Raw genomic sequence first — 105,238 nt, 5'->3', positions numbered from 1 at the left:
CCTCGCATTGCCCGAAGATTCCCAGGAGCCGGCCAGCGGCCGGCACTACGTTATTGTCTGGATTCTTGGCGAGCCGGCCAGCGGCCGGCACTACCTCATTGTCCGAGCGAGCCGGCCAGCGGCCGGCACTACCGGTTGGCGTCGCGTTGGCCCACTGCGGCATCATGGGCGCATGAAGATCTATCTTGTTGGCGGCGCCGTACGCGACCGCCTGTTGCAGCAGACCCCCGGTGACCGCGACTGGGTGGTGGTGGGCGCCACCCAAGCGGACATGGAAGCGCAGGGCTACAAGGCCGTGGGTCGCGACTTCCCCGTGTTCCTGCACCCCCACACCGGCGAGGAATACGCCCTGGCGCGCACCGAGCGCAAATCCGGGCGCGGCTATCGCGGCTTCGTGGTCGATGCCGACCCGTCAGTGACGCTGGAAGACGACCTGCTGCGCCGCGACTTCACCATCAACGCAATCGCCTGCGACGAGGCCACCGGTACGCTGGTGGACCCGTATGGCGGTGCGCGCGACATCGAGCAGCGCATCCTGCGCCACGTGGGCCCCGCATTCGTGGAAGACCCGCTGCGGGTACTGCGCGCGGCGCGCTTCATGGCCCGCTTTGCGCCGTTCGGTTTCACCGTGGCCCCCGAAACCCTGGCCCTGATGCGCCAGATCGCCGACAGCGGCGAGCTCGATGCGCTGGTGCCCGAGCGCGTCTGGCAGGAACTGCGCCGCGTGCTGCGCAGCGCCCAGCCGTCGGCCTTCCTGCGCACGTTGCACGAGACCGGCGCCCTGCGCGCGATCCTGCCCGAGCTGGAAGCGCTGTATGGCGTGCCGCAACGGGCCGAATTCCATCCCGAAGTGGATACCGGCGTGCACCAGGAAATGGTCAGCGACATGGCCGCGCGATTGGCGCCGGGCGACGACCTGATCGGCTTCGCCGCGCTCACCCACGACCTGGGCAAAGGCCTGACGCCACCGTCGGAATGGCCGCGCCACATCATGCACGAGCAGCGCGGCGTCGCCCCGCTGCATGCCCTGTGCGACCGCCTGAAGGTGCCGCTGGACCACCGCCAGCTGGCCGAAGCGGTGTGCCGCGACCACCTCAACGTGCACCGCATCGATGAACTGCGCGATGCCACCGTCCTGGAACTTTTGGGCCGCTGCGACGGCTTCCGCCGCCCGGAGCGCATCGCGCAGATCGCGCTGTGCTGCGAGGCCGACAAGCGGGGCCGGCTGGGGTTTGAAGACAGCGATTATCTGCAGGGCGCAACGCTCACGCGCCTGCACCAGGCGGCGCTGGCGATCCAGGCGCGCGACCTGGACCTCACCCACCTGAAGGGACCGGCAGTGGGTGAAGCGCTGGCCAAAGCGCGTACGCGGGCGATTGCGACGGTGCGTTGAACGTCTGCGCCCCTGCGGCCCGTGCATCAACGGGCCAGCGCGGCGCATCCGATTTCAGCGTGCATCCACCACGGCAGCGGCCTGTTTGCAGGCCGGCTGCGCAAGCAGCCATTCGCGCGCCACCGCGGCCGCGTCCTGCCCTGGGGTCACCGTGACGTCAGGCTGCAGGCGGTTGCCATCGCCTACGCCGTTGCGGTCGGCCATCACGCTGCCGGTCAACAGCAGCATGCTGCCATCGGGCAGACGCTGCGGGGTATTGGAGGTGGAATAGCCGGCACTGGGCTGGCCGAAGCTGCGCGACGCTGCCCGGCCGCGGAAGGCCAGCACCGATGCCTCGCCGGAACTGGCAGTGCGCGGCCCGAACAGGACGGCCACCGGAGCGCCCGGGTGGCGCAGTGTGTACCGCGTGTTGCTCGATCCCAACATCCCGTTCCCGTCCGACCAGATCGTGCCATCGCGATACGCCCACGGCTGCTGTTTGTCCGCGCGAAGGGACATGCCGACCGGATCACTTCCCTTGGCATCGCCCAGCAACGGGCCCAGGCCAAGCAGCATCGGCCACATGTTGCCGCCACTGTTGCCGCGCAGGTCGACCACCCAGCCACAGCGATTACCATCGTCCTGTTCCTGGATGCGCGCCTGCAGCGCAATGGCGGCCTGCTTGCGGGCCTGGTACTGCACTTCCTGGGGCTGGGTCTGGTCGTCCATGTAGGCGCCCACCTTGATCCACCCCAGCCGCGCTGTCGGTCCGGTGCTGGCGTCCTCTGTCTGAAGGGGCGCAGCGCCCATCGCTGCCTGCGTGGCCGGTGCGCGTTTCGACTCCGTGCGCAACTGGCTGGGCGATATCCATCGCCCGTGCCCGCCACTGCTGCGCTGGATCACATCGTCCAGCAACCGCCGCGTCTGCGCCGGGTCGCCCGCAGCCGCCAACTCCGCGCGAGCCTTGGACCAGTCCACGCGGTCGCGATACAGCGACTGCTGCTGCAGCAGATCCAGGATCCGCGCCTGTGCCTCGGCACTGGGTACGTCCTGCGCGTGTGCAGCGCCACTTGCCGTTGCTAGCGCCACCATCAACAGCCAACCACGTCCTGCGATCATCGTGCTACATCCGTGTAGTGAAGAGGCCGCAGCTTAGCGCTGCACGCGGGCATTGGTACAGTGCGCCGTTCGCATAACCAGCGACGCATGCCACCGCATCGCCGGTTCCGTCCAGCGTGCCGCCACGGATCGCTACCGGCCGTCGCCCTACCAGTCCAGCCGCAGCCCGATATTGCCTTCTATCACCTTGCGTTCCTTGCGTGCGCTGCTTTCGAGGTCACGTGTGTAATCGGCTACCGCAAACGCGCTGACGTTGCTGTTGAAACGCGCCACCACGCCCACGCCCACTTCCAGCGCACGCGCATCCTGCTGGTTGAGGATGCGATTGCTGTCGAAATCGATGCGGTCCTCGCCGTCCAGGGTCTGCCAGTAATTGAGCTTGATGTACGGCTGCCAGCCGTTGCCGGCAATGTCGTAGTCGGCAGCCAGGCGCAGGCCGACGCGTCCGGTCCAGGCGTTGTCGTTGTCAAAGCGCAGCGCGGACACCGCGTCGCCGGCATCGTCCACCGACGTGCGCTGCCAGATCACCTGCAGCTGGGGTTCCAGCCACCACGCACTCTGCCCGAACCGCAGCAGCGGCTTGCCCACTTCCAGCGAGGCGGTGGTGCCATCGCCGCGCACGTCGATGCCCAGCCCGCGCGAGGACGTTGCGTCGCCGTCGTAGCGGCTCTGCATCACCACCGCGTCCAGGTAGCCACCGGCGCTGCCGGCGCGGGTCCAGTACAGGCCCACGTGTTTGTCATCCAGCCGCGTGCGGCCCACCGCGACGTTTTCCCAGCCGATCGCAAAACCGGTCACGTTGCCCTGCGCGCGGGTGCGCCCGACGAATACGCCGAACTGGTCGCGATGGCTATCGGCCGCGTTGGCATACAGGTCCAGGCCGGCCTGAATGCCTTGGATATCGCCATCGAAGCCGGGCTGCGCGTCGCCGTCCCACTGCTGTTCGTGGCTCTGCCCCACCAGCCGCGCCCAGGCCGCACGCACGCCGCCCTGCCCGGCCAGCAGACGCTGCTCGCCCTGCCGTTCGTGGAAGGTGCCCAGGCTGGCCAGGCTGGTTTCGCGCAGCAGCGGCGGCACCACCGAGTACAAGCCGGTCTCGAAGCGGTACAACGGAATGATGTCGCCCTGCGCGGGGCGCGCACCGGGCGTGGGCGGCACCGCCAGCGGCCCGGGCACCCCGGCCACGTCGGTGGGCACCGGCGGCGGGGTATCGATGCTGGGCGGCGCGACGTCGGCGGGATCGGCCGGCTCGGGCGGCGGGGCCGGCTCGGGTGCGGCCGGGTTGGGATCATCCGGCGGATTGACGTCCGGCGGCGGCGGCGGTGCAGGCGGCAGGTCGACCGGCGGCGTGCCGGTACTGTCCGGCGGCGGCGGTGGCAACGTGGTGCCCCCGCCCGGGGGCGGCGCGGGTGCGGGGGTGACGCTGGCCACCAGGGTCGAGCGCAGGTACCAGTTCTCGGCCGTGCCGCCGCTGACCCCGCCCTTGAACAGGAAGTACTCGTACGCACCGGCGGCGACCGGGTTGTACAGCGCGAACGCGGTGGGCGCGGTGGTGGCGCCGTTGATCGCCTGCACCACCAGGATGCCGTCAGCCACGGTGGACGCACCGGCGCCGCCGGCGTTGAGGATGCCGACGCCGGTGGTGCCGCTGGCGCTGCCGGTGGAGATCACCAGCTTGTCCGACGCCGAACTGTCATCGCCCAGCACCGTGTTGAGATACAGCGCGCCGCCATTGCCGACGTAATTGCCGACCACGGTGAAGGTGTCGCCCACGCCGCCGCCGTTGCTCAGATCGATGCGGCCGGCGTTGGTGAGCGTGGCCAGCTGCCCGGTCGTGAACGGTGCGACGCCGCCGTTGCTGCCACCGCCGAACACCGCGCTGGTGGCATCGATGTCCAGGCGGCCGGTGCCGCTGGCGCTGTCGCCCAGCACCAGGGTGCCGTCGAAGGCCAGCTGGGTGTCGTCGCGCAGCGCCACCTGTTCCCAGTTGGCAAAGCGCGCCACGCCGCCGGTCTTGACGTTGTCGAAGCCGAGCACGTCGTTGCCCAGCCCAGCGTCGAACACCGGCAGTGCGCCCAGGTGGGCGCTGTTGAGGTTGGTCAGCTGCGCGACGTCATCGCCTTCGCCGAAATCGATGGCGCCGTGCACCACGCCGCCGCCGTTCCAGGTCAGGCTGTCGTTGCCGAAGCTCAGCCGGATCTCGCCGCGCACGGTGCCGCCGGTGATGGTCACCGCGTCGTCGCCGCCACTCACGCTGATGTTGCCGCCGATGTAGCCGTCGGACAGCACGATGGTGTCGCGACCGAAACCGGTCACCAGGTTGCCGTCGATGGTGCCGCCGGACATCAGGAAGGTGTTGTCGTCCAGCTTCATGTTGACCCGGCCGATGCGGCCGCCGGTCATTTCGGCGTAGTCGCCATCGTCGAACGCGCCGACGATGCGGCCGCCGGTCATGCGGAAGCGGTCCAGCGCATCGCCCTGCAGCAGCGCGCCGATGCTGCCGCCGGTCATCAGGAAGGTGTCGATGCCCGAGCCCTGCTGCACCGTGCCGGTCACGCTGCCGCCGCTGATCTCCAGGCTGTCCTCGCCATCGCCCTGGTCGACGCTGTCGATCACGCCGTCGCGGATCACCAGCGCGTCGTTGCCTGCGCCCTGCAGCACGCCGCCCTGGATGCTGCCGCCGAGCATGTCGATGCGGTCGTTGCCGGCACCGGACACGACCCCGCCCGTGCTGCCGGCAATGGTGCCGCGGTTGACCAGGTAGGTGGCCCCGTTGAGCTGCAGCGCGCGGCCGGCGTTGGCGATGATGCTGCCATTGTTGTTGATGACATGCCCGGTGCCGGCCTGCACGGTGATGGCATTGCCGCTGGCGATACCGAGCTGCGCGTTGGTCAGCACGTTGACCGTGGTGTTGGACGCGCCGCCGGCGGTGATGATCGGCACCGGATCCGGATTGGGCGCTGCGGTCGAGCAGGTCACTGTCTGGCCCTGACCGGGCGCGGGGTTGTCACAGCCGGCCCAGGCCGGCGCGGTACCGGCCAGCAGGACCGTACCCAGCGCGCCCCCACAGCCCCGACGCAGCCAATGTGAAATACGGTCTGCCAGCACGGTGCGTGCCGGCGAAACGGGCATCGAGCGCATACGCCTTTCCTGTTCAACAAGAGGGGGTACGGCAACGGCCCAGTGCTTCTACGCAGACCGGCGTCAGTACTTTTGCCGCCGCGCCGTGATGGGCGGGTAAACGTACGGGACGCCCATCCTAGATTTTGAGGTAGATGCGCCGCGCGTCCAGCGCCCACACCACGCCCCACCACACCATCACGAAGCCCAGCGCACACAGCAGCGAGGCCAGTGCGGGGGCTGTCGGCAGCAGCGCCGACAGCGTCTGGTACAACCATCCCCACGCGCCGCTGGCCATCAGCAGCAGGGCCATCGCCGACGAGCCGAGGTAGGCGGCAATGGCGTTGACGCCGAAGCGTCGGCCCAGTGCCGGCGCACCCCAGCGATCCACCAGCAGGTGGGCCAGCAGCAAGGCCGCCACCGACAGCCCGCCCGTCCACAGCACGAAACTGGGGGTCCACAGCTGCTTGTTGAGGGGCAGCCACAGCGCGGCCACGCCGCCCAGGAGCAGGCATGCCGTTGCCAGCGCCGCCAGCCCACCCACCTGCCCCGCCCGCAGCCACGCGCCCGCACGCAGCCCCAGCAGCGTGCTGGCGAGCGCGCCCAGGCTGCTCAGCAGCCCTTCGGGGTCGTGGCCGAGCCCGGTCAGCGGGTCGTACTTGTAAAGGAACGGCGCGAACAACGTCGTATCCAGGCGGCTGGCCGGGTTGACCCACGGTGCCAGCGAATCGGCCCCCAGCAGGATCGCCGCGTACGCAAGGAGCAGCCCGACCAGCACCGCCCATTGCGTGCGCGCGCGCGTCTGGATCGCCAGCAGCCCGACCACCGCCACGCACAACGCGATCCGCTGCAGCACGCCCCACAGCCGGTAGGCCGGCAGGTCCATCAGCCACCACGCCAGCAGGTGCAGCACCGCGCCGGCCACCGCGATGCGCAGCGCACGCTGCAGCAGGCCACTGCGCAGGGCCGGGCGCAACGCCGGCTCGCCCGCGCGCGGCGACAGGCTGAAGGCCATCGACACGCCGGCAATGAACAGGAACAGCGGGAAGATCAGGTCGGTGGGCGTGAAGCCGTGCCAGTCCGCATGCAGCAGCGGTGCATACACATGGCCCCAGTCGCCGGGGTTGTTGACCAGCAGCATCGCCGCCACGGTCAGCCCGCGCAGGGCATCGATCGAGCCCATGCGTGGCGATGGGGAGGCGGTCATGCGTCCTCGCGCTCGCCGGCAATCCAGGTGGCGCGCACCTGCAGCGCGTCGTCGAGCAGCACCAGGTCGGCCTGGTAGCCCTCGGCGATCTCGCCCAAGCGGTCGTCCAGATTGAGGAACTGCGCCGGGTAACGCGAGGCCATACGTGCGGCCTCGTCCAGCGGCAGGCCAAGCAGGTGCACCGCGTTGCGCACCGCCGTGGCCATGTCCAGCGCCGAGCCCGCCAGCGAACCGGCGGCATTGCGCACCACGCCGTCCACGGCCGTGATCACTTCGCCATACAGCTCATAGCTGGGGCTGTCGGCACCCACCGGCGGCATCGCGTCGGTGACCAGCATCACCTTGCCGCGCGGCTTGGCCGCCAGCGCCACGCGCAGGCTGGCCGGGTGCACGTGCACGCCGTCGGCGATGATGCCGATCCAGCTGTCGCGGTCTTCCAGCGCCGCGCCCACCGCACCCGGCTCGCGCCCGGTCAACGGCGACATCGCGTTGTACAGATGGGTGAAACCGCGGATGCCCGCATCCAGCCCGGCGCGCGCTTCTTCGTAACTGGCGGCGGTATGCCCGGCGGCCACGATCACGCCGCGTTCGACCAGCGCGCGGATGCTCTCCAGCGGCACCCGTTCGGGGGCCAGCGTCAACAGCGTCACGCCGTTGTCGAGCGAGGCCGCCATCGCGATCTCGTCGGCGTCGGGCACGCGGAATTTGTTGGCGTCGTGCGTGCCCTTGCGCGCCGGCGCGATGTACGGGCCTTCCAGGTGGATGCCGAGCACGCCGGGCACGCCCTGCGCGATGGCCGCGCGGGTGGCGTCGATCGCGCGGCGCATCACCTGCACGTCGTCGCTGATCAGCGTGGGCAGCAGCCCGGTGGTGCCAAAGCGACGGTGCGCGGCTGCCAGCGTGCGCAGGCTGTCCACGTCGGGCGTGTTGTTGAACAGCACGCCGCCGCCACCGTTGACCTGCGCGTCGATGAAGCCCGGCAGCAGCCAGCCGCCGCCCAGGTCCACCTGTTCGTCGGCGCTGCCCAGTTGCGGGGCCGCGTCGGACACCAGCGCAGTGATGCGACCGTCTTCGATGACGACCGCCAGGTCGTCGCGGAACTCATCGCCGGCCAGGATCCGGGCATTGCGCAGGACGGTTTTCATCAGACGGTTTCCGTCACCTTGTTCAGATGCGGCGGCAGGTCCGGGTTGTGCCCGCGGCGCAGCGCCAGTGCGTTGATCGCACGATAGAACGCCTGCACGGTAAGCAGCGGTGCGCAGGCCGGGTGCGGGGCAACCGGCAGTGCAAGGTCGCCATCGACGTCGGCCAGCCACACCTGCGCGTCGCGCGCGCCAAACTCCTTCAGCACCGCGCGGGTGCCCGCGCCGGTTTCATCGGGCTGGGCAAACGCCAGCACCGGGAAGCCCGGGCCCACCAGCGCCATCGGGCCATGCTTCACTTCGGCCGAGCTGTAGGCTTCGGCATGCAGGCCGCAGGTTTCCTTGAACTTCAGCGCGGCTTCCTGGGCCGCGCCCAGGCCCAGGCCACGGCCGAGCACGAACAGGTTGTGCGCCGGCACCAGGCCGTCGGTCAGCGCCGACCAGTCGCTGTTCCAGGCCTGGCGCAGCGCATCGGGCAGCGCCCGGAGTGCGGCGATCAGTGCCGCGTCCTGGCTCCAGTAGGCCACCAGCTGCAGGATCGCCGACAACGAGGCCAGGTAGCTCTTGGTCGCCGCCACGCTGCGTTCGGCACCGGCCCCGAGCGGGATCACCGTTTCGGCCAGCTGCGCCAGCGGCGAATCCTCCACGTTCACCAGCGCCACCACGCGCGCACCGGCCGCGCGCGCGGCCTCGGCGTTGCGCAGCAGGTCCGGGCTCTTGCCCGACTGCGAAATGACGATGTACAGCGCGCCCCGCAGTTTCAGCGGCGCTTCGTAGACCGAGCCCACCGACGGCGAGGCCGACGCGGTGACCAGGCCCAGCCGGGTTTCCAGCAGGTACTTGGCGTAGGTGGCGGCATGGTCCGAGCTGCCCCGCGCGCAGGTCACCACGAACGGCGGCGGCGCCGCGCGCAGGCTGGCGACCAGCGTTTCCACCGCCACCTGGTTGCGCGCGAACTGCGCGGCAATCACGTCGGCAGCTTCGGCGGCTTCGCGGTACATCAGGGTGTCGTGGGGAGCAGGCAGGGACATGGGAACTCAGGTGGTTTCAGGGGAAGGAGGGCGCGCGCCGGTCGGGCGCATCGGCGCGGTGGAACCACGCACCACCAGCTGCGGCACGAAGCCCTGGTTCTGCAGCTGCAGCGGTGCGTCGTCGTAGGCATCGCTGCGCAGCTGGGCGATCAGCAACCGCGCCGCATGCCGGGCGATGTCTTCGGTGGCCTGCTTGGCGGTGGTCAGCGGCGGCCACGACTGGCGCGAGAACGGGCTGTCCTCGAAGCCGGCAATGGACAGGTCGTAAGGCACGTTCATGCCCGCCGACTTGGCCGCGGCCAGCACGCCGGCGGCGATTTCATCGTTGGAGCCGAAGATCGCGGTGGGCGGTTCGCGCAGCGCCAGCAGCCGGCGTGCGCCGCGGAAGCCGTCGTCGAAGGTGTAGTCGCCCTGCACCACCAGGTGCTTGTCGATGCTCATGCCGTAGTCGCGCAGCGCCGCTTCGTAGCCGGCATAGCGTTCGCCGCTGGACCGGTGCGAGGTGCCGCCCCACAGGAAGCCGATGCGCTGGTGGCCCAGCTGGATCAAATGCTCAGTGATTTCATAGGCCGCTTCGCGGTCATCGACGAACACGCACGCGCCGTCTTCGGGGTCGGCGGTGGCGGCGATGATGCGCACCAGCTTGATGCCGCGTGCCGTCAACGCCGCCACCAGGTCGCGGCGTTCGGACATCGGCGCGGTCAGTACCAGCCCGGCCAGGCGCGAACGCTGCACCCAGTCGGCCAGCTCTTCGGCCAGCATCGGCGAACTGGAATCGCAGGGATGGATCTGCAACCCGAAGCCGGTCTCGCGGCAGGCCGCCAGCACACCGTTCTGCACGCCGATGATGTGGTACGGGTTGGGGTTGTCGTAGACCAGCCCGACCACCAGCGTGGTGCCGGTGCGCAGGTTGCGCGCGGCGGGATCGGGCTCGTAATCCAGCTCGGCGATCGCGCGCAGGACGCGCGCGCGGGTGGCCTGCATCACCGACGGCTCGTTGTTGATGACCCGCGATACCGTCTTCAGCGACACCTTGGCCCGCTCAGCCACATCCTTGATGGTCGCTCTGCGCATGCTCTTTTCCTGCCGGTCCGGTTGGACGTCCATGATCGCCGATCACTGGCCGTCGCGGGGCAGGCCGGCCCGATGGCCGCGCACCGAATAGAACAGGATGTACAGGTAGCACGGCACCATCAGCCCGGCGAACACCCACTGGAAGTCGAAGTGCTGCTTGAGCACGGCAAAGGCCTGCGGAATGATCGCGCCGCCGGCAATGGCCATCACCAGCAGCGCCGAGCCGGTTTCGGTGAACCGCCCCAGGCCGCGGATGGCCAGCGGGAAGATCGCCGGCCACATCATGGCGTTGGCAAAGCCCAGCGCGGCCACGAAGCCCACCGACACGTAGCCGTGGCTGAGCAGTGCGCCGATGCAGAACACCACGCCCAGCACTGCCGAGACGCTCAGGTAGCGCGACTGCGAAACCACGTGCGGGATCAACGCCAGCCCGGCCAGGTAGCCGACCAGCATCGCGCCCAGGGTGATCGAGGTGAACATCTTGGTCTGGTCCAGCGGCAGGTCGAAGCCGTGGCCGTAGGTGCCGATCGCATCGCCGGCCATCACCTCCACGCCCACGTACACGAACAGGCACAGCACGCCCAGCCACAGGTGCGGGAACTGGAAGATGCTGGTGCGTTCGGCGGTGCCGGGCGCGCGCGCCGGGGTGGCGTTGGCTTCGGCGGTTTTCAGTTCGGGCAGCGGCGAGAACAGCACGCCCACCGCCAGCACCACCAGCAGCCCGGCCATGGCCATGTAGGGCATCTGGATCTTGGCGGCGAAGGTATCCAGCAGCACGGTCTTGGTGGCCGCATCGGCCACTTTCACCTGCGCGTCCAGGTCGCCGATGCCATGCAGCACCAGCGTGCCGATCAGCACCGGGGCCAGCATGCCGGCGATCTTGTTGCAGATGCCCATCAGCGCGATGCGCCGCGCCGCGGTCTCGATCGGGCCCAGGATGCTGATGTACGGGTTCACTGCGGTCTGCAGCAGGGCCAGCCCACTACCGATGATGAACAGGCCGCTGAGCGCCCCCGGGTACCAGCGCTGCTGGGCGAAGTGGGCAAACACCACCGCGCCGGCGGCCATCACCAGCAGGCTCAGGCTCAAGCCCTTCTTCATGCCGGTGCGCTTGAGGATCCACGAGGCCGGCAGCGCCAGGAAGAAGTAGGACAGGTAGAACACCATCAGCACCAGGAAGGCGCCGACCTCGTCCAGCTCGAAGGCCAGTTTGACGAAGGTGATCAACGGCCCGTTGAGCCAGGTGAAGAAACCGATCAGGAAGAACAGCACGCCGATGATCAGGATCGAAGTAAGCACGCTCGAACGCGCGGAGGCAGCAGGCACGGCAGACATCAAGAAAGCTCCTGCATCGGCGGGTCGCGATGGCGCGCCGGAAGAGTGGCTGGGAACAACGTTGTCACATTTATTCGTCGCCGCTGCCGGGTTTGTCAACAAGCGGTTTTCATCACGGTGCCGATCCGCGCCGTGCTGCACCTGCGCAGATCGCACGCCCCGCCACGCTTGACGGTCCCCGGCCCCGCCATTTCAGGCAGGTTGCAAAAACATGGCGGGCAATGGATGAAAACGTTTTCTGATGACAGCGCCCGCTGCGGCGCAACATCGAAAGTCTGAGGTTATCGTTGACATCGTTGTCAGAACGATTACAGACTCCGCCTCAATCGCCGGGTCGGACCGGTCCTGCACAATCCAAGGGAGCCCGTGTGACCGCAGCCGCCCACTCTGTACCGGCCCATGCCCTGCCCGCCGCGGTGCCGCCGTTCCTGGCCGCCGATGTGGGTGGCACGCATGTCCGGGTGGCCCGGGTGCAGGCCAGCGCCCAGCCGGACCATCCGGTGCAGCTGCTGGAATACCGCAAGTTCCGCAATGCCGATTACCCCGGGCTGAGCGCGATCCTGGCCGAGTTCCTCGGTACCGGCGAGCGCCCGGCGCACTGCGTGGTGGCCACCGCCGGCGTTGCCCGGCTGGACGGCACCGTGATCAGCGCCAACCTGCCGTGGCCGTTGTCGGCGCGCCGGATCGAACAGGACGTGGGCCTGGACCAGGTCTACATCGTCAACGACTTTGAAGCGGTGGCCTATGCCGCCGCGCAGGTGGACGCCAGCGGTGTGTTGCAGCTGACCGGCCCGACCACCGCCCCGCGTGGCCCGACCCTGGTGGTCGGCCCGGGGACCGGACTGGGCGCGGCCGTGTGGATTCCCACCGCGCACGGTGCGGTGGTGCTGGCCACCGAAGCCGGCCAGCCCACCCTGGCCACCACCACCGAACTGGAAATGGCGATCGTGCGCCAGATGCAGCGCGAGCATGCGCATGTGTCGGTGGAACACGCCCTGTCCGGCCCCGGCCTGATGAATCTGTATCGCGCCCTGTGTGCCCTCAACGGCGTGGCCCCCACGCTGGCCACGCCCGATGCGATCACCGCCGCGGCCATGGCCAACCAGGACCCGCTGGCGCGCGAAAGCCTGGAGGTGTTCTGCGGCCTGCTCGGCAGCACCATCGGCGACATGGCCCTGCAGTACGGCATCACCGGCGGGGTCTACCTGGCCGGCGGCATCCTGCCGCAGATCCGCGAATTCCTGTTGAACAGCAGTTTCGTGCGCCGGTACCTCAACAAGGGGCCGATGCGCGAGGCGCTGGAACGCATTCCCGTGAAGGTGGTCGAGCACGGGCAGCTGGGCGTCATCGGCGCCGCCAGCTGGTACCTGGGACACCGGGACGCCTGATCGGTCCTGCAACACCGAAAACGCAGCACGCACTACGTGGCACGCCATCGTCGGGATGCACCGCATCCCCGGCAGGGCACCGCGCAACCGTAAGACGAACGCCGCAGCCGGCAACCATCGAGTGATGAGGAGAGACATCATGAACACCCGCAAGACCCTGCTTTCTGCAGCGATCGTCAGCTGCCTTGCCTTCAGTGCCCACGCGCAGCAGGCCCCGACCGCCACCGACCTGGACACCGTGCAGGTCACCGGCATCCGCGGCTCGATGGAGAAGTCCCTCGATACCAAGCGTGAGGCCAATGCACGCCTGGAAGTGGTCACCGCCGAAGACGTCGGCAAGCTGCCGGCGCACAACGTCGCCGACACCCTGCAGCGCTTGCCCGGCGTCAACATCAGCTCGTCCAGCGCCGACGAAGGCGGCTTCGATGAAGCCGACCGCGTCAGCCTGCGCGGCACCAGCCCCAGCCTCACCCAGACCCTGATCAACGGCCACACGGTCGGCTCGGCCGACTGGTTCGTGCTCAGCCAGGGCAGCAACGTCGGCCGCAGCGTCAGCTACACCCTGCTGCCGTCCGAACTGGTCAGCTCGGTGGAAGTGAACAAGTCCTCGCAGGCCAAACTGCAGGATGGCGGCACCACCGGTACCGTCAACATCATCACCCGCAAGCCGCTGGAGTTCGCCAAGCAGATCACGGCCGAAGCCTCGATCGGCGCGGTGCGCTCGGACCAGGCCAAGTCCAATGATCCGCAGCTGTCGGGTCTGTTCAACTACAAGAACGACGAAGGCACCTTCGGCGTGATGGTGCAGGCCTTCAGCCAGAAGCGCGAGCTGCGCCGTGAGGCACAGGAGATTCCGTCGGGCTTCTTCAAGATCGACCCGAACGGCACCGTCGCCCAGAGCAATCCGGATCTGGCTGGCGTGTACGCGCCCGCACTGCTGGGTTCGACCCTGTTCGAACAGACCCGCGAGCGCAAGGGCGGCCTGGTGTCGCTGCAGTTCAAGCCAGCCGACAACCTGACCCTGGGCCTGGAAGGCTTCACCTCCAAGCTGGAAGCCAACAACTACAACCGCAACTTCATGTTGTGGGGCGGCAAGATCCTCAACGACGACAAGGACGCCAACGGCGTGATCACCCGCCCGGGCCAGGCACCGCTGCCCGGCTACGTGGTCAAGGATGGCGTGCTCACCAACGCGAACTTCGCCGGCGTGGCCGGTACGCCGTACGCGGTGTACGACATGATCTACCGCGAGGCCTCGGCCAAGAGCAGCTACATCACCGCGGACGCGGACTGGCAGATCAACGACAGCCTGTCGGCCAAGTTCCAGGCCGGCAGCACCAAGGGCACCGGTACCACCCCGCGCCAGTTCATCGCCGAAGTCACCGTGGGTGACGGTGGCGGCGCCAACTGGACCACCCACGGCGCCGGTTCGCCGGTGGACTGGAACGTGGGCGGCAACATCGGCCCCGATGGCGTGACCAGCTTCGGCACCTGGGGCAACCAGGAAGTCACCGCCGAAGACAAGGAAAAGTGGTTCACGGCCGACTTCAGCCAGTACTTCGATACCGGCACGCTGAACTCCATCGACTTCGGCGTGCGCTACGCCGACCACAAGCGTGAAGCCCAGTCGCCGGAAGGCGCCACCCCGGGCGACATCTGGTCGGCGCTGAAGGGCGGTGCCACCGGCAACTTCCCGGGCGGCTTTGCCGGCGGCATCGGCGGCAACTTCCCGCGCAACCTGTGGTACTACACCCCGGGCGCGCTGAAGGATGCCATCCTCAACAACTCCACCTGGCTGGCCGGCAATGATGGCCCGACCGGTCGCCACAACTACGGCGGCGAGTGGAAGGTGGCCGAGAAGAACTTCGCCGGCTACGTGCAGGCCAACTTCAGCGGCGACCGCTGGAGCGGCAACGTCGGCCTGCGCTACGTCAACATCAAGCAGGACATCGACACCTACCAGGCAGTCAGCGATGCGGCCAATGCCGATGTGAGCAGCCTGTTCGGCATGTGGAAGTCGCTGGCGTTCCAGAACAAGCACGACCGCATCCTGCCCAGCGCCAACCTCAAGTTCGACCTGGCCGACGACCTGGTGTTCCGCTTCGCCGCGTCGCAGACCCAGACCCTGGCGGACTTCTCGGCGCTGGGTGCCTCCTCGTGGGGTTCGGACCTGAGCAAGACCGGTGGCGGCGGCAACCCGAACCTGAAGCCGGTGCTGTCCACCAACTTCGACGCCAACCTGGAGTGGTACTTCATGCCGCGCGGCCTGGTGTCCGTCGGTGCCTACTCGATGAACCTGAAGGACTACGTGGCCTTCGGCACGCAGACCCAGATGCTGTACAGCGAACTGACCAACCAGCTGGAGGCCTACCAGGTCGCCGTGCCGGTCAACGCCGACGGCAAGGTCAACGGTCTGGAAGTGGCCTACGAGCAGCCGATCGGCGAGAACTTCGGTGTCAGCGCCAACTACACCTACGCCGATGGCAGCACCTCGCACGTCTGGGACGATGGCAGCAACAACCTGCTGGGTACCTCGAAGAACACCTACAACGTCGGTGCCTACTTCGAGAACGACACCTTTGGTGCCCGCGTCAGCTACACCTACCGTTCCTCGTTCCTGATCGGCCTGAAGGGCGCCAGCCCGTACTACCAGGACGATTTCGGCACCCTGGCACTGTCGCTGAGCTACAAGGCCACCGATTGGATGAGCGTCAGCTTCGATGCGCTGAACCTCAACAACCCGACCCTGAAGTACTACCAGAGTGCGTCGATCCCGAGCGCGTTCTACGAGAACGGTCGCCAGTACTACCTGAACTTCCGCTTCAAGTACTGATCCACGCCACATCCAGCTGCTAGCCTGATCGACGGGCCCGGACCTCCGGGCCCGTTTTTACAGGTGGAACCCGATTCGCTACAAAGGAATGACCCGATGCACACCCGCACCCGTCGTACCTCGCTGTCGCTGCTGTCGTTCGCACTGGCCCTGTCCCTGGCACCGCTCGCGCACGCCACCGATGCACAGGCGCCCGATGGCCCGCGTGCCCGGCCCGACGCGCTGTCGCTGATTCCCGCACCGGCCCACGTGGAACGCCTCGATGGCGCGCCCTTCAAGGTGGAAGCCAGCACCCCGGTGTGGGCGCGCGGCGATGCGGCCACGCGCGTGGCCCGCCAGTTCAGCACGCTGTTGCGCGACAGCGGCGGCCCCACCCTGCAGGTCAATAACGGGAACGGCAAGAACGGCGTCAACTTCGTGCTCAACACCGCGCTGAAGACCGGCGCCGAAGGCTACCAGCTGCGCTCCAACGGCGATGGCGTGACCGTTGCCGCGGCTACCGAAGCCGGCCTGTTCTACGGGGCGGCGACGTTGTCGCAACTGTTCACCAGCAACACCGACGGTGCCTTGCCGGCACTGCGCATCGACGATGCCCCGCGTTTCAGCTGGCGCGGCCTGATGCTCGATTCTGCCCGCCATTTCCAGAGCCTGGACGAGATCAAGCGCGTGCTCGACGCGATGGCCGAACAGAAGCTCAACACTTTCCATTGGCATCTCACCGATGACCAGGGCTGGCGCATGGAGATCAAGCGCTACCCGAAGCTGACTGCGGTCGGCAGCTGCCGCATCCCGGCCGGCGACGGTGGCCGCGACCCTGCCACCGGCGCCGAGCGTCCGTACTGCGGCTTCTACACCCAGGACCAGATCCGCGAGGTGATCGCCTATGCGGCCGCGCGCCATATCCAGGTGATCCCCGAGATCGACGTTCCCGGCCACGCCACCGCGGCGATCGCCGCATATCCGGAACTGGGCACGCTGGATACGCCGCTCAAGCCGTTGAGCGAATGGGGCGTGTTCCCGAACCTGTTCAACACCGAAGAAACCACGTTCACCTTCCTGGAAAACGTGCTGGAAGAAGTCATCGCGCTGTTCCCGTCCAAGTACGTGCACGTGGGCGGCGACGAGGCGGTCAAGGACCAGTGGGAAGCCTCGGCACGCGTACAGGCCCGCATGCGCGACGTGGGCGCAGGCAATGAAATGGAAATGCAGAGTCACCTGATCAAGCGCCTGGAGACCTTCCTGGAGCAGCATGACCGCCGCCTGATCGGGTGGGATGAGATCCTCGAGGGCGGCCTGCCGCCGGAAGCCACGGTGATGTCGTGGCGCGGCACCGAAGGCGGCCTGAAGGCGGCCAGCGAAGGCCACGACGTGGTGATGTCGCCGGTCACCGACATGTACATGGACTACCTGCAGACGACCTCGGACAACGAACCGCCGGGGCGCCCGCTGGTCACCTCGCTGGCGCGCGTGTATGGCTTCGAGCCGGTGCCCGATGCGCTGCCCAAGGACAAGCAGCAGCACATCCTCGGGCTGCAGGCCAACATGTTCACCGAACACACGCGCACCTACGCGCGCCTGCAGCACAACCTGTTCCCGCGCCTGGCCGCAGTGGCCGAGACCGGCTGGTCGCCGCGCGAACGCCGCGACTACGCGGACTTCCTGGCGCGCCTGCCCAACCAGCTGCAGCGCTGGCAGGCAATGGGCATTGCGTATGCACAGACCCCGTTCCAGGTGGAGCAGGACAGCCGCGACGACCGCAAGGCCGGCAGCGCGACGCTGGCGCTGAGCACGCCGCTGGGCTACGAGATCCACTACAGCGTGGATGGCAGCCCGGTCACCGCGCAGTCGCCGCGCTACACCGCACCGCTGACCCAGCCGTTGCCGATCGCGCTGCAGGCCGCCACGTTCTTCAACGGCAAGGCGTTGGCCAATGCCGCCAGCCGCTTCGATATCACGGCCACGTCGTTGCTCACCCGCAACGATCAGCAGCTGGCGATGTGCCCGGGCGAAGGCAAGCTGCTGCTGCGGCTGGAAGACGACGGCCCGGCCGACGGCGAACGCGCCATCTTCAACGTCAACATCTTCAACCCGTGCTGGTTGTGGAAGGACGCCGACGTGGACGGCATCGCCAGGCTGCGTGTGCGGGCCGGGCAGATCCCGTATTACTTCCAGCTGGCCCACGACGAACCGGCGCGGAAATTCAGCCCGGCGCGTAGCGCGCATGGCGAAATGGACGTGCTCAACGGCACCTGCGACGGCGCGCCGCTGGTGAGCGTGCCACTGCCGGCCACGCCGGGCGCCGATGGTTTCATCACGCTGGAGGCGGCGCTGCCGCGGTCGTTGAAGGGCACCCAGGATTTGTGCGTGCGCTTCACCGGCGACACCCGCCCGACCATGTGGGTGGTGGATGAGGTGACGTTGCAGCCGCGTTGATTGCGGCGCGTACCCACCAACGGTGGGTACCTACCCGTGAACCCCGCCCCGGCGTCGGTAGTGCCGGCCGCTGGCCGGCAACCAGGCGATGGTGGGTTCATCCGGTAGTGCCGGCCGCTGGCCGGCAACCAGGCGATGGTGGGTTCATCCGGTAGTGCCGGCCGCTGGCCGGCAACCAGGCGATGGTGGGTTCATCCGGTAGTGCCGGCCGCTGGCCGGCAACCAGGCGATGGTGGGTTCATAAGGAGCCGGCCAGCGGCCGGCACTACCGACGCCGTGGCCTGCGCGCGCTGGATGTTATCGACCTGCTGTTTTGATCGCGCGGGTCGGGGCGCGCGGCGACAGCAATGTCACACGAGTGACGACCAACGGTCGTCACCGCCGTTCACCCGCGCAAACGCAGCAACAGGTCGCGCAACGGGGTGAAGGTGAGGCACAGGCCGGCAACGACACCGATGCTGTTGGCCAGCACGTCCATCGGGTCGGCCATGCGGGTGGCGGTCAGGGCGCCCTGGGCGAACTCGATGCCAATGCCCATACCGACCAGGCCCACGCCCGCCCACACCAGCGCGGCGCGCGTGCGGTAGATCTGCACCGCCGAGCCGGCCAGCAGGAAGTAGGCCAAGAAATGTTCCACCTTGTCGCTGTTGTCCGGCAGCGCCATCGGCGGCAGCCGGACCAGGCAGACGGCGATGGTGGCGGCAATGGCCATCCACCACAGCGCCAGCCAGAACCGCGCAAACCGCAGCGGCTTCAACAGTCCCGTGGCACTCATGTCAGAGGCGCCAGGTCAGGTCACCCAGCGTGAAGGCAGGCTCGAAATCGACGTCGCGCTGGAAGCCCATCACCTGGAAGCGCTCGCCCATGGCGGTGGGCAGGGTGAGTTTCTTGACCTGGTCGCGCAGGCGCACCTTGCCGAATTCATCGGTGCGCGCGTCTGCCTTGGCCAACAACGCATCCAGGCCGTTGCCCAGCAGGAAGTTGGCCTGCGTGCAGTACCCGGCCAGCTCGAAGCCGGCGCCGGTACCGGCTTCGGCCAACGCGGTGAAGTCCACCGAGGCGGTCAGGTCCTGCAGGCCCGGCCAGCGGTACAGGTCGTTGTGCACCTGGTGGCGGTAGAACGCGCGCACCGTGCCGTCGTCGCGCTCGTCCTGGTAGTACTCGCCCCTCGGGTAACCGTAGTCGACGAACAGCATCGCGCCGCGCTGCATGCCACCGGCCACGGCCTGGATCCAGTACGGCAGCTGCGGCAGCAGCTCGGACCGGTAGCCATCGGCGAACGGCTTTTCGCGGTAATGCTCGATATGCCGCACCGCCGCGCTCAGCATCGCGTCGGCCGGCTGCGCGCCGCGCATGAAGGCGCCGTCGGCATCCAGCTCCACGGTTTCCTCGAAGACCATGCCATCGCGGGCCAGGAAGCGCGGTGTGGGCAGCGCGTCGATCACTTCGTTGGCGAACACCATGCCATCCCAGTCGTCATCGAACGGGCCGTCCAGCCATTCCACCAGTGCGAACAGCGGCGGCACCAGCGTTTTTTCCAGACGCTCACGCTGGCGCTCGCGCAGGTCCGCGCTGGGTTCCAGGATCGCGTAGCGGTCGGGCAGCGCGTCCAGCTCGAGCATGCGCTTGAGCAGCACCTCGGCAAACGCGCCGCTGCCGCCCCCCAGCTCCATGAAACGCGCCTGCGGCCCCAGCTGCTGCATCACCGGCGCGATCGCGTTGGCCAGGGTGGCGGCGAACAACGGGCCCAGTTCGGGCGCGGTGGTGAAGTCGCCGGATTGGCCGAACTTGCTGGCGCCGGCGCTGTAGTACCCCAGCCCCGGCGTGTACAGGCTCAGCTCCATGAACCGGGCGAACGGCATGGCGCCGCCGTTGGCCAGGATTTCAGCACGCAGTGCCGCGGCCAGCTGATCGCTGTGGGCCAGGGCGTCGGTATCGGGGGTCGGCAGTGGGGAATGCATGGTGCAGGCGATTGCGGTGACAATGCACAGCATAGCCGAGCCCGGAGTTACCCCCGATGACCGATACCGCCCCCGTCGTGCTGATCACTGGCAGCGCACGCCGGATCGGCGCGGCGATCGCCCGCCAGTTCCACGCCTGCGGCTGGTCGGTGGTGCTGCACGCGCATACCTCCACCGCCGAACTGCAGCAGATGGCCTTCGACCTGGACATGCTGCGCCCGGGCAGCGTGCTGGCCCTGCAGGCCGACCTGCGCGACGCCGACACCCTGCCCGACCTGGTCGAACAGACCGTGGCCCAGTTCGGCCGGTTGGACGCGCTGGTCAACAACGCCTCCAACTTCTACCCCACCCTGCTGGGTCAGATCACCGCCGAACACTGGGACGACCTGTTCGCGGTCAACGCCCGCGCGCCGCTGCTGCTGGCCCAGGCCGCCGCCCCGCAGCTGCGCCGGCACCAGGGCTGCATCGTCAACCTGACCGACCTGCATGGGACCCAGCCGATGCGCGACCACCCGGTGTACAGCGCGGCCAAGGCGGCGCTGGAAATGGTCACCCGGTCACTGGCGCTGGAACTGGCCCCCAAGGTGCGGGTGAACGCGGTGGCCCCCGGCGCGATCCTGTGGCCCGAGCAGGGCAAGGACGATTACGCGCAGCAGGCCCTGTTGCTGCGCACGCCGCTGGCGCGTACCGGCACCGTGGAAGAGATCGCCGAGGCGGTGTACTGGCTGGTGACCGACGCGCCGTTCATCACCGGGCATACGCTGCGCGTGGATGGCGGGCGGACGTTGTCGTAAGGGCGTGGCCGCACCCTCGCGCCCCGCTCGACGGTAGTGCCGGCCGCTGGCCGGCTCTGCATGGAACCTGCATCGCGGGGTTGCCGGCCAGCGGCCGGCACTACCGGGTACGGTAGGCATCGCGAGGTTGCCGGCCAGCGGCCGGGACCACCGGGTACGGTCGGCATCGCGGGTTGCCGGCCAGCGGCCGGGACCACCGGGTACGGTAGGCATCGCGGGTTGCCGGCCAGCGGCCGGGACCACCGGGTACGGTCGGCATCGCGGGTTGCCGGCCAGCGGCCGGCACTACCGGGTACGGTGGGCATCGCGGGTTGCCGGCCAGCGGCCGGCATCCGCGCTACATCGCTTACCCCGGCAACAGCTCCATCGTCTCGAACGCGTCGCCGTGCTGGCGGTGCGCGCGCCACAGCGTGGCCAGGTCCAGCCCGCTGACCGGGTCGATGAACGTCGGCGCGATGTCGGCCAGCGGCTTCAGCACGAAGGCGTGCTTGAGCTCCGGGCGCGGGATGCGCAGGTGGCCGGGGCCTTCCACGATCAGGTCGCCGTAGAACACCACGTCCAGGTCCAGGGTCCGGTCGGAGAAGCGCGGGCCGCTGCGATCGCGGCCGTGTGCGTCTTCCAGCGCATGCAGCCAGGCATCCAGCGCGTCCAGCGGCAGGTCGGTCTCGATGGCCACCGCGTTGTTGAGGAAATCCGGGCCGTCAAAACCGACGGCGGCGGTCCGGTAGGCCGGAGAGACCGCAACGGCGCCGAAGCGCGCGCGCAGGGCCTCGACCGCGGCGTGAAGGTGCTGTTGCGGCTGCAGGTTGCTACCCAGGCTCAGGAGCACAGTGGTCATGGTATTCAGCATGCGTGGGGCGAATCCACACCGGGCCAACAGGGCCAGCGCATAGAATCGGGGTGCACATCATAGGACACCGACATGACCTATTGCGTCGGCATCGAGGTGGACGAAGGCCTGGTCTTCGCCGCCGACACCCGTACCAACGCGTCGCTGGACGACGTGCGGGTGCATCGCAAGCTGCACGAGTTCGAGTTCCCGGGCCAGGCCGCCTTCGTGATCATGGCCGCCGGCAACCTGGCTACCACCCAGCTGCTGATCTCGCGGCTGCGGCGCGACGTGGAGGAACAGCGCGAGCAGAACCTGTGCGCCTACCGGCACCTGTTCGAGGTGGCCGAGTACGTGGGCCGCATCCTGGTCGACAGCCAGGTCAAATCCAGCACGCCCGAGCACGGCCACGACGGCATCAATACGCAGGCCACGCTGATCCTGGGGGGCCAGGTGGGCGGCGAACAGCCCGGCATGTACATGATCTACCCGCTGGGCAACGCCATCGCCGCCTCGCCGGAAACCCCGTTCCTGCAGATCGGCGAATCCAAGTACGGCAAGCCGATCCTGGACCGCATCATCCGTCCGCAGACGCGCCTGGAAGACGCGGCGCGCACCGCGATCGTGTCGCTGGATTCCACCATCCGCTCCAATCTGTCGGTGGGCCTGCCGGTGGACCTGGTGCTGATCCGCACCGGCGACTTGCGCATCAGCCAGCGCATGCGTCTGGCCGGCGATTCGCCGCTGTACGCCGAAATCCACGGGAGTTGGTCGCACAAACTGGAACAGGCCGTGGCCAGCCTGCCGGGATTCCCGTGGGAAGGGCGATGACCGCGCGCCCGGCGCGACCACCAACGGTGGTCGCCTACCGGGTGGACGCGGTCGGGGTCGATGCGGTCCCGGTCAGTGCAATCCGGGGGCGACGCGAACCCGCTCAATGAACCCGGGTAGGTGCCGACCGTTGGTCGGCACACGCGCGGCACACGGCACGCCCGGCTACGCCGTCTCCAACGCCTCGGCGACCGAGCGGAACACCTGCTGCATCTCCAACGGCTTGCGCAGCACGTGCACGTTGATGATCGGCGGGAACACCGCCAGCGGCACGGTGACGTCGGCCTCTTCCAGCACCAGCGCCGGACCGCGGTAGCCCAGCGCGGCCATCTCGCCCAGCAGATGGCTGGCCGACAGCAGTTTGGAGCCCGCGTCGGCAATCACCAGCGCAGGCATCGCCTCCTGCTGCATCCAGCGCAGCGCCGCAGCGCCGTCCGATGCCAGTTGCAGGTGGTAGCCCTGGCTGGACAGTGCATTGCCCAGCAGCGACAGACGCGTGGCTTCGCCATCCACCACCAGGATGGTCTGGCCCGCACCGGCGGCGATCGGCGCGTCGACCGCTTCGCCCTCGGCCGGCACTTCACGCATCGGCAGCAGCAGGTCGAAGCGCGTTCCCACACCGGGCGTGCTGTCCACATGGATGCTGCCGTTGGCACCTTCCACGATCCGCTTGCACGAAATCAGGCCCAGGCCGGTACCGTTGGCCTTGGTGGTGAAGAACGGATTGAACAGATGCGACAAGGTCTCGGCATCCATGCCGGTGCCTTCGTCGGTCACCGAAATGCGCAACCACTCCTCGCCCTGCCCGCCCGCATCGGCCGACGCGCGCAGGGTCAGGCGACCGCCGTTCGGCATCGCCTGGATCCCATTCAACGCAAGGTTCAACAGCACCTGCTGCAGTTCGGTGTAGTTGGCGTCCACGCCAAGGCCGTCGTCGGCCACATCCAGGTGCAGGCTGACCTTGTTGGGCAGGTTGCTGCGCAACAGCAGCTCCACGGCCTCGAACAGGTGCGCGATGCAGATGTGCTCGCTCGGCTTGCGCGAACCGCGCACGAACGACAGCATCGATTCGGCCATCTCGTGCCCGCGCCGGCCGCACTCGGCGATGATGTCGGCCAGGTGATGCAGCTGCGGGTCGTCGCTGCGCGCCTTGAGCAGGTCCGGCATGATCAACAGCGGCTGCAGGATGTTGCGCAGGTCGTGGCTGAGCCCGGCCGCCAGCAGCGACAGGCTTTCCAGTCGCTGCGCGCGCATCAGTTCGGCTTCCACCCGCTGGCGGTCCATCGTGCTGCGCGACTCGCGCACCGCACGTGCCACCGCCGACGGCAGACGCGCCGGCTGGTGCTTGATGATGTAATCGTTGGCGCCCTGGTGCAGCGCGGCCACCGCGTTTTCCTCGCCCATCGTGCCGGACACGAAGATGAACGGCACATCGGGATGCCACGCACGCACGATTTCCAGCGCCTGGTTGCCGGAAAAGCCCGGCATGCTCAGGTCCGACAGCACGATATCCGGCGAGAAGCGGGTCAGCGCGTCGCGTAATTCGCGCGCGCTCTCCACCCGCTCGAAGCTCGCTTCAAGCCCCGCATCGAGCATCTGCTCGCACATCAGTTCGGCGTCCTCCGGGGAATCTTCCACCAGCAGGACGCGCAACATACCCAGGGAGGGGCCAGTCAGCGGCATGGGTTATTCGACTTCCGGCGCCTGGTTGATCACGGCCCAGAACTTGCCCAGGGTCTGCACGGCACCGAAGAACTGGTCCACGTCCACCGGCTTGACCACGTACGCGTTCACGCCCATGTCCCAGCTGCGGGCCAGGTCGCTTTCTTCGCGCGAGGACGACAGGATCACCACCGGCAGGCGCTTGAGCTCGTCGGTGTTGCGGATTTCCTTGAGGACCTCCAGGCCGTCCATGCGCGGCATCTTGATGTCCAGCAGCAGGACGGCCGGCAGGCCTTCCTCGCGGTTGGCATAGGCGCCACGGCGCAACAGGTAGTCCATCGCTTCCACGCCGTCTTCGACATGCACGATGGGGTTGGCCAGGCGGGCCTCTTTCAGGGCGTCGACGGCCATCTCGGCGTCGGCAGGGCTGTCCTCGGCGAGGAGGATGGTGCGGAGAGCGGTCATGCGGCGGAGCCTTTGTTGATTGCGTCGAGCGCAGGAGGAAGCAGGAAGTGGAAGGAGGCGCCCTGGTCGACGGCCGACTCGGCCCAGATGCGGCCGCCGTGGCGGGTCAACACGCGGCGCACACTGGCCAGGCCAATGCCGGTGCCGGGGTATTCACTGGCCTTGTGCAGGCGCTGGAACACGCCGAACAGTTTGGCGGCGTAGGCCATGTCGAAACCGGCGCCGTTGTCGCGCACCGTGAACAGGTGGCCGCCGTCGGGTTGTTGCTGGTACTCCACCTCGATCCGGGCCGGATCGCGGGTGGAGGAGTATTTGATGGCGTTGCCAAGCAGGTTCAACCACACCTGGCGCATCATGTTTTCGTCGGAGACCAGGATCGGCAGCGGCGCGATCTTCCACTCGATGTGGCGCGCCACGCCGGTCTCTTCGGCCTCGCTCTGTACGTTGGCGTCCAGCATCGCGCGGGTGTCGGCCACCAGCGACTGCATGTCCACCGCCTGCATGCGCATCGCCGCGCGGCCCAGCCGCGAGTAGACCAGCAGGTCGTCGATCAGCGCCGCCATGCGACGCGCCGAATTGGAGATGACGCCCAGGTAGTGCAGCGACTTTTCGTCGGCATCGTCGCCCAGGTGGCGCGCAAGCTTGTCCGAGAAGCCACCGATGTGACGCAACGGGGCGCGCAGGTCGTGCGAGACCGAGTAGCTGAAGGCTTCCAGCTCGCGGTTCACTTCGGACACCTGCTCGACCTTGCCTTCCAACTGCCGGTTCAGTTCCTCCACGCGCTGCTGCACGGCGCGCTGCACGGTGACGTCGCTGACCGTCATCAGCACCACTTCATCGTCCTTGTCGGGCAAGGGCATGCGGCGGGCGTTGATCAACATGGTGCGCACCTGGTCGTCGGCGGTGCGCTGTTCGTGTTCGTAGTCCCACAGTTCGCGGCCGCGCAGCAGCACGTCGGTCAAGCGCTGGCGCACCACCGCATCGCTCCACGCGCCTGCACCGATGCTGTCCAGTGGCCGCACTTCGCTGCCGTCCTCTTCCAGGCCGTAGAGCTCGGCGAAGGCCGGGTTGTGCAGCTGCACCTTCAGTTCGCGGTCCAGCAGCACGATCGGTTCGCGCACGGTGTGCAGCACCGAGGCCGCACGCGCGGCCGAACGCTGCGAGGCGCGCTCGGCGGCGGCACGATGGCCGGCCTGGCGATAGAGCAGCCACAGCACCAGGCCCAACAGGGCCAGCTGGATGGCCAGGGCAGTCCATGACACGAACTCGCCTTGGCGCTGCTGCTTCTGGAAGGTCGCGGTGCGCTGCGCGAGCAGCTTCTCTTCGCTGGCCTGCAGTTCCTCGATCAGGCCGCGGATCGGGTAGCGCGTGGTCAGGTCCTGGACCAGCTCGCGCTGGTCGGAGTTGGGCGAGGCCTTGGCCAACTGTTTGGCCACCTCCATGCGCCGCTCGACCATCGACTGGATGCGGCCGATGCGCACCAGCTGTTCGGGATTGTCGCGGGTCAGTTCGGCCAGCGTCTGCAGGCGCAGCGGGATGTCCTTGGACTGGCCCAGGCGCTCACGCAGGCCCGGGGCATCGATGCCCTTGGACATCGTCAGCGCGGCCGATTCCACATCGCGCACGTCGGCCTGCAGCTGGTACACCGCCACACCGACGTCCTGGGTATGGGTGACCCAGCGCATGGCCTGGACATTGTCGTCGGACAGTTTTCGCAGGGTGACCCATGGCACCACGATGATCGCCGCCGCGGCCAATGCCAACGCCGGCAAACGCCACCGATCCCAGATTTCATCACTGAAAGCCAGCGCCATAGTTCCTCTTCACCGTGCGATGCCGTTGCCGGCGGTGCCCTGTCGCGGCAGCCTCGGCTTCCCTGGCACGCCGTCGCGGGCGAAGCCGTCAATATACCGCAGCGCATTGTGAATAGGATGCGCCCTTTTTTCTGAACAATTAAGCGAACGCTGTTCCTGCACAGCCGCCGATAAAAAAGGTTCTTCGGCCACGACGCCACGCGGGTGGCCGGGTGTGTTCAGATCGGCTGGCTTCTCCGATCCGGGCCGGTCGCGAGCGTGAGGGCCCCGTAGCAGCCGGTAGGCCCCTGATGCAAATGTCCCCCGGCCGCGGGGCGGCCTCCTCCTTTATTTTGCCCAGGAGCCTACCGGCTGCTACGGGGCCTCGGCTTGCGGTAAGGAGGGGAAGCCAGGCTTTTCTGGCGCTGTCGGTGGGTCGGGCGCTGGGGCCCCATGCCCTTGGAGGCGAAATAAAGGGGGAGGGGGCGGCCGCAGGCCGACGCCGGAGGACATTCGCCGGAAAGGGCATGGGGTCCCAGCGCCCGACCCGCCGACGGCGGCGCCGGAAAAGCGTCAAGCACGTTTCTGTTTGCCCGCAGATGGGAGAAAAAAAAAGGCGCGCCCGAAGGCGCGCCCTGTTCATTGCAACAGCGGCGGGAATCAGCGCTTGGCAGCGGCGGCAGCGACCTTCAGACCGCTGGCATCGACGCTCTTGACGCCCTTGATGCCCTTGGTCACGCGCAGCGCCTTGTCATGCTCGGCCTGGCTGGCCACGGTGCCGGTCAGGGTGACGACGCCGTTGACGGTCTCCACCTTGACTTCGGTACCCGGCACATTCTTGCTGGTGAGCAGGTCGGTCTTGACCTTGGTGGTGATCCAGCTGTCGGTCACCGGCTCGGCCGAATCATGCGTATCGGCATGGGTCATGGCGGCATGATCGGTGGTCTTCGGCGGGTCCTTGGCCATGGCCGACGACGTGCCCAGCACCATGCCGAGGGCCAGCGAAGCAGCAAGCAGATTACGGGTCGTGTTGGTCATGTTCGGTGTCTCCTTGGGTGTGTGGCCAGTCTCCGTGTCGGGCTGTGTGCAGTACGTGGGCAAGACATAACGCCGCCGTGAACCGCTCAGGTTGATGCACAACCGTTCATGGTTCCGCACTGCAACAACCCGCGCTACGCTGTGCAGCCCGCATGCCTGGAGTCCCCGTCATGACCACGCCCCTGCAGGTTGGATTGATCGGCTACGGGCTGGCCGGCAGCGTCTTCCACGCGCCGCTGATCCAGCACACCCCGGGCCTGGCGTTGCACAGCATCGCCAGTTCCCAGCGCGACCGCCTGCTGCGCAGCTTCACCGACGTGCGCATCTGCGACCACCCCGCCGAGCTGTTCGCCGATCCCGCGCTGGACGCGGTGGTCATCGCCACGCCCAACGCCGAACACGCACCGCTGGCAATCGCCGCGCTGCAGGCCGGCAAGCACGTGCTGGTGGACAAGCCGTTCGCGTTGGACCTGGCCCAGGCCGACGCCGTGGTGCGTGCCGCGCAGGTCGCCGAGCGCGTGGTCACCGTGTTCCAGAACCGCCGCTTCGATGCCGATTTCCTCACCCTGCAGCAGCTGCTGGCCGATGGCGTGCTGGGCGAGGTGGCCGAGTGCCACTCGCACTTCGACCGCTACCGCCCGCAGGTGCGCGACCGCTGGCGCGAAAGCGATGCGCCCGGGGCCGGGTTGTGGATGGACCTGGGCCCGCACCTGCTTGACCAGATGCTGCAGCTGTTCGGCTGGCCGCAGGCGATCAGCGCCGACCTGATGGCGCAACGCGACGGTGCGCGCAGCGACGACTATTTCCATGCGGTACTGCATTACCCGCGGCACCGGGCCATCGTGCATGCCGGCTCGCTGGTGGCCGCCGCCCGTCCGCGCTTTGCCGTCCACGGCAGCCGGGGCAGTTACCTCAAGCAGGGCCGCGACGTGCAGGAAGACCAGTTGCGCGAGGGCATCGCCCCGGGCGCGCCGGGTTGGGGACTGGACCCGGTGCATGGCCAGCATGTCACCGTGGATGCCGCGGGCCACGAACACCCGGCCAGCGTGGACAACGCCCTGGGCGACTATCGGCGCCTGTATGCGGCGTTCCGCGATGCGATGCAGGGTACCGGCGCGCCCACGGTGAGCGCGGCCGAAGCGCTGCAGCTGATGCGGCTGCTGGAGGCCGGCACGGAGAGTGCTCGCAGCGGGCGACGGGTGGATCTGGGTTAGCGTCCCACCGCCCTGCGCGCGTCGGCGCAGGGTGGTGGGTTGGCGGGTTGGCGGGTTGGCGGGTTGGCGGGGAGCCGGCCAGCGGCCGGCACTACCTTGTTTTGATGGCGTGGCCGCCGAACTCGTTGCGCATCGCCGCCAGCAGGCGGTCGCTGAAGGAGTTCTTCTCGCGCGAGCGCAGGCGTTCGAGCAGGGACAAGGTGATCACCGGTGCGGGAACGTCCAGGTCGATCGCTTCGGCCACGGTCCAACGGCCTTCGCCGGAATCTTCCACGTACGGCGCGATCCCGTCCAACTGCGGGTTGCGGCCCAGTGCATCGGCGCTCAGGTCCAGCAACCACGACCGCACCACGCTGCCGTGCTGCCAGGCCTTGGCCACCTGGGCCAGGTCCAGGTTGAAGTCGGTCTTGTGCTGCATCAGCGCGAAGCCTTCGGCGTAGGCCTGCATCATGCCGTACTCGATGCCGTTGTGGACCATCTTGCAGAAGTGGCCGGCGCCACTGGGACCCACGTGCGCCCAGCCGCGGTCTTCGCCCGGCGCCAAGGTGCGGAAGATCGCGCCCACCTGCGCCACGGCCGCCGTCTCGCCCCCGATCATCAGGCTGTAGCCTTCCTGCAGGCCCCACACGCCGCCGCTGGTGCCGCAGTCGATGTAGCTGACCTCTTCGCCCTTGAGCTGTTCGGCGCGGCGCATCGAGTCCTTGTAGTACGAGTTGCCGCCATCGATCACCACATCGCCCTCGGACAGGTGCGGGGCCAGCGCGGCCAGGGTCTGGTCGACCACGCCGGCGGGCACCATCAGCCACACCACGCGCGGCCCCGGCAACTGCGCCAGCGTATCGGCGATCGAGGCACTGACCTCGAAACCGCGCTTGGCCGCGCTGTCCCGCGCGCCCTCACCGGGATCGACGCCGATCACCCGATGGCCGCCGCGATGCAGGCGCTCGGCCATGTTGGCGCCCATCTTTCCCAGGCCGATCATTGCAATGTCCATGTATCTCCTTCCAGCGTGTCAGTAGTGGTGGTGTGGGGGTGCTGCCGAGGGGGAATCGCACTGGCGAAGGCGTGCGTCGATCCAGCGTCGGTACAGCGTGGTATGCAGGTTGTGCAGGCCCAGTTCGAAGGCAAACGGCGTACGCGGGTTGCGGTCGAGCAAGCGTGCGATGTGATACCGCACAGGACGTATACCGCGAGGATGCACGTAAATCACGAACCCCTGGTAGAACGGATCGTCCAGCAGCGCGTCCAGTTCGGCCAGCAGCGGTTTCTGCTCCGGCGGCAGGCCCTTGCGCCACACCGGGTCACGTTCGATCAGCAGCCGCTCGAAGCGGCGCGGTCCCGGCCCGGGCATGCGCTGGGCCAGCGCCCAGATCTGGCGGTTGATCGTGTCGTAGTGGGCAAACCCGCCGTGCGCGCGCAGCGACTCGGCGGCCGCGTCGCTGACGTCGACCACCACGAAGTTCTCGGCCTGGTTGTTGATGTCGTCCAGGTAGCTTTTGTCGAACACGTGCTCGATGAAGCCGGGCGCGCCGACGAAGGCCTGGCGGCCGAGCTGCGCGGTCTTCACCGCCTTGCCATCGGCGAGGAACGCGCCGGCATGGCGGCCGAGCAGGATGCTGTCGGTGTCATGCAGGGTCAGGAAGGTGCCGATCGACAGTTCGCCAGGGCTGAACTCGGTATCGAACGCTGCATCGCCATAGAGCTCGCGCTGGGTGGCCAGCTGCGCCACCTGCCGCCCTACCCCGCATTCGGAGCGCACCCGGCCATCATAGAAGTGCTGCAGCGCGGCGCTGTTTGCGCCGGCCGGCTGGTAGCCACGTCCGAAACTGCGGAAGCGCTGCCAACCCTGCGCCTGCGCACCGCGTGCACCGAAACCGATCCAGCCCAGCTGCAGGGCGGAGAAGCGGTAACCGGGATTGTCCTGCAGCTGCGTGGTGGCCCGGCGCGTGGCCTGGCCCAGCTTGAACGTATAGGCGCACAGCGTGGCCGGGGTGTCGAACAAGCCGGTCATCAACGCGGCGCGTTGGGTGGCTGTCCATGCCTGTGGCACCTGCACCCGCAGGTCGCCCGCCTGCTGCGCCTGCGGCAACGTGGCGCGCGTGCAGACCGGGCCGCCGTGGATGACCGGCGTGGCCACCGGCGCGTCGACGAAGCGCCAGCCCAGTTCCTCCAGCAGCGCCTGCGTGCAGGTCGATCCCGGCGCGGCGGTCACGGTACCCATGGCCGCCGCGCACAGCATGGCCACCAGCATCTGCGGCCACCGGCGCGATCGACGCGTTACGGTTGGTGATGGCACCCTGCCCGCCTGGTCAGTGCGCGGGCACCGGGGTATCGGCCGCCGGCGCGGGGCCTGGCTCGGGCACCGGGGCCGGTGCGGCGGCCGGCGGTGCGGCGGGGGTCGGCTCCACGGGGGCGGGCGGCGGCGTTGCCGGCACTACCGGCAGGTACTGCTGCAGGCGGTCAAAGAAACGGCGGTAGAACTGCGCGTCCTGCACGGTGCTGCTGGCCACCTTCACCAGCGAGTCGTCGTTGCTGCCGAACGGCAGCGACACCGAGCCCAGCGCGCCCACGCCGACACTGGCCGAGGTCGGGCTCTTCTTCAACGCGTAACGGTCCTGCACCGCACTGACGAACACCAGCGCCTGGTCGCCGCGCGGCGCGCAGGAAATACGCAGCACCAGCTGCTCATGCTCGTCATCGCGGGGCTGGAAGTTCTTGTTGCCCTCCACCGCCGCCGTGTCGGACCGCGCGATGGCATAGCCCTGGCTGAGCAGGGTGCGGCGCGCCGCCTCGCAGGCCTGCGCCGGGGCGCCGGGCACGGTGCGCGAATAGGTGTCGCCCGAATCGAAGGATTCGCGGATCAGGGTGCTGTCGGCGGCGCGGCCGCCGCAGGCGGTGAGCGACACGGCCAGCAGGCCCGCCGGGATTGCTTGGGACAGGCGCATGCGCGCTCCTGCAAGGACAGACTGCGCCCAGCATAGCCACCCCGGCGTATGTGCCGGGTCTAAACGGCGAAGGGCCGGCACATTGGCCGGCCCTTCGTTGTTTCCGGTTCATGCCCGGCTACCGCCCTCAATCCGCCCAGCGGCCTACGCCGGTGGACTGCGGCAGCACCTGCGCCGACAGCGGACGGTCGGTTTCCAGCAGGTTCACCGCGTCGGCCAGGATCGCCGCCGACTCACGCAGCAGCGGGTCCGGGCGCTTTTCGGCAGCCTTTTCGCGGGCGGCATCCTTGACGATGTCACGCTCGTTGCCGGTCAGGCCATCGTCGTTGCTGTCGTCGGCCAGCGGGTCCAGATCCAGGCCCAGCTGCTTGCGGATCACCTGGCGATCCACCCGCTGCTTGTCCTGCTTCTCACGCTCGGCGCGGCGCTCGGCCTCGTTGAGCGAGATGTACTTCTTGGCCTTTTCGGCGCGGAACTGCTCGACATCCTCGTTCCACCACTGGAACTCCTTGTCGGCGGCGATGCGCGAGGCATGGCGGGTTTCCAGCTTGGGCAGCAGCGGGCCGAAGTTGCCGTACTGGGTGTGCGGCACGGCGGCGATGCGGGTCCACGGCAGCGCGTTGTCGTAGGTGCTCTCGCCGTACTCGCTGGCGTCCACGCTGGCCGGGAAGGCCAGGTCGGGCACCACGCCCTTGTGCTGGGTGCTGCTGCCGCTGACGCGGAAGAACTGGGCGATGGTCAGCTTGACCTGCCCGTAGCGCTGGGCTTCCCCGGTGGGCCAACGGTCCAGGTCCACGATGTTCTGCACGGTGCCCTTGCCGAAGGTGGTCTCACCGATCACCAGGCCACGACCGTAGTCCTGGATGGCACCGGCGAAGATCTCCGACGCCGAGGCCGAGCCGCGGTTGATCAGCACCGCCAGCGGGCCGTCCCACGCCACCGCTTCGCTGCGGTCGCTGTTGACGGTCACGCGGCCGCCAGACTCGCGCACCTGCACCACCGGGCCCTGCTCGATGAACAGGCCGGTCAGTTCGATCGCCTCGTCCAGCGAACCACCGCCGTTGTTGCGCAGGTCCAGCACCACGCCGTCGAGCTTGTCGGTCTTGAAGCCGGCCAGCAGCTTGGCCACGTCACGCGTCGCCGACGCATAGTCGGTGGCGTTGCGGCGGCGGCCTTCGAAGTCCTGGTAGAAGGTGGGCAGCTTGATCACGCCGACCTTGCGCGCCGGTTCCCCGTCCTTGGCCGGAATGGTCAGCGTTTCGCCCTTGGCAGCCTGCTCGGCCAGGCGCACCTTCTGCCGGGTCAGCACCAGCGTGTGGTGCTTGCCGTCCACGCCTTCCTCGGCCGGGATGAATTCGAGCCGCACCTGGGTGTCGGCCTTGCCGCGGATCTTGGCCACCACGTCATCGATGCGCCAGCCGATCACGTCTTCGATCGGCCCGGACTTGCCCTGGCCGACGCCGACGATACGGTCGCCCGCCTTGAGCGTGCCATTGACCGCCACCGGACCGCCGGCGATGACCTCGCGGATCACCACCATGTCGTCCTGGCGCTGCAGCTGTGCGCCGATGCCTTCCAGCGACAGCGACATGGCCTGGTTGAAGTTCTCGGCGGTGCGCGGGGTGAAGTAGTCGGTGTGCGGATCCACCGCGCTGGTGTAGGAGTTGAGGAAGAACTGGAACACGTCCTCGCCCTTCAGCTCATTGACCGACTTTTCCAGCGTCGCGTAGCGCTTGTCCAGCGTCTTGCGGATCTCGGCCGGCTGCTTGCCGGCCAGCTTCAGGCGCAGCCAATCGTTCTTGACCGACTTGCGCCAAAGGTCATCGAGTTCGGCATTGCTGGCCGCCCACGGCACGTCCTTGCGGTCGTACTCGAACTTCTCGTCGCTGCTGAAATCGAAGTCCTGCTTGAGCAGCTTGCGGGCATACCCGACCCGCTCGCCCACGCGCTGCTTGTAGACCGCGAACACCTGGAACGCCGGCTCCAGCTCGCCGCCACGGATGGCGGTGGCGATGTTCGCCTCGAACGGTGCGAACTTGGTGATGTCGGCCTGGGTAAAGAACTGCTTGCTGCCGTCCAGCGCCTCCAGGTACCGCTTGAACACGTCCTTGGAGGTGGCCGCGTCAAGCGCGCGCGGACGGTAGGCATAGCGGCTGTCCGAGAGCAGCCCGTACACCAGCTTGGAGGTTGTCACCTGGTCGGCCGTGGCCGCCGACGGCAGCGCCGGCGAATCGGCATAGGCGGCCAGTGCCAGCGGCGCGGTGAGCGCCAGGGCCATCAGGAATGCGGGGGCTTTGAATTTCATCAACTTGCTCATGGCACCTTGCCAAGGGGGAGACTGCGTGCGGATCAGACCACACGACAGTGCCGAAAGTTGCGGGCTTTGTCATCCACCGCCGCGCAACACGTATTTCCAGCCTAAACCGGGGTCTGTAGCAAATTGTGAATGTGGGAGCAGCGCCACCGCGCCGGGTAGCCACCGACCGTTGGTCGGTGGAAACGGGCGGAACGTGGGGGTTGAACGTGAGGTGGCGCACACCGGGCGGGCGAGCCCGTACCGACCAACGGTCGGTACCTACCGCGGTAGGCAACCGCCAGCGCAGGAAATTGTCGGGGAGGGGGCAGGACGCCCTCTCCGGGACCGTTGGCGCCATGGATGGCGCCAGACGAGCACCATGGAGGGGATCTGGCGTGTCCTGGAGAAGGCGGCCTGCCCCCTCCGGGCACGTGGAGAACTGAAGCGCTGCTGTGTGCTGTTTTGCTGGATGCCGGGCAGAGCCCGGCACTACGTGTAAAGCGATGCCGGGCAGAGCCCGGCACTACGTGCAAAGCGTTTGCCGGGCAGCGGCAGGCGGGATCAGGCTACGCCTGCGCCTTTTGCCTGTACGTCGGCGTGGTACGACGAGCGCACCATCGGGCCCGAGGCCACGTGGCTGAAGCCCAGCTCGTAGCCGTAGACCTCCAGCGCCTTGTAGTCGTCCGGCGTCCAATAGCGCAACACCGGATGGTGATGCGGCGTCGGCTGCAGGTACTGACCGATCGTGATCATGTCCACGTCGTGCGCGCGCAGGTCGCGCATCGTCGCCCGCACCTGGTCCAGATCCTCGCCCAGGCCCAGCATGATGCCGGACTTGGTCGCAATCGACGGATGCTGCGCCTTGAAGTTCTTCAGCAGCGTCAGCGACCACTGGTAGTCCGCACCCGGCCGCACATTGCGGTACAGGTCCGGCACCGTCTCGATGTTGTGGTTGAACACGTCCGGCGGGTTGGTCGCCAGGATGTCCAGCGCGCGCTCCATGCGGCCCTTGCCACGGAAGTCCGGGGTCAGCACCTCGATGCGCGTGTTCGGCGACTTCTCGCGGATGGCCCCGATGCAGTCGGCGAAGTGCTGGGCACCGCCATCGCGCAGGTCATCACGATCCACGCTGGTCACCACCACGTACTTCAGGCCCATGTCGGCCACCGTCTGGGACAGGCTGGCCGGCTCGTTGGCATCCGGCGGCTTCGGCCGCCCATGTGCCACGTCGCAGAACGAACAGCGCCGCGTGCACACCTCGCCCAGGATCATGAACGTCGCCGTGCCATGGCTGAAGCACTCGTGGATGTTCGGGCAGCTGGCTTCCTCGCAGACCGTCACCAGACGGTTCTCGCGCAGCTTGGCCTTCAGCGTCTGCACCGCGTTGCCCGACGGAATCCGCACCCGGATCCACGACGGCTTGCGCAGCACCGGCGCATCGGCGAACTGCACCGGCGAGCGGCCGATCTTGTCCCCGCCCAGCTGTTTGACGCCCGTCTGCAGCGGCGCAACGGACGGCGTGTCGCCCTGCACGATCTGCAGGGGAATGAGGCGAGCGGTGGTTTCAGTCATGGCCTTGGTCGGCGGCGTTACGCCGCCTCTGTCAGATCGGGCAAATCAGTGGTCGGCTGGAGGTCCAGGCCGAACTGGCGGGCCAGATGGCCCAGCAGCACCGGCGTCACGGCCGCCATGCCGGACGGTCCCCCCAAGTCTACCACCGAGGTCACCTGCAGCCCTTCGTAGCCACAGGGGTTGATGCGGTGGAACGGCTCCAGGTCCATGGCCACGTTGAAGGCCAACCCGTGGAAGGTGCAGCCGCGGCGGACCCGGATGCCCAGCGCGGCGACCTTCGCGCCGCCCACGTAGACCCCGGGCGCCCCGTCCAGCCGTTCAGCGCCGATATTCCATTCGTCCAGCGTGTCGATGATCGCCTGCTCGATCCGGCACACGTAATCGCGCACCCCGATCCCCAGCCGGCGCAGCTGCAGCAGCGGGTAGACCACGATCTGGCCGGGCCCGTGGTAGGTCACCTGGCCGCCGCGGTCCACGTGCAGCACCGGAATGTCGCCCGGCGCCAGCACGTGCTCGTCCTTGCCGGCCTGGCCCAGGGTGAACACCGGGTCGTGCTCGACCACCCACAGCTCATCGGCCGTGGTGTCGTCGCGGTTGTCGGTGAACCGCTGCATGGCATGCCAGACCGGGGCATAAGGCTGCCGGCCAAGCTGGCGCACGCGCGCCGGCTGCGGCGGGCGCGCGCCCGGGCTGGGAACGCTGTCGCAGGCGGCTACAGCGTCCACTTCACTTCCGGGTGGTCACGCAGCGCGGCGTGGGCGGCGTCGTACTGCTCGCGGTTGTCGGCCTTGAACACCAGCCGCACCGACACATACTTGCCGTTGGACGAGTGTTTCCAGCTGACCCGCTCGGTCAGTACTTCAACGCCGGCCTGCTCAAGCAGGCGCGGCAATTCGCGTTCAAGCTCCTGGCCGGCCGCGCCCATGGCGCTGAGTTCGAACTGGCCGGGGAACTGGAAGCCGTGGTCGGGGTTGTCAGACTTGATCTCCATGACCGCGATTATGGGGACGCCAGCGGCCGAACCCAAGCGCTGCATGATCGTGCCCATAGCTGCACCCAACGCTACGTGAAAATCGGCCTTCACCAGCAAAACGCTCCAGTGCGTGCGCGGGTATGGTCAGTACATCACGCGTTCACTACGCTGCATGCGCTTAAAAACAAAACAAATCCTGAGCGGGAATTCCATGTCGTTGAAGCCCTATGCGTTGTCGGCCGCACTTGCCGGCGCCCTGGCGTTCGTCGCCCCCGCGGTGCAGGCCGCCAACCAGTGCGGCCCCGACGCGATGCGCGAGCACCCTCCGCAGGTCAACTTCCGCGTCGACAACGACCTGTTCGGCGGGGCCGACCAGGACCAGGGCTACACCAACGGCGCCCAGCTCACCCTGGTCTCGCCCAACCTGGTGGACTACACCGACGACCCCTGCCTGCCGCGCCTGGCGCGCTGGGTCAACCGGCACCTGGAAAAGCTGCACCCGGGCGAGTTCGAGCAGCAGAACATGATCTTCAGCCTGGCCCAGGGCATTTTCACCCCCACCGATTTCACCCGGAAGGACCTGATCGAGGACGACCGGCCCTACGCCGGCGTGCTGATCGGCAGCTTCGGCTACAACGCCCGCCGGGGCGACCGCCTGCAGACCACCCAGCTGGCCGTGGGCGTGGTCGGCCCGTGGGCACAGGGCGAGCAGGTGCAGAACGCAGTGCACGAACTGCTGGGCGACGAGAAGTTCCAAGGCTGGGACAACCAGCTGCACAACGAACCGGTGTTCATGCTCACCCACGAGCGCATGCGCCGCTGGCCGGCCGACGCCACCGACAACGCGACCGGCTGGGGCTGGGATGCGATCAGCCATTACGGCGGCGCGGTGGGCAACCTGGCCACCCACGTCAACGCGGGGGGGGAAGTGCGCTTCGGCTGGAAGCTGCCCGACGACTTCGGCAGCACCCCGCTGCGCCCGGCCGGCGAGAACACCGCCCCCACCCGCGGCGGCAAGCCGGCGGGCTGGTCCTGGCATCTGTTCGCCACCACCGACGCGGCCTGGGTGATCCGCGACATCACCTTGGACGGCAACACCTTCCGCAACAGCCACAGCGTGGACAAGCGCCACGTGGTGGGCCAGGCCGGCTACGGCGTGGCGGTGATGCGCGGCCGCTGGAAGTTCGCCGTGGCCCGCTACCACAGCACCCGCGAGTTCGACGGCCAGCGCCAGTCGCCGGTATTCGGCAGCTTCACCATCAGCCGCTCGCTGTAGCGAGCGACTGATGGTGAAGCGGGTAGCTGCCGACCGTTGGTCGGCACACCGAAAAGAAAAAGACCGGCACCCGCCGGTCTTTTTTTGCCTCCCCCGCAGAACACCGGTAGTGCCGGCCGCTGGCCGGCGCCCCATGACCCCATCCGGGTGTGCGAGGAGCCGGCCAGCGGCCGGCACTACCCGGAATTGCACCGTTTCATCCGGAATCGCACCGTTTCATCCGGAATCGCACCGTTTCGTCCGGAATTGCACCGTTCGTCCCGGAATTGCACCGTTCGTCCCGGAATTGCACCGTTCGTCCCGGAATCGCACCGTTTCGCCCGGGATTCGCAGCGGTTCACGCGGATTCGCACCGGTTCGCCCCGGTACACGCACCGGTTCACCCGGGATTCGCAGCGGTTCACGCAGATTCGCACCGGTTCACCCGGTACACGCACCGCTTCCCGCGGTAGGTGCCGACCGTTGGTCGGCACACCATCAATCGGCTCATCGCCGACCCAAAAAAAAGACCGGCATGCGCCGGTCTTTTTTCACTACGGTCGGGCAGGAATCACTCCGATTCCCACCACATCCAGAAGCTGTCCCACAGGCGCTTGAAGAAGCCGGCTTCTTCCACGGCGGCCACGGCCACCAGCGGCGCTTCGGCCACCACCTTGCCGTCCAGCGTCACCTTCAGCGAGCCGATCTGCTGGCCGGCCGTGAACGGCGCTTCCAGGGTCTTGGGCACGTCGATGGTCGGCTTGAGGTCGTTGTAACGGCCACGCGGCACGCTCACCAGCAGCGGCTGGGCCACGCCCAGCTGCACGGTGTCGGTCTTGCCCTTCCACACCTTGTGCTCGGCCACGGCCTTGCCCGGCTCGTACATGCGGTGGGTTTCGAAGAAGCGGAAGCCCCAGTTGAGCAGCGCCAGGCTGTCATCGGCACGCTGCTTTTCCGAGCTGCCGCCCAGCACCACCGCGATCAGGCGCTGGTCGCCGCGCTGCGCCGAGCTCATCAGGCAGTAACCGGCTTCGGAGGTGTGGCCGGTCTTGATGCCGTCCACGCTGCCGTCGCGCCACAACAGCAGGTTGCGGTTGGGCTGCTTGATGGTGCCCACGGTGAATTCCTTCACCTTGTTGTAGGCGTAGGTCTCCGGGTAGTCACGCACCATCGCCCGGCCCAGCAGCGCCAGGTCGAAGGCGGTGCTGTGATGGCCCGGCGCGGTCAGGCCGTGCGCGTTGACGAAGTGCGAGTTCTTCATGCCGATCTTGGCGGCGTAGCTGTTCATCAGCGAGGCGAAGGCCTCTTCGCTGCCGGCCACGTGCTCGGCCAGGGCAATCGCGGCATCGTTGCCGGACTGGATCGCCATGCCCTTTTCCATGTCTTCCAGGCGCGCGGTCTGGTTGACCGGGAAGCCGCTGTAGCTGCCGTCGGTACCGGCGCCACCTTCGCGCCAGGCGCGCTCGCTCATCATCACCTGGTCGTCGGGACGGACCTTGCCGTTCTTGACCTCGGCGGCGACCACATAGGAGGTCATCACCTTGGTGATGCTGGCCGGGGCCAGCTGTTCATGTTCGTTCTCGCCGGCCAGCACCTGGCCGGTGGCGTAGTCCATCAGCACCCAGGCCTTGGACACGCTGGGCTTGGGCGCCGGCGGGGTGGCAACGGTGATCGGGGCGGCGGCAGGAGCAGGCGTCGGCTGCGGGGCCGGCTGCGGGGTCTGGGCAGAGACCACGCCCACCAACAGGGTCGTGGCCATGGCAGCAGCGGCAAAGCGGAATTTCATCGGACAGCAAGCTCCTGGAGGGCGCCAAGGTGGAAAGAGGGGTGGGCCATTGTAGGCCCATGCAACGGTGCGGCGTGTGGCGGCCGGCGGGGCCGCCGTGCCGGTCAATCCTTCACGATCTGCGGCGATCCAAAGCCCAGACCCACGATGCGGCCGGCAAGTTCCGACGCACTGGCGTGGTCGGCGGCCGGAACCCGCAGGCGCCACAGGGTGCGGCCCCCGCTGACGATGTCGCTGATGCTGGCCCCGACGATGCCGGCCGAGGACAACTGCCCCAGCGCGCGGGTGGCGTTGTCGCGGCTGGCGAAGCTGGCCACCTGCAGGAACACGTTGCCCACCTGCTGCTGCAGGGTGCTGCCCGGGACAGGCGTGGCGGCCGCTGCCGGGCGCGGTGCCGGGCGGGCGGCGGCGGCAACGGCCACCGGGGCGGCGGGCAGCGCGCTCACCGTGACCGGGGCATTGTCGATCTGTGCGGCCTGGGTAGCGGCCGGACGGCCCGCGCTGGGTGACGCCGTCGACGGCGACGGCAGCCGGCCCACCAGCGTGTCCATGTCGCTGGGCGTGCGCGCCGGCGCGGCGCTGGCCACGCTGACGGCGGCCGCGGCACGGCGCTCGCGGCGCGAGGGCTTGTCGACCAGCAGGTTGTCGTCGCCCGGGCTCAGCGCACGCACTTCCACGTTGCCGGTGCCGCGCTGGGTAATGCCCAGGCGCACGGCGGCGGCGTAGCTCAGGTCGACCACGCGGCCATCATGGAACGGCCCGCGGTCGTTGACCCGCACGATCACCGATTCGCCGTTGTCCAGGTTGGTCACCCGGGCAAAGCTGGGCAGCGGCAGGGTCTTGTGCGCGGCGGTGAAGGCGTACATGTCGTACACCTCGCGGTTGGAGGTCAGCCGGCCGTGGAACTTGGCGCCGTAGTACGAGGCGGTGCCCTTCTCGGCATAGCCGCTGGTCTTGTCCAGCACCTGGTACTGCTTGCCCAGCACGACGTACGGCGACTTGTTGCCCACCGGCGAGCGCGGCAGGGCGACCACGTCCGGCTCGGGAATGCAGGCCACGTTCGGAATGTAGGTGGGCGTGCTGTCGTTGACGCCCGGCTTGTACAGCCCGCCGGCGCGATAGTCGCCGCGGGTGCTGGGATCTTCGGTGGCCGCCTTGTACGGCGAGCCATCCGGGCAATGGGCCGGGCGTCCGCCCTTGCCCTTGCCCTGCACCAGGGTGCCACCGGGCTTGGCGCTGCCGGCGGTGGCCGGCTTCTTGGGCGCGCTGCTGCAGGCGGCAAGCGCCAGGATCAGCAGACTTGGGACCAGCCATCTGCAGCGTGCGCGTGCGTTCATGCCGGGGGCAGCTCCTGTCCGGCGATGGCCTGGGACAACTGGAACACGGCCATCGCGTACATTTTGGAGAGGTTGTAACGGGTGATCGCGTAGTAGTTCTGGAAGCCCAGCCAGTACTGCTTGCCGGTGCTGCCTTCCAGCGTGATCGGGGTGGCGGTCAGCCCGGCCGGTACGGTGACGCTGGGCTGGTAACCGCGCTGGGCCAACGCGGACAGGGTCCAAGTGGGCGCCCATTCGGTGGGGTTGAACTCCTCGCGCCCCGCGGCCAGCGTGGCCGGTACCGCAACCGGGCCGCCGCGCACCCAGCCGCCCTTCTTGACGAAGTAATTGGCGATCGAGGAGAACACGTCGTCGTAGCTGTTGAACAGGTCACGGCGACCATCGCCGTTGCCGTCCACCGCGAAGTCCTGGTAGCTGGACGGCATGAACTGGCCCATGCCCATCGCACCGGCGTAGCTGCCCTTGATCGCGGTGATGTCCAGCTTTTCGTCGCGGGTCAGCGCGAACAGGCGCGCCAGCTCATCGCGGAAATACAGTTCGCGGCGCACTTCGCGTTCCAGCTTGGCCGGGTCGCCGCTGCGCGGGTACTTGAAGGCCAGCGTATACAGCGCGTCGAGCACCCGATAATTGCCGGTATTGCGGCCATAGCTGGTTTCAACGCCGATGATGGCCACGATCACTTCGGCCGGCACGCCCGTGCGCTGCTGCACGCGGGTGAGTTCGTCGCGGTGTTCGGCCAGGAATTTCCGGCCCCCGTCGATCCGGGCCTGGCTGATGAACATCGGCCGGTACTCGTTCCAAGGTTTGACCCGTTCGGCCGGGCGCGACATCGCGGCGATGATCGGGTCGCGGATCTGCGCCTGGGCCAGCGTCGCCTCGATCTGCGCGGCCGGAATGCCGTAGCGCTGGGCGGTATCACGCACGAAGTTGGCGCGGGCCACCTCGAACGGCACCGGGGTCAGGTCGACCGGCGCGGCGGTGGCCGCAGCGGCCTCCGGCGCGGCTTCGGCCGGGCCTTTCTGCCCGGGCACCGGCTTGTTCGGTGCACCCGATGCCTGCGGTGACGGTGACGGAGAGGGCGGTTGGGTCGCGCAGGCGACCAAACCGAGCGTGAGCATGCAGGCCAGAGTGCGTCGAATCATCGCGGCAGGTTAGCAGGTCAAGGATGAATTAAAACCCCTAACACCATGAATCACAACGAATTGCGGCAGTCAGTGCCGAGTCGTTAAGGCGATGTGTATTTCGATGGGGATCACATCCCCATTCAGATAAAGCGCCGCGTACTGATCAGCGGCAACTGGGCTACGGGTTCAAAACGCGCGGGCCCCATGGCCACTGAGGTCGTGCCGGCTGCGCCCCCATCCCCATGGACGCAACCGGCCAAACCGACCAGGTCGGTACCAGCGCGGCGCGCAACTCCCCAGCGCGCGCCTCGCTCCTTGTACCCGTAAGGTCAACTACTCCCCGTCGAGCTCCCCAGATGCAGCGCTTGGCTCACTGCACCCTGCTGACGGGCCGCCATTGTGCAGGCCGTTTACGACAAGTCCATTGATCAGGATCAAGTGACGTCATATGTGTGCGCCACATCTCACTTTTGCGCCACTTTCTTGACGAAACCTGCACCAAACACGACAGCAGATGACGCGAATTCCGCAATTTTGCGAAACAGGTGCGCTGCTGGGGGCGTCGGGGGTCGAGCATCTGGAGGAGCCGGCCAGCGGCCGGCACTACCGGTTACGCGGCGGTCGGAAGCGGACGGTGGCGCTGGCGGCCGTGGACGGGCTGCCTGCCCTGCACCGCCATCACCAGCCCGAACCCCGCCAGCAACGACACCGCCGACGTGCCGCCATAACTGATCAGCGGCATCGGCACCCCCACCACCGGCAGCAGCCCGGAGATCATTCCGCCGTTGACCAGCACATAGACAAAGAACACCAGCCCGGTCGTACCGGCCAGTAATCGCGAGTAGCCGCAGCGGGTGCCCGCCGCGATCCACAGACAGCGCGCGATGACGAACAGGAACAGCCCGAGCACCGCCACTACTCCGACCCAGCCGAACTCCTCGGCCAGCACCGAGAACGCAAAGTCGGTGGTGTACTCCGGCAGGAAATCCAGCGCGGCCTGGGTGCCCTGCCCCCAGCCTTTCCCGTGCATCCCACCGGACCCGATGGCGATGCGCGACTGGATGATGTTCCAGCCGGTACCCAGCGGATCATTCTCCGGATACAGGAAGGTCAGCACGCGGTCCTTCTGGTACTGCCGCAGCAGCCCGAACCACGCCAGCGGTGCCGCCACCGACACCCCGCCCAGCGCCAGCGCCACCCAGCCCCAGTGCAGGCCGGCCAACAGCAGCGCGAACATCCCGCTGGCCGTCACCAGCGTGGCCGTGCCCAGGTTCGGCTGCAGCAGGATCAACACCGCCGGTACCCCGATCAACAACGCAGCCACCAGCACCACCTTCGGCCGCGGCGGCAGCGCCTGCCGGTGCAGGTACCAGGCCATCATCATGGGCAGGCTGAGCTTGAGCAGCTCCGACGGCTGCAGGTAGAACACCCCGAGGTTCAACCAGCGCTGCCCGTATTTTCCCGTGCCCACCACATACACCGCTAACAACGGCAGCAGCGACACCGCATAGATCCAGGGCGACCACGCCCGCAACTGCAGCACCGGCAGCCGCGACAACCCCCACATCGCCGCCAGCCCCGCCGCATAGCGCATCGCCTGCGCCTGCACGGGCCCTTCCACGCTGTGCAACACCGCCAGGCTGGCCAGCATCAGCAGGCACAACGCGACCAACAGCGGAAGGTCCAGCGAATGCAGGAAGAAATGAAACGCGGCGCGTACGCGCTGCAGGTGTTCGACCATGCGGGCGACTCCTGGAAATGCGCGACGCACAGCAGACGGCGACACGGCAACAAAAAGCGGACCCGAGCGGTCCGGCGCAAGCGGACGACCGTAGCATGTGGCTCGGTGGGCAAGCTGAGTCAGGCCCAACCCGCGGCCGGGCACCGTGGGTCATGTTGTCGTTTTAATACAGAGGAGCAGCCGGGCAGCGCCCGGCGCTACGCGTCAGCCGTAGCCGCCGTGCACCGGCTGGTGGCTGCGTGCCGCCATCACCAGCCCGAACCCGGCCAGCAGCGACACCGCCGACGTGCCGCCGTAGCTGATCAACGGCATCGGCACGCCCACCACGGGCAGCAGCCCGGAAATCATGCCGCCGTTCACCAGCACATACACAAAGAACGCCAACCCCGTTGCGCCGGCCAGCAACCGCGAATACGAATCCCGCGACTGCGACGCGATCCACAGGCAGCGCCCGATCACCACCAGATACAGCGCCAGCACCGTGGCCACGCCGATCCAGCCAAATTCCTCACTCAGCACCGAGAACGCAAAGTCCGTCGTCTGCTCGGGAATGAAGTTCAGGTGCGACTGCGAGCCCTGCCCCCAGCCCTTCCCGTCGAACCCGCCCGACCCGATCGCGATCTTCGACTGGATGATGTTCCAGCCCGCGCCCAGCGCGTCCATCTCCGGGTCCAGGAACATCATGATCCGGTCCTTCTGGTAGGGACGCAGCAGCCAGATCCACGCCACCGGCGCGGCCGCCGCCACACCGCCCACGGCCACCCCCACCCACCACCACGGCAGGCCGGCCAGCAGCAGCACGAACGCACCGCTCGCCGCGATAAGCACCCCGGTCCCGAAGTCCGGCTGCAGCATCACCAGCCCGGTCGGCACCCCGATGATCACCGCACTCACCATCACCGTCGAAAAACGCGGCGGCAACGGCATTTTGTGCAGGTACCAGGCCACCATCATCGGCAGACTCACCTTCAACAGCTCCGCCGGCTGCAGGTAGAACAGCTTCAGATCCAGCCACTGCCGCCCGTACTTGCCCGTGCCCAGCACGAACACCGCCAGCAGCGGAATCATCGAGATCGCATAGATCAACGGTGTCGCCGACCGGATGCGCAGGATCGACATCCGCGAAATGGCCCACATCGCGCCCAGGCCCACCGCGAAGCGCGCGCCCTGCGCGAACACCAGCCCGTCGCCGCCAGCGCTCTTCAGCACCGCCAGCCCGATCAGCATCAGCATGCCCAGGGCCAGGCACAGCACCCAGTCCAGCGAACTGCTGAAGCGCACGACCATGTCGGTCGCCCAACGCAGGAACACCTTCATCGTGAGCGCTCCGGCGCAGTGGGCGGTGCGGTGGCGGCGGGCACCGGGGCGCCTGGCACCGGCGATGGCACCGGGGCCGGTGCAACCGGCAGGCCCACCTGGATCGGCAGCGATTCAAGCACCGCCGCGGCCGCATCACCGGCTGCGCGCGCGTTGTTGTCGCTGCTCTCGAATCCGGTGATTCCGATCGCCGTGGTGCCGCGCTCGCTGTCCAGCGGCTCCAGCCCGTCGGGCATCTTGCCCAGCAGCCACGCATCGAACAGCTTGCGCGCGATCGGCGCCGCCGCCGAGCCACCGTAACCGCCGCCCTCGACCGCGATCGCCACGGCGATCACCGGGTTCTCGGCCGGCGCGAAGCCCACGAACAACGAACGGTGGCGCAGGTGCATCGGCAGGCTCTTGGGATTCACCGCGGCCGTACCGCGGCGGCTGATCACCTGCGCCGTACCGGTCTTGCCGGCAATGGTGTACGGCGCGCCGGCCGCGGCGCGCGCGCCACTGCCGCCCGGGCGCATCGTGCCCATCATGCCTTCGCGCACCGCCTGCAGGTTGCCCGGGCTGGGGCTGACCGGCTTGGTGTCGCCGGCCGGCACCGCAGTCCAGTCGGCGTCGAACCCGGCGCGCTGCTGCATCACCAGGTGCGGGGTGCGCAGCTGGCCGTTGCCGATGCCACTTACGCCGTGCACCAGCTGCAGCGGCGTTACTTTCCAGTCGCCCTGGCCGATGCTCACGTTGACCGTGTCGCCGGGGTACCAGCGTTCCTTGCGCGTTTTGTACTTGTGCTGCGGCGACGGCAGGATGCCGCCGATCTCGCCGGTGAGATCGATGCCGGTGGGCGCGCCGAACCCGTAGTAGCCCATGTACTGGTCGAAGCGCTCGATGCCCATGTCCAGCGCCAGCTTGTAGTAGTACGTGTTCACTGACTGGGTGATCGACTTGCGCAGGTCGGTCCAGCCGTGGCCGCCGCGGTTGGCATCGCCCCAGCCGCGCGAGGTGCCCGGCAGGTAGAACATGCCGGTGGAGAGGATCTTGTCTTCCGGCTTGCGCGTGCCGCTGTCCAGACCAGCCAGGCCGATCAGCGGCTTGATCGTCGAACCGGGGGCCACGCCGCCCAGCACCAGCCGGTTGAACTGCGGCCGCGAGGGGTTGCTGTTGAGCGCCTGGAAATCGGCATGCGAGATGCCGTTGACGAACAGGTTCGGGTCATACGAGGGCAGGCTGACCATCGCCAGCACCTCGCCGGTGCGCGGGTCCATCGCCACGGCCGCGCCTTCGAACTCGCCGAACGCGGCCACCATCGCCCGTTGCAGGTCCGCGTCGATGGACAGCCGCAGGTCGCTGCCGGACTGCGCGGCCACCCGGCCGATGGTGCGGATGGCGCGGCCCTGCACGTTGGTCTCGACCTGCTCGTAGCCCACCTTCCCGCGCAGCTGCGACTCGTAGTAACGCTCCAGCCCGGACTTGCCGATATGGGTCAGCGCGGCATTGCCTTCGCCGAGGATCTCCAGGTCCTTGTCGTCCACCCGGCCCACGTAGCCGATGATGTGGGCGAACAGGTCGCCGTACGGGTAACGCCGGGTCAGGTAGGGCTCCAGCTCCACGCCGGGGTAGCGCCAGCGGTCCACCGCAAAGCGCGCCATTTCCTCATCGGTGACCCGCAGCTTGAGCGTGACCGGCAGGAACTTGCGGCGCGCCTTGCGCGACTTGTTGAAGGTTTCGATGTCCTCGGGGCTCAGCTCGAGGATCTTGGCCAGCCCGGCCAGGGTGGCGTCCATGTCCTTGACCTTGTCCGGGGTGATGTCCAGCCGGAACGCAGGCACGTTCTCGGCGAGCAGGCGCCCGTTGCGGTCGTAGATCATGCCGCGCCCGGGCACTACCGGCCGTGGCTTGATCCGGTTGGCTTCCGAGCGGGTGGCGTAGATGTCGTGGTCCAGCACCTGCAGCTTGAAGTACCAGCCGCCCAGCCCGAGCAGGCAGACCAGCACGCCCAGGAAGCCCAGCGCGGCGCGACGCCGGAACTGTTCGCCCTCGGCGTGGGGGTTCTTGGCCTGGCGGCGCACGTACACGTCAGCGCCCGCGACGCCCGAAGCGGACCGCGTCGAGCAGGATGAACAGCAGCGGCCACAGGCCCATGCCCAGCAGCGGGGCCCACCAGTACGACCACGGCAGGGTCGGCTCGCCCACCACGATGTGCACCACCGAACTGACGATGCGGTCGTTGAACAGCAAACCGCCAATAGCCAGCATCTGCTGGGACATCGGGAAGAAGCGGATGCGCGCGCGGAAGCGCTGCAGGATGAAGGTGAGCATGACCAGGCGCAGCGCCTGTTCGCCCAGCACCCCGCCGTACAGCAGGTCGGCGACCACGCCGCTGGCAAACGCGATGCCCAGCCCGACCCGGTCCGGCGCCTCGATCACCCAGTAGGCCAGCACCAGGGCCAGCCAGTACGGCCGCAGCGGCTGCAGCAGTGCCGGCAGCGGCAGCAGGCCCAGCAGCAGCGCCAGCACCACGCTGACCGGCAGCACCCACGGTTTGTCGCGCAGGCGGCTCATTCGCGATTCTCCACGGGCGGGGCTTGCCGGCCAGCGGCCGGCACTACCGGCTGGGGTTGCCGGGCAGAGCCCGGCGCTACGGCAGAGGGCTGGGGTTGCCGGGCAGAGCCCGGCGCTACGGCAGAGGGTTGGGGTTGCCGGGCAGAGCCCGGCGCTACGGGTTGGGCCGGCGAGGGTTGCCGGCCAGCGGCCGGCACTACCGGGGTGGTGGTTGGCTGCGGGGGCTGGGCCGTCGTACCAGCTGCCTCCTGCAACGGTACCGCCGACGGTCCGCCGGCTTCGCCGGAGAGGCGCAGGTTGGGCGGAATCCGAATCGCCGCGCCGGGGCGCAGGAGCAGGACGTCGCGGCCACGGTCGAGCTGGGCGGCCGGTTTCAGTTCGCCCACCAGGAAAGCGTGGGTGTCATCAGGGCGCAGCGCGGTGATCTTGCCCACCGGGAACCCGGCCGGGAAACGCCCGCCCAGGCCGGAGGTGACGATCTCATCGCCCACTTCCACGCCTGCGCTGAGCGGAATGTCGCGCAGTTCCAGGGTGTCGCCCCGGCCGTACACGATCAGGCGCACGCCGTTGCGGGCCACGGTTACCGGCACGGCGTGGTCCGGGTCGGTGAGCAGCAGCACCGTGGCATTGCTGCCGGTGGTGGCGATCACCTGGCCCATCAGGCCACCCGAATCGATCACGGCCTGGCCCAGGTGCACGCCGTCGCGGCTGCCGGCGGCCAGCACCAGGCGCTGCCGGACCGGGTCCAGGTCGATGTCCAGAATCGGCGCCAGCTGCACGTCCAACCCGCTGCGCTCGGCCACGTTGAGCAGCTCGCGCAGCTGCGCGTTGTCCAGCGCGGCGGTCTGCAGGCGGGTCAGGCGGGCGTTGGCGATCAGCAGCTTGTTGCGCAGCGCGCGGTTCTCTTCCACCAGCTGGCCATGGCTGGCGGCATTGTCCTTGACCTGGGTGCCCAGCTTGCCGGGCAACCCGGCCAGCGCCCATACCGGCTGCACCAGCACGTTGGTCTGCGCGCGCAGGCGCGCCAGCCAGCCGGCCTGGTCATCGAGCACGATCAGGGTGATGGCCAGGGCCAGGTAAGCGAGCAGCCGCAGTGGACTGGCGGCATCGCCCTGGCGGGAGGCTACGGGGGGACCGGCGTAGGGCGGCACGACTGGCTTCGACTGGAGGAAAACGAAAGAAGGATGCGACAACGCCCCGGCGTTGCGATACCCGGCGTGGCAGTCACGCAGTGGGCATCACGCCGCAGGGGCGCGTGCAGGGAGCACAGCCGGTTCGGCTTACTCCGGCGCAAAGAACTCGTTGCCGTGCATGTCCACCAGCTCCAGCGCACGACCACCGCCGCGAGCCACGCAGGTCAGCGGGTCATCGGCCACCTGCACGTGCAGGCCGGTTTCTTCGGAGATCAGGCGGTCCAGGTCGCGCAGCAGTGCGCCACCGCCGGTGAGCACGATGCCGCGCTCGGCGACGTCGGCACACAGTTCCGGCGGGGTCTGTTCCAGCGCCAGCTTGACCGCGCTGACGATGCCCGACAGCGGCTCGTGCAGGGCTTCCAGCACTTCGTTGGAGTTGATCTTGATCATCTTCGGCACGCCCTCGGCGAGGTTGCGGCCGGAGATTTCCATCTCGATCACTTCCGCCTGCGGGTAGGCGCAGCCCAGCTCCACCTTGATGCGCTCGGCGGTGGCTTCACCGATCAGCATGCCGTGGTTGCGGCGCACGTAGTTGGTGATCGACTCGTCGAAGCGGTCGCCGCCGATGCGCACCGAGGCCGAATAGACGATGCCGTTCAGCGAGATCACGGCCACTTCGGTGGTGCCGCCGCCGATGTCGATGACCATCGAGCCACGGGCTTCGGTCACCGGCATGCCGGCGCCGATCGCCGCGGCCATCGGTTCTTCGATCAGGAACACGTCACGCGCACCGGCCTCCTCGGCCGATTCCTTGATGGCGCGGCGCTCGACCTGGGTCGAGCCGGCCGGCACGCAGACCAGCACGCGCGGGCTCGGGCGCAGGAAGCGCGACTTGTGCACCTTCTTGATGAAGTGCTTGAGCATCGCCTCGGTGTAGGTGAAATCGGCGATGACGCCGTCTTTCATCGGGCGGATGGTGGTGATGTGGCCCGGGGTACGGCCCAGCATCTGCTTGGCTTCGGCGCCTACGGCAGCCACGGAACGGGTACCACCGATGGCACGATCCTGGCGCACGGCGACCACGGACGGCTCGTTCAGCACGATTCCCTGCCCACGCACATAGATGAGGGTGTTGGCCGTGCCCAGGTCGATGGACAGGTCATTGGAGAACATGCCGCGCAGTTTCTTGAACATCTGGGAGTTGATCCTGAGGGGTGTCGCGCCCAACGCGGGATGGCGAAAAAATGGGCAGAATTCGAGGTCGACAAGCCTAGCAATCCCCCTGTGCGCGAGCAAGGACAAATCTGGTGCAAAGCCAGCCTTCACGGCCATTCAGGCGAATTTGACCCGGCTCGGACAGCACCGGTTCTGGCCCAAAGCCGCCTCACCCGTTAACCTTTGCGCCGCAGGGCGCCTCGAGGCGCCGTTTCGTTGCCCGCCTGGCGGGCCTCAAACTCCCTTCCGCATAGGCCTTAATCGATGTCCGCTTTGATCTGTGGTTCTCTTGCCTTCGACACCATCATGGTGTTCCCGGACCAGTTCAAGAATCACATCCTGCCGGACAAGGTGCACATCCTGAACGTGTCGTTCCTGGTGCCGCGCATGCGACGTGAATTCGGCGGTTGCGCAGGCAACATCGCCTACAACCTGCACCTGCTGGGCGGTGACCCGATCCCGATGGGCACCGTGGGCTCGGACTTCGGCCCGTACCGCGAGTACTTCCAGGGCCTGGGCATCGACCTGGCGCGGGTCAAGGTGATCGATGAGCTGTTCACGCCCCAGGCGTTCATCACCACCGACCACGACAACAACCAGATCACCGCCTTCCACCCGGGCGCGATGATGCGGTCCTACGAGAACCACGTGAAGGACGTGCCGGGCGTGACCCTGGGCCTGGTCGGCCCGGACGGGCGCGAGGGCATGATCCAGAACTCCCAGGAGTTCTTCGAGGCCGGCGTGCCGTTCATCTTCGACCCGGGCCAGGCCATGCCGCTGTTCAACGGTCCGGAACTGCGCACCTTCATCGAGCAGGCCGACTACGTGGTGGTCAACGACTACGAGTCCAACCTGCTGCAGGAGCGCACTGGCTGGGACGAAAAGGCGATCGTGAGCCGGGTCAAGGCCTACATCACCACCCGTGGCCCGAAGGGCGCGGTGATCCACACCCCGGAAAAGACCTATGACATCCCGCCGGCGCACGAGCGTCGCGTGGTCGACCCGACCGGCTGCGGCGACGCGTTCCGCGCCGGCCTGATCTACGGCATCGAGAAGGGCTTCGACTGGCTCACCATCGGCCGCATGGGCAACCTGATGGGCGCGCTGAAGGTGGAACACCCGGGCACGCAGAACCAGCGCTTCACGTTTGAAGAGTTCAACGAGCAGTTCAAGCAGCAATTTGGTTACGCGCTGAACGCGTAACCAAATTGCCCGCGCATTCCACCTAAACCCCGCGCCTGTCGGCGCGCCCCCTTGAACATCAAGGGGGCTTTTCACCAGAGGGTGGGACGCGACCTGTTGGTTCATGCGGCGTCGGGCGCAATACCCGCCTGGTAGGGTCGGATCCTGATCGACTGCCGACCTTGCCGGCCACTGCTGGAACGCATGACCCTGGATCGGGAACGCTGCTGTGCATTGCGGCGCGCGGCTGCGGCAGGCATCCAGCGTTCGTCGCGCCGATGGGCGACATCGGCAGTCGATCGGGATCCGACCCTACCAGGGTCGGGGTCACGGCTGTCGGGTGCTTCAACGCCCAACCTTGCCCCGTCCGCCCGGCTCAGGGCCGGGGCGTCGGCTTGGCCTTCTCCGGCAACCGGTACAGCTCTTTTTCGTAGGCCAGCGTGCCCCACATGGCATAGGCGTGGGCGCGCCGTGCCAGCGCCGGGTTCAGCGGCTGCGGCTGCAGCTGGTCGCTGGCCGGGTCGTAGCGGTAGCCCTGTGCGGGCTTGTCCGGCTGCAGGATGGCCACCTCGTTGCCCTCCATCCACGCCAGGTTGCGGTCGTACTGCATCAGCGCGCGCCCGGGCTGCAACCGTCGCGCGTCGGTCAGGTCCTGCCCGACCAGCGGCGTGGGATCGGCAATGCCCAGCAGCGACAACAGCGTCGGCGGCAGATCGATCTGGCTCACGATGCGGGCGTCCTGGCGTGGCGCGATGCCACCGCCCAGGATCAGCCCGGGGATGTGGAAGTTGGCGATGGGCACCATGTCCTTGCCGAACACCCGCGAATCATGGTCGGCCACGACCAGGAACACGGTGTTTTCCCAGTACGGTGACGCCATCGCCTTGCGGAAGAATTCGCCCAGCGCGTAATCGGCGTACTTGGCCGCGTTGTCGCGGGTCTGCTTGGGCTGCTCGTACAGGTCGATGCGGCCGTCGGGGAATTCGAACGGATCGTGGTTGCTGGAGGTGAACACCAGCCCGAAGAACGGCTTGCCCTGCGCATTCAACTCGCGGAACTGCTGGTCGGCCCGGCCGAACAGGTCCTCATCCGACGCCCCCCACGACCCGACGAACGCCGGCTTGCGGTAGTCCTTGCGGTCCACGATGCGGGTGAAACCGTTGGCGAGGAAGAACTCGCGCATGTTGTCGAAGTGGCTTTCACCGCCGTAGTAGAAGCCGGTGTCGTAGCCATGCCGCCCCAGCACATCGGCCAGGGTGAAGAAACGCTGGCGGGAGGCAGGCAGCTTGACCACCGATTCGGCCGGGGTGGGCGGGAAGCCGGTCAGCACCGCCTCGATCCCGCGCACCGAGCGCGTGCCGGTCGCATACAGCCGCTCGAACGCCCAGCCCTGCGTGCTCAAGCGGTCGTAGTTGGGCGACAGCGGCCGCCCACCCAGGCTGCCGATGAACTGCGCGCCCAGGCTTTCTTCCAGCACGATCACCAGGTTGCGCGGTTTGCCCGTGTGCATCGGCGGGCGCAGCGCCAGGCTCGGCAGGTCATCGGACACGTACGCCGATGCCGGCAGGCCACTGGTGGCGCGCAGTTCGCTGACCACCTCGGCCAGCGGCAGGTCGCCATACACGCGCGAGGTTTCGCTGCGGGTTGCCAGCTGCCGCGCGGCAAAGCCGACGGTGTAAAGCGAGTTCAGCGGCAGCGCATTGATGGTCGGGTCGGTGGAGAACGCCACCAGCGCCGGGTTCAAGGGCCGATGCCCCAGGCTGGAGCGCACGCCCATGGCGGCCAGCAGCAGCACCAGCATCGCCAACGGCAGCCGCCACAGCCAGCCGGCCTCGACGGGGACCGTCGGCGTGGGCACTACCCAGCGGCGCGAGCCGCGCAGCAACACCCAGAACAGCACGATCACCGCGGTCACCTCGATCACCACGGCCAGCAGGTGGCCCCGCAGCAGGGTCATCCCGACTTCTTCGGGATAGATCAGGTATTCCAGGAACAGGCGGTTCGGGCGCAGCCCGTATTCGGCCATGAAGCTGGGCGTGGCCAGCTCCATGAACACCAGCAGCACGCTCGCCGCGATCAGCCAGCCGCGCAGCAGGTGGCGCCAGGCGCGGCCCAGCCGCCCGTCCACCGGCAGCAGCAGCGCCAGCACCGCGGGAATGCCATAGAGCAGGCAGAGGGTGGCCACATCCACCCGTATCCCCTGCAGGAACACCGTGCCCCAGCCGTCGGCCGCGCTGACCCGCGCGGCATGCCACAGCGCCAGCCCCAGCCGGGAGACCGACAGGGCCACCAGGCCGAACAGGAAGAAGGCGGCAATCGGAGACAGACGCCGGTACAGCGACACCCATACAGCTCGGAGCATGAAAGGAATCCAGAAAGGGAACTACGAACAGCCGCGCCCATCCCTGGCAGCGGGCCACACCCGACCACGTGTTACCCGACACACCCGCCAGCGCAGCGCACCTGCCGCCGCCAGCGTTCAACGCCCACCGCCTGGATCAGGCCGCACCGGTCAGCGGCGGCGGTTCCCCAACCGCACCGCGCCCCACGCCCGACCCGTCAGTCATCCATCCGACACACGGCCGGTTCCGAACAATACAGGGATTAGCGCCTGCGTCGACCGGAAACGTGATCCCCCGTTTGCCGGCGTTGGGCGGCGGTTTCCACCGGCCACCCGCCCTGCACTAGCGCTGGCAGTGCGCCAGCACCGCGCGGCAATCGGCCAGGTGCCAGCAGGCCATGCCCGGCCACGGGTTGTCCGGGGCATTGACCAGCAGCGTCCGGGTGCCGGCCGCACGGCCGCATTCCAGGTCGAAGCGGTAGTCGCCCACCATCACCACCTGCGCCGGGTCCACCTGCCAGCGCTGCACGAAGTACTGCAGCCCGGCCGGGGAGGGTTTCGGCTCGGCTTCGTCGCGGCCGATGATGTCCTGCTCGGCAAACACGTCGTCCAGCCCGATCGCCTGCAGGGTGATCTGCGCCAGGCTGCGCACGTTGCGGGTCAGGATGCCCAGCCGGCAGCCCGCCCCCTGCAGCGCGCGCACCAGCGCCACCGCGCCCGGCGCGGGCTGGGCCTCGGCGGCCAGCGCACGCTCATGCGCCAGCAGCCAGGCGTGCTTGGCCGTGGCCTCCGCCGCGGGCAACCCGGCCAGGTGGGTGAGGATGTCGTCCTGCACCGGGATCGCCAGTTCGCGTTTGATCCGCTCGAAGTCGTGCACCGCCACGGTCAGGGTGCCGTCCATGTCGAACACCCAGTGGCGGATCGCCGACAGCGGCAACGCCGCAGCCGGGTCGCCCGCCGCCGTCATTCCCACCACTTCGGCATGCGGTTGGGGTCCACCCCGCCGGTCTCGAACACCGCGGTACGGGTGCCGCCGGCCTTGACCGGGAATTCGATGCTGATCACCTTGGCCTTGCGCGCCAGCTTCCACAGCGCCTTCTGGTCGGTGATGAACATCGCGATCGCCTCGTCGGTCTTGGGCCGCCAGGCGGCCATCGCGATCGGCTTGCCACCGTCCACGCTGACCTGCACCTTGCACTGCGGGCAGCGGAAGTCACCGGCCTGCAGCACCAGGTAGGCATGCCGCTTCCATTCGGGGTGGTCGCGGAACACCAGCTGCACCGGCTTGGCACCGCTGCCGTCCACATCAACGCGCTGCTTGCTGTAGATCTGCGCCGAGACCTGCATGCCCTTGCTGCCCACGGGAATCTGGTTGTACTGCCACAGGCCCTGCATGCGGCGCAGGTCGCGCGCGGCATCGCCCTTGGCCTGCACCTCGGCGAAGCCCGGCTCGATCCGCGCGGCCACGTCGGTGTCCTTGTACTGGTCCAGCAAGGCACCGCCATGGATGCGCGCACGCTCCCAGTCCTGCGCGGCCACCGCCATCTCGTACTGCTTGGCCACGCCTTCGGCCTTTTCTTCCTGCTGCGCCTTGGCGGCAGCGGCGGCGGCTTCCTGCGCCTTGCGCTCTTCCTCGGGGTTGCTGCAGGCAACCAGCGCGAAGGCACAGGCAGCGGCCAAGATCAGTCGTTTCATTGCGTACTCCGTGATTGGCAAGGCGCCCAATGGCGTCACCGGCCTACTGTAACGGGGGAGGTGGTAGGGTCGCATCCCCATCGACCGCCCTCGGCGGGCCTGCGTGCGGTGGTGGCATGACCTGGGGCGGGGCCGCGGCCCTCTCCGCTGATGTTCATGCCGATATCGAACGGGGGCAATGCAATGGCGGTCGATTGGGATGCGACCCTACCGGGGTAGCGCGGTGTCGATCTGACGGATCCCTGTGACGGGGACGCTCGGTGTCAATCTGACGGGTCCCTGTGACGGCTGGTAGGGTCGCATCCCTATCGACCGCTCTCGGTGGATCCGCGTGCGGTGGGGGCGTGACCTGGGACGCAGCCAAGGCTCTTTTCGTTTGATGTCCATGTCGGTATCGAACGTGGGCAATGCAATGGCGGTCGATTGGGATGCGACCCTACCGGGGTAGCGCGGTGTCGATCTGACGGATCGCTGTGACGGGGGACGCTCGGCGTCAATCTGACGGGTCCCTGTGACGCGGCAGGGTCGCATCCCTATCGACCGCCCTCGGCGGGCCTGCGTGCGGTGGGGGCGTGAATTGGGGCGGGGCCGCGGCCCTCTCCGCTGATGTTCATGCCGATATCGAACGGGGGCAATGCAATGGCGGTCGATTGGGATGCGACCCTACCGGGGTAGCGCGGTGTCGATCTGACGGATCCCTGTGACGGGGACGCTCGGCGTCGAGCTGACGGGGCCCTGTGACGGCTGGTAGGGTCGCATCCTTATCGACCGCCCTCGGCGGGTCCGCGTGCGGTGGTGGCATGACCTGGGACGCAGCCAAGGCTCTTTTCGTTTGATGTCCATGTCGGTATCGAACGTGGGCAATGCAATGGCGGTCGATTGGGATGCGACCCTACCTCGGTAGCGCGGCGTTGATCTGACGGATCCCTGTGACGGGGACGCTCGGCGTCGAGCTGACGGGGCCCTGTGTCGGTAGGGTCGCATCCCCATCGACCGCCCTCGGCGGGTCTGCGTGCGGTGGTGGCGTGACCTGGGGCGGGGCCGCGGCCCTCTCCGCTGATGTTCATGCCGATATCGAACGGGGGCAATGCAATGGCGGTCGATCGGGATGCGACCCTACCGGGGTAGCGCGGTGTCGATCTGACGGGGCGCCGCTGCGCATGGCGTCGCGCACAAAAAAACGGCGGGTTTCCCCGCCGTTTTCAGGCAGTGCGTCGCGCGGTGCTGGCTGGGCTGAGTTGCCGGCCAGCGGCCGGCACTACTTGCTTGCCTTGTCCAGCATGTCCTGCACCGACGCGGTGGTGATCGGGTGGTAGCCCGGCTTGGCCTTCTCGAAGGCCGCCTTGGCGAATGCCAGGCCTTCGGGGGTCTTCACCAGTTCTGCGTAGATCGGCAGGATCAGCTTGCGACGGCCCACGCGCTCGATGAAGGCCGCGGCCGGTTCGTTGGCTTCGGCGTAACCACTGCGGATGGCCAGCGGGTACCAGCGCATCGCGATTTCGCCATTGGCGGTTCCGGTGAAGTGGTACGCCTTGTCCAGCGCCGCCAGCTTGTCCAGCGGCAGGGTCTTGCCCAGGCCATCGATGAAGTGCACCCATTCCTGGGTGCCCCACTCGCCGGTGATCTGCACGTTCGGCAGGGTGTTGCTGCCCTGCCAGGCGATGCGCGCGGTATCGACGATGGAGAAGTTGCGCGAGCGGGCCTTGGTCGCGAACGACGGAATGCCCGGCTCGTCCAGCCATGCCTTCAGCTCGGCGTCGGTCACGGCACCCGGCTTCTTGGACAGCAGGTTCTTCTTCAGGTACGCAACGAACTGGTCGGTGTTCGCGCTCTGGAAGGCGTGGTCATCGAACCAGCCGCGCAGGAACGGGTCGAAGGTCTCGCGACCAAAACGCTGCTCCAGGAACTGCAGGAACCAGGCGCCCTTGACGTAGGCGACCTGGCTCAGCGCGTCGTCCGGATCACGCTCGGTCAGCGGCGGCAGCGCCAGCGCCTGGTCGGCCGGGCTCATGTCCTTCACTTCGGCCAGCAGGTCGTTCTGGTCGATCTCGCGCTCCATCTCGGCCATTTCCTGGCCATACAGCGCTTCGGTGATGCGGCCCTGCACGTAGGTGGTGAAGCCTTCGTTGAGCCAGATGTCCTTCCAGCTGGCGTTGGTCACCAGGTTGCCCGACCAGCTGTGCGCCAGTTCGTGGGCCACCAGCGACACCAGCGACTTGTCGCCCACGATCACGGTGGGCGTGGCGAAGGTCAGGCGCGGGTTTTCCATGCCACCGAACGGGAACGACGGCGGCAGCACCAGCATGTCGTAGCGGCCCCAGCGGTACTGGCCGTACAGCTTCTCGGCGGCGCCGATCATCTTCTCGGTGTCTTCGAATTCCTTGGCGGCCTTGCCGACCATGGTCGGTTCAGCCCACACGCCGGAGCGGCCGGAGATCGGCTCGAACACCAGGTCGCCGGCGGCGATGGCCAGCAGGTAGGACGGGATCGGCTGCGGCATCTTGAAGGTGTAATCACCGTCACGCGCGGCCTTGGGATCGTTGTCGGCGCTCATCAGCACCATCACGTCCGCGCGCGAGGTGACATGCGCGCTGTAGGTGAAGCGCACGCTCGGCGTGTCCTGCAACGGCACCCACGAACGGGCGTGGATGGCCTGGGACTGGCTGAACATGAAGGGCAGCTTCTTGCCCTCGGTCATCGACGGCTCCAGCCACTGCAGGCCCGAGGCGGTCGGGGCGGTGTGGTAGGTGATCTGCACCTTGGCCGGCTGCGCAGGCGCCTCGATGCTCAGCTTGCTGCCGAACACCTTGTCGGCCGGGGCCAGCACGAACTGCAGCGGCGATGCCTTGCCGTCGGCGTCGATCGCCTCGACCTTCGACACGGTCAGCTCGCGGGTGTCGAGCACCAGCTGCTTGGCCGCCTTGTCCTTCCACTCCAGGGTGTAGGTGGCGGTGCCACCGATCTGCTTGGCGTCGAAGTCCAGCTTCAGGTCCAGCGCCAGGTCCTTGACCACCACCTTGTCCGGCTCGGCGTAGGAGCTTTCATCGTGGCTGCGGCTGTCGGCTTTCATGGCAGTGCTCGCCGGTGCGGTGGCGGTGGGCGCGGCAGCCGGGGCGGCCGCTTCTTTGGAACAGCCGGCGGCCAGCGCCACGGCAAGGGGAATGAGCAGGAACGGAGATCGCATGGACATCGGGACCGATCAGGGTGAAACGACCAGTTTACCCCCTGTCCGCCCCGCCCCGCAGCGCCGACGCCCCGGGCTGCGCATTCAGTCGGGTTCGCACAGCAACCGCGCGCCGCCGGCATATTTGGCGCGGTACATCGCCGCGTCCGCGCGGCGGTAGACCTCGCGCAGGTCTTCGCCCGGTCGATACGCCGCGCCACCGGCACTGGCCTTGAGCGGCGTCTGTTCACCGTTGTCTGCGGCCAGCACGGCCAACCAGTGGCGCAACCGCACGCAGGCCACCGCGTGGCTGGCGTGCACGGCCAACACGAACTCATCCCCGCCCCAGCGCCCGATCCAGTCGCCGGGCTGCAGCCACTGCCGCGCCGATTCCACCAGGCGTACCAGCACCTGGTCGCCGGCCAGGTGGCCGTGCGCGTCATTGATCGGCTTGAGGTTGTCCAGGTCCACCACGAACAGGCTCAACGGCTGCCGGCGCGATTGCGCCAGCTGCGCCGAGTCGGCCAGGGCCTGCTCGCAGCCACGCCGGTTCAGCGCCTGGGTGAGCGGATCGAGCAGCACGCTGCGGCGCAGGTCGCGCAGGCCGGCGTCGACGCCGTGCAGGTTGCGGTTGATGCTGCGCAGCAGCCGGCCGATCTCGTCATGGCCCAGGTCGGGCAGGTGCGGCAGGCGCTGTTCGTCGTAGTAGGCCTCCAGCGCGTCGGCGGCCTGGCGCAGCGGCGCCATCAGCCGGTACAGCGCCATCATCGCCATCGCGGTGCCCACCAGGGTGGCGCCCAGCACCACGCCGACCACGGTCCACATCGTGTCGCGCTGGTAGTGGCCGCTGACCGCCATCCACAGCAGCAGCCCCAGCAGCGGTACGTGCACGCCGATGAACACCACGGTCATCAGCTTGGCGCTGAACGACCGGGGAAACACGCGGGCCAGGCCGCGGTACAGACGCATGGCAGGCCCTCTCTGACAGCCTGCCCGCAGTGTGGACCAGCTCCCTCAGCGGGAACTGGACCGGTGTCTCAAACCTTGTAGCCGGAGTGGATCGAGACGATGCCGCCGGTCAGGTTCTTGTAATGGCAGCGCGCGAAGCCCGCCTCGCCCATCATGGTCTTGAGCTGTTCCTGCGGCGGGTGCTTGCGGATGCTCTCGGCCAGGTACTGGTAGCTGTCGCCGTCACGCGCGAACAGCTGGCCCAGCTTGGGCAGGATCTTGAACGAGTGGAAGTCGTAGATCGGCTTGAACCAGTCCGCGGTGACTTCGGAGAACTCCAGCACGCGCGCCTGGCCGCCCACCTTGAGCACGCGGTACATCTCGCGCAGGCCGGCGTCCTTGTCGGTCACGTTGCGCAGGCCGAAGGCGATGGTCACCAGGTCGAAGCTGGCGTCCGGGAACGGCAGCGCCTCGGCGTTGCACTGCACGTACTCCAGGCCCTTGACCAGGCCGCGGTTCATCAACCGGTCGCGGCCCACCGACAGCATGCCGGCGTTGATGTCGCCCAGCACCACTTCACCCTCGTCACCCACCCGCTCCTTGATCAGCGCGGCGATGTCGCCGGTGCCGCCGGCCAGGTCGAGCACGCGGTCACCCGGCTTCACCTGCGCGGTGGCCACGTAGTAGCGCTTCCAGGCCCGGTGGATGCCCAGGCTCATCAGGTCGTTCATCAGGTCGTAGCTGCGCGCGACCGAGGTGAACACTTCGCCCACCAGCTTCTGCTTGTCCTTGGCTGCGACATCGCGGAAGCCGAAATGGGTGGTGCCAGTCTTGTAGGGGGATTCGCTCATGGACGGATTATCGCACCGCTCGGCGCGCTGCGGCACCCGCCCCCTGCGACCGGGCGCCGCAGGGGGCCCGCGCCGGCCGGTGCCGAAGCCGCTGGCGGCCACTATCATGGCGGTCCAGATGCTTACGGACCGCCCATGATCACCACCCCCGACTACGCCGCCCTGCTTGAAACCGCCATCGCCGAAGCCCGCCAGGGCCTGGCCGAAGGCGGCATCCCGATCGGCGCTGCCCTGTACCACAACGACGGCCGCCTGCTGGGCTGCGGCCACAACCGCCGGGTGCAGGAAGGCGACCCGTCGGTGCACGGGGAAACCGATGCGTTCCGCAAGGCCGGCCGCCAGCGCCGCTACCAGGACACCATCATGGTCACCACGCTGGCCCCGTGCTGGTACTGCAGCGGGCTGGTGCGCCAGTTCAACATCGGCACCGTGGTGGTAGGCGAGTCGGTCACCTTCCAGGGCGGCATCGAATGGCTGCGCGAAAACGGGGTCAAAGTCATCGACATGCAGAGTCAGGCCTGCATCGACCTGCTGGGCGGCTTCATTTCGGCCCACCCGGAGGTCTGGAACGAAGACATCGGCGAGTGATCGCGATGCTTCGCGCAGTGGAGTGAGCCGTTCCGCTGCGCCTGTGAGGTGCTGTGACACCCGATCGCAGCATCTCCGGTTCTGAACGCTTCAGTTCCCGTCAGCCGGGTGAACGCGCTGTGCCAGCAGCGTATGGCCGTCCTCGCGCACCGCAGTGTCCACACCTGCGGCACCGCGCGACGACGCTGCACTAACAAACCCTGCACAGCGACCGCCTATGGTGGATGCACAGGGGGCAGCAGCGTCGAGGAGACGTCATGAATGCCCGAATACGCCGCACCGCCGCCATGGACCCCGCGCTGGTTACTGCCTGGGAACAGCTGCAGGTGCATTACGCCACCTACCAGAACTCCGCTCCGTTCTGGACCGCCTACCAGGCCATCCAGGACGCTTTGACCCACGCCCATCCGGAGCGGCGCATCGATGTCTGCAACCAGCTGGCCACGTTGGCCGAACAGCTGGGCGTGGTCGACCATGCACAGTTGCTGGGCGAACGCTGCGCTGAACATGTCAGCCAGGACCGCCACGCGGAGTCGACACCACAATGACGTCGCATGCACTGCGCTTTACGCACTCTTGTAAAACTCCCTCCTTGCATATCGATGCCACCATGTCTTCCGCCCAGCTTTCCATCCCTGCCGTGATCGACGTAGACGCAGAGGTTGCGTACTGGCGCCAGCGCCACGCCGACGGCAACCTTGGCACGGGCTCGGGGTCGTTCGGCCACTACGTGCCGTGGATCAAGTTCGCCTGCGATTCGCTGATCACCCAGCCGCGCGCGAGCGACGAGCAGCGCGATGAAACGTTCCAGACCCAGTACGCACTGCAGATCATGCCGCGCCTCACCGAAGAGCAGGCCCGCGCGTTCGTCGAATCCTGCTGGGAACATGTGTACCTGGCCAGCCGCCACGACGTGGCCACGCGCCCGCGCCTGGGTGCCGCACGCGCCTGAGCACACGCTGCACGGCGCGTACACGGCGCGCCGCCAATGATGGGGTCCCGTTGCTACCCTGCCGTGCCGCATGAGCCTTCGAAGTGTGTTCAACCTGGTCGCCAAGAAGGCGGCCTATGCAGCAGGAACGCCTTGGACGTTCCTTGCCGCCGTGTCCATCGTGGCGCTGTGGGCACTCAGCGGCCCCGTCTTCAAATTCAACGATACGTGGCAGCTGGTGATCAACACCGGCACCACGATCATCACCTTCCTGATGGTGTTCCTGATCCAGCACAGCCAGAACGCGGATGCGGCTGCGGTGCAGATCAAGCTCGATGAGCTGATCCGGGCCACCGCCGAGGCCAACAACGAACTGCTGGACCTGGAAGAGCTCGACGAAGAGCGACTGGAAGAGATCCGCCGCGAGTACGAGCGCATGGCACGCGAAGCCGGTGATGCGCTGGAACGTGCGCGTGCCTGCCATGGCGATGGGCGGGATGATGACCGGGTGGATAACCGAGGTCATGACCGATCATGACGGTAGAGCCGACTGGTAGAGCCGACCGGTAGAGCCGACTGTTAGTCGGCTGCCCTTACCGACCACCGAAAAGAAATCACGACCGGTAGAGCCGACCGGTAGAGCCGACTGTTAGTCGGCTGCCCTTGCCTGCCACCTGAGAGCAGCCGACTAACAGTCGGCTCTACCGGTCGGCTCTACCGGTCGGTTCTACGCCTCGGCTCTACCGGTCGGCTCAACCGCGCTCGTGCCAGCCGCCGCCCAGCACCTTGTACAGCGCGACCTGGTTGGACTGCTGCGCCAGCTGCGTGCTGACCAGCGACTTGCGCGCGGTATAGGCGGTGCGCCGCGCATCCAGGAGGGTGACGAAGCTGTCCAGCCCGGCGTCGTAGCGCGCCTGCGACAGCGTCTGCGCCTGCGTGGCCGCCGCCATCAGGGCCTGCTGCGAGGCCAGCTGCGCATCCAGGCTGTCGTTGAGCGCCAATGCATCGGCCGCCTCGCGGAAGCCCGACTGGATGGCCTTTTCGTACTGCGCCAGTGCGATATCGCGGTTGGCGGTGGCCACGCCCAGATTGGCGCGCAGCTTGCCGCCCTGGAAGATCGGCAGGTTCAGCGTCGGCACGAAGCTCCAGGCACGAGTGCCGCTGTCGAACAGGTTGGACAGCTCCGACGACGCCGAGCCGATGCTGCCGGTGAGGCTGATCGACGGGAAGAACGCCGCACGGGCCGCACCGATGTTGGCATTGGCCGACAGCAGCGTGTGCTCGGCGGCCATCACGTCGGGACGGCGCAGCAGCACCTCACCGGGAACGCCGGCCGGCAGCGGGCGCACCGCCGCGATCTCGGTCACTTCGGTTGCCGGCAACAGGGTGTCATCGACCGGCCCACCGGCCAGCAGCACCAACGCGTTGCGGTCCTGCGCCACCTGCCCGGCAAAGCGGGCCACGTCGGTGCGTGCGGTTTCCACCAGCGTACGCGTCTGGCTGAGTTCCAGCGACGACGCGCCGCCCAGCTGATGACGCGCCTCGGCCAGCCGCAGCGAGTCTTCGTAGCTGGCCAGGGTGGCCTGGGCGATGCGCAGCTGTTCGTTGTCCGCGCCCAGGGTCAGCCAGGCATTGGCCACTTCGGCCACCAGGCTGAGCTGCGCGCTGCGCCGGTTGGCCGCCTCGCTGAAGTACTGCTGCAACGCCGCCTGGCTCAGGTTGCGCACGCGGCCGAACAGGTCCAGCTCGAACTCGACCACACCGAGGTTCGCGCTGAACTGCTCGGTGACCGGGGCATCGCCGCCGGTGCGGGTCATCTGCCCCTGCACGCCGACCGCAGGCACGCGGTCGGCGCGCTGGATGCGGTACTGCGCCCGCGCCTTTTCGACGTTGAGCACGGCCACGCGCAGGTCGCGGTTGTTGTCCAGCGACTGGGCGATCACCGCCTGCAGGCGCGGGTCGACGAAGAAATCGCGCCAGCCGATGTCGGCCACCTCGACGGTGGCCGAGGACGTGCCGCTGGTGGTGGCCGGCCACTGCGCCGGGATCGCCGGCGCGACCTCGGTGCTGGACGGCACCAGCGTGGCGCAGCCGGACAGTGCCGCGGCCACGGCGAGGGCCAGCAGGGAGGATGCCTTACTCATGATTGCCACCTTCCGGCGTATCGCCGTTGTGTTGCGTGCCGGCCTGCGGGGACGCCTCGGCCGCGCGCAGCTTGCGGTTGAACAGGCGCTGCACCACCACGAAGAACAGCGGGATGAAGAACACGCCCAGCACGGTGCCCACCACCATGCCGCCGAGCACGCCGGTACCGATCGCGCGCTGCGCGCCCGAACCGGCACCGGAGGCGATCGCCAGCGGCAGCACGCCCAGGCCGAAGGCCAGCGAGGTCATGATGATCGGGCGCAGACGGTCGCGCACGGCATGCATGGTGGCCTCGATCAGGCCAGCGCCCTTCTCCAGGTTTTCCTTGGCGAACTCCACGATCAGGATCGCGTTCTTGCTGGTCAGACCCACCGTGGTGAGCATGGCCACCTGGAAGTAGATGTCGCGTTCCATGCCACGCATGGTGTTGGCCAGCACCGCGCCGAGGATGCCCAGCGGGGCCACCAGCAGCACCGAGGTCGGCACGCTCCAGCTTTCATACAACGCAGCCAGGCACAGGAACACGATCAGCAGCGACAGCGTGTACAGCAGCGGCGTCTGCGAACCGGCCTGGCGTTCCTGGTAGGACAACGCGGTCCATTCGATCTCGAAGCCCGGCGGCAGGTCCTTGGCGATACGCTCGATTTCCACCATGGCATCGCCGGAGGCCACGCCCGGGGCCGGCTCGCCCTGGATTTCCATGGCCGACACACCGTTGTAGCGCTCCAGGCGCGGCGAACCGTAGTCCCAGCGCTTGGAGGCGAAGGCACTGAACGGCACCATCTCGCCCTGGCTGTTCTTCACCGACCACACGTTGAAGTCGTCCGGGTTCATGCGGAAATCCGCATCGGACTGCACATACACGCGCTTGACCCGGCCACGGTCGATGAAGTCATCGATGTAGCTGCTGCCCCACGCGGTGGCGAGGGTGTTGTTGATCGAGGCCACCGACAGGCCCAGCGCATTGGCCTTCTCCACGTCCACGTCGATGCGCAGCTGCGGGGTGTCTTCCTGGCCGTTGGGACGCACGTTGGCCAGCAGCTTGCTGCCGCCTGCGCCGCCCAGAAGCTGGTTGCGTGCGTTGAGCAGTGCTTCGTGGCCCTGCCCGCTGGTGTCCTTCAGGAAGAAGGTGTAGCCCGAGCCGATGCCCAGCTCCGGCATGGCCGGCGGCGGGAAGGCGAAGATGAAGGCGTCCTTGATCTGGCCCAGTGCGCCCATCGCGCGGCCGGTGATCGGCCCCACGCCCTGGTCGGCGTCGCGCTCCTTCCAGTCCTTGAGCTTGATGAAGGACATGCCCGCGTTCTGGCCCATGCCGGCGAAGCTGAAGCCCTGCACCGAGAACACCGACTCGACCGCGTCGGTTTCATTCTTCAGGAAGTGTTCTTCCAGCTGGTACATCGCTTCCAGGGTGCGTTCCTGGGTAGCGCCGACCGGGGTCTGCACCAGTGCCATCAGGATGCCCTGGTCTTCGTTGGGCAGGAACGAGCTGGGCAGGCGCATGAACAGCAGGCCCATCACCAGTGCCAGCACGGCGAAGATCGACATGAAGCGCCACGGCCGGGCCAGGATGCCCTTGACGCCGCGCTGGTAGGTTTCGCTGGAGCGGTCGAAGCCGCGGTTGAAACCGCCGAAGAACCGGCCCGACCAGCCCTTGTGCGCCACATGGTGCTCGCCCTTCTTCAGCGGCTTGAGCATGGTGGCGCACAGCGCCGGGGTGAGCACGATGGCGACCAGCACCGACAACGCCATGGCCGACACGATGGTGGCCGAGAACTGCCGGTAGATGACGCCGGTGGCACCGCTCATGAAGGCCATCGGCACGAACACCGCCGACAGCACCAGACCGATACCCACCAGCGCGCCGGTGATCTGCCCCATCGACTTGCGGGTGGCCTCCAGCGGTGACAGGCCCTCTTCGGACATGATGCGTTCGACGTTCTCCACCACCACGATGGCGTCATCGACCAATAGGCCGATCGCCAGCACCATGGCGAACATGGTCAGCATGTTGATCGAGAAGCCCAGCGCGGCCAGGATGCCGAACGTGCCCAGCAACACCACCGGTACCGCGATGGTCGGGATCAGGGTGGCACGGAAGTTCTGCAGGAACAGGTACATCACCACGAACACGAGCACGATCGCTTCGATCAGGGTCTTGATGACGCCCTTGATCGAGACCTGCACGAACGGGGTGGTGTCATACGGCACCACCGATTCCAGCCCGGCCGGGAAGTTGGACTTCATGTCCTCCAGCGCGGCGCGCACGCCGTTGGCGGTGTCCAGCGCGTTGGCGCCGGTGGCCAGGGTGATGGCGATACCGGTGGACGGCTTGCCGTTGTAGCGGGTGACGAAGTCGTAGCTTTCCGCGCCCAGTTCCACGCGGGCAACGTCGCCCAGGCGCAGCTCGCTGCCGTCGGTGCCGCCGCGGACCAGGATGTTGCGGAACTGTTCCGGGGTCTGCAGGCGGTCCTGCGCGTTGATGGTGGCGTTGAGCTGCTGACCCTTCACCGACGGCGCGCCGCCGAGCTGGCCGATGGCGACCTGCGCGTTCTGCGCGGTGATCGCCGCGGTCACTTCATCCACCGACAGCTTGTAGGTGTGCAGCTTGTTGGGGTCCAGCCAGATGCGCATGGCGTACTTGCCACCGAACACCTGGATGTTGCCCACGCCCGGCACGCGGCTGAGCGGGTCCACGACATTGGAGCCGACGTAGTCGGAGATGTCGTTGGCGTCCATGCTGCCGTCGTTGGACACAAAGCCGATCACCTGCAGGAAGCCGCTGCTCGACTTGGCCACGTTGATGCCCTGCCGCTGTACTTCCTGCGGCAGCAGCGGCATGGCCAGCTGCAGCTTGTTCTGCACCTGCACCTGCGCGATGTCCGGGTTGGTCCCGCTCTCGAAGGTAAGGGTGATGGTGGCCTGGCCGTTGGCCGAGCTGTTGGAGGAGAAGTAGATCAGGCCATCGATGCCCTTCATGTTCTGCTCGATGATCTGGGTCACCGAGTCTTCCACCACCTTGGCCGACGCACCCGGGTAGGTGGCGCTGATTTCAACGGCGGGCGGGGCCACTTCGGGGTACATCGACACGGGCAGCTTCACCACGGCCAGCGCACCGGCGAGCATGATGATGATCGCAATCACCCACGCGAAGATGGGGCGATCAATAAAATAACGAGCCATTGGATTCTCCGCTTACTGCTTGTCGGCCGGCGCCGCCGGCGTGGCCGGCTTGGCCGGCGCGGCGCCCATCTCGGTGGCCTGCACGGGCATGCCCGGCTGGATCTTCTGCAGGCCTTCGACGATGACCTTGTCGCCCGGCTTCAGGCCGTCTTCGACCAGCCACTTGCTGCCGACCGCGCGGCTGACCTTGACCGGGCGCACTTCGACCTTGTTGTCCTTGCCGACCACCATGGCGGTGGTGTCGCCCTTGGGATCGCGGGCGATGCCCTGCATGGGCACGAGGATGCCGTTTTCGCGCACGCCGCTGCCGACCTGGGCGCGCACGTACATGCCGGGCATCAGCACCTGGTCGGGGTTGTCGACCTTGACCCGCAGCGCGTAGCTGCCGGTGGTGGGATCGACGCTGACTTCGGAGAACTCCAGGGTGCCCTTGTGCGCGAACTCGGTGCCGTCGTCGAGCAGGATGGTGACCGGCAGGGTCTGGTTGTCCTGCAGGCGGCCGCTGGCCAGTTCACGGCGCATCTGCAGCAGTTCGCTGGCCGATTGGGTCAGGTCGACATAGATCGGGTCGAGCTGCTGCACGGTGGCAAGCGCGTCGGCCTGGCCGGCGCTGACCAGCGCGCCCTGGGTGACCGAGGACTTGCCGATGCGGCCGCTGATCGGGGCGGTAATGCGGGCGTAGCCCAGGGTGACGTTGGCGGCATCCAAGGAGGCCTTGGCGGCGCCCACGTCGGCCTCGGCCTGCTTCTGTGCGGCCACGGCGTTTTCCAGGTCCTGCTTGCTGACCGCGTCGACCTTGGCCAGTTCGGTGATGCGCTTGGCGCTCAGGCGCGCGGCGTTGGCGGTGGCGTCGGCGCGGGCTAGCTGGGCGCGGGCGCTGTTGGCCTGGGCGCGGTAGCTGGCGTCATCCACCTGGTACAGGGGCTGGCCGGCGGTGACCAGGCCGCCTTCGGTGAACAGGCGCTTGGCGACGATGCCGCTGACCTGGGGGCGCACTTCGGCGACCAGGAAGGCGTTGGTGCGGCCGGGCAGTTCGCGGGTGAGGCTGACCTGTTCGCCTTTGAGGGTGGCAACGGTGACCTGGCCCGGGCCGCCCTGCGGCCCCTCCTGCTCACCGCCGCCACAGGCGGACACGGTCAAGGCGATCGCGAGGGACAGCGCGAGAAGACGGTACGGGGTTCGGGACATGGTGGGGGCTCACAGGAAACGAAAAAGGGTCGCCTGCAGCACTACCCCGCCTTTAAAAGCGACGAATGACAGCCAACAGGGCGGCAAATACGGCAAATCTGACGGTTTCGGCTTTGGCGCGGCTACGCGCGGTCCTCACCGGGAATCAGTGGGACGGAAATATACATACATGCATGTTTGTTTGTAAAGCGGTACAATTCAGGTCGGTTTCATCCAGCAACTGCAAAGCGCAATGGCCAGAAAGACCAAAGAAGAGGCGCAGGCCACCCGTGCGGGGATCCTCGACGCGGCCCAGGCCTGTTTCCATGAATTCGGGGTGGCAGGGACGAGCCTGGCAATGATCGGTGCGCGCGCCGGCTATACGCGGGGGGCGGTGTACTGGCACTTCAAGAACAAGACGGAGGTGCTGACGGCGATGATCGACCGTGAGCGCGTTCCGTTCATCGAGCGGTTGCGGCGGACGACGTCGTCCAAGCGCACGACGCCGGTGCTGGATCTGCGGTCGGCGTTGCTGGTGTCGTTCCAGGAGCTGGCCGATGACGAGCGGTTGCGCAACATGATGGAGATCATGCTGCGCAACGATCTGTCGGTGGAGAGCCAGGCGATGCAGGAGCTGCAGCTGGAGGCATCGCGCGAGGAGCTGGGTATTTTCGCGGCGGCATTCCAGCGCGCGCGCGAGTTGGGGCAGTTGCGCGAGGGGGTGGACGTGGACACGGTGGCTCGTATCGTGAGCACGAGTCTGACCGGGGTGCTGTACAGCGCGATGCTGGAGCCGGAGCTGTTCGAGATCAAACGCGACGGCGCGCAGACGCTGGACGCGATTCTGAGTGCGTTCGTGAAGCCGGGTGTGTTCACCCCGGGCGCGGCGCCGACGGCGTTGCCTACTGAGGATGAGGTTTGAGGTTTGAGGTTTAAGGCGTAAGGCCGAAGCCGAAGCCGAAGCCGAAGCCAGGCAGATTCCGCTTGTCCATGGCTGGGCGGGGCGGTGTGGGTTCGCGGGACACGCCGTGAATCCATCCCTGGAGGCTCGTGAGCGCCATCCATGGCGCCCAACGGTCCCGCGAACCCACACCGCCCCACCCTCGACAATGGGCTGGTGGCCATGGAAAAGCCGCTCTTCATTTGAATCGACTTGCTTCCACTACGTTGTGTGTGCAGAAGATCCCGGACTGGGTTGAAGAGAAGTTGCTTTAGGCAAACGTAGGCAAAAGGTAGCTAAAGCTGTCGCCTTTTCTGTGCGCGACAGGAATGTGTCGAGGGTGGGGGCGTGGGAGTTTGCGGGACCGTTGGGCGCCATGGGTCCGGCGCATGCGCCGGACGGGTTGGGCAGGACGCCCAACCCCGGTCTTGCCGTTTGTGCAGGACTGCACAAACGAGCAAGGCGCTCACGAGCCTTATCTGATCGGAATCTGGCAGTTTAGGTGTCGAGAGCCGGCGTGGGCCGCCGTGTGAGCCTGGATCTCGACGATCGCCGTGTAGCTTGGCGCCCACGCCGGAATCTCCCTTGATCCGCCCGAACAGTTGCTGGAGCTGTCACTCGAAGCGATAAGACTGGGCAAGCGGGGGAGCTCTCGACCCTTCCAGACTATACGGAGTCGGGCGATGAACGGGATCGGGATTGATGTAAGCAAGCGCCGGCTGGATGTTGGAACCTCCGACGGCCAAACCCTGCAGGTCAGCAATGACCCCTCCGGTTTCGCTGAATTGGACCTCTGGCTGAGGCAGCGCCCGAGTAACCAGATCGTGCTGGAGGCCACCGGTGGCTACGAACAGCCTGTGCTGGATTTTCTGCACAAGGCCGGTCATCCGGTGGTTCGGGCCAATGCCTTGCGGGCGCGGAAGCTTGCTCAGGGGCTGGGCCAGAGGGCCAAGACCGACCGCTTGGATGCCTATGCATTGGCACAGATGGCCACGCTGGTGAAGCTGCCGGCCTATCAGCCGTTGGAGGCTTGGCAGCAGAAACTGCGGGAGTTTGTGCGGGCACGTCGACAGATGATCCAGGCCTTGGCCGTCGCGCGACAGCAGCAGGAAATGGTGGGTGATCGTGAACTGCGCCGGCTTTTGCAGGCCAACATCACCCACCTGAAGACACTGGTCAAACGCCTGGGAAAGCAGATTGCCGAGCAGCTCGCTCAACAGCCCCAGCTCACGGTTCTGAAGTCGATGAAGGGCGTGGGGCCGGTGGTACAGGCGGTGCTGGCCAGCTACCTGCCTGAGCTGGGCCATATCAGTGGAAAGGCCATCGCCAGCCTGGTGGGCGTGGCGCCGATGTCCCACGACAGCGGGACGATGCGTGGAAAACGAAGCATCCACGGCGGTCGAGCCGAGATCCGTCAGGTGCTTTACATGGCCGGCATGTCAGCCCTGCAGCACGAACCGCGCATACGGGACTTTTACCGGTCGCTACGGGCCCGCGGCAAGGAGGCCAAAGTAGCCATCGTGGCGGTAATGCGAAAGATGCTGGTGATCCTCAACGCCCGCGTGCGCGACGCTCAAAGCGGACCGATCCCCGCCTGAAGCGCGCCCGGGCACATCTCCAACGGCTGCCGGCCAGCGGCCGGCACTACCGTGCCCGTCTGCTGGAGGGGCCGAAGCCTCCTCCAGCAACACAGTTGCTACACGGACGTACTTGCGGCGTGTCCCGCGAACTCCCACGCCCCTGCCCCAACCAGCGCATGCGTCACACGTACTGCTCTTGATCCACCGCGTTCAAAGCGCCAGCAAAAAAAAGCGGCGACGCTTTCGCGCCGCCGCTTCCCTACCACCCGACTGGTGTGATGCATTACAGGATGTAGCGGCTCAGGTCCGGGTCCTGTACCAGCTCGCCCAGGTGCGCATCCACGTAAGCCTTGTCGATGCTGATGGTCTCGCCATCGCGGTCCGGGGCTTCGTAACTGAGCGTGTCCAGCAGGCGCTCCAGAACCGTGTGCAGGCGGCGGGCGCCGATGTTTTCCTGGCGCTCGTTGACCTGGAACGCGATCTCCGCCAGACGGTCCACCGCGTCCTCGGTGAACTTCATCGACACGCCCTCGGTCTGCAGCAGCGCTTCGTACTGCTTGGTCAGCGCCGCCTTCGGCTCGGTCAGGATGCGCACGAAATCGTTCTTGCTCAGCGCGCCCAGCTCCACCCGGATCGGGAAACGACCCTGCAACTCCGGAATCAGATCGCTCGGCTTGGCCAGGTGGAACGCACCGGAAGCAATGAACAGAATGTGGTCGGTCTTGATCGTGCCGTACTTGGTGGACACGTTCGACCCTTCCACCAGCGGCAGCAGATCGCGCTGCACCCCCTCGCGCGACACATCGCCGCCCGATGAGCCGGCCTCACCGCGCTTGGCCACCTTGTCGATCTCGTCGATGAACACGATGCCGTGCTGCTCGCAGGCCTCGATCGCCGCGCTGCGGATATCGTCTTCGTTGACCAGCTTGCCCGCCTCTTCCTCGATCAGCAGCGGACGCGCGGCCTTGATGCTCAGCGTGCGCTTCTGCGCCTTCGCCCCGCCCATGCTCGAGAACATCTGGCGCAGCTGCTGGCCCATTTCCTCCATGCCCGGCGGGGTCATGATGTCCATGCTGACGTTGGCCGACACTTCCAGCTCGATCTCGCGCTCGTCCAGCTCACCGTTGCGCAGCATGCGGCGGAACTTGATGCGGGTTTCGTTGTCCTGCGCCGACGGCTCGTTGCGCGCGGCCTCGGCATCGAAACCGATACCCGCGCTTCGACGCGGCAGCAGCGCGTCCAGGATACGGTCTTCGGCGCGCTCTTCGGCCTGGGTGCGCACGCGCACCTTGGCCTGCTCGCGGTACAGCTTGACCGCGGTATCGGCCAGGTCGCGGATGATCTGCTCCACGTCCTTGCCGACATAGCCGACCTCGGTGAAACGGGTGGCTTCCACCTTCACGAACGGCGCGTTGGCCAGCGTGGCCAGGCGACGCGCGATCTCGGTCTTGCCGACGCCGGTCGGCCCGATCATCAGGATGTTCTTGGGCATCACTTCATTGCGCAGCTCGGCCGGCAGCTGCATGCGGCGCCAGCGGTTGCGCAATGCGATGGCCACCGCGCGCTTGGCGTCGTGCTGGCCCACGATGTGCCGGTCCAGTTCCTGCACGATCTCGCGCGGGGTCATGGTGGCGGAAGAAACTTCAATCTTGTGCGGCATGGGTGTGCTCACGAATGAATGTGGTGGGTCGGGGTTGCCGGCCAGCGGCCGGCACTACGCTTACAATTCCTCGACCACCACGTTGCGATTGGTGTAGATGCAGATGTCGCCGGCGATGTTGATCGACTCGGTGGCGATGGTGCGGGCGTCCAGTTCGGTGTGTGCCATCAGCGCGCGTGCGGCCGACAACGCGTACGAACCGCCGGAACCGATCGCGATGATGCCGTCTTCCGGCTCGATCACATCGCCGGTGCCGCTGATGATCAGCGAGGTGTCCTTGTCGGCCACGGCCAGCAGCGCTTCGAGCTTGCCCAGGCGGCGCTCGGTGCGCCAGTCCTTAGCCAGCTCCACTGCAGCGCGCTGCAGCTGGCCGTGCTTCTCAAGCTTGGCCTCGAACAGTTCGAACAGGGTGAAGGCGTCGGCGGCGGCACCGGCGAAACCGGCCAGGACCTGGCCCTCGCGACCCAGCCGGCGCACCTTGCGGGCGTTGCCCTTCATCACCGTGTGGCCAAGGGTGACCTGGCCATCGCCGGCAACCGCGACATGACCGTTGCGGCGCACCGAAATGATGGTGGTGGCGTGAAATACGTTGGGGTTCTGACTGGGGTCCATGGAGCCTCCGGGGTGACAGAGACTGAGGTGGGGTCGTTGCCGGGGGCTTCAACCCACCCTGCCCTGCGGCCCGGTGACGCAGTGGATCGATTCAGCTTTCGTTGCCGCTCTTGCGCCGCTTCGCGCGCGGGTGCGCGGCGTCGTAGACCTTGGCCAGGTACTGGAAATCCAGGTGGGTGTAGATCTGCGTGGTGGCGATATCGGCATGCCCGAGCAGTTCCTGCACGCCGCGCAGGTCGCCGGAGGATTCCAGGATGTGGCTGGCAAAACTGTGCCGCAGCATGTGCGGGTGCACATGCTTGAACAGGCCCTGGCGCTGGGCCAGCTGGCGGATGCGGATCTGGATGGCCCGCTGGCTGATCGGCCCGCCCTTGCGGCCCGGGAACACCGGTTGGGCGTCACTGCCGCCGCTTTCGCCGCGCCAGCCTTCCAGCGCGGTGCGCGCGTGCGAGCCGAACGGCACGCGCCGCTCGCGGTTGCCCTTGCCCAGCACGTTGACCAGCCCGGTGGCGAAATCCAGGTCACGCCAGATCAGCGCGCACAGCTCGCTCAGGCGCAGCCCGGAGGAATAGAACAGTTCCAGCAGCGCGCGGTCGCGCAGGCCCAGCGGCCCATCGGTGGGCAGTTCCACCAGCTGCACGGCCTCGTCGGCATCGAGCACCTGCGGCAGCTTGCGCGGCGCCTTCGGGGCCTTGAGCCCTGCGGCGGGACTGGCTTCGATGCGGCGGTGCTTGAGCAGCCACGCATAGAAACTACGGCACGCCGACAGGCGGCGCTGCAGCGACGTGGGCGAGAGCCCGCGGCGGTGTTCGGCGGCGATGAACTGGCGCAACTGCTCGCCATCGAGCACGTCGATGCGCGCGTCGTGGTCGTTGGCCCAGGCGGTCAAGGCGTCCAGGTCGCGGCGGTAGGCATCCAGGGTATGCACCGACATCCGCCGCTCCACCTCCAGGTGCGAGAGGAATTCCGCAGCGGCCCCCATGCCAGCGCCCACGTCGGCCTCAGTCGTGCGTGAAGCGAGCCAGGCCGACCGCCAGCGCTTCGCCCATCATGCGCAGGAACAGCGTGCCCATGCCGGGGTAGAAGCGGTTGGGATCGTGGCTGCCCACGGCGATCAGGCCGACACCCGGCAGCGGCAGCAATGCGCTGGACTGCACCGTGTCGGCGAGCGCGCCGTACAGCACGGTGTTCTTCTCGACCTGCAGGCGGCCGCAGATCGGCTCGCCATCGGCCAGGCAATCGCGGAACGACCCGAGCAGCGGGCTGTTGGCCGGGATCACCTGCAGCCACGGCGCCTGCTCCAGCCCGGCAACCGGCTGCAGCATCACCAGGCGCACCTTGTCGCCGGCGAAGTCTTCTTCCAGCGAGGCGGCCATGGCGCGCAGGGTATCGGCGGCCGTGGTCTGCTTCATCAGCGCCAGGGTCAGCTGATGGGTGCGCACGGCCAGGCGTTCGTTGACCTGCGCGTTGGCGGCCAGGTCGGCGAGCCGTCGCGACAGCTCGCGGTTCTTGTCGCGCAGCACGTCCAGCTGGTAGCTGGCCAGCGACGCGGTGGGGCCGTCATCGCGCGGCACCACCATGGTCAGTGCCAGGTCCGGGAACTGCTTGAGGAACGCCGGATGCCGCCGCAGCCAGGCGGCGACTTCGTGCGCACCGATCTTTTCGACCGTCTCGTTCATGCGTGCCACTCCCCTTCAAAGACGAAGGCTGCCGGGCCGGACATCACCACCTGGGCGTCGTCGGCCGGCCAGCGCAGGCGCAGCTCGCCGCCGGGCAGCGACAACGTGGCGTCGCGCTCCAGGCGGCCACGCTGCATCATCACCACCGCCGCCGCGCAGGCGCCGCTGCCGCAGGCCAGGGTTTCCCCCACGCCGCGTTCGTACACGCGCAGGCGCGCATGGCGGGGGTCGATCACCTGCACGAAGCCGACATTCACCGACTGCGGGAAAGTGGCGTGCTGCTGCAGCAGGTTGCCCAGGCGTTCGACCGGGGCGGCATCGATCAGGCCCACTTCGATCACCGCATGCGGGTTGCCCATCGACACCGCGCCGAAGCGCACCGTGTCGCCCTGCAACGGCAGCAGGTATTCATCGCGCGCACGGGCAAAGCCCAGCAGCGGCACCTGCGCCGGCTCGAAGCGCGGCACGCCCATCGCTACCGCGTACTGGTCGTTGCCCAGCCGCTCGATGGTGTGGGTAGCCAGCGGGCTGTCGATGGCGAAGCTGTCCTCACCGGCCGCGCCATCGCGCACCAGCCAGGCGGCCACGCACCGGGCGCCATTGCCGCACTGCTCGGACTGCGAGCCGTCGGCGTTCCAGATGCGGTAGGACGCCACCGACCCTTCCGCGCGCGGTGGTTCGATGGTGAGGATCTGGTCGCAGCCCACGCCGGTATGGCGGTCGGCCAGGCGGGCCGCCAGGGCCGGGGTGGGTGCGGGCGTACCGTCACGCAGGTCCAGGACGACGAAATCATTGCCGGCGCCGTGCATCTTGCTGAAGCGCAGCGCCGTGGAGGCGGCCTTAGTCATTACCATTTTCGGACTTCAGCGGCGCGTCGACCGGATCGGGCACCACCGGCGGGTTGTTGGTGTCATCCACGGCCGCCGGGGTGGTCTCATCGACGGCCGGCTCGGCGATTTCTTCGACCGGCACCGGCTTCTGCGGCAGCACCAGCGGGCCTTTGTTGCCGCAGGCGGCAAGGAGAAGCAGCGAGGCCGCTGCCAACGGAATCAGGATTCGGTTGCGATGGGGGATGCTCATGGCCCGAGTATAGCCGTGGGTTCTTTGACCGAGGGTATCGATTCGATGAACGCGGCCATGGGGGTGCCGGCTGCGGGCCGGCTGCTCACGATGCCAGGGTCATGCGATTGCCGGCCAGCGGCCGGCAGCCCGTGTGTCCTTCAGTGCATGCGTGGTTGCCGGCCAGCGGCCGGCACTACCGGGGTGGCAGTGGGCGGCTCCACAGCCAGATCGCCACCGCCGCCATGCTGCCGATGGAGAACCACTTCACCCACGCGATCGGCACGCACCAGAGCATGATGCCGGCGCAGACCGCCATGGTCAGGGTGGCCATCCACTTGGCGTAGCGGCTGACCGCGCCGTGGGCCTGCCAGTTGCGGATGGAGGGACCAAAGCGCGGATGCTGCAGCAGCCAGGTGTGCAGACGCTCGGAGCCGCGCGAGGCGGCCCAGGCCGAGATCAGGATGAACACGGTGGTGGGCAGGCCCGGCACGAAGATGCCGACGATGCCGGTGGCCAGGCTGGCATAGGCCAGCAGCCACCATGCCCAGCGGAACCGCACCGGTGGCCGCGTGGCAGGGGCATCGGCAACGTCGGGGCGTTCGGGCACAGTCATGCGCCCAGCATAGCGAGGCCGGACGACGACCGCGATGGTCGCCGTCCGGAGGGCGGGTTGCCGGCCCGAGGCCTGCCTTACGGGGCGGCGGTCACGCCCAGCTGGTCGAGCACGAACGCATACGATTCGGCCAGCTCGTGGTAGCGCTGGAAACGCCCGGACTTGCCGCCGTGCCCGGCCTCCATGTTGGTGCGGAACACGATCGGATGGGTGCCGGTGTTGTCATCGCGCAGCTTGGCCACCCACTTGGCCGGCTCCCAGTACTGCACCTGCGAATCCCACAGCCCGGTGCCGACGAACAGCGCCGGGTAGGCCTGCTTCTTGACGTTGTCGTAGGGCGAGTAGCCGAGCATGTAGTCGTAGTACTCGCGCTGCTCCGGGTTGCCCCACTCGTCGTACTCGTTGGTGGTCAGCGGGATGCTGGCGTCGAGCATGGTGGTGACCACGTCCACGAACGGCACCTGCGCCACCATCACCCGGTAATCCTGCGGGGCCTGGTTGGCCACCGCGCCCATCAACAGGCCGCCGGCGCTGCCGCCGGACGCGGCCACGCGGTCCTTGGACGCATAGCCCAGGCGCACCAGTTCGCGGGTGACATCGACGAAGTCGTTGAAGGTGTTCTGCTTCTTCAGCAGCTTGCCGTCCTCGTACCACGCACGGCCCATTTCCTCACCGCCGCGGATATGCGCAATGGCATAGACCACGCCGCGGTCGAGCAGACTCACCACGGTCTGGTTGAAACCGGGGTCCATCGACATGCCGTAGCTGCCGTAGGCGTACTGGTACAGCGCGGCGGTGCCGTCCTTCTTGAAACCGTTGCGGTACACCAGCGACACCGGCACCTTGGCTCCGTCGCGCGCGGTCACCCAGACCCGCTCGGTGGTGTACTTGCCCGGGTCGTAGCCGATCACCGGCTGCTGCTTGAGCTGGCGACGCTCACCGGTGACGGTGTTGAGCTCGTAGGTGGTGGTCGGCGTGGTGAGCGAGTTGTAGGCGTAGCGCAGCCACGGACTGTCCGGCTCGGGGTTGGCGGCCAGGCCCATCGAGTAGGCCGGCTCGTCGGCCTTGACGTAGTCCTGGCGACCATCGGGATACAGCAGGCGGATGCGCTCCAGGCCATTGGAACGCTCGGCGATCGCACTGAAGCCGTCGAACAGCTCGAACCCTTCCACCAGCACCGCATCGTCATGGGCCACCCAGTCGGTCCACTGCGTGCGCGCGGTGGCATCGGTGGGCGCGGTGACGATCTTGAAGTTCTTCGCGCCGGCATCGTTGGTGCGGATCACCCAGCGGCCGTTGAAGTGGTCGGCGTCGTACTCCACATCGCGCGCACGCGGCGCCAGCAGGGTGAATGCCTGCGGGTTGGCGGCCGGGGCGTAACGGGTTTCCGAGCTGACCGTGCTGTGCAGTTCGATGGTGAGGAATTTGTCGTCGCGGGTGCGGCCGACGCCCATGTAGAAGCTGTCGTCCTTTTCTTCGTACACCAGCACGTCGCTGCTGGCCGGGGTGCCCAGCACGTGCTTTTTGACGCGCACGGTGAGCAGGGTTTCCGGATCATTCTCCACGTAGAACAGGGTGCGGTTGTCGTCGGCCCAGACCACGTTGGGCGACACGTTCTCGATGCGGTCCGGCAGCACCTGGCCGGTGCGCAGGTCCTTGAAGCGGATCACGTACTGGCGGCGGCCAACATCGTCTTCGGCCCAGGCCAGCAGGTGGTTGTCCTGGCTGACGTCGGCATCGCCGACATCGAAGTAGTTCTTGCCCTCGGCCATCACGTTGATGTCCAGCAGGATCTCTTCGGGCGCCTCCATGCTGCCCTTGCGCCGCGCCTGGATCGGATAATCCTTGCCGGTCTCGAAGCGGGTGTAATACCAGTAGCCGCGATCACGCGCGGGCACGCTGGCATCGTCCTGCTTGATGCGCGCCACGATTTCCTTGTACAGGGTGTCCTCGAGCGGCTTGAGCGGTGCCACCACCTGGTCGGTGTAGGCGTTCTCCGCATTCAGGTAGGCCAGTATCTTCGGATCTTCGCGCTTGTCGTCGCGCAGCCAGTAGTAGTCGTCGTTGCGGGTCGCGCCGAACGGCGCCTTGACCGTGTGCGGCTGCTTCTCGGCGTCGGGCGGGGTGAGCGCGGGGGCGGCATGCACGTTGGAGGTCATCAGGCTGGCAACCAGTAAACAAAGGGCGGGTTTCACGAGATAAGGCTCCTTACGGGGGAATGCAATGGCGTCCATGGTCGGCCCAGTCTGGGCGGGCGTTGGGGCAGCGGCAAGCCTGCCGATGGTCACTGCACCTATCATCGGCAGCATGAGCACCCCTACCCCCACGGCCGGCTACAGCCGCCGCAGCCAGGAAATCGAACCCTTCCACGTGATGTCGCTGCTGGCCCGCGCGCAGGCGCTGGAGCAGGCCGGGCACGATGTGATCCACCTGGAAATCGGCGAGCCGGATTTCACCACCGCCGCGCCGATCGTGCAGGCCGGCCAGGCCGCCCTGGCCGCCGGCCACACCCGCTACACCGCCGCGCGCGGGCTGCCCGCGCTGCGCGAGGCCATCGCCGGGTTCTACCAGCAGCGGTACCAGCTGCAGATCGACCCCGAGCGCATCCTGGTCACGCCCGGCGGCTCGGGCGCGCTGCTGCTGGCCAGCAGCCTGCTCGTCGACCCGGACAAGCACTGGCTGCTGGCCGACCCCGGCTATCCGTGCAACCGCCACTTCCTGCGCCTGGTCGAGGGCGCCGCGCAACTGGTGCCGGTGGGCCCGCAGACGGCCTACCAGCTCACCCCGGCGCTGATCGAGCAGCACTGGAACGCGTCCAGCGTGGGCGCGCTGGTGGCCTCGCCGGCCAACCCGACCGGTACGGTGCTGTCGGCGCCGCAGCTGGCCGGGTTGTCGCAGTCGTTGAAGGCGCGCGGCGGCCACCTGGTGGTGGATGAGATCTACCACGGCCTGACCTACGGCATGGACGCGGCCAGCGTGCTGCAGGTGGACGACGAGGCCTTCGTGCTCAACAGCTTCTCCAAGTACTACGGCATGACCGGCTGGCGGCTGGGCTGGCTGGTCGCCCCACCGCAGGCGGTACCGGACCTGGAGAAGCTGGCGCAGAACCTGTACATCAGCGCCTCCAGCATTGCCCAGCATGCCGCCCTGGCCTGCTTCACCCCGGAAAGCATGGCCATCTTCGAACACCGCCGCGCGGCCTTCCGCGAGCGCCGCGACTATCTGCTGCCGGCGCTGCGCGCCCTGGGCTTCCGCATCGAGGTGGAGCCCGAAGGCGCCTTCTACCTGTACTGCGACGTCAGCGCGTTCACCGATGACGCGCAGGCGTTCTGCGCGCACTTCCTGGAAACCCAGCACGTGGCCTTTACGCCCGGGCTGGATTTCGGACACTACCGCGCCAACGCGCACGTGCGACTGGCCTATACGCAGGAAGTACCGCGCCTGGAAGAAGCCGTGGCACGGATCCGGCGTGGGTTGGAAACGTGGGCGAGGTGACCGCTACGGCCCGCAACTACTTCAGCCGTCGCTTTGCAAACGCACTCACCAATACGGTCAATGGCCTCCCCACACTGTTACAGCGTACGAGTGCGGCGGCGCAATTGGAGCCATTAGCGTCAATGAGGCGCAGCGCATGAAGCTGCTGCACAATCTCACCCTGGTCGCCGCGATGCTTGTGTCTGCCTGCACCGCTGAGTTGGCTACAGCGGGTGCCGCACCAACGCCACCAGAAACGCAGGTGGTTCGCTACAGGCTGGTCGCGGTACCGCTGGTCGAGCCGCCTCCTCACCCTCCGAAGCGCGAGCCACCACCACTCAGGCTTGTTGCGCCTAACTCATCGCGCGCACACATTGTCGACAAGGGCGGGAACGAGATCAGACGAGCGCCCAAGGGCCGATCGATTGCTGAGATGAAGGTTAGCCCGAAGCAGCAATGGGTCCTGCTGTACTTCGGCGATGCGGACTATACGGTCGCCTCTGTCGACAGACTCAAGGACATTGCCAGGCCACCGATACAGCCAGCTGCAGCCGCCGACGCCACTGGTTTCAGATGGCTCCCACTCGATGATGATCGCCTGATCGGTTACGCACAGTTGCCTTCGCTCAAGCCGACGAAAGGTTTGACCGCCTCCGAGGCAGACGGGCTGCCACCCAGGGGCACGCTAGTTTACATCTACACCATCGCCACCGACGCCATGAGTCCCGTCGAGATCGACGAGTCGGTGCCACAGCCCTTCAGCATCTCCGACGATTCGTATGGGAACCTTGCCATTGAGCCTCATTCTGGGCTGGCCGCCTTCGGGCTGAAGATCCTTCAGATCCCTTAGCCATGACACGAGGAGCATGAATCAGGCGCGCGCTCCTGGCTGATCCGAGGTATCCATTGACGTGGACGAGAAGAAGTTCATGGCACTTTTCACCTTGTCGCGCACGGCGGCACAGCTGGATCGGGCGCAGGACCGTTGCCAGTGCATTGCTTGAAGATCTGAGGCGCAACTCATGAAGCTGCTGCACAATCTCACCCTGATCGCCGTGCTGTTCGTGTTTTCCTGCACCCCTGAGTTGGCGGGTTGCTCAACGGTATCAGCGGAACAAAAAGCAGGCCACTCCAAGCTTATTGCGCTGCCGCTGGAGCAAACATCGTCGCCAATCGGGAAGCGCGAGCCGCTGCCGTTCAGGCTGCACGCGCCGGGTTCAGCGGAAGCACGCATTGTGGATGCAAGCGGTCATTTGATCAGGCCGGCGCCGGTCAATGGAACGATCTTCGGCTTTCGAGCGAGTCCGAATCGGCAGTGGGTCTTGCTCGATCTCAGCAACGCGGCGTATGTGGTCGCCTCCGTCGACGGACTCAAGGACATCGCCAGGCCACCCAAACGGCCGCATGCACCCGCCGACGCGACCGTCATCGAATGGCGCATCCTCGATGATGACCGCTTGATCGGTTACGCCGAGCTGCCTTCACTGGAGCCGACGAAAGGTTTGACCGCGTCCGAGGCAGACGGGCTGCCACCCAGGGGCACGCTGGTTTACATCTACACCATCGCCACCGACGCCATGAGTTCCGTCGAAATCGACGCATCGGTGCCACAGCCCTTCAGCATCTCCGACGATTCGGATGGGAACCTTGCCATTGAGCCTCATTCTGGGCTGACCGCCTTCGGGCTGAAGATCCTTCAGATCCCGCAGCCATGACGCGAAGAGCGTGAATCAGGCACACGCTCCCGACTTCTTCGGGTGAAGGGGGCACGGCGGTACAGGCGGGTCGGGCGCGGGACCGTTGCCACCGTGCCTCCAGGAAGCCAGGGACGCCCGTAAAGCCGTGCGCAAACTGCTGTTGTTTTGGGCCCGCCAGTGGCACAACAACCAAAAAAACGCCGCGCATCTCTGCGCGGCGTCGAAATGGGGTGGAGCCAACCTGACGCCCCACCACCCGGAGGCGGACCGAAGCGGCCTTCGGTGATGTCCTGCGGCTACCGGGCCGATGGGCCATCCCAGCAGTCGAGCAACGCTCGACTCTACCGCAACTGCTCCCACAGGAAGCTATAGGCCAATGCCGACATGTGCGCGGCCTGCGCATTGTTGGCCGCGCCGCCGTGACCGCCCTCGATATTCTCGTAGTAGGTCACGTCCTTGCCGGCTTCGATCATCTTCGCGGCCATCTTGCGAGCATGGCCCGGATGCACCCGATCGTCACGGGTGGATGTCGTGAACAGCACCGGCGGGTAGGTCTTCTTCGCATCGAACAGGTGGTACGGCGAGAAGGTCTTGATGAACGCCCAGTCGGCCGTGTCCGGATTGCCGTACTCGGCCATCCAGGATGCGCCGGCCAACAGGTGGCTGTAACGCTTCATGTCCAGCAGCGGCACCTGCACCACCACCGCCCCGAACAGCTCCGGGTACTGGGTGAGCATGTTGCCGGTGAGCAGGCCACCGTTGCTGCCGCCCTGCACGCCCAGGTGCTTGGCCGAGGTGATCTTGCGGCTCACCAGGTCGCGGGCGACCGCGGCCATGTCTTCATAGGCCTTGTGGCGGTTCTGCTTCAGCGCCGCCTGGTGCCAGCGCGGGCCATACTCGCCACCGCCGCGGATGTTGGCCACCACGTACACGCCGCCCTTCTCCAGCCACGCCCGGCCCATGCCGCCCGAGTACGACGGGGTCAGCGAGATCTCGAAGCCACCGTAGCCATACAGCAGCGTCGGGTTGGAACCATCTAGCTTCATGTCCTTGGCATGCACCACGAAGTACGGCACGCGGGTGCCGTCCTTGCTGGTCGCAAAGTGCTGTTCGATCACCTTGCCCTCGGCATTGAAGAACGCCGGCATGGTCTTGAGCACTTCCGGCTGCTTGCCGATCTCGGCAATGGCCAGCGTGGTCGGGGTCAGGTAGTCGGTGACGGTCATCCACACCGCGTCGCTGTCATCGGCATCCACCGCACCCACGGCCACGGTGCCGAACGACGGCGCGCCGGTGAAGTCGCTCTTCTTCCAGCCGCTGTCGGTCGGGGTGAGCACGCTCAGGCGGCTCTTGACGTCATCCAGCACGTTGAGCACCAGATGGTTCTTCGTCCAGCTGCTGCCGGCCAGTGATGTGGTGTCGGTGGGCGCGAACAGCACTTCAAAGTCGCGCTTGCCGGCCAGGTAGTCGTCCAGCTTGGTGACCAGCAACGAACCGGCGGTGTAGGTCTTGCCGCCCACGGTCCACGCATCGCGCAGCTCCAGGGTCAGCCACTGCTTGCGCAGGCCTTTCTCGGCCGAGTTCGGCGCGTCGATCTTGGTCAGCGTGCCATCGTCGCCGCGCAGGTAGATCTCGTTGTTGTAGAAGGCCAGCGTGCGGCTGACCAGGTTGCGCTCGTAACCGGGGGTGTCGTCGTGCATGGCCGCGATGTACATGTCATCGGGCTTGCCTTCGTACACCACGCTGGCGCTGGCCATCGGCGTGCCGCGCTTCCACAGCTTGGCCACGCGCGGGTAGCCGGAGGTGGTCATGGTGCCGGTGCCGAAATCGGTGTAGACGAACACCGTGTCGCGGTCGACCCAGTTCAGCCCGCCCTTGGATTCGGGGCGGAAGAAGCCGTCCTTGATCCAGGTCTTGTTGGCCAGGTCGAACTCGCGGGTGACATCGGCATCGGCGCCGCCGCGCGACAGCGCGATCAGGCAACGCGAATAGTCCGGGCGCAGGCAGTCGGCGCCGTGCCAGACCCAGTTCTCACCCTCGGCCTTGTTCAGGGCATCGAGGTCGAGCACGGTTTCCCAGGTCGGCGAGGCCTTGCGGTACTCGGCCAGCGTGGTGCGACGCCACAGGCCGCGCTCGTGCTGCTTGTCCTTCCAGAAGTTGTAGTAGTAGTCACCGATCTTCTGCACGCCGGGAATCTTGGCGTCCGAATCGAGCACCTCGCGGATGCTGGCTTCCATCTGCTTGAACGCCGGGGTCTGGGCCAGGCGGCCCTCCGACTTGGCGTTCTGCTGTTTGACCCAGTCCAGCGATTTGTCGCCGGTCACGTCTTCGAGCCACGCGTACGGGTCGGCGGGGGTCTCAGCAGCCATGGCAGTACCTACCGCACCGGCGGTCATCAGGCCTGCCATCAGGCAGGCGGAAGCGATTTTGGACATTGCAGCTCCAAGCGGACATAAGCCCCGGACGCTATCACACCGCCCGGCCGGCGCTCCCGTGTCGAAGGTCAGGGCGCGCCACGCGGGTGCGGCGGCGGGCCTGCGGGCCACGGCGACGGCCACTGCTGCGGCGGCGCAGCAGCGCCATTGGCAGGCGGAACCGGTACAGGCTCCACCAGGCCAGCCACGGCATGCCCACCAGCCACAGGGGCAGCCAGCCCAGCCATTCGCTGCTGCCGCGTGCCGCCGGCCACACCAGCACCAAGGCCAGTCCGGCCAGGGCGGCCTGCCGGACCCAGCGCAGTACCTGCGGATCGGGGGTGCTGGCCAGGCGTGCGGCGGCCTGTGAACGCGGGGAATGACGCGACGACGACAAGGGCATGACACGACTCCGTGCGAAAGTGATGCGTCACCTTGCCGTGCCACCATCTCACCGGCTGCGACCTGTTGCCGCAACCGGCACGGCAAGCATGAACGCCACCATTGACGTTCTCCGCTGTCCCACCCACCATGCCCGTGCCAGCCACTGGAGCCTTCTGCCGCATGTCTCTGAACCGCCCGCTTCGCGCTGTCCTGTTGCTGTCGACGCTGTCGCTGCTGTCCGCCTGCGCCTTCCGCCACGAGGCCAAGCCGAGCCCGGCACCGGTGGCCACCGAAGCGACTGGCGCCCCCATCGACCTGCAGAAGTTCATGGGCACCTGGTATGTGATCGGCCGGGTTCCCAACCCGATCGAACGCGGCCATGTGGCCAGCGTCAACGAGTTCAGCCTGCGCGGCGACCAGAAGGTGTCCATCACCTATCGGTACCGCAACGGGTTCTCCGAACCGCTCCAGGAGCTGACCGTGCGCGCCTCGGTGGATGAGGAAAGCGGCAACCACAACTGGCGCACCTGGTTCTACAAGATCGTGCCGACCCACACCCGCGTGCTGGAAGTGGCCCCGGACTATTCGTGGGCGATGCTGGGCTATCCCGGCCGCGAGATGGCCTGGATCTTCGCGCGCCAGCCGGACATGGACAAAGAGCTCTACAAGGAACTGGCCACCCGCCTGCGCGACGAGTACGGGGTCAATACCGACAAGCTCAAGCGCGTGCCGCAGCACCCCGAGCAGGTGGACCGGCTGGGGTATGAGGTGCCGAACGTCCGGTAAGCGTGGCGGTCAGGCTGCCTCGCGCGGCTGCACCCTGCGCTCGATTTCCTCGCGGGTCGGCAGCGTCTTCAGATCGTACTCGGCCTGGAGGGCCAGCCACGACGCGGCGTCCCCACCGAAATGACGTGCCAGGCGCACCGCGGTATCCGCCGTGACGCCGCGGGTTTCATGCACGATGGCATGCAATCGCGTAGGCGGCACATCCAGCGCCCGTGCCAGCGCAGTGATGCTCAGCTGCAACGGCAGCAGAAACTCCTCGCGCAGGATTTCGCCCGGATGGACGGCCCTGAGGTTGTTGGTGGGGCGGCTCATGGATGGCACCTCAGTGGTAATCGACGATCTCGACATCACGCGGACCGTTGTCGGTCCAGACAAAAGTCGCCACTGCGCGTTGACGCGGATGCTGTGCTGCCCGCGTCGGTCGCCGTACAGCGCTTCGAGCCGATTTCCGGGCGGGCTGCGCAGGAACTGCAGCGTCTGTGCAGCATCCAGCATCTGCAGTTTGCGCTCGGCCAGTGACTGGAACGCACGAAATTGTCGAGGGCATCGTCCCGCAAACAGCGCGCGCGTGTGACGGCATCGGAAGGATTGAATCATTCCGCGCAGCGTATTACGCGAAACGGAATATAACACAGGTGCCCGTCACGCAATGATGCGCTGGTCGAGCACCTGATCAATCGAATCTGTGCAGGCTGCCGCCTTGGCATTCCAATGGGCGGCACGACCTGGGGCCTGGCCCAGCCGCCGCTGAAGGTGGTGTACCGACCAACGGTCGGTACCTACCGGTTACTTCCGGCTGTAGTGGGACACCAGCCAGTCGCCCAGCATCTGCAGGATCTGCACCAGTACCAGCAGCAGCACCACGGTGACCAGGGCCACGTCGGTGTGCGAGCGCTGGTAGCCGTCGCGGAACGCCAGATCGCCCAGGCCGCCGGACCCGATGGCACCGCCCATCGCGGTGAAGCCGATCAGCGCGATCACCGTGACCGTGGCACCGGCGATCAGGCCGGGCCGCGCTTCGGGCAGCAACACCCGGGTGACCAGCTGCCAGGTGGTGGCGCCCATCGACTGGCTCGCTTCGATCACGCCACGGTCCACTTCGCGCAGCGCGGTTTCCACCAGGCGTGCGTAGAACGGCGCCGCGCCGATCACCAGCGGCACGATCGCACCGCGCACGCCCAGCGAGGTGCCCATCATCCACAAGGTGAGCGGAATCAGCACGATCATCAGGATGATGAAAGGCACCGAGCGCAGCAGGTTCACCAGCACCGCCAGTGCGCCGTACAGTACCGGCTTGCGGTGCAGCTGCGGCGAGCCGGTCAGAAACAGCAGCACGCCCAGCGGCAGGCCGATGGCCAGCGTCAGCGGCAGCGAGCCGCCGAGCATCAGCAGGGTATCCAGCGTGGCCTGGCCGATATCGGCCCACTTGCCCGCGTCGAGGTGGCGGAAGAACCCGCCGGCAGTACCCAGCATCATCGACGCAGCTCCTCAAGGTGGACACCGGCGGCCACGAAGCCGGCCTGCGCGGCCTGCACGTCGCCGCCCACCAGCGATACCGTCAGCTGGCCGTAGGGGGTGTCCTTGATCCGGTCGATACGGCCGGACAGGATGTTGTAGTCCACGCCGGTTTCGCGCGCGATGCGGCCCAGCAGCGGTTCGTAGGTGTCCGCGCCGAGGAAGGTCAGGCGCACGATGCGCCCGGCGACCGCCTCGAAGTCCTTGTGCAGCTCGCCCTCGTCCACCTGCTCCGATTCGCTCACGAAGCGGCGCGTGGTCGGGTGCTGCGGGTGCAGGAACACCTCGGTAACCGGGCCGGTTTCCACCAGGTGGCCGGCATCGAGCACGGCCACGCGGTCGCAGACCCGGCGGATCACGTCCATCTCGTGGGTGATCAGCACGATGGTCAGGCCCAGCTCGCGGTTGATCTTGCCCAGCAGCTTCAGCACCGAAGCGGTGGTCTGCGGGTCCAGTGCGCTGGTGGCTTCATCGCACAGCAGGATCTGCGGGCGGGTGGCCAGGGCGCGGGCGATACCGACGCGCTGCTTCTGTCCGCCGGACAACTGCGCCGGGTACTTGGTCGCGTGTGCTTCCAGGCCAACGGTATGCAGCAGTTCGTCCACGCGCGCGTCGATCTCGGCGCGCGGCGTACCGGCCAGCTCCAGCGGGAAGGCGACGTTGGCCGCCACCGTGCGCGATGACAGCAGGTTGAAGTGCTGGAAGATCATGCCGATGCGGCGGCGCAGCGTACGCAGGCCGTCGGCGTCGAGCGCGGTGACGTCTTCGCCGCTGATCAGCAGGCGGCCGCCGGTGGGTTCCTCGAGCCGGTTGATCAGGCGGATCAGGGTCGACTTGCCTGCCCCGGAGTGGCCGATGATGCCGAATACCTCGCCGGCCTCGATGGTCAGGTCCAGCGGCTGCAGCGCGGCGATCGCGCGGCCGCCGACGGCATAGGATTTGTGCAGGCGCTGGAACTCGATCACTTCGCGGTCAACCGGGCATCGACGGGAGGGGGCGTGCAGCCTACCAGCGCGGGGCGGCCCTGGCCCGCGCGGCTGTGCGGAATGATATTCCGTTTGGTTCTAAGCCGGCGTGATCGGGGCCAGGGACGGCCCTGCCCGGCTCAGGGATGGTCCAGCGGCGCGGGTGCCTGGACCTGGCGGACCCGCTCCCGGTGCAGCAGGTACAGGCCGGAGGCGACGATGATCGCCGCCCCCAGCCAGGTGAAGCGGTCCGGCAGCGCGCCCCAGAACAGCAGGTCCCAGCCGATCACCCAGACCAGCCCGGTGTACTCCAGCGGCGCGATCAGCGAGGCCTCGCCCAGCTGGAACGCGCGGGTCAGGGCCACCTGCCCGCCGGCCCCGGCCAAGCCCATGCCGGCGATCAACGCGGCGTGGCCCAGCTGCAACGGCTGCCAGTCGGGGATGGCCAGCAGGCCGGCGCCCACGGCCATGATCACCAGGAACCAGACCACCATCGACTGCGGGGTGTCGGTGCGGGTGAGCATGCTGACCGTGATGGCAGCCACGGCATAGGCGGTGGCGGCCAGCAGCACCATCAGGCCCGGCACCGAGATGAAGCCCCCCACGCCCGGCCGCAACACCACCAGCACCCCGACCAGGCCGATGCCGATGGCGATCCAGCGCCGCGGGCCGACGTGTTCGCCCAGCAGCGGCACCGACAACGCGGCGATCAGCAGCGGGGCCACGAAGTAGATGGTGTACGCGGTGGACAGCGGCAGGCTGCGCAGGGCGTAGACGAAGCAGCCGATCATCGCCATGCCCAGCGCCCCGCGCAGCAGGTGCAGGGCCCAGCGCTTGGGCACCAGCGAGCGCGGGCCGGCGGTGGCCAGCACCCAGACCAGCACGAACGGCAGCGAGGCCGCGCCGCGCAGGAAGGTCACCTGCAGGGTGGGATAGCTGCTGGCAAGCTGCTTCATGCCGGCATCCATCAGCGAGAAGCAGGCCACGGCCATCAACATCCAGGCGACGGCGCGGGAGGGGGATTTCTGGGTGATCATTGCCCATTATCGCCACGATCGGCGGGCCGTCCATGCCGGGGTGGTTAGAATGACGGCATTCACCCGTTGGAGTTTCCCCATGCCTTCCTTTGACGTCGTTTCCGAAGTCAACACCCACGAACTGACCAACGCGGTCGACCAGGCCAACCGCGAGCTGTCGACCCGCTTCGATTTCAAGGGCGTGGAGGCCAAGTTCGTGCTGGAAGACAGCGTGATCAGCCAGTCCGCGCCGAGCGATTTCCAGCTGCAGCAGATGACCGACATCCTGCGTGCGCGCCTGATCGCGCGCGGCATCGACGTGCGCTGCCTGGAGTTCGGCGACGTCGAGACCAACCTGGCCGGTGCGCGCCAGAAAGTGACCGTCAAGCAGGGCATCGAACAGAAGGTCGCAAAGCAGATCGCGGCGAAATTGAAGGAAGGCAAGTTGAAGGTGGACAGCCAGATCAATGGCGACAAGCTGCGCGTCAACGGCAAGAAGCGCGACGACCTGCAGGATGCGATCGCGCTGCTGAAGAAGGAAACCTTCGAGGTCCCGCTGCAGTTCGACAACTTCCGCGATTGATCGCACCCGATCGCCCGCGCGCCCCCGGGCGGTAGTGCCGGCCGCTGGCCGGCAACCCCACAACCCCCCAACGCGCACGGGTACTGCCGGCCGCTGGCCGGCAACCCCACAAGCCCCCAACGCGCACAGGTAGTGCCGGCCGCTGGCCGGCAACCACGCAATCCCCCAACGCGCACAGGTAGTGCCGGCCGCTGGCCGGCACCCCGCAGATTCAGCCGCGCAGGTGCCGGTACAACGTCGTCCGCGAAATCCCCAGCTGCCGTGCCGCCGCCGCAATGTTGCCGTGGTGCGCGGCAACCGCCTCACGCACGCCCTGCGCGTTGAGCGCACGCAACGATGGCGCAGCCGCCTGACCCGCCGCAGCCTCAATCCGCACGCCCGCGCGCGCCGCCACCGGCCCGCGCAGGTACTGCACATACACCGCCGTGTCTTCGCCGATACGCACCCGATGCGCAGGCCCGGCCTGCAGCAATCGCCGTCGCTGGTGCACGCTGGCGCCGGCGAACAGGCCCTCCAGTGCAAGCAGCGGCAACGGCCCGCGCCGTGGCAGGCCGAACAAGCGGCGCGCCACCCGGTTGGCCGCGCACACGCGGCCGTCTTCCTCGACCGCCAGCAACCCCTGCAACGGTGACTGCAGCCAGCGCGCATCGTGCTGCACGGCCAGCAGGTGGCAGGGCCGGTGTTCGATCATCAGCCGGTTTTCGGTGGACAGCGCCGCCTGGCGGAAATACCCGTGCAGCAGTTCGGCATCGCGGTCGCCGGTGCCGGTGATGTCCAGCGCGCCGAGCACTTCGCCATCGAGCCCATGCAGCGGCACGCTCAGGCAGAACACCGCGGCGAACCGGTCCAGGTAGTGTTCGTTGCCGCGCACCAGCGCGGGCGCGTCGTCGGCCAGGCTGCAGGCCGGCGCGGTGGTGCCGATGTCGATCTCGCGCAGTCGCCGGCCCACCTGGATCGGGCGCAACACCGGCACATCGGCCAGGCCATGCTCGCGCTGGGCCACGATCATGCCCCCGGCGTTGACGCAGAACAGCGTCCACTGGCGGCCACCGAAGGCGGCCCAGAGATGGTCGAGGTCATCGCGCACGCAGCGCGCCAGCCGGCGGTCGGCCGGGTCGTCCAGGCGTGGCCCGGATGCGGCCAGCGGGGCGTAATGCGGTTCCTGGCGCGGCTGCACGCCGGCCAGCCGCGAGCGCTCCCACGAGCGCTGCACGGACGGGGCCAGCAACGACTCAGCCAGGGCCCCGCCGTCGGCGAAACGCTGGCGCGCCGCTGCCAATGCCTGTTGCTGCTCCAGCTGCATGCCGCCCATGGGATCCTCCAAACCGGATCTGGAGCGTACACCCGCCAAGCTGACTGACTGCACCGTCGCAGGCCCCACGGCCTGCGACGCAGCGTTTCATCGTGCTGCCGGCCAGCGGCCGGCACTACCCGATGGTCAGGATCGGCTTGAGCGTGATGCCGCGGGTGCTGTCTTCGGCGGCCTGGTTGATCTGGTCCAGCGGGTAGAACTTCACCAGTTTGTCGAATGGGAAACGGCCCTGCTGGTACAGCTGCACCAGCTGCGGAATGAACACCTTCGGCACGCTGTCGCCTTCGACGATGCCGCGGATGCTGCGCCCGCCCAGCAGCAGGTTGTTGACGTCGAACTCGGCCTTGGTGCCCAGCTTCGGCGCGCCCACCACGCCGATCACACCGCGCCCGCCCAACGCTTCGATGCCCTGCGCGAGCACCTCGGGGCGGCCGGTGGATTCCAGTGCGAAGGTGGCCCCGCCACCGGTGATCTCCCGCACGGCGTCGACCACATCAACCTCACGGCTGTTGATGACATGGGTGGCACCCAGCTCCTTGGCCAGTTCCAGGCGCGACGGCACCACATCGATGGCGATGATGGTGGTGGCACCAGCCACGCGCGCGGCCATCACCGCGCTCAGGCCCACCGCGCCCGCGCCGAAGCTGGCAAAGCTGCTGCCGGCAGTGACCTTGAGCGAGTTGATCACCGCACCGGCACCGGTCTGGATGCCGCAGCCCAGCGGACCCAGCAGTTCGATCGGGGCGTCATCGGGCACCTTGATCGCGTTGTTCTCGCGGCTCAGCGCATACGTGGCGAACGAGGACTGCGCGAAGAAATGATCGTGCAGCGGGTTGCCGTCCGGGTCCTGGATGGCGGTGCTGCCGTCCAGCGCGCCGCCGCCGAAATTGAGCCCGAAGAAGTCCTTGCAGTACGCGCCATGCCCGCCGCTGCACGGATTGCAGTGGCCGCAGGCGCCGTAGGTGAGCACCACGTGGTCGCCCACCTTGAGGTCTTTCACGCCCGGGCCGAGCGCTTCGACGATGCCCGCGCCTTCATGCCCGAGCACCGCCGGCAACGGCACCGGGTAGTACTGGTCACGCACGATCAGGTCGGTATGGCACAGGCCGGTGGCGATCACGCGCACCAGCACTTCGTCGTCCTGCGGGGCGCGGATGCGCGCCGGTTCGATGGTGAAGGGTTGTTCCTTCTCGCGCACCACGGCCACGGTGATGTCGCGCAGTTCTGCTGTAGCGGTCATGCTCGTTTCCTTGTTCAGATCGGGTAGGCGGGCGCTTCGCCCTTGACGGTCAGCCACTGCCACTGGGTGAACTCGTCGATGTTGGACGGGCCGCCGATGCTGGTGCCGTTGCCGGACGCGCCCACCCCGCCGAACGGGTTGATCACTTCATCGTTCACGGTCTGGTCGTTGATGTGCAGCAGGCCGGTACGCAGGCGTTCGCCCAGCTTCAGCGCGCGGCCCACGTTGCTGGACACGATCGCCATCGACAGGCCGTACTCGCTGTCGTTGGCCAGTTCCACGGCCTCGTCGTCGGTGTCGAACGGGACCACCACCGCGACCGGCGCGAAGATCTCTTCGTGGAAGGCGGGATTGTCGCGGCCCACGTCACTGAGCACGGTCGGCTCGAAGAACAGGTCCTGGTAGCTGCCGCCGGTGGCCAGCGTGGCACCGGCCGCCTGCGCGTCGGCCACGATCTTCGCGGCATGGTCGCGCTGCTGGGCATTGATCAGCGGGCCGATGGCCACATCGCCGGTGGCCGGGTTGCCGACCTTGAGCGATTTCGCCTTGGCCACCAGCTTCTCCAGGAAGCGCGGATAGAGGCTGCGCTGGACCAGCACGCGGCCGGTGGCCATGCAGATCTGGCCCTGGTGCAGGTACACGCCCCAGGCGGTATTGGCGATGGCCAGGTCGATGTCGGCGTCGTCCAGGATGATCAGCGAGTTCTTGCCGCCCAGCTCCAGCGACACCTTCTTGAGGTGCTTGCCGGCCGCTTCGCCCACCTTGCGCCCGGCACCGGTGGACCCGGTGAACTGGATCATCGCGATGTTCGGGTCGCTGGTCAGCGCGGCACCGGCCGCACCGTCACCGGGCAGCACGTGCAGCAGACCGGCCGGCAAGCCGGCCAGTTCGAACAGCCGCGCGATCACGAAGCCACCGCACACCGCGGTGCGCGGGTCGGGCTTGAGCACCACCGCATTGCCCAGCGCCAGCGCCGGGGCAACCGCGCGCATGGCCAGGTACAGCGGGAAGTTGAACGGGGCGATCACGCCCACTACGCCCAGCGGGCGGCGGCGGGCCAGGTTCAGGCGGCCGGGCTCGGACGGCAGTACTTCGCCGATGCTGCGCGACGGCAGCGCCGCAGCTTCATGCAGCGCCTTGGTGTTTACCTTGGCCTCAAAGCCGGCCTTGAGCCGGGTTGAACCGCTCTCGCGGACCAGCCATTCCACGATCTCATCGTTGTACTGCTCGGCCAGCTGCGCAGCGCGGCGCAGCACCTGGGCGCGGGTTTCGTAGGGGGCGGCGGCCCAGTCGCGCTGGGCGGTGGCGGCGGTGCTGGCGGCGGCGGCGATGCCGGCCGGGTTGGTCATTGCGATCTGGCCCAGGGCGGTGCCGGTGGCCGGTTCGATCACGTCCTGGGCGCTGGCGCCGGACTGCCACTGGCCGTCGAACAGCTTGCCGGACCACAGCGCGGTGGGGAGGAATTCCGAGGTTGCATGCATCTGTTGGCTCCTTTTGACGAAGCACGGCCGCATGGCCGTCTTCTGCACATGGTTCACCCTGGCATTGGATACCTGCCGCGCCGCACTGCCTATTGGCCGTGCGCGGGAAACGCGCAAGCCCCTGCCGGTAAAGGGTTTTCAAGCATGCCCGGTGTCCAGTTAATGGACAGTGGTGTCCATGCCAACGGCGCCACCACGCGTGCGTGCGGCCATGCGCCGTACAATCGCCTGCCCAGCCCGCGATACCGCCCGCCATGAATGATCACGCCTTCACCGACGACAGCGCCCCGGACGGCACCGACTTCATCGCCGAAACCCGCACCTGGCTGGAGCAGATCGTGATCGGACTGAACCTGTGCCCGTTCGCCAAGGCGGTGTATGTAAAGCACCAGGTGCGTTTCGTGCTCAGCGATGCCACCACGCCTGAAGCGCTGGTGGAAGAGCTGGCCGAGGAGTTGCTGCGCCTGCGCGACACCTCACCGGAAGAGACCGACACCACGCTGATCGTGCACCCGTACGTGCTGACCGACTTCCTGGACTACAACGATTTCCTCGACAACGCCGACGCGGCGATCGAGGCGCTGGACCTGCAGGGCATCCTGCAGGTGGCCAGCTTCCACCCGCAGTACCAGTTCGAGGGCGTGGCGCCGGACGACGTGAGCAACTACACCAACCGCTCGCCCTACCCCACCCTGCACCTGCTGCGCGAAGACAGCGTGGAACGTGCGGTGGCGGCATTCCCGGACCCGGACGTGATCGTGGAGCGCAACATCGAGACGCTGGACAAGCTGGGCGTGGAAGGCTGGACCCGCCTGCTAGGGCGCAAGGACAACTCGCGATGCCACTGACGCCGCCGATCACCGACTGGGCCGCGCAGCCGCTGCGCGACCGCGTGGTGATCGTCACCGGCGGTGCGCAGGGCGTGGGCCGCGGCATCGCGCAGGCGGTGCTGGGCGCCGGCGGCAGCGTGGTGATTGCCGACCTGGATGCCGACGCTGGCAAGGCCTGCCTGAAAGAATGGGCGCTGCCCGAGCGGGCGGCCTTCCAGCGCGCGGACGTGGCCAGCGAGCGCAGCGTGCAGGCGCTGGTGAAAGCCGCACTGAAGCGTTTCGGGCGCATCGACGGGCTGGTCAACAATGCCGGCATTGCCGCGGCGCATGGCACCCCGTTGGCGCAGATGCCGCTGGCCGAATGGCAGCGCCGGTTGTCGAGCCTGCACGGGGCGTTCCTGTGCAGCAAGCACGCGCTGCCGGCACTGCGCGAGCACGGCGGGCGCATCCTCAACATCGCCTCCACCCGCGCCGGCCAGTCCGAAGCGGACAGCGAAGCCTATGCGGCGGCCAAGGGCGGGCTGGTGGCCTTTACCCATGCGCTGGCGATCAGCGAAGGCCCGGCCGTGCGGGTGAACTGCATCAGCCCGGGCTGGATCACCACCGACGCCTGGCAGGCTCCGGCGCGGCGGCGCACGCCGAAGCTGTCGCGCCGCGACCACGCCCAGCACCCGGTAGGCCGCGTGGGCCAACCGGAGGACATCGGCGCGCTGGCGGTGTTCCTGCTGTCGGACCTGTCCGGCTTCATCACCGGCCAAGACCATGTGGTGGACGGCGGCATGACCCGGAAGATGATCTACGCCGAATAGCGGGGCGTACCGACCAACGGTCGGTACCTACCGGGGTGGCATGCACGTGTGATTGACGGGTGTGCGCACCGACCAACGGTCGGTGCGCGTCAGCGTCGGACACACGGTCACGATGCCCGGTAGTGCCGGCCGCTGGCCGGCTCTGCGCTATCCCACCGGCGCACGGTGTCATGCATCCCGGGGAGCCGGCCAGCGGCCGGCACTACCGGGATCACACCCTATGCATTTCGAGCGACCGGCACCACCGCCCGGGATCACGCCCTTTGCATTTCGAGCGGCCGGCTCCACCGCCCGGGATCATGCCATGTGCATTTCGAGCGGCCGGCTCCGCCGCCCGGGATCACACCCTATGCATTTCGAGCGGCCGGCACCACCGGACCGGCATCACGCCATGCCGTTATGCCGCAGCAGCGCATCCACGTTCGGTGCACGCCCGCGGAACGCCGCGAAGTTCTCCGCCGCACTGCGGCTGCCACCGCGCGACAGCACTTCGTCGCGGAAGCGCTTGCCGGTTTCCGCCACCTGGTCCGGTGCCTCTTCGAACGCGGCGTAGGCGTCGGCGCTGAGCACTTCGGCCCACTTGTAGCTGTAGTAACCGGCGGCATACCCGCCCGCGAAGATGTGGCTGAACTGATGCGGGAAGCGGTTCCAGGCCGGCGGCCGGTTCACCGCCACCTCGTCGCGCACGCGTTCCAGCAGCTGCAGCACGGTGTCCTGGACCGGGTCGAAGCTGCTGTGCAGCTGCATGTCGAACAGCGCGAATTCCAGCTGGCGCACGGTGAACATGCCGCTCTGGAAGTTGCGCGCGGCCAGCATGCGGTCGAACAACGCGCGCGGCAGCGGTTCACCGCTGTCCACGTGCGCGGTCATCGCCTGCACGCGCGCCCATTCCCAGCAGAAGTTCTCCATGAACTGGCTGGGCAGCTCCACCGCGTCCCATTCCACGCCATTGATGCCGGCCACGCCCAGCTCACCGATGCGGGTAAGCAGCTGGTGCAGGCCATGGCCCATTTCGTGGAACAGGGTGGTCACGTCGCTGTGGCTGAAGGTGGCCGGCGCGCCGTCGGCGCCCTTGCCGAAGTTGCACACCAGGTACACCAGCGGCGTCTGCACGCCCTGGGCGGTGTCACGCCGGTTCCGGCAGTCATCCATCCACGCACCGCCGCGCTTGCCCTCGCGTGCGTACAGGTCCAGGTAGAACTGGCCGACCAGCGCGCCCTGGGCATCCACCAGGCGGAAGAAGCGCACGTCCGGGTGCCACACCGGCGCGCTGTCGGGCTGCACCTGCAGGCCGTACAGGCCTTCAATCACGCCGAACAGACCGGCCAGCACCTTCGGCTCGGTGAAGTACTGCTTCACCTCCTGCTCGGAATAACTGTACCGGGCCTGCTTGAGCTTCTCGCTGGCAAACCCGAGGTCCCACGCTTCCAGCGCGGGCAGGCCGAGTTCGTCGCGGGCGAAGGCATCCAGTTCGGCACGGTCGCGCTGCGCGTGCGGCTTGGCGCGCGCGGCCAGGTCACGCAGGAAGCCGAGCACCTGGTTGGGGTCTTCGGCCATCTTGGTGGCGATGGAATAGGCGGCATAGTTGTCAAAGCCAAGCAGCGCGGCCAGTTCCGCGCGCAGGGCCAGCACGCGGTCGATGTTGGCGCTGTTGTCCAGCGCGGCATCGCCGAATTCCGAGGCACGCAGTGCGTTGGCACGGTACAGCGTTTCGCGCAGCGGGCGATGCGTGGCGTAGGTCAGCACCGGCAGGTAGCACGGCATCTGCAGGGTCAGCTTCCAGCCGGGCAGCCCGTCCTTTTCGGCGGCCGCGCGTGCAGCGGCGATCACGTCTTCGGGCAGGCCATCCAGCTCGGCGCGATCTTCAACGTGCAGCGACCACGCGTCGGTGGCGTCCAGCACGTTCTGCGAGAACTTCGCCGACAGCGCCGACAGCTCTTCCTTGATCGCACTGAAGCGCGCCTTGGCATCGTCGTCCAGCTCGGCACCGCCCAGGCGGAAATCGCGCAGCGCGTTGTCCAGCACCTTGCGCTGGGCCTCATCAAAACCGGCGGCTTCGGGAGCCGCCGCCAGGCGCCGGTACTGCTCGAACAGCGCCAGGTTCTGGCCCAGCGCACTGCCGAAGCGGGTCACCTTGGGCAGGGTGGCGTTGTAGGCCTCGCGCAACGCCGGCGTGTTGACCACGCCCTGCAGGTGGCCCACCTGGCCCCAAGCGCGCCAGAGGCGTTCGGTGGCATCGTCCAGCGGCACCACGAAGCTGGCCCAGGTGACCGGGCTGACGGTTTCGGCGGCCTTCACCGCGGCTTCGGCGTCGGCCAGCAACGCGTCGATGGCCGGGCCGATGTGCTCGGGCTGGATCGCGTCGAAGCGCGGCAGGCCGGAAAAGTCGAGCAGGGGGTTGGTGGGGGTCACAGGCATCTCCAGACAACGGGGCCGCACAGCGGCATTCGCCCACGATATGGCATCGCCCCCACCCCGGCACAAGCCCTGCGCCGGTACGGCACGCCGATGTTCACGCGCGGCTGACGGCGCCGGACCGACGCTGAAGGCCCCACCGTGGCGGTCCGGAGCGATCATGGATGATGTCACCCACACCCTGCCGGCGTTCGCGCTGATCGGCACCGCCAGCCACGCCGAACTGGACTGGATTGCCGCGCTGGGCCACCCCGACGAACAGGCGCGCCACCGCACGGCGCTGCAGCAGGTGGTGGGGGCGCAGCAGGGCCGGCTGCACGAGGACCAGCTCTGGTTTCCCTACGAAGTGATCGAACGCGGCGCCGCGCACTACGCGCCGGGCCACGAACGCGAATTCGTGCTGTGCACGCTGCTGGTCATCCTGGCCGTGCAGGCCGGCCAGCGCCTGGACGTGGACCTGGCCCTGCAGTTCGACGACCTGGCGGCAACGTATGAAACGCTGCCGCCGGTACTGCGCGACACCGTCCTGGACGCCTACCAGCGCGTACAGGCGTAGAGCCGACCGCTGGTCGGCTGACGTCCGGCACGCACAGGGGGTAGAGCCGACCGTTGGTCGGCTGACGTCCCGCGCGCACCGGGGTAGAGCCGACCGTTGGTCGGCTGATTTCCGGCGTCACGGCAAGAGCAGCCGACCAACGGTCGGCTCTACCTGGTGAAGGCCGGAGCAGCCGACCAACGGTCGGCTCTACCTTCAGTACAACCCTTCCAACGACGCACACGGCAGTTCCGGCAGCCCCTGCCCGGCAACCGCCGCGGCAATCAGCGCGTCGGCCTGCTCCACGTCGATGCCCTGGCGCGGGTACCAGTCCGGGTTGTAGTAGCTGTGCGCGTAGCGCTCGCCGCTGTCGCACAGGATGGTCACGATCGAGCCGCTGCGGCCGGCCTTGCGCATCATCTCCGCCGCCTGCAGCACGCCGATGAAGTTGGTGCCGGTGGAGCCGCCCACGCGGCGGCCCAACTGCCGGCTCACATGCCGCATCGCGGCCAGGCTCAGTGCATCGGGCACCTTCACCATGGCATCCACACTGGTCGGAATGAAGCTGGATTCCACCCGCGGTCGGCCGATGCCTTCCACGCGCGAGCCGCCACTGCAGGTCAGCTCGCGCCACGGCTGCCCGGCCAGGGCCGCGCAGTAGCCGTCGTAGAACACCGACACTTCCGGGTCGGCGCACAGGATGCGGGTGTCGTGCCGGCGATAGCTGACGTAACGGCCCAGCGTGGCCGCGGTGCCGCCCGTGCCCGGACTGCACACGATCCACTCCGGCACCGGGTGCGGCTCTTCGGCCATCTGCTTGAAGATGGACTCGGCAATGTTGTTGTTGGCGCGCCAGTCGGTGGCCCGCTCGGCGTAGGTGAACTGGTCCATGAAGTGGCCGCCGGTGTCGCGCGCCAGCTTCTCCGAATCGCAGTTCAGGTCGCAGGCACGCTCGACCAGGTGGCAACGGCCACCATGGAACTCGATCGCAGCGATCTTCTCCGGTGACGTAGTGGCCGGCATCACCGCGATGAACGGCAGGCCCAGCAGCCGCGCGAAGTACGCCTCGGACACCGCCGTGGAGCCGCTGGAGGCCTCGATCACCGGGCGTCCCTCGCGCAGCCAGCCGTTGGCCAGCGCGTACAGGAACAGCGAGCGCGCCAGACGGTGCTTGAGACTGCCGGTGGGGTGGCTGGACTCGTCCTTGAAATACAGGTCGATGCCGGCATGCCCGGGCAGATCCATCGGGATCAGGTGGGTATCGGCCGAACGGTTGAAATCGGCTTCGATCTTGCGGATGGCGGCAGCCACCCATTCACGCTGCGACATGGCCAGGACTGTGCAAGGAGACGCAGCATTCTACGTCGCCTTGCAGTCCCCCCGCTAAAATGGACGCCATGGCCGTGAACCCACGGCCCCCGCTGCCACAGGATTCCCCCATGAGCGTTGCTTCCCTGCAGTCCCAGCCCGGCGTTGCCGCCCAGCCGCCGGCCGAAACCACCGGTTTCGTGTTCAACCACACCATGCTGCGCGTGAAGGACATCGCCGCCTCGCTGGACTTCTATACCCGCGTGCTCGGCTTCCGCCTGATCGACCAGCGCGACTTCGCCGAAGCCCAGTTCAGCCTGTACTTCCTGGCCCTGCTGCCGGCCGGCACCCAGATCCCCGAGGGCGACGACGCGCGCCGGGTGTGGATGGCCGGCATTCCCGGCGTGCTGGAGCTGACCCACAACCACGGCACCGAAACCCAGCCGGGCGCGGTGTACCACGACGGCAACAGCGACCCGCGCGGCTTCGGCCACATCTGCGTGTCGGTGCCGGACATCCAGGCCGCCTGCAAGCGCTTCGATGACCTGCAGGTGCCCTATCAGAAGCGCCTGGAAGACGGCCGCATGAAACACCTGGCCTTCATCAAGGACCCCGACGGCTACTGGGTGGAGATCATCTCCAACACCCCGATCGCCTGAGAGCGCTGCCTCCGGTAGGTGCCGACCGGTAGTCGGCACACCGTCGCAGGGTCGGCACCCCACCACCGGGTCAGCAACGTGCACGCGGCGGACATGCCGCCGCGCTGCACCGGTGGTATACCTGCGCACCTGCCCAAGCCGAGGAGTGCGCATGGAAACCATGGAACTGTACCGGGGTCGCCTGATCGACCATCTGCAACTGGTGGTCAAGGACCTGGCCGCCAGCCGCCGCTTCTACCAGGCGGTGTTCGACAGCATCGGCATCCCCATCGCCGGTGAAGGCGACACCTATTTCTGGGCCGACGAACTGTTTATTTCCACCGCCAGCAGCGAGGCCGCCGCCGGCCAGCTGACCGGCCGCCACCACCTGGCCTTCCAGGCCCGCGACCGCGCCACCGTCGAGGCGTTCCACCAGGCCGCATTGGCCGCCGGTGGCAAGGACAACGGCGCGCCCGGCGAACGCCCGTACCACCCGGGTTACTACGCCGCGTTCGCGATCGATCCGGACGGCAACAACATCGAAGTGGTCTACCACGGTCCGGCCGACTACAGCGCCGATGCGGTGAAGGTGAGCTTCTCGCAGTAGACGGCCGCGCCCGTCGTTCCGTCCCGGGACGGGCACGCCATGCGCGCCCGCCCGGTCAGCATCGTGCGCGGATCAGCGCGAACACGTGCCCTTGCGCGCCATCTTCAACCCGGCCACCTGGCGGCGACCGTCGGCTTCGGGCACTACGTCCAGCTTGGCACCGCCCACGAACACGCCCATCCGGATCGACTGCTGGATGAAGTAGTTGCGGCCCGATTCGGTCTGCACCTTCAGGTCGTTCGGCGAGAACTCCGATTCGGTCGAGAAGGTGTGCTCACGGTCGCCCGGCACCGTGGTGTAGAAGAACACCTTGTCGGCGCTTTCGCCCAGGCATTCGCCATCGATCCAGATGTCCTTCCTCAGCGCCTTGCCGACGAAGCTGTTGCGGAACACATACACCCCGGCGGTGCCCGCTTCGGGCGTCGGGAAGGTCTTTGCGGTCTCGACCATGCCCTTGTCGGCCATCGGCACGCTTGCACAGCCAGACAACATGGCGATGGCCGCGGCCATCCCCAGCAACGAAATCCTGTTCACGTACTGCCCCCTGATGGTTGGATGAGAGGCGACGCGATTCCGGAGGGGACCTACCAGGCCAAACACTGCGCGCAATCACAGATGCCGTGTTGCCGTGCCGTTCCTGGCCCGTCTGCTTCCCTGCCGGCACCTGCGGCACCGGGGCGAAGTCTAGCCGGGAATGTGAAGAACGTGAATGGGCGCGCGGCGCGAGGCGACAGACCGTTCCAGCAGCGGGCCGTGAACGCTTCAGGGTGCGCCGCCGCCAATCTCACTGGATGAGATCGCCCCTGCTTAGGGTGCCCGCATGGACACCCTGCGCAAGCTCGCCATCCTCGCCGATGCCGCCAAGTACGACGCCTCCTGCGCCTCCAGCGGCGCGGGAAAGCGGAACTCGGTCAAATCCGGTGGCATCGGCAGCACCGAGGGCGCGGGGATCTGTCACAGCTATACCCCGGATGGGCGGTGCGTCTCGTTGCTGAAAATCCTGCTGACCAACCTCTGCATCTACGACTGCGCCTACTGCGTGAACCGGGTTTCAAGCAACGTGCAGCGGGCGCGCTTCAGCGTGGACGAGGTGGTCGCGCTGACCATGGATTTCTACAAGCGCAATTACATCGAGGGCCTGTTCCTTTCCAGCGGCATCATCCGCAACGCCGACTACACGATGGAACGCATGGTGGAAGTGGCGCGGGTGCTGCGCCAGGAACATCGGTTCGCCGGATACATCCACCTGAAGACCATTCCCGAGGCGTCGCCGGAACTGCTGGCCGCCGCCGGGCGCTACGCCGATCGGCTGTCGATCAACATCGAACTGCCCACTGAAGACGGGCTGGCCAGTTACGCCCCGGAAAAGTCGATGCCCTCCATCCGTGGCGCGATGGGCGAGCTCAGCTGGCGGATCGAGGAGGCCAAGGAGGCGCGCAAGGCGACCGCTGCCCTGCCGCTGGCCGACCCGGCCCCGCGCACCCGGAAACCGCGAGCGCCGCGCTTCGCACCGGCCGGGCAAAGTACACAGATGATCGTCGGTGCCGACGGCGCGAGCGACCAGCAGATCCTGGGCGCGGCGGACAACCTGTATGGCAATTACCACATGCGCCGGGTTTACTATTCCGCGTTCAGCCCGATCCCCGATGCCAGCAAAGCGCTGCCGCTGCAAGCGCCGCCACTGGCGCGTGAGCACCGGCTGTATCAGGCCGACTGGCTGCTGCGCTTTTACGGCTACGGGGTGGAAGAGATTACCGACACCACCCAGGGCGGCATGCTCGACCTGGACATCGATCCGAAAATGGCCTGGGCGATCCGACACCCCGAGCGTTTTCCGGTGGACGTCAATACGGCGCCGAAGGAATTGCTGTTGCGTATTCCCGGCTTGGGCGTGCGCAACGTCAAGCGCGTATTGATGGCGCGCCGCCATGGCCGCCTGCGGGTGGCCGACGTGGCCCGGCTGCGCGCGCCGATGAGCAAACTATTGCCGTTCGTCCAGCTGGCCGACCACCATCCCCGCAAGCAGCTGGATGATCCTGCCACCCTGCGCGCGCGATTGGCGCCGCCACCGAAGCAGGGTGCGTTGTTTTGACTGGTCCGGCACGTACGGACCTGCAGCGCTGGAGCGCGCGGGTGGACCCGGCGTGGTCGGTGGAGGCATGGCGCGCGGTAGCGCGGGCGGCGTTGCAGCGACAGGTAACACCGCCCCAGCTGGACTGGCTCGATGCCGGCGACCGCTCGCTGCTCGATGCCCCTTCGGTGCTGGATGCGCCGCTACCGGTGGAGCCCACGCCGACGCAGGCCGCGGTACCCCGTGATTTTCTCGAACTGGCCGCCACCTGCCTGTGCCACCGTGAGCCGCAGCGGCTGGCGCTGTTGTACCGCATGCTGTGGCGGATCACCCACGGCGAGCGGCGCCTGCTGACCAACCCGGCCGACCCCGACGTGGTGCGCGCTATGGCCCTGGCGCAGGCAGTACGCCGCGATGCGCACAAAATGAAGGCGTTCGTGCGCTTCCGGGAAGTACCCGGCGAGCAAGAGGCGTTCATTGCCTGGTTCGAGCCAGACCACCACATCGTGGACCGGGTGGCGCCCTTCTTCGCGCGTCGCTTCGCCGGCATGCGGTGGGCGATCCTGACCCCGACGCGCAGCGCGCGATGGGATGGCAGCACGCTGTCATTCGGCCCCGGCGGCAGCCAGGAGCAGGCGCCGCGCGAGGACGCGCGCGAAGAATTGTGGCGCACGTACTACGCCAACATCTTCAACCCGGCCCGGCTCAACACGCGCATGATGCGGCAGGAAATGCCCGCCAGGTACTGGAAACACCTGCCTGAAGCAACGCTGCTGCCGATGCTGGTGCGCGACGCTGGCGATCGCGTACAGGAGATGCATGACCGCGACGTGCAGGCACCGCAGCGCCGCATTCCCGACCGCCGGATTACCGCGCGTGCGCCGGCCACCGCCAACGGCGATGACCTGGATACGCTGCGCACGGCGGCCATGGGGTGCCGCCGCTGTCCACTATGGGAACCGGCCACCCAGACGGTGTTCGGTGAAGGGCCGCAGAACGCCAAGGTGATGCTGGTGGGCGAGCAGCCCGGCGACAGCGAAGACCTGAGCGGGCACCCCTTCGTGGGTCCGGCCGGGCAGCTGTTGAACCGCGCGTTGGCCGAACTGGATATCGACCGCAGCACGCTGTACATGACCAATGCGGTGAAGCACTTCCGGTTTGAGCGGCGCGGTAAACGGCGCATCCACAGCACGCCGCAGATGACCCACGTCACTGCGTGCAAACCGTGGCTGATGGCCGAAATTGAGAACGTGCGCCCGCAGGTGATCGTGTGCCTGGGAGCCACCGCAGCTACTGCCGTGTTCGGTGCGGGCTTCAACCTGATGGAGAAGCGCGGCTGTTGGCACGCGCTGGACGACGGCACCCGCGCGTTCGCCACGGTGCACCCGGCGTGGGTGCTGCGTCAGGGCGAGGGCGAGGCGCGGGAGGCGGCGTATCGGGGGCTGGTGGAGGATCTGCGGCGTTTGCTGGACGACCGGCGCGAGGGGTGATGCAGGGCGGCGTTGCGCGGCGTACGCTGCTTTGGATGCGTCAGGGGTTGCCGGCCAGCGGCCGGCACTACCGATTAGCGGTTGCCGGCCAGCGGCCGGCACTACCGATTAGCGGTTGCCGGCCAGCGGCCGGCATTACCGATCAGCAGCTCAGGATGAGGTGGCCGGCCAGTGCGCCGCAGCCCGCCCACAGGCCGAGCATCAGTAGCAGCCCGGCGAAGGCGGTCACTACGCGCCAGCCCAGCCGCGCGCCCTTGCTGCGCGCGAACACCCACCATGCCAGCAGCGGGCCCGCGATCAGGCCGCCGCCCAGCAGCGCCACCGCCAACCAGCCGATCCACTCGGGCTTGTGGCCGGCCTCAGGGGGACATTGGGTGGTGGCATATGCCGCCGGAATCAGCAGCAGGTTAAGCAGTCCAACAGCGATGCGACGGAGACGCGTGCCGACGCGGGGTCGGCACCTGTCCGCGATGCCATGGGCTGGCGTCAATGCGCCGCCATGTAGATGTCCTGCAGCACCGCCTTCTCCAGCTCCAGTTCGCTGAGCAGGTTCTTGACGATATCGCCCAGGCTCAGGATGCCGACCAGCTTGGCATCTTCAGTCACCATCAGGTGGCGGTGGCGCGAGTAGGTCATCAGCGCCATGGCCTGCTTCAGCGTTGCGTCCGGGGCGATGCCTTCCAGACCTGCCGACGGCAAGCTGGCGATCACCCGGCGACCTGCCTGCGGGCCGTCATCGGCCAGGCTGCGCACGATGTCCTTCTCGGAAATGATCCGCACCGGGGCATCGTCTTTCATCACCACCAGGGCAGCGATCTTGTGCGCGCTCATCTTGTGCGCGGCGGCACCGATGGTGTCCTCGACATCGATGGTGACGATTGCATCTTTCTTGGATTGCAGGAGTTCGCGGACGTTCATTCTTGTTTCCTGTTACAGGTTACTGAAGTCGAGAGGTGCGCCTGGTTGCAGCGAGGGAGGCGGCGCCATGCGTCTGCCCGGTCCTCGGTCACTCGATTCTACGACTGCGGCTTGGCCCAGGAGTTTGCAAATCTGGGACAGTTCGTCGTCGAAACCGCTGACGACCCCGAGAATGGCACCGCGACTAAAACCGTCGCTGAATGCAGCCGCGGCCCACGACTAAAGTTCCACGGCCCTCTGCCGCGTGTGGCGCCACCCCACGGGTGGCTGCGCATGGACCCGGATCAGAAGGCAGCCACGCATGACGTGGCCCCACCGATGAATACGGGCGTAGAGCCACCCATGGGTGGCTGCTCCCCCCCAACCCAACGCGCACGAAAAAGGGGGCCTCGCGGCCCCCTCCTCCCCATCCGCATCGCCTGCGCGCGCGTTTATTCCACCGTCACGCTCTTGGCCAGGTTGCGCGGCTTGTCCACGTCGGTGCCGCGTGCCAGTGCGGTGTGGTACGCCAGCAGCTGCACCGGA

At 67.5% G+C, this 105,238-nt stretch carries 89 protein-coding genes and 1 pseudogene (1 of these 90 running past the window's edge); 27 read left to right on the top strand and 63 right to left on the bottom strand.

The annotated features are described in order from the left end of the window. The first annotated feature begins 172 nt into the window (after nt 1–172). Entirely contained in the window at nt 173–1,393 is a 1,221-nt protein-coding gene (locus tag DX03_RS03100; protein WP_038686241.1) for a multifunctional CCA addition/repair protein, read from the top strand. A gap of 54 nt (nt 1,394–1,447) precedes the next feature. On the opposite strand, the gene DX03_RS03095 is transcribed toward DX03_RS03100, so the two are convergent. From DX03_RS03095 to DX03_RS03065, 7 genes are all read right to left on the bottom strand, one after another. Further along, entirely contained in the window at nt 1,448–2,491 is a 1,044-nt protein-coding gene (locus tag DX03_RS03095; RefSeq protein ID WP_038686240.1) for a S41 family peptidase, read from the bottom strand. Nucleotides 2,492–2,638: 147 nt separating this feature from the next. Further along, nucleotides 2,639–5,632: an autotransporter family protein gene (locus DX03_RS03090; RefSeq protein WP_244880173.1), complete on the bottom strand. Its 2,994-nt coding sequence runs from the start codon at nt 5,630–5,632 to the stop codon at nt 2,639–2,641. A 118-nt stretch (nt 5,633–5,750) separates the two neighbouring features. Continuing rightward, nucleotides 5,751–6,818, bottom strand: a complete 1,068-nt coding sequence (locus DX03_RS03085) for an acyltransferase family protein (protein ID WP_038686239.1) — start codon at nt 6,816–6,818, stop codon at nt 5,751–5,753. Further along, nucleotides 6,815–7,963, bottom strand: coding sequence for an N-acetylglucosamine-6-phosphate deacetylase (gene nagA, locus DX03_RS03080; RefSeq protein WP_038686238.1), 1,149 nt, complete (start codon nt 7,961–7,963; stop codon nt 6,815–6,817). The genes DX03_RS03085 and nagA overlap by 4 nt, the downstream gene beginning before the upstream one ends. Continuing rightward, nucleotides 7,963–8,991: an SIS domain-containing protein gene (locus DX03_RS03075; RefSeq protein ID WP_038686236.1), complete on the bottom strand. Its 1,029-nt coding sequence runs from the start codon at nt 8,989–8,991 to the stop codon at nt 7,963–7,965. The genes nagA and DX03_RS03075 overlap by 1 nt, the downstream gene beginning before the upstream one ends. A 6-nt stretch (nt 8,992–8,997) precedes the next feature. Next, nucleotides 8,998–10,065 carry a LacI family DNA-binding transcriptional regulator gene (locus DX03_RS03070; RefSeq protein ID WP_038691819.1) on the bottom strand — a complete coding sequence of 356 codons (1,068 nt, stop codon included), beginning with the start codon at nt 10,063–10,065 and terminating at the stop codon, nt 8,998–9,000. Nucleotides 10,066–10,107: 42 nt separating this feature from the next. Next, the gene (locus DX03_RS03065) at nt 10,108–11,400 is read right to left on the bottom strand and encodes a sugar MFS transporter (RefSeq protein ID WP_038686234.1); all 1,293 of its coding nucleotides are present in this window, start codon (nt 11,398–11,400) and stop codon (nt 10,108–10,110) included. 368 nt (nt 11,401–11,768) lie between these two features. Here DX03_RS03065 and DX03_RS03060 point away from each other — a divergent pair, with 368 nt between their 5' ends. The 3 genes from DX03_RS03060 to DX03_RS03050 all read left to right on the top strand — a co-directional run bounded on the left by DX03_RS03060 (nt 11,769) and on the right by DX03_RS03050 (nt 18,054). Then, the gene (locus tag DX03_RS03060) at nt 11,769–12,788 is read left to right on the top strand and encodes a glucokinase family protein (RefSeq protein WP_051598729.1); all 1,020 of its coding nucleotides are present in this window, start codon (nt 11,769–11,771) and stop codon (nt 12,786–12,788) included. A 139-nt stretch (nt 12,789–12,927) separates the two neighbouring features. Continuing rightward, on the top strand, nt 12,928–15,621 hold the full coding sequence (locus tag DX03_RS03055) for a TonB-dependent receptor (RefSeq protein ID WP_038686232.1): 2,694 nt from the start codon (nt 12,928–12,930) through the stop codon (nt 15,619–15,621). 96 nt (nt 15,622–15,717) lie between these two features. Continuing rightward, complete coding sequence (locus DX03_RS03050) at nt 15,718–18,054, top strand: family 20 glycosylhydrolase (protein ID WP_038686229.1); 2,337 nt, start codon at nt 15,718–15,720, stop codon at nt 18,052–18,054. Between the two features lie 385 nt (nt 18,055–18,439). Here DX03_RS03050 and DX03_RS03045 read toward each other — a convergent pair whose 3' ends face one another. Next, on the bottom strand, nt 18,440–18,829 hold the full coding sequence (locus DX03_RS03045) for a VanZ family protein (RefSeq protein ID WP_038686227.1): 390 nt from the start codon (nt 18,827–18,829) through the stop codon (nt 18,440–18,442). A 1-nt stretch (nt 18,830) separates the two neighbouring features. After that, nucleotides 18,831–20,015, bottom strand: a complete 1,185-nt coding sequence (locus DX03_RS03040) for a class I SAM-dependent methyltransferase (protein WP_038691815.1) — start codon at nt 20,013–20,015, stop codon at nt 18,831–18,833. Nucleotides 20,016–20,071: 56 nt separating this feature from the next. On the opposite strand from DX03_RS03040, the gene DX03_RS03035 reads away from it, so the two are divergent. Continuing rightward, a complete protein-coding gene (locus DX03_RS03035) occupies nt 20,072–20,809 on the top strand; it encodes a pteridine reductase (protein WP_038686225.1) in 738 nt (245 codons plus the stop codon). A gap of 346 nt (nt 20,810–21,155) precedes the next feature. Here DX03_RS03035 and folK read toward each other — a convergent pair whose 3' ends face one another. Then, entirely contained in the window at nt 21,156–21,647 is a 492-nt protein-coding gene (gene folK / locus DX03_RS03030; RefSeq protein WP_038691813.1) for a 2-amino-4-hydroxy-6-hydroxymethyldihydropteridine diphosphokinase, read from the bottom strand. Between the two features lie 84 nt (nt 21,648–21,731). On the opposite strand from folK, the gene DX03_RS03025 reads away from it, so the two are divergent. Further along, nucleotides 21,732–22,469: a proteasome-type protease gene (locus DX03_RS03025; protein WP_038686223.1), complete on the top strand. Its 738-nt coding sequence runs from the start codon at nt 21,732–21,734 to the stop codon at nt 22,467–22,469. A 165-nt stretch (nt 22,470–22,634) separates the two neighbouring features. On the opposite strand, the gene DX03_RS03020 is transcribed toward DX03_RS03025, so the two are convergent. From DX03_RS03020 to DX03_RS03005, 4 genes are all read right to left on the bottom strand, one after another. Next, nucleotides 22,635–24,152: an ATP-binding response regulator gene (locus DX03_RS03020; protein WP_038686221.1), complete on the bottom strand. Its 1,518-nt coding sequence runs from the start codon at nt 24,150–24,152 to the stop codon at nt 22,635–22,637. Between the two features lie 3 nt (nt 24,153–24,155). Beyond that, entirely contained in the window at nt 24,156–24,596 is a 441-nt protein-coding gene (locus DX03_RS03015; protein ID WP_038686220.1) for a response regulator, read from the bottom strand. Next, nucleotides 24,593–26,410 (bottom strand): sensor histidine kinase, encoded by a 1,818-nt coding sequence (locus DX03_RS03010; RefSeq protein ID WP_038686219.1) that lies wholly within the window; start codon nt 26,408–26,410, stop codon nt 24,593–24,595. Before DX03_RS03010 ends, DX03_RS03015 begins: the two co-directional genes overlap by 4 nt. A 639-nt stretch (nt 26,411–27,049) precedes the next feature. Next, nucleotides 27,050–27,427 carry a BON domain-containing protein gene (locus DX03_RS03005; RefSeq protein WP_038686217.1) on the bottom strand — a complete coding sequence of 126 codons (378 nt, stop codon included), beginning with the start codon at nt 27,425–27,427 and terminating at the stop codon, nt 27,050–27,052. A gap of 170 nt (nt 27,428–27,597) precedes the next feature. Between DX03_RS03005 and DX03_RS03000 the strand changes: the two genes are divergently transcribed. Beyond that, nucleotides 27,598–28,641 (top strand): oxidoreductase, encoded by a 1,044-nt coding sequence (locus tag DX03_RS03000; protein ID WP_038686216.1) that lies wholly within the window; start codon nt 27,598–27,600, stop codon nt 28,639–28,641. A gap of 91 nt (nt 28,642–28,732) precedes the next feature. Here the strand turns inward: DX03_RS03000 and gnd are convergent, their stop codons facing one another. The 7 genes from gnd to DX03_RS02965 form a co-directional block, all read right to left on the bottom strand. Then, nucleotides 28,733–29,635 (bottom strand): phosphogluconate dehydrogenase (NAD(+)-dependent, decarboxylating), encoded by a 903-nt coding sequence (gene gnd, locus DX03_RS02995; RefSeq protein ID WP_038686214.1) that lies wholly within the window; start codon nt 29,633–29,635, stop codon nt 28,733–28,735. Between the two features lie 18 nt (nt 29,636–29,653). Then, the gene (locus DX03_RS02990) at nt 29,654–30,892 is read right to left on the bottom strand and encodes a hypothetical protein (protein WP_038686212.1); all 1,239 of its coding nucleotides are present in this window, start codon (nt 30,890–30,892) and stop codon (nt 29,654–29,656) included. A gap of 58 nt (nt 30,893–30,950) precedes the next feature. Further along, the gene (locus DX03_RS02985) at nt 30,951–31,586 is read right to left on the bottom strand and encodes a DUF2242 domain-containing protein (protein WP_038686211.1); all 636 of its coding nucleotides are present in this window, start codon (nt 31,584–31,586) and stop codon (nt 30,951–30,953) included. A gap of 127 nt (nt 31,587–31,713) precedes the next feature. Further along, nucleotides 31,714–33,891, bottom strand: coding sequence for a carboxy terminal-processing peptidase (locus DX03_RS02980; RefSeq protein ID WP_038691811.1), 2,178 nt, complete (start codon nt 33,889–33,891; stop codon nt 31,714–31,716). 552 nt (nt 33,892–34,443) lie between these two features. Continuing rightward, nucleotides 34,444–35,454 (bottom strand): lipoyl synthase, encoded by a 1,011-nt coding sequence (gene lipA, locus DX03_RS02975; protein ID WP_038686209.1) that lies wholly within the window; start codon nt 35,452–35,454, stop codon nt 34,444–34,446. 17 nt (nt 35,455–35,471) lie between these two features. Further along, nucleotides 35,472–36,179, bottom strand: coding sequence for a lipoyl(octanoyl) transferase LipB (gene lipB, locus DX03_RS02970; RefSeq protein WP_038686207.1), 708 nt, complete (start codon nt 36,177–36,179; stop codon nt 35,472–35,474). Continuing rightward, nucleotides 36,167–36,445, bottom strand: a complete 279-nt coding sequence (locus DX03_RS02965) for a DUF493 family protein (RefSeq protein WP_038691809.1) — start codon at nt 36,443–36,445, stop codon at nt 36,167–36,169. The genes lipB and DX03_RS02965 overlap by 13 nt, the downstream gene beginning before the upstream one ends. 193 nt (nt 36,446–36,638) lie before the next feature. Here DX03_RS02965 and DX03_RS02960 point away from each other — a divergent pair, with 193 nt between their 5' ends. Next, nucleotides 36,639–37,703: a lipid A deacylase LpxR family protein gene (locus DX03_RS02960; RefSeq protein ID WP_038686205.1), complete on the top strand. Its 1,065-nt coding sequence runs from the start codon at nt 36,639–36,641 to the stop codon at nt 37,701–37,703. Between the two features lie 550 nt (nt 37,704–38,253). Here DX03_RS02960 and DX03_RS02955 read toward each other — a convergent pair. The 9 genes from DX03_RS02955 to DX03_RS02915 all read right to left on the bottom strand — a co-directional run bounded on the left by DX03_RS02955 (nt 38,254) and on the right by DX03_RS02915 (nt 49,867). After that, the gene (locus DX03_RS02955; RefSeq protein ID WP_038686203.1) at nt 38,254–39,468 is read right to left on the bottom strand and encodes a D-alanyl-D-alanine carboxypeptidase family protein; all 1,215 of its coding nucleotides are present in this window, start codon (nt 39,466–39,468) and stop codon (nt 38,254–38,256) included. A gap of 104 nt (nt 39,469–39,572) precedes the next feature. Further along, nucleotides 39,573–40,805: a septal ring lytic transglycosylase RlpA family protein gene (locus DX03_RS02950; RefSeq protein ID WP_038686200.1), complete on the bottom strand. Its 1,233-nt coding sequence runs from the start codon at nt 40,803–40,805 to the stop codon at nt 39,573–39,575. After that, entirely contained in the window at nt 40,802–41,947 is a 1,146-nt protein-coding gene (gene mltB, locus DX03_RS02945; protein ID WP_038686198.1) for a lytic murein transglycosylase B, read from the bottom strand. Before mltB ends, DX03_RS02950 begins: the two co-directional genes overlap by 4 nt. A gap of 592 nt (nt 41,948–42,539) precedes the next feature. Continuing rightward, nucleotides 42,540–43,670 carry a rod shape-determining protein RodA gene (gene rodA, locus DX03_RS02940; RefSeq protein ID WP_051598727.1) on the bottom strand — a complete coding sequence of 377 codons (1,131 nt, stop codon included), beginning with the start codon at nt 43,668–43,670 and terminating at the stop codon, nt 42,540–42,542. Between the two features lie 204 nt (nt 43,671–43,874). Further along, nucleotides 43,875–44,987, bottom strand: a complete 1,113-nt coding sequence (rodA, locus tag DX03_RS02935; RefSeq protein ID WP_038686196.1) for a rod shape-determining protein RodA — start codon at nt 44,985–44,987, stop codon at nt 43,875–43,877. Continuing rightward, complete coding sequence (mrdA, locus tag DX03_RS02930) at nt 44,984–47,053, bottom strand: penicillin-binding protein 2 (protein WP_038686194.1); 2,070 nt, start codon at nt 47,051–47,053, stop codon at nt 44,984–44,986. The genes rodA (DX03_RS02935) and mrdA overlap by 4 nt, the downstream gene beginning before the upstream one ends. A gap of 1 nt (nt 47,054) precedes the next feature. Then, entirely contained in the window at nt 47,055–47,540 is a 486-nt protein-coding gene (gene mreD / locus DX03_RS02925) for a rod shape-determining protein MreD (RefSeq protein WP_038686193.1), read from the bottom strand. Then, nucleotides 47,537–48,691, bottom strand: coding sequence for a rod shape-determining protein MreC (gene mreC, locus DX03_RS02920; RefSeq protein ID WP_038686191.1), 1,155 nt, complete (start codon nt 48,689–48,691; stop codon nt 47,537–47,539). Before mreC ends, mreD begins: the two co-directional genes overlap by 4 nt. 129 nt (nt 48,692–48,820) lie before the next feature. Beyond that, a complete protein-coding gene (locus DX03_RS02915; RefSeq protein ID WP_038686189.1) occupies nt 48,821–49,867 on the bottom strand; it encodes a rod shape-determining protein in 1,047 nt (348 codons plus the stop codon). Nucleotides 49,868–50,152: 285 nt separating this feature from the next. Between DX03_RS02915 and DX03_RS02910 the strand changes: the two genes are divergently transcribed. Further along, on the top strand, nt 50,153–51,091 hold the full coding sequence (locus DX03_RS02910) for a carbohydrate kinase family protein (RefSeq protein WP_038686188.1): 939 nt from the start codon (nt 50,153–50,155) through the stop codon (nt 51,089–51,091). Between the two features lie 355 nt (nt 51,092–51,446). Here the strand turns inward: DX03_RS02910 and DX03_RS02905 are convergent, their stop codons facing one another. The 6 genes from DX03_RS02905 to ubiE form a co-directional block, all read right to left on the bottom strand. Continuing rightward, the gene (locus tag DX03_RS02905) at nt 51,447–53,432 is read right to left on the bottom strand and encodes an LTA synthase family protein (protein ID WP_051598726.1); all 1,986 of its coding nucleotides are present in this window, start codon (nt 53,430–53,432) and stop codon (nt 51,447–51,449) included. A 322-nt stretch (nt 53,433–53,754) separates the two neighbouring features. Continuing rightward, nucleotides 53,755–54,378, bottom strand: coding sequence for an HAD family hydrolase (locus DX03_RS02900; RefSeq protein ID WP_081797131.1), 624 nt, complete (start codon nt 54,376–54,378; stop codon nt 53,755–53,757). Further along, complete coding sequence (locus DX03_RS02895) at nt 54,375–55,106, bottom strand: hypothetical protein (protein WP_038686184.1); 732 nt, start codon at nt 55,104–55,106, stop codon at nt 54,375–54,377. The genes DX03_RS02900 and DX03_RS02895 overlap by 4 nt, the downstream gene beginning before the upstream one ends. Nucleotides 55,107–56,364: 1,258 nt before the next feature. Further along, nucleotides 56,365–58,290, bottom strand: coding sequence for a M1 family metallopeptidase (locus DX03_RS02890; protein WP_038691803.1), 1,926 nt, complete (start codon nt 58,288–58,290; stop codon nt 56,365–56,367). An 84-nt stretch (nt 58,291–58,374) separates the two neighbouring features. After that, a complete protein-coding gene (locus DX03_RS02885) occupies nt 58,375–59,238 on the bottom strand; it encodes a GGDEF domain-containing protein (protein ID WP_038686182.1) in 864 nt (287 codons plus the stop codon). Nucleotides 59,239–59,306: 68 nt separating this feature from the next. Then, the gene (ubiE, locus tag DX03_RS02880; protein ID WP_038686180.1) at nt 59,307–60,068 is read right to left on the bottom strand and encodes a bifunctional demethylmenaquinone methyltransferase/2-methoxy-6-polyprenyl-1,4-benzoquinol methylase UbiE; all 762 of its coding nucleotides are present in this window, start codon (nt 60,066–60,068) and stop codon (nt 59,307–59,309) included. A 135-nt stretch (nt 60,069–60,203) separates the two neighbouring features. Here ubiE and DX03_RS02875 point away from each other — a divergent pair, with 135 nt between their 5' ends. From DX03_RS02875 to DX03_RS02860, 4 genes are all read left to right on the top strand, one after another. Beyond that, complete coding sequence (locus DX03_RS02875) at nt 60,204–60,656, top strand: nucleoside deaminase (protein ID WP_019186053.1); 453 nt, start codon at nt 60,204–60,206, stop codon at nt 60,654–60,656. 257 nt (nt 60,657–60,913) lie between these two features. Further along, the gene (locus DX03_RS02870) at nt 60,914–61,204 is read left to right on the top strand and encodes a hypothetical protein (protein WP_038686177.1); all 291 of its coding nucleotides are present in this window, start codon (nt 60,914–60,916) and stop codon (nt 61,202–61,204) included. A 62-nt stretch (nt 61,205–61,266) separates the two neighbouring features. After that, nucleotides 61,267–61,608: a hypothetical protein gene (locus DX03_RS02865; protein WP_038691801.1), complete on the top strand. Its 342-nt coding sequence runs from the start codon at nt 61,267–61,269 to the stop codon at nt 61,606–61,608. A gap of 70 nt (nt 61,609–61,678) precedes the next feature. Further along, nucleotides 61,679–62,125 carry a low affinity iron permease family protein gene (locus DX03_RS02860; protein ID WP_038686175.1) on the top strand — a complete coding sequence of 149 codons (447 nt, stop codon included), beginning with the start codon at nt 61,679–61,681 and terminating at the stop codon, nt 62,123–62,125. A gap of 214 nt (nt 62,126–62,339) precedes the next feature. Here the strand turns inward: DX03_RS02860 and DX03_RS02855 are convergent, their stop codons facing one another. The 3 genes from DX03_RS02855 to smeD are packed head-to-tail and all read right to left on the bottom strand — an operon-like array spanning nt 62,340 to nt 68,100. Continuing rightward, complete coding sequence (locus tag DX03_RS02855) at nt 62,340–63,731, bottom strand: efflux transporter outer membrane subunit (RefSeq protein ID WP_038686173.1); 1,392 nt, start codon at nt 63,729–63,731, stop codon at nt 62,340–62,342. Continuing rightward, nucleotides 63,724–66,912 carry a multidrug efflux RND transporter permease subunit SmeE gene (smeE, locus tag DX03_RS02850; RefSeq protein ID WP_051598725.1) on the bottom strand — a complete coding sequence of 1,063 codons (3,189 nt, stop codon included), beginning with the start codon at nt 66,910–66,912 and terminating at the stop codon, nt 63,724–63,726. The genes DX03_RS02855 and smeE overlap by 8 nt, the downstream gene beginning before the upstream one ends. A gap of 12 nt (nt 66,913–66,924) precedes the next feature. After that, nucleotides 66,925–68,100 carry a multidrug efflux RND transporter periplasmic adaptor subunit SmeD gene (gene smeD, locus DX03_RS02845; protein WP_038686171.1) on the bottom strand — a complete coding sequence of 392 codons (1,176 nt, stop codon included), beginning with the start codon at nt 68,098–68,100 and terminating at the stop codon, nt 66,925–66,927. Between the two features lie 232 nt (nt 68,101–68,332). Here smeD and DX03_RS02840 point away from each other — a divergent pair, with 232 nt between their 5' ends. Both DX03_RS02840 and DX03_RS02835 read left to right on the top strand, forming a co-directional pair. After that, nucleotides 68,333–69,001, top strand: a complete 669-nt coding sequence (locus tag DX03_RS02840) for a TetR family transcriptional regulator (protein ID WP_038686169.1) — start codon at nt 68,333–68,335, stop codon at nt 68,999–69,001. Between the two features lie 701 nt (nt 69,002–69,702). Then, the gene (locus tag DX03_RS02835) at nt 69,703–70,617 is read left to right on the top strand and encodes an IS110 family RNA-guided transposase (protein ID WP_038685553.1); all 915 of its coding nucleotides are present in this window, start codon (nt 69,703–69,705) and stop codon (nt 70,615–70,617) included. Nucleotides 70,618–70,882: 265 nt separating this feature from the next. Here DX03_RS02835 and hslU read toward each other — a convergent pair whose 3' ends face one another. From hslU to DX03_RS02795, 8 genes are all read right to left on the bottom strand, one after another. Further along, complete coding sequence (hslU, locus tag DX03_RS02830) at nt 70,883–72,259, bottom strand: ATP-dependent protease ATPase subunit HslU (RefSeq protein WP_038686167.1); 1,377 nt, start codon at nt 72,257–72,259, stop codon at nt 70,883–70,885. Between the two features lie 60 nt (nt 72,260–72,319). Further along, nucleotides 72,320–72,871 (bottom strand): ATP-dependent protease subunit HslV, encoded by a 552-nt coding sequence (hslV, locus tag DX03_RS02825; protein ID WP_019183676.1) that lies wholly within the window; start codon nt 72,869–72,871, stop codon nt 72,320–72,322. Between the two features lie 91 nt (nt 72,872–72,962). Then, complete coding sequence (xerC, locus tag DX03_RS02820) at nt 72,963–73,853, bottom strand: tyrosine recombinase XerC (protein ID WP_038686166.1); 891 nt, start codon at nt 73,851–73,853, stop codon at nt 72,963–72,965. Nucleotides 73,854–73,872: 19 nt separating this feature from the next. Then, nucleotides 73,873–74,550 (bottom strand): DUF484 family protein, encoded by a 678-nt coding sequence (locus DX03_RS02815; RefSeq protein ID WP_038686165.1) that lies wholly within the window; start codon nt 74,548–74,550, stop codon nt 73,873–73,875. After that, entirely contained in the window at nt 74,547–75,398 is an 852-nt protein-coding gene (gene dapF, locus DX03_RS02810) for a diaminopimelate epimerase (RefSeq protein ID WP_038686163.1), read from the bottom strand. Before dapF ends, DX03_RS02815 begins: the two co-directional genes overlap by 4 nt. Further along, nucleotides 75,391–75,630: an LPS translocon maturation chaperone LptM gene (gene lptM / locus DX03_RS02805; RefSeq protein ID WP_038686161.1), complete on the bottom strand. Its 240-nt coding sequence runs from the start codon at nt 75,628–75,630 to the stop codon at nt 75,391–75,393. Before lptM ends, dapF begins: the two co-directional genes overlap by 8 nt. Nucleotides 75,631–75,805: 175 nt before the next feature. After that, nucleotides 75,806–76,225, bottom strand: coding sequence for a YbaN family protein (locus DX03_RS02800; RefSeq protein WP_038686160.1), 420 nt, complete (start codon nt 76,223–76,225; stop codon nt 75,806–75,808). 77 nt (nt 76,226–76,302) lie between these two features. Next, nucleotides 76,303–78,420, bottom strand: a complete 2,118-nt coding sequence (locus DX03_RS02795) for a S9 family peptidase (protein ID WP_038686158.1) — start codon at nt 78,418–78,420, stop codon at nt 76,303–76,305. A 112-nt stretch (nt 78,421–78,532) separates the two neighbouring features. Between DX03_RS02795 and DX03_RS02790 the strand changes: the two genes are divergently transcribed. The 3 genes from DX03_RS02790 to DX03_RS02780 all read left to right on the top strand — a co-directional run bounded on the left by DX03_RS02790 (nt 78,533) and on the right by DX03_RS02780 (nt 81,414). Then, a complete protein-coding gene (locus DX03_RS02790) occupies nt 78,533–79,720 on the top strand; it encodes a pyridoxal phosphate-dependent aminotransferase (RefSeq protein WP_038691797.1) in 1,188 nt (395 codons plus the stop codon). 136 nt (nt 79,721–79,856) lie between these two features. Beyond that, entirely contained in the window at nt 79,857–80,549 is a 693-nt protein-coding gene (locus DX03_RS21050; RefSeq protein ID WP_185753452.1) for a hypothetical protein, read from the top strand. A 172-nt stretch (nt 80,550–80,721) separates the two neighbouring features. Beyond that, complete coding sequence (locus tag DX03_RS02780; RefSeq protein WP_038686155.1) at nt 80,722–81,414, top strand: hypothetical protein; 693 nt, start codon at nt 80,722–80,724, stop codon at nt 81,412–81,414. A 323-nt stretch (nt 81,415–81,737) separates the two neighbouring features. Here the strand turns inward: DX03_RS02780 and DX03_RS02775 are convergent, their stop codons facing one another. Continuing rightward, a complete protein-coding gene (locus DX03_RS02775) occupies nt 81,738–83,831 on the bottom strand; it encodes a prolyl oligopeptidase family serine peptidase (RefSeq protein WP_038686153.1) in 2,094 nt (697 codons plus the stop codon). Nucleotides 83,832–83,865: 34 nt separating this feature from the next. After that, nucleotides 83,866–84,213, bottom strand: coding sequence for a hypothetical protein (locus DX03_RS02770; protein WP_244880172.1), 348 nt, complete (start codon nt 84,211–84,213; stop codon nt 83,866–83,868). A gap of 161 nt (nt 84,214–84,374) precedes the next feature. Between DX03_RS02770 and DX03_RS02765 the strand changes: the two genes are divergently transcribed. Next, nucleotides 84,375–84,980: a lipocalin family protein gene (locus DX03_RS02765; RefSeq protein WP_038686152.1), complete on the top strand. Its 606-nt coding sequence runs from the start codon at nt 84,375–84,377 to the stop codon at nt 84,978–84,980. 9 nt (nt 84,981–84,989) lie between these two features. Here DX03_RS02765 and DX03_RS02760 read toward each other — a convergent pair whose 3' ends face one another. The 5 genes and pseudogenes from DX03_RS02760 to DX03_RS02745 form a co-directional block, all read right to left on the bottom strand. Continuing rightward, the gene (locus DX03_RS02760) at nt 84,990–85,292 is read right to left on the bottom strand and encodes a HigA family addiction module antitoxin (protein WP_038686150.1); all 303 of its coding nucleotides are present in this window, start codon (nt 85,290–85,292) and stop codon (nt 84,990–84,992) included. A 10-nt stretch (nt 85,293–85,302) separates the two neighbouring features. Beyond that, nucleotides 85,303–85,577, bottom strand: a pseudogene (locus DX03_RS20535) (type II toxin-antitoxin system RelE/ParE family toxin). 189 nt (nt 85,578–85,766) lie between these two features. Then, nucleotides 85,767–86,456 carry a methionine ABC transporter permease gene (locus DX03_RS02755; protein ID WP_038686148.1) on the bottom strand — a complete coding sequence of 230 codons (690 nt, stop codon included), beginning with the start codon at nt 86,454–86,456 and terminating at the stop codon, nt 85,767–85,769. Continuing rightward, nucleotides 86,453–87,460: a methionine ABC transporter ATP-binding protein gene (locus DX03_RS02750; protein ID WP_038686146.1), complete on the bottom strand. Its 1,008-nt coding sequence runs from the start codon at nt 87,458–87,460 to the stop codon at nt 86,453–86,455. Before DX03_RS02750 ends, DX03_RS02755 begins: the two co-directional genes overlap by 4 nt. Nucleotides 87,461–87,600: 140 nt before the next feature. Further along, a complete protein-coding gene (locus DX03_RS02745) occupies nt 87,601–88,497 on the bottom strand; it encodes a DMT family transporter (RefSeq protein ID WP_038686144.1) in 897 nt (298 codons plus the stop codon). 79 nt (nt 88,498–88,576) lie between these two features. On the opposite strand from DX03_RS02745, the gene DX03_RS02740 reads away from it, so the two are divergent. Beyond that, entirely contained in the window at nt 88,577–89,059 is a 483-nt protein-coding gene (locus tag DX03_RS02740; RefSeq protein WP_038686143.1) for a YajQ family cyclic di-GMP-binding protein, read from the top strand. A gap of 211 nt (nt 89,060–89,270) precedes the next feature. Here the strand turns inward: DX03_RS02740 and DX03_RS02735 are convergent, their stop codons facing one another. The 3 genes from DX03_RS02735 to DX03_RS02725 form a co-directional block, all read right to left on the bottom strand. Beyond that, a complete protein-coding gene (locus DX03_RS02735) occupies nt 89,271–90,371 on the bottom strand; it encodes a helix-turn-helix domain-containing protein (protein ID WP_051598724.1) in 1,101 nt (366 codons plus the stop codon). A 115-nt stretch (nt 90,372–90,486) separates the two neighbouring features. Further along, complete coding sequence (locus DX03_RS02730) at nt 90,487–91,611, bottom strand: NAD(P)-dependent alcohol dehydrogenase (protein WP_038686141.1); 1,125 nt, start codon at nt 91,609–91,611, stop codon at nt 90,487–90,489. Nucleotides 91,612–91,625: 14 nt separating this feature from the next. Then, the gene (locus DX03_RS02725) at nt 91,626–93,092 is read right to left on the bottom strand and encodes a benzaldehyde dehydrogenase (RefSeq protein WP_038686138.1); all 1,467 of its coding nucleotides are present in this window, start codon (nt 93,090–93,092) and stop codon (nt 91,626–91,628) included. Between the two features lie 254 nt (nt 93,093–93,346). On the opposite strand from DX03_RS02725, the gene DX03_RS02720 reads away from it, so the two are divergent. After that, nucleotides 93,347–93,940, top strand: coding sequence for a DUF1415 domain-containing protein (locus DX03_RS02720; protein WP_038686137.1), 594 nt, complete (start codon nt 93,347–93,349; stop codon nt 93,938–93,940). Next, on the top strand, nt 93,931–94,731 hold the full coding sequence (locus DX03_RS02715) for an SDR family oxidoreductase (protein ID WP_038686135.1): 801 nt from the start codon (nt 93,931–93,933) through the stop codon (nt 94,729–94,731). The genes DX03_RS02720 and DX03_RS02715 overlap by 10 nt, the downstream gene beginning before the upstream one ends. Before the next feature lie 384 nt (nt 94,732–95,115). Here the strand turns inward: DX03_RS02715 and DX03_RS02710 are convergent, their stop codons facing one another. Next, complete coding sequence (locus DX03_RS02710) at nt 95,116–97,149, bottom strand: M3 family metallopeptidase (protein ID WP_038686133.1); 2,034 nt, start codon at nt 97,147–97,149, stop codon at nt 95,116–95,118. A gap of 157 nt (nt 97,150–97,306) precedes the next feature. Here DX03_RS02710 and DX03_RS02705 point away from each other — a divergent pair, with 157 nt between their 5' ends. Further along, nucleotides 97,307–97,702, top strand: coding sequence for a hypothetical protein (locus DX03_RS02705; protein WP_038686132.1), 396 nt, complete (start codon nt 97,307–97,309; stop codon nt 97,700–97,702). A 195-nt stretch (nt 97,703–97,897) separates the two neighbouring features. Here the strand turns inward: DX03_RS02705 and DX03_RS02700 are convergent, their stop codons facing one another. After that, nucleotides 97,898–99,010, bottom strand: a complete 1,113-nt coding sequence (locus DX03_RS02700) for a PLP-dependent cysteine synthase family protein (protein WP_038686130.1) — start codon at nt 99,008–99,010, stop codon at nt 97,898–97,900. 110 nt (nt 99,011–99,120) lie between these two features. On the opposite strand from DX03_RS02700, the gene gloA reads away from it, so the two are divergent. Both gloA and DX03_RS02690 read left to right on the top strand, forming a co-directional pair. Continuing rightward, nucleotides 99,121–99,648: a lactoylglutathione lyase gene (gene gloA / locus DX03_RS02695; RefSeq protein ID WP_038686128.1), complete on the top strand. Its 528-nt coding sequence runs from the start codon at nt 99,121–99,123 to the stop codon at nt 99,646–99,648. Between the two features lie 151 nt (nt 99,649–99,799). Beyond that, nucleotides 99,800–100,234: a VOC family protein gene (locus DX03_RS02690; protein ID WP_038686126.1), complete on the top strand. Its 435-nt coding sequence runs from the start codon at nt 99,800–99,802 to the stop codon at nt 100,232–100,234. A gap of 72 nt (nt 100,235–100,306) precedes the next feature. On the opposite strand, the gene DX03_RS02685 is transcribed toward DX03_RS02690, so the two are convergent. Beyond that, nucleotides 100,307–100,768, bottom strand: coding sequence for a DUF2846 domain-containing protein (locus DX03_RS02685; protein ID WP_244880171.1), 462 nt, complete (start codon nt 100,766–100,768; stop codon nt 100,307–100,309). Between the two features lie 286 nt (nt 100,769–101,054). Here DX03_RS02685 and DX03_RS02680 point away from each other — a divergent pair, with 286 nt between their 5' ends. Further along, nucleotides 101,055–102,326: a putative DNA modification/repair radical SAM protein gene (locus DX03_RS02680; RefSeq protein ID WP_038686123.1), complete on the top strand. Its 1,272-nt coding sequence runs from the start codon at nt 101,055–101,057 to the stop codon at nt 102,324–102,326. Further along, the gene (locus DX03_RS02675) at nt 102,323–103,795 is read left to right on the top strand and encodes a UdgX family uracil-DNA binding protein (protein WP_244880170.1); all 1,473 of its coding nucleotides are present in this window, start codon (nt 102,323–102,325) and stop codon (nt 103,793–103,795) included. Before DX03_RS02680 ends, DX03_RS02675 begins: the two co-directional genes overlap by 4 nt. 142 nt (nt 103,796–103,937) lie before the next feature. On the opposite strand, the gene DX03_RS02670 is transcribed toward DX03_RS02675, so the two are convergent. The 3 genes from DX03_RS02670 to glmS form a co-directional block, all read right to left on the bottom strand. Then, complete coding sequence (locus DX03_RS02670; protein ID WP_038686121.1) at nt 103,938–104,123, bottom strand: hypothetical protein; 186 nt, start codon at nt 104,121–104,123, stop codon at nt 103,938–103,940. A 158-nt stretch (nt 104,124–104,281) separates the two neighbouring features. Continuing rightward, nucleotides 104,282–104,713, bottom strand: coding sequence for a CBS domain-containing protein (locus DX03_RS02665; RefSeq protein WP_038686119.1), 432 nt, complete (start codon nt 104,711–104,713; stop codon nt 104,282–104,284). A 431-nt stretch (nt 104,714–105,144) separates the two neighbouring features. After that, on the bottom strand, nt 105,145–105,238 hold the end of the coding sequence (glmS, locus tag DX03_RS02660) for a glutamine--fructose-6-phosphate transaminase (isomerizing) (RefSeq protein WP_038686118.1). 1,748 nt of this gene lie beyond the right edge of the window; 94 of the gene's 1,842 nt are visible here — the last part of the coding sequence; its start codon lies beyond the right edge, outside the window — the gene reads right to left on this strand; its stop codon occupies nt 105,145–105,147.

The sequence above is a fragment of the Stenotrophomonas rhizophila genome, from assembly GCF_000661955.1.
Taxonomy (GTDB): domain Bacteria; phylum Pseudomonadota; class Gammaproteobacteria; order Xanthomonadales; family Xanthomonadaceae; genus Stenotrophomonas; species Stenotrophomonas rhizophila.
Note: the sequence above shows the minus strand (reverse complement) of the source record. Positions and strands in the feature narration are given on the sequence as shown.

What these genes read in the sequence shown, in the direction of transcription:
- DX03_RS03100 (WP_038686241.1), top strand. Translation starts at nt 173, where the DNA reads ATGAAGATCTATCTTGTTGGCGGCGCCGTACGCGACCGCCTGTTGCAG.
- DX03_RS03095 (WP_038686240.1), bottom strand. Translation starts at nt 2,491, where the DNA reads ATGATCGCAGGACGTGGTTGGCTGTTGATGGTGGCGCTAGCAACGGCA.
- DX03_RS03090 (WP_244880173.1), bottom strand. Translation starts at nt 5,632, where the DNA reads ATGCGCTCGATGCCCGTTTCGCCGGCACGCACCGTGCTGGCAGACCGT.
- DX03_RS03085 (WP_038686239.1), bottom strand. Translation starts at nt 6,818, where the DNA reads ATGACCGCCTCCCCATCGCCACGCATGGGCTCGATCGATGCCCTGCGC.
- nagA (WP_038686238.1), bottom strand. Translation starts at nt 7,963, where the DNA reads ATGAAAACCGTCCTGCGCAATGCCCGGATCCTGGCCGGCGATGAGTTC.
- DX03_RS03075 (WP_038686236.1), bottom strand. Translation starts at nt 8,991, where the DNA reads ATGTCCCTGCCTGCTCCCCACGACACCCTGATGTACCGCGAAGCCGCC.
- DX03_RS03070 (WP_038691819.1), bottom strand. Translation starts at nt 10,065, where the DNA reads ATGCGCAGAGCGACCATCAAGGATGTGGCTGAGCGGGCCAAGGTGTCG.
- DX03_RS03065 (WP_038686234.1), bottom strand. Translation starts at nt 11,400, where the DNA reads ATGTCTGCCGTGCCTGCTGCCTCCGCGCGTTCGAGCGTGCTTACTTCG.
- DX03_RS03055 (WP_038686232.1), top strand. Translation starts at nt 12,928, where the DNA reads ATGAACACCCGCAAGACCCTGCTTTCTGCAGCGATCGTCAGCTGCCTT.
- DX03_RS03050 (WP_038686229.1), top strand. Translation starts at nt 15,718, where the DNA reads ATGCACACCCGCACCCGTCGTACCTCGCTGTCGCTGCTGTCGTTCGCA.
- DX03_RS03045 (WP_038686227.1), bottom strand. Translation starts at nt 18,829, where the DNA reads ATGAGTGCCACGGGACTGTTGAAGCCGCTGCGGTTTGCGCGGTTCTGG.
- DX03_RS03040 (WP_038691815.1), bottom strand. Translation starts at nt 20,015, where the DNA reads ATGCATTCCCCACTGCCGACCCCCGATACCGACGCCCTGGCCCACAGC.
- DX03_RS03035 (WP_038686225.1), top strand. Translation starts at nt 20,072, where the DNA reads ATGACCGATACCGCCCCCGTCGTGCTGATCACTGGCAGCGCACGCCGG.
- folK (WP_038691813.1), bottom strand. Translation starts at nt 21,647, where the DNA reads ATGACCACTGTGCTCCTGAGCCTGGGTAGCAACCTGCAGCCGCAACAG.
- DX03_RS03025 (WP_038686223.1), top strand. Translation starts at nt 21,732, where the DNA reads ATGACCTATTGCGTCGGCATCGAGGTGGACGAAGGCCTGGTCTTCGCC.
- DX03_RS03020 (WP_038686221.1), bottom strand. Translation starts at nt 24,152, where the DNA reads ATGCCGCTGACTGGCCCCTCCCTGGGTATGTTGCGCGTCCTGCTGGTG.
- DX03_RS03015 (WP_038686220.1), bottom strand. Translation starts at nt 24,596, where the DNA reads ATGACCGCTCTCCGCACCATCCTCCTCGCCGAGGACAGCCCTGCCGAC.
- DX03_RS03010 (WP_038686219.1), bottom strand. Translation starts at nt 26,410, where the DNA reads ATGGCGCTGGCTTTCAGTGATGAAATCTGGGATCGGTGGCGTTTGCCG.
- DX03_RS03005 (WP_038686217.1), bottom strand. Translation starts at nt 27,427, where the DNA reads ATGACCAACACGACCCGTAATCTGCTTGCTGCTTCGCTGGCCCTCGGC.
- DX03_RS03000 (WP_038686216.1), top strand. Translation starts at nt 27,598, where the DNA reads ATGACCACGCCCCTGCAGGTTGGATTGATCGGCTACGGGCTGGCCGGC.
- gnd (WP_038686214.1), bottom strand. Translation starts at nt 29,635, where the DNA reads ATGGACATTGCAATGATCGGCCTGGGAAAGATGGGCGCCAACATGGCC.
- DX03_RS02990 (WP_038686212.1), bottom strand. Translation starts at nt 30,892, where the DNA reads ATGCTGGTGGCCATGCTGTGCGCGGCGGCCATGGGTACCGTGACCGCC.
- DX03_RS02985 (WP_038686211.1), bottom strand. Translation starts at nt 31,586, where the DNA reads ATGCGCCTGTCCCAAGCAATCCCGGCGGGCCTGCTGGCCGTGTCGCTC.
- DX03_RS02980 (WP_038691811.1), bottom strand. Translation starts at nt 33,891, where the DNA reads ATGAAATTCAAAGCCCCCGCATTCCTGATGGCCCTGGCGCTCACCGCG.
- lipA (WP_038686209.1), bottom strand. Translation starts at nt 35,454, where the DNA reads ATGACTGAAACCACCGCTCGCCTCATTCCCCTGCAGATCGTGCAGGGC.
- DX03_RS02965 (WP_038691809.1), bottom strand. Translation starts at nt 36,445, where the DNA reads ATGGAGATCAAGTCTGACAACCCCGACCACGGCTTCCAGTTCCCCGGC.
- DX03_RS02960 (WP_038686205.1), top strand. Translation starts at nt 36,639, where the DNA reads ATGTCGTTGAAGCCCTATGCGTTGTCGGCCGCACTTGCCGGCGCCCTG.
- DX03_RS02955 (WP_038686203.1), bottom strand. Translation starts at nt 39,468, where the DNA reads ATGAAATTCCGCTTTGCCGCTGCTGCCATGGCCACGACCCTGTTGGTG.
- DX03_RS02950 (WP_038686200.1), bottom strand. Translation starts at nt 40,805, where the DNA reads ATGAACGCACGCGCACGCTGCAGATGGCTGGTCCCAAGTCTGCTGATC.
- mltB (WP_038686198.1), bottom strand. Translation starts at nt 41,947, where the DNA reads ATGATTCGACGCACTCTGGCCTGCATGCTCACGCTCGGTTTGGTCGCC.
- rodA (WP_051598727.1), bottom strand. Translation starts at nt 43,670, where the DNA reads ATGGTCGAACACCTGCAGCGCGTACGCGCCGCGTTTCATTTCTTCCTG.
- rodA (WP_038686196.1), bottom strand. Translation starts at nt 44,987, where the DNA reads ATGAAGGTGTTCCTGCGTTGGGCGACCGACATGGTCGTGCGCTTCAGC.
- mreD (WP_038686193.1), bottom strand. Translation starts at nt 47,540, where the DNA reads ATGAGCCGCCTGCGCGACAAACCGTGGGTGCTGCCGGTCAGCGTGGTG.
- DX03_RS02915 (WP_038686189.1), bottom strand. Translation starts at nt 49,867, where the DNA reads ATGTTCAAGAAACTGCGCGGCATGTTCTCCAATGACCTGTCCATCGAC.
- DX03_RS02910 (WP_038686188.1), top strand. Translation starts at nt 50,153, where the DNA reads ATGTCCGCTTTGATCTGTGGTTCTCTTGCCTTCGACACCATCATGGTG.
- DX03_RS02905 (WP_051598726.1), bottom strand. Translation starts at nt 53,432, where the DNA reads ATGCTCCGAGCTGTATGGGTGTCGCTGTACCGGCGTCTGTCTCCGATT.
- DX03_RS02900 (WP_081797131.1), bottom strand. Translation starts at nt 54,378, where the DNA reads ATGACGGCGGCGGGCGACCCGGCTGCGGCGTTGCCGCTGTCGGCGATC.
- DX03_RS02895 (WP_038686184.1), bottom strand. Translation starts at nt 55,106, where the DNA reads ATGAAACGACTGATCTTGGCCGCTGCCTGTGCCTTCGCGCTGGTTGCC.
- DX03_RS02890 (WP_038691803.1), bottom strand. Translation starts at nt 58,290, where the DNA reads ATGCGATCTCCGTTCCTGCTCATTCCCCTTGCCGTGGCGCTGGCCGCC.
- DX03_RS02885 (WP_038686182.1), bottom strand. Translation starts at nt 59,238, where the DNA reads ATGCGTCTGTACCGCGGCCTGGCCCGCGTGTTTCCCCGGTCGTTCAGC.
- ubiE (WP_038686180.1), bottom strand. Translation starts at nt 60,068, where the DNA reads ATGAGCGAATCCCCCTACAAGACTGGCACCACCCATTTCGGCTTCCGC.
- DX03_RS02875 (WP_019186053.1), top strand. Translation starts at nt 60,204, where the DNA reads ATGATCACCACCCCCGACTACGCCGCCCTGCTTGAAACCGCCATCGCC.
- DX03_RS02870 (WP_038686177.1), top strand. Translation starts at nt 60,914, where the DNA reads ATGAATGCCCGAATACGCCGCACCGCCGCCATGGACCCCGCGCTGGTT.
- DX03_RS02865 (WP_038691801.1), top strand. Translation starts at nt 61,267, where the DNA reads ATGTCTTCCGCCCAGCTTTCCATCCCTGCCGTGATCGACGTAGACGCA.
- DX03_RS02860 (WP_038686175.1), top strand. Translation starts at nt 61,679, where the DNA reads ATGAGCCTTCGAAGTGTGTTCAACCTGGTCGCCAAGAAGGCGGCCTAT.
- DX03_RS02855 (WP_038686173.1), bottom strand. Translation starts at nt 63,731, where the DNA reads ATGAGTAAGGCATCCTCCCTGCTGGCCCTCGCCGTGGCCGCGGCACTG.
- smeE (WP_051598725.1), bottom strand. Translation starts at nt 66,912, where the DNA reads ATGGCTCGTTATTTTATTGATCGCCCCATCTTCGCGTGGGTGATTGCG.
- smeD (WP_038686171.1), bottom strand. Translation starts at nt 68,100, where the DNA reads ATGTCCCGAACCCCGTACCGTCTTCTCGCGCTGTCCCTCGCGATCGCC.
- DX03_RS02840 (WP_038686169.1), top strand. Translation starts at nt 68,333, where the DNA reads ATGGCCAGAAAGACCAAAGAAGAGGCGCAGGCCACCCGTGCGGGGATC.
- DX03_RS02835 (WP_038685553.1), top strand. Translation starts at nt 69,703, where the DNA reads ATGAACGGGATCGGGATTGATGTAAGCAAGCGCCGGCTGGATGTTGGA.
- hslU (WP_038686167.1), bottom strand. Translation starts at nt 72,259, where the DNA reads ATGCCGCACAAGATTGAAGTTTCTTCCGCCACCATGACCCCGCGCGAG.
- hslV (WP_019183676.1), bottom strand. Translation starts at nt 72,871, where the DNA reads ATGGACCCCAGTCAGAACCCCAACGTATTTCACGCCACCACCATCATT.
- xerC (WP_038686166.1), bottom strand. Translation starts at nt 73,853, where the DNA reads ATGGGGGCCGCTGCGGAATTCCTCTCGCACCTGGAGGTGGAGCGGCGG.
- DX03_RS02815 (WP_038686165.1), bottom strand. Translation starts at nt 74,550, where the DNA reads ATGAACGAGACGGTCGAAAAGATCGGTGCGCACGAAGTCGCCGCCTGG.
- dapF (WP_038686163.1), bottom strand. Translation starts at nt 75,398, where the DNA reads ATGACTAAGGCCGCCTCCACGGCGCTGCGCTTCAGCAAGATGCACGGC.
- lptM (WP_038686161.1), bottom strand. Translation starts at nt 75,630, where the DNA reads ATGAGCATCCCCCATCGCAACCGAATCCTGATTCCGTTGGCAGCGGCC.
- DX03_RS02800 (WP_038686160.1), bottom strand. Translation starts at nt 76,225, where the DNA reads ATGACTGTGCCCGAACGCCCCGACGTTGCCGATGCCCCTGCCACGCGG.
- DX03_RS02790 (WP_038691797.1), top strand. Translation starts at nt 78,533, where the DNA reads ATGAGCACCCCTACCCCCACGGCCGGCTACAGCCGCCGCAGCCAGGAA.
- DX03_RS21050 (WP_185753452.1), top strand. Translation starts at nt 79,857, where the DNA reads ATGAAGCTGCTGCACAATCTCACCCTGGTCGCCGCGATGCTTGTGTCT.
- DX03_RS02780 (WP_038686155.1), top strand. Translation starts at nt 80,722, where the DNA reads ATGAAGCTGCTGCACAATCTCACCCTGATCGCCGTGCTGTTCGTGTTT.
- DX03_RS02775 (WP_038686153.1), bottom strand. Translation starts at nt 83,831, where the DNA reads ATGTCCAAAATCGCTTCCGCCTGCCTGATGGCAGGCCTGATGACCGCC.
- DX03_RS02770 (WP_244880172.1), bottom strand. Translation starts at nt 84,213, where the DNA reads ATGCCCTTGTCGTCGTCGCGTCATTCCCCGCGTTCACAGGCCGCCGCA.
- DX03_RS02765 (WP_038686152.1), top strand. Translation starts at nt 84,375, where the DNA reads ATGTCTCTGAACCGCCCGCTTCGCGCTGTCCTGTTGCTGTCGACGCTG.
- DX03_RS02760 (WP_038686150.1), bottom strand. Translation starts at nt 85,292, where the DNA reads ATGAGCCGCCCCACCAACAACCTCAGGGCCGTCCATCCGGGCGAAATC.
- DX03_RS02755 (WP_038686148.1), bottom strand. Translation starts at nt 86,456, where the DNA reads ATGATGCTGGGTACTGCCGGCGGGTTCTTCCGCCACCTCGACGCGGGC.
- DX03_RS02745 (WP_038686144.1), bottom strand. Translation starts at nt 88,497, where the DNA reads ATGATCACCCAGAAATCCCCCTCCCGCGCCGTCGCCTGGATGTTGATG.
- DX03_RS02740 (WP_038686143.1), top strand. Translation starts at nt 88,577, where the DNA reads ATGCCTTCCTTTGACGTCGTTTCCGAAGTCAACACCCACGAACTGACC.
- DX03_RS02735 (WP_051598724.1), bottom strand. Translation starts at nt 90,371, where the DNA reads ATGGGCGGCATGCAGCTGGAGCAGCAACAGGCATTGGCAGCGGCGCGC.
- DX03_RS02730 (WP_038686141.1), bottom strand. Translation starts at nt 91,611, where the DNA reads ATGACCGCTACAGCAGAACTGCGCGACATCACCGTGGCCGTGGTGCGC.
- DX03_RS02725 (WP_038686138.1), bottom strand. Translation starts at nt 93,092, where the DNA reads ATGCATGCAACCTCGGAATTCCTCCCCACCGCGCTGTGGTCCGGCAAG.
- DX03_RS02720 (WP_038686137.1), top strand. Translation starts at nt 93,347, where the DNA reads ATGAATGATCACGCCTTCACCGACGACAGCGCCCCGGACGGCACCGAC.
- DX03_RS02715 (WP_038686135.1), top strand. Translation starts at nt 93,931, where the DNA reads ATGCCACTGACGCCGCCGATCACCGACTGGGCCGCGCAGCCGCTGCGC.
- DX03_RS02710 (WP_038686133.1), bottom strand. Translation starts at nt 97,149, where the DNA reads ATGCCTGTGACCCCCACCAACCCCCTGCTCGACTTTTCCGGCCTGCCG.
- DX03_RS02705 (WP_038686132.1), top strand. Translation starts at nt 97,307, where the DNA reads ATGGATGATGTCACCCACACCCTGCCGGCGTTCGCGCTGATCGGCACC.
- DX03_RS02700 (WP_038686130.1), bottom strand. Translation starts at nt 99,010, where the DNA reads ATGTCGCAGCGTGAATGGGTGGCTGCCGCCATCCGCAAGATCGAAGCC.
- gloA (WP_038686128.1), top strand. Translation starts at nt 99,121, where the DNA reads ATGAGCGTTGCTTCCCTGCAGTCCCAGCCCGGCGTTGCCGCCCAGCCG.
- DX03_RS02690 (WP_038686126.1), top strand. Translation starts at nt 99,800, where the DNA reads ATGGAAACCATGGAACTGTACCGGGGTCGCCTGATCGACCATCTGCAA.
- DX03_RS02680 (WP_038686123.1), top strand. Translation starts at nt 101,055, where the DNA reads ATGGACACCCTGCGCAAGCTCGCCATCCTCGCCGATGCCGCCAAGTAC.
- DX03_RS02665 (WP_038686119.1), bottom strand. Translation starts at nt 104,713, where the DNA reads ATGAACGTCCGCGAACTCCTGCAATCCAAGAAAGATGCAATCGTCACC.